The sequence below is a fragment of the Vibrio sp. 1CM7H genome (assembly GCF_023161645.1).
GTDB classification, from domain to species: Bacteria; Pseudomonadota; Gammaproteobacteria; order Enterobacterales; family Vibrionaceae; genus Vibrio; species Vibrio diabolicus.
Genome location: NZ_JALNTV010000002.1, coordinates 692,056 through 807,398, shown reverse-complemented (window position 1 = coordinate 807,398; position 115,343 = coordinate 692,056). Strand labels below are relative to the sequence as shown.

Annotated in this window: 97 protein-coding genes, 1 tRNA gene, 1 pseudogene and 1 riboswitch (2 of these 100 only partly in view); of the genes and pseudogenes, 59 read left to right on the top strand and 40 right to left on the bottom strand. The window is 44.2% G+C overall.

The window, feature by feature from the left end; translation table 11 throughout:
• The 9 genes from MSG33_RS11905 to MSG33_RS11865 all read right to left on the bottom strand — a co-directional run.
• Positions 1-1,095, bottom strand: the 5' portion of a protein-coding gene (locus tag MSG33_RS11905; RefSeq protein WP_006742146.1) for a SpoVR family protein. Its footprint begins 465 nt before the window's first position; the window shows 1,095 of its 1,560 coding nt (coding positions 1-1,095); its start codon is at positions 1,093-1,095; its stop codon lies beyond the left edge, outside the window.
• A gap of 11 nt (positions 1,096-1,106) precedes the next feature.
• Entirely contained in the window at positions 1,107-2,378 is a 1,272-nt protein-coding gene (locus MSG33_RS11900) for a YeaH/YhbH family protein (protein WP_005390656.1), read from the bottom strand.
• Positions 2,379-2,425: 47 nt separating this feature from the next.
• Positions 2,426-4,360 (bottom strand): PrkA family serine protein kinase, encoded by a 1,935-nt coding sequence (locus tag MSG33_RS11895; RefSeq protein WP_005390658.1) that lies wholly within the window; start codon positions 4,358-4,360, stop codon positions 2,426-2,428.
• A 486-nt stretch (positions 4,361-4,846) separates the two neighbouring features.
• A complete protein-coding gene (locus tag MSG33_RS11890; protein WP_005390659.1) occupies positions 4,847-5,347 on the bottom strand; it encodes a YfbU family protein in 501 nt (166 codons plus the stop codon).
• A gap of 136 nt (positions 5,348-5,483) precedes the next feature.
• Positions 5,484-6,149, bottom strand: coding sequence for an energy-coupling factor ABC transporter permease (locus tag MSG33_RS11885; protein ID WP_248381162.1), 666 nt, complete (start codon positions 6,147-6,149; stop codon positions 5,484-5,486).
• Positions 6,150-6,303: 154 nt separating this feature from the next.
• Complete coding sequence (gene pflA, locus MSG33_RS11880) at positions 6,304-7,044, bottom strand: pyruvate formate lyase 1-activating protein (RefSeq protein WP_005390663.1); 741 nt, start codon at positions 7,042-7,044, stop codon at positions 6,304-6,306.
• Positions 7,045-7,255: 211 nt separating this feature from the next.
• Positions 7,256-8,233 (bottom strand): lipid A deacylase LpxR family protein, encoded by a 978-nt coding sequence (locus MSG33_RS11875; RefSeq protein ID WP_248381160.1) that lies wholly within the window; start codon positions 8,231-8,233, stop codon positions 7,256-7,258.
• Between the two features lie 152 nt (positions 8,234-8,385).
• Entirely contained in the window at positions 8,386-10,662 is a 2,277-nt protein-coding gene (gene pflB / locus MSG33_RS11870) for a formate C-acetyltransferase (protein ID WP_005390666.1), read from the bottom strand.
• A gap of 305 nt (positions 10,663-10,967) precedes the next feature.
• Positions 10,968-12,515, bottom strand: coding sequence for a DUF3360 family protein (locus MSG33_RS11865; protein ID WP_005390668.1), 1,548 nt, complete (start codon positions 12,513-12,515; stop codon positions 10,968-10,970).
• 455 nt (positions 12,516-12,970) lie between these two features.
• On the opposite strand from MSG33_RS11865, the gene MSG33_RS11860 reads away from it, so the two are divergent.
• The 6 genes from MSG33_RS11860 to MSG33_RS11835 all read left to right on the top strand — a co-directional run bounded on the left by MSG33_RS11860 (position 12,971) and on the right by MSG33_RS11835 (position 20,708).
• Complete coding sequence (locus MSG33_RS11860) at positions 12,971-14,446, top strand: hypothetical protein (protein ID WP_053807156.1); 1,476 nt, start codon at positions 12,971-12,973, stop codon at positions 14,444-14,446.
• Between the two features lie 264 nt (positions 14,447-14,710).
• Entirely contained in the window at positions 14,711-15,481 is a 771-nt protein-coding gene (locus MSG33_RS11855; protein ID WP_005378438.1) for an ABC transporter ATP-binding protein, read from the top strand.
• An 82-nt stretch (positions 15,482-15,563) separates the two neighbouring features.
• On the top strand, positions 15,564-16,334 hold the full coding sequence (locus tag MSG33_RS11850) for an ABC transporter substrate-binding protein (protein ID WP_012841998.1): 771 nt from the start codon (positions 15,564-15,566) through the stop codon (positions 16,332-16,334).
• Positions 16,335-16,415: 81 nt separating this feature from the next.
• Positions 16,416-17,156, top strand: a complete 741-nt coding sequence (locus tag MSG33_RS11845; RefSeq protein ID WP_006742137.1) for an ABC transporter permease — start codon at positions 16,416-16,418, stop codon at positions 17,154-17,156.
• A gap of 3 nt (positions 17,157-17,159) precedes the next feature.
• Complete coding sequence (locus MSG33_RS11840) at positions 17,160-17,837, top strand: ABC transporter permease (protein ID WP_005390676.1); 678 nt, start codon at positions 17,160-17,162, stop codon at positions 17,835-17,837.
• A 156-nt stretch (positions 17,838-17,993) separates the two neighbouring features.
• Positions 17,994-20,708 carry an ImpA family metalloprotease gene (locus MSG33_RS11835; protein ID WP_248381158.1) on the top strand — a complete coding sequence of 905 codons (2,715 nt, stop codon included), beginning with the start codon at positions 17,994-17,996 and terminating at the stop codon, positions 20,706-20,708.
• Positions 20,709-20,805: 97 nt separating this feature from the next.
• Here the strand turns inward: MSG33_RS11835 and xthA are convergent, their stop codons facing one another.
• The 5 genes from xthA to dinG form a co-directional block, all read right to left on the bottom strand.
• Positions 20,806-21,612, bottom strand: coding sequence for an exodeoxyribonuclease III (gene xthA, locus MSG33_RS11830; protein WP_005390683.1), 807 nt, complete (start codon positions 21,610-21,612; stop codon positions 20,806-20,808).
• A 94-nt stretch (positions 21,613-21,706) separates the two neighbouring features.
• A complete protein-coding gene (gene rsmS / locus MSG33_RS11825) occupies positions 21,707-21,871 on the bottom strand; it encodes a pleiotropic regulatory protein RsmS (protein ID WP_248381156.1) in 165 nt (54 codons plus the stop codon).
• Positions 21,871-22,416 (bottom strand): primosomal replication protein, encoded by a 546-nt coding sequence (locus MSG33_RS11820; protein ID WP_012841995.1) that lies wholly within the window; start codon positions 22,414-22,416, stop codon positions 21,871-21,873. Before MSG33_RS11820 ends, rsmS begins: the two co-directional genes overlap by 1 nt.
• A complete protein-coding gene (locus MSG33_RS11815; protein WP_005390688.1) occupies positions 22,413-23,198 on the bottom strand; it encodes a TSUP family transporter in 786 nt (261 codons plus the stop codon). Before MSG33_RS11815 ends, MSG33_RS11820 begins: the two co-directional genes overlap by 4 nt.
• 14 nt (positions 23,199-23,212) lie before the next feature.
• Positions 23,213-25,288 (bottom strand): ATP-dependent DNA helicase DinG, encoded by a 2,076-nt coding sequence (dinG, locus tag MSG33_RS11810; protein WP_248381154.1) that lies wholly within the window; start codon positions 25,286-25,288, stop codon positions 23,213-23,215.
• A gap of 515 nt (positions 25,289-25,803) precedes the next feature.
• On the opposite strand from dinG, the gene MSG33_RS11805 reads away from it, so the two are divergent.
• Both MSG33_RS11805 and MSG33_RS11800 read left to right on the top strand, forming a co-directional pair.
• Positions 25,804-26,835: a porin gene (locus MSG33_RS11805; protein WP_006742133.1), complete on the top strand. Its 1,032-nt coding sequence runs from the start codon at positions 25,804-25,806 to the stop codon at positions 26,833-26,835.
• A 76-nt stretch (positions 26,836-26,911) separates the two neighbouring features.
• Complete coding sequence (locus MSG33_RS11800) at positions 26,912-27,589, top strand: DUF2057 family protein (protein ID WP_012841993.1); 678 nt, start codon at positions 26,912-26,914, stop codon at positions 27,587-27,589.
• Between the two features lie 85 nt (positions 27,590-27,674).
• On the opposite strand, the gene MSG33_RS11795 is transcribed toward MSG33_RS11800, so the two are convergent.
• A complete protein-coding gene (locus MSG33_RS11795) occupies positions 27,675-28,376 on the bottom strand; it encodes a pseudouridine synthase (protein ID WP_248381152.1) in 702 nt (233 codons plus the stop codon).
• 311 nt (positions 28,377-28,687) lie between these two features.
• On the opposite strand from MSG33_RS11795, the gene MSG33_RS11790 reads away from it, so the two are divergent.
• Positions 28,688-30,913, top strand: a complete 2,226-nt coding sequence (locus tag MSG33_RS11790; protein WP_005390697.1) for an NADP-dependent isocitrate dehydrogenase — start codon at positions 28,688-28,690, stop codon at positions 30,911-30,913.
• A gap of 187 nt (positions 30,914-31,100) precedes the next feature.
• On the opposite strand, the gene cspD is transcribed toward MSG33_RS11790, so the two are convergent.
• A complete protein-coding gene (gene cspD, locus MSG33_RS11785; RefSeq protein ID WP_005378407.1) occupies positions 31,101-31,319 on the bottom strand; it encodes a cold shock domain-containing protein CspD in 219 nt (72 codons plus the stop codon).
• A gap of 704 nt (positions 31,320-32,023) precedes the next feature.
• Here cspD and clpS point away from each other — a divergent pair.
• Positions 32,024-32,344 (top strand): ATP-dependent Clp protease adapter ClpS, encoded by a 321-nt coding sequence (clpS, locus tag MSG33_RS11780; RefSeq protein WP_031780157.1) that lies wholly within the window; start codon positions 32,024-32,026, stop codon positions 32,342-32,344.
• Positions 32,345-32,394: 50 nt separating this feature from the next.
• Positions 32,395-34,662, top strand: coding sequence for an ATP-dependent Clp protease ATP-binding subunit ClpA (clpA, locus tag MSG33_RS11775; RefSeq protein ID WP_005390700.1), 2,268 nt, complete (start codon positions 32,395-32,397; stop codon positions 34,660-34,662).
• 135 nt (positions 34,663-34,797) lie between these two features.
• Here clpA and infA read toward each other — a convergent pair whose 3' ends face one another.
• The 3 genes from infA to aat form a co-directional block, all read right to left on the bottom strand.
• Positions 34,798-35,016, bottom strand: a complete 219-nt coding sequence (infA, locus tag MSG33_RS11770) for a translation initiation factor IF-1 (protein ID WP_001040192.1) — start codon at positions 35,014-35,016, stop codon at positions 34,798-34,800.
• A gap of 81 nt (positions 35,017-35,097) precedes the next feature.
• Positions 35,098-35,799 carry an arginyltransferase gene (locus tag MSG33_RS11765; protein WP_005390702.1) on the bottom strand — a complete coding sequence of 234 codons (702 nt, stop codon included), beginning with the start codon at positions 35,797-35,799 and terminating at the stop codon, positions 35,098-35,100.
• On the bottom strand, positions 35,796-36,503 hold the full coding sequence (gene aat, locus MSG33_RS11760; protein ID WP_048626183.1) for a leucyl/phenylalanyl-tRNA--protein transferase: 708 nt from the start codon (positions 36,501-36,503) through the stop codon (positions 35,796-35,798). Before aat ends, MSG33_RS11765 begins: the two co-directional genes overlap by 4 nt.
• A gap of 39 nt (positions 36,504-36,542) precedes the next feature.
• On the opposite strand from aat, the gene MSG33_RS11755 reads away from it, so the two are divergent.
• Both MSG33_RS11755 and aroA read left to right on the top strand, forming a co-directional pair.
• The gene (locus MSG33_RS11755; protein ID WP_005390705.1) at positions 36,543-37,019 is read left to right on the top strand and encodes a glycine zipper 2TM domain-containing protein; all 477 of its coding nucleotides are present in this window, start codon (positions 36,543-36,545) and stop codon (positions 37,017-37,019) included.
• 289 nt (positions 37,020-37,308) lie between these two features.
• A complete protein-coding gene (gene aroA / locus MSG33_RS11750; RefSeq protein WP_248381150.1) occupies positions 37,309-38,589 on the top strand; it encodes a 3-phosphoshikimate 1-carboxyvinyltransferase in 1,281 nt (426 codons plus the stop codon).
• Positions 38,590-38,652: 63 nt separating this feature from the next.
• Here aroA and MSG33_RS11745 read toward each other — a convergent pair whose 3' ends face one another.
• Positions 38,653-38,901 carry a YciN family protein gene (locus tag MSG33_RS11745; protein WP_005387884.1) on the bottom strand — a complete coding sequence of 83 codons (249 nt, stop codon included), beginning with the start codon at positions 38,899-38,901 and terminating at the stop codon, positions 38,653-38,655.
• 437 nt (positions 38,902-39,338) lie between these two features.
• Here MSG33_RS11745 and topA point away from each other — a divergent pair, with 437 nt between their 5' ends.
• The 4 genes from topA to MSG33_RS11725 all read left to right on the top strand — a co-directional run bounded on the left by topA (position 39,339) and on the right by MSG33_RS11725 (position 46,158).
• Complete coding sequence (gene topA / locus MSG33_RS11740) at positions 39,339-41,969, top strand: type I DNA topoisomerase (RefSeq protein ID WP_047008550.1); 2,631 nt, start codon at positions 39,339-39,341, stop codon at positions 41,967-41,969.
• 610 nt (positions 41,970-42,579) lie between these two features.
• A complete protein-coding gene (gene glgC, locus MSG33_RS11735; RefSeq protein ID WP_005390714.1) occupies positions 42,580-43,797 on the top strand; it encodes a glucose-1-phosphate adenylyltransferase in 1,218 nt (405 codons plus the stop codon).
• Positions 43,787-45,244: a glycogen synthase GlgA gene (gene glgA / locus MSG33_RS11730; protein ID WP_248381148.1), complete on the top strand. Its 1,458-nt coding sequence runs from the start codon at positions 43,787-43,789 to the stop codon at positions 45,242-45,244. The genes glgC and glgA overlap by 11 nt, the downstream gene beginning before the upstream one ends.
• Before the next feature lie 110 nt (positions 45,245-45,354).
• Positions 45,355-46,158: an alpha/beta hydrolase gene (locus MSG33_RS11725; protein WP_046874735.1), complete on the top strand. Its 804-nt coding sequence runs from the start codon at positions 45,355-45,357 to the stop codon at positions 46,156-46,158.
• Between the two features lie 37 nt (positions 46,159-46,195).
• Here the strand turns inward: MSG33_RS11725 and MSG33_RS11720 are convergent, their stop codons facing one another.
• From MSG33_RS11720 to torD, 5 genes are all read right to left on the bottom strand, one after another.
• Entirely contained in the window at positions 46,196-46,516 is a 321-nt protein-coding gene (locus tag MSG33_RS11720; RefSeq protein ID WP_005390719.1) for a hypothetical protein, read from the bottom strand.
• 20 nt (positions 46,517-46,536) lie between these two features.
• Positions 46,537-47,223, bottom strand: a complete 687-nt coding sequence (locus MSG33_RS11715; RefSeq protein WP_248381146.1) for a TVP38/TMEM64 family protein — start codon at positions 47,221-47,223, stop codon at positions 46,537-46,539.
• A 115-nt stretch (positions 47,224-47,338) separates the two neighbouring features.
• The gene (locus tag MSG33_RS11710) at positions 47,339-47,929 is read right to left on the bottom strand and encodes a TfoX/Sxy family DNA transformation protein (RefSeq protein WP_005390721.1); all 591 of its coding nucleotides are present in this window, start codon (positions 47,927-47,929) and stop codon (positions 47,339-47,341) included.
• Between the two features lie 116 nt (positions 47,930-48,045).
• Positions 48,046-48,135: riboswitch (cyclic di-GMP riboswitch) on the bottom strand.
• 285 nt (positions 48,136-48,420) lie between these two features.
• Positions 48,421-49,425, bottom strand: coding sequence for an HTH-type transcriptional repressor PurR (purR, locus tag MSG33_RS11705; protein ID WP_053807169.1), 1,005 nt, complete (start codon positions 49,423-49,425; stop codon positions 48,421-48,423).
• Between the two features lie 467 nt (positions 49,426-49,892).
• On the bottom strand, positions 49,893-50,540 hold the full coding sequence (gene torD, locus MSG33_RS11700) for a molecular chaperone TorD (RefSeq protein ID WP_248381144.1): 648 nt from the start codon (positions 50,538-50,540) through the stop codon (positions 49,893-49,895).
• Between the two features lie 266 nt (positions 50,541-50,806).
• Between torD and torR the strand changes: the two genes are divergently transcribed.
• Positions 50,807-51,517 carry a two-component system response regulator TorR gene (gene torR / locus MSG33_RS11695; protein WP_005390726.1) on the top strand — a complete coding sequence of 237 codons (711 nt, stop codon included), beginning with the start codon at positions 50,807-50,809 and terminating at the stop codon, positions 51,515-51,517.
• Between the two features lie 72 nt (positions 51,518-51,589).
• On the opposite strand, the gene elyC is transcribed toward torR, so the two are convergent.
• Complete coding sequence (elyC, locus tag MSG33_RS11690; protein ID WP_006742121.1) at positions 51,590-52,375, bottom strand: envelope biogenesis factor ElyC; 786 nt, start codon at positions 52,373-52,375, stop codon at positions 51,590-51,592.
• 114 nt (positions 52,376-52,489) lie between these two features.
• Here elyC and cmoM point away from each other — a divergent pair, with 114 nt between their 5' ends.
• Genes cmoM through mukB form a run of 4 tightly spaced genes read left to right on the top strand, consistent with a single transcriptional unit; the run spans position 52,490 to position 59,793 of the window.
• Entirely contained in the window at positions 52,490-53,281 is a 792-nt protein-coding gene (gene cmoM, locus MSG33_RS11685; protein WP_012841987.1) for a tRNA uridine 5-oxyacetic acid(34) methyltransferase CmoM, read from the top strand.
• Positions 53,282-53,283: 2 nt separating this feature from the next.
• On the top strand, positions 53,284-54,621 hold the full coding sequence (gene mukF, locus MSG33_RS11680) for a chromosome partition protein MukF (protein WP_048626187.1): 1,338 nt from the start codon (positions 53,284-53,286) through the stop codon (positions 54,619-54,621).
• The gene (gene mukE / locus MSG33_RS11675) at positions 54,602-55,327 is read left to right on the top strand and encodes a chromosome partition protein MukE (protein WP_005378379.1); all 726 of its coding nucleotides are present in this window, start codon (positions 54,602-54,604) and stop codon (positions 55,325-55,327) included. Before mukF ends, mukE begins: the two co-directional genes overlap by 20 nt.
• Before the next feature lie 2 nt (positions 55,328-55,329).
• The gene (gene mukB, locus MSG33_RS11670; RefSeq protein ID WP_248381204.1) at positions 55,330-59,793 is read left to right on the top strand and encodes a chromosome partition protein MukB; all 4,464 of its coding nucleotides are present in this window, start codon (positions 55,330-55,332) and stop codon (positions 59,791-59,793) included.
• A 127-nt stretch (positions 59,794-59,920) separates the two neighbouring features.
• Here mukB and MSG33_RS11665 read toward each other — a convergent pair whose 3' ends face one another.
• From MSG33_RS11665 to MSG33_RS11635, 7 genes are all read right to left on the bottom strand, one after another.
• Positions 59,921-60,073 (bottom strand): hypothetical protein, encoded by a 153-nt coding sequence (locus MSG33_RS11665; protein WP_005390736.1) that lies wholly within the window; start codon positions 60,071-60,073, stop codon positions 59,921-59,923.
• Between the two features lie 220 nt (positions 60,074-60,293).
• Positions 60,294-61,262 (bottom strand): alpha-L-glutamate ligase-like protein, encoded by a 969-nt coding sequence (locus MSG33_RS11660; protein ID WP_104971473.1) that lies wholly within the window; start codon positions 61,260-61,262, stop codon positions 60,294-60,296.
• Positions 61,263-61,265: 3 nt separating this feature from the next.
• Positions 61,266-62,771, bottom strand: coding sequence for an inactive transglutaminase family protein (locus tag MSG33_RS11655; RefSeq protein ID WP_005390741.1), 1,506 nt, complete (start codon positions 62,769-62,771; stop codon positions 61,266-61,268).
• Positions 62,772-62,782: 11 nt separating this feature from the next.
• Positions 62,783-63,529, bottom strand: coding sequence for an ATP-dependent zinc protease (locus MSG33_RS11650; RefSeq protein ID WP_012841986.1), 747 nt, complete (start codon positions 63,527-63,529; stop codon positions 62,783-62,785).
• A 276-nt stretch (positions 63,530-63,805) separates the two neighbouring features.
• A complete protein-coding gene (cmoB, locus tag MSG33_RS11645; RefSeq protein ID WP_167426749.1) occupies positions 63,806-64,777 on the bottom strand; it encodes a tRNA 5-methoxyuridine(34)/uridine 5-oxyacetic acid(34) synthase CmoB in 972 nt (323 codons plus the stop codon).
• A gap of 85 nt (positions 64,778-64,862) precedes the next feature.
• Positions 64,863-65,600 (bottom strand): carboxy-S-adenosyl-L-methionine synthase CmoA, encoded by a 738-nt coding sequence (cmoA, locus tag MSG33_RS11640; protein WP_048626189.1) that lies wholly within the window; start codon positions 65,598-65,600, stop codon positions 64,863-64,865.
• 93 nt (positions 65,601-65,693) lie between these two features.
• Positions 65,694-66,527 carry a DUF72 domain-containing protein gene (locus MSG33_RS11635; RefSeq protein WP_248381142.1) on the bottom strand — a complete coding sequence of 278 codons (834 nt, stop codon included), beginning with the start codon at positions 66,525-66,527 and terminating at the stop codon, positions 65,694-65,696.
• A gap of 306 nt (positions 66,528-66,833) precedes the next feature.
• On the opposite strand from MSG33_RS11635, the gene aspS reads away from it, so the two are divergent.
• The 21 genes and pseudogenes from aspS to MSG33_RS11530 all read left to right on the top strand — a co-directional run bounded on the left by aspS (position 66,834) and on the right by MSG33_RS11530 (position 85,846).
• Positions 66,834-68,612, top strand: a complete 1,779-nt coding sequence (aspS, locus tag MSG33_RS11630) for an aspartate--tRNA ligase (protein WP_074191083.1) — start codon at positions 66,834-66,836, stop codon at positions 68,610-68,612.
• 142 nt (positions 68,613-68,754) lie between these two features.
• Positions 68,755-69,501, top strand: a complete 747-nt coding sequence (locus tag MSG33_RS11625) for a YebC/PmpR family DNA-binding transcriptional regulator (protein WP_248381138.1) — start codon at positions 68,755-68,757, stop codon at positions 69,499-69,501.
• A gap of 91 nt (positions 69,502-69,592) precedes the next feature.
• Complete coding sequence (ruvC, locus tag MSG33_RS11620) at positions 69,593-70,114, top strand: crossover junction endodeoxyribonuclease RuvC (RefSeq protein WP_012841980.1); 522 nt, start codon at positions 69,593-69,595, stop codon at positions 70,112-70,114.
• Between the two features lie 67 nt (positions 70,115-70,181).
• Positions 70,182-70,796: a Holliday junction branch migration protein RuvA gene (ruvA, locus tag MSG33_RS11615; protein ID WP_134646931.1), complete on the top strand. Its 615-nt coding sequence runs from the start codon at positions 70,182-70,184 to the stop codon at positions 70,794-70,796.
• A gap of 287 nt (positions 70,797-71,083) precedes the next feature.
• A complete protein-coding gene (gene ruvB, locus MSG33_RS11610) occupies positions 71,084-72,088 on the top strand; it encodes a Holliday junction branch migration DNA helicase RuvB (RefSeq protein WP_031780162.1) in 1,005 nt (334 codons plus the stop codon).
• Positions 72,089-72,549: 461 nt separating this feature from the next.
• Positions 72,550-74,136, top strand: coding sequence for a cytochrome ubiquinol oxidase subunit I (gene cydA / locus MSG33_RS11605; RefSeq protein WP_104971476.1), 1,587 nt, complete (start codon positions 72,550-72,552; stop codon positions 74,134-74,136).
• Positions 74,137-74,153: 17 nt separating this feature from the next.
• Positions 74,154-75,290, top strand: coding sequence for a cytochrome d ubiquinol oxidase subunit II (gene cydB, locus MSG33_RS11600; protein WP_006742909.1), 1,137 nt, complete (start codon positions 74,154-74,156; stop codon positions 75,288-75,290).
• Positions 75,291-75,302: 12 nt separating this feature from the next.
• Positions 75,303-75,410 (top strand): cytochrome bd-I oxidase subunit CydX, encoded by a 108-nt coding sequence (gene cydX / locus MSG33_RS11595; RefSeq protein WP_000270284.1) that lies wholly within the window; start codon positions 75,303-75,305, stop codon positions 75,408-75,410.
• On the top strand, positions 75,403-75,705 hold the full coding sequence (ybgE, locus tag MSG33_RS11590; protein WP_046874743.1) for a cyd operon protein YbgE: 303 nt from the start codon (positions 75,403-75,405) through the stop codon (positions 75,703-75,705). The genes cydX and ybgE overlap by 8 nt, the downstream gene beginning before the upstream one ends.
• A 172-nt stretch (positions 75,706-75,877) precedes the next feature.
• Positions 75,878-76,297 carry a tol-pal system-associated acyl-CoA thioesterase gene (gene ybgC, locus MSG33_RS11585; RefSeq protein WP_012841975.1) on the top strand — a complete coding sequence of 140 codons (420 nt, stop codon included), beginning with the start codon at positions 75,878-75,880 and terminating at the stop codon, positions 76,295-76,297.
• The gene (gene tolQ, locus MSG33_RS11580) at positions 76,287-76,985 is read left to right on the top strand and encodes a protein TolQ (protein WP_248381135.1); all 699 of its coding nucleotides are present in this window, start codon (positions 76,287-76,289) and stop codon (positions 76,983-76,985) included. Before ybgC ends, tolQ begins: the two co-directional genes overlap by 11 nt.
• Positions 76,986-76,988: 3 nt before the next feature.
• Complete coding sequence (locus MSG33_RS11575; protein ID WP_005378298.1) at positions 76,989-77,432, top strand: ExbD/TolR family protein; 444 nt, start codon at positions 76,989-76,991, stop codon at positions 77,430-77,432.
• A gap of 13 nt (positions 77,433-77,445) precedes the next feature.
• Positions 77,446-78,513 (top strand): cell envelope integrity protein TolA, encoded by a 1,068-nt coding sequence (gene tolA / locus MSG33_RS11570; protein ID WP_053807177.1) that lies wholly within the window; start codon positions 77,446-77,448, stop codon positions 78,511-78,513.
• 12 nt (positions 78,514-78,525) lie between these two features.
• Positions 78,526-79,878 carry a Tol-Pal system beta propeller repeat protein TolB gene (gene tolB, locus MSG33_RS11565; RefSeq protein WP_005390758.1) on the top strand — a complete coding sequence of 451 codons (1,353 nt, stop codon included), beginning with the start codon at positions 78,526-78,528 and terminating at the stop codon, positions 79,876-79,878.
• A gap of 30 nt (positions 79,879-79,908) precedes the next feature.
• On the top strand, positions 79,909-80,433 hold the full coding sequence (pal, locus tag MSG33_RS11560; protein WP_005378293.1) for a peptidoglycan-associated lipoprotein Pal: 525 nt from the start codon (positions 79,909-79,911) through the stop codon (positions 80,431-80,433).
• 15 nt (positions 80,434-80,448) lie between these two features.
• On the top strand, positions 80,449-81,201 hold the full coding sequence (ybgF, locus tag MSG33_RS11555) for a tol-pal system protein YbgF (RefSeq protein WP_248381132.1): 753 nt from the start codon (positions 80,449-80,451) through the stop codon (positions 81,199-81,201).
• Positions 81,202-81,454: 253 nt separating this feature from the next.
• Positions 81,455-82,516 (top strand): quinolinate synthase NadA, encoded by a 1,062-nt coding sequence (nadA, locus tag MSG33_RS11550; protein WP_248381129.1) that lies wholly within the window; start codon positions 81,455-81,457, stop codon positions 82,514-82,516.
• A 118-nt stretch (positions 82,517-82,634) separates the two neighbouring features.
• On the top strand, positions 82,635-83,678 hold the full coding sequence (locus MSG33_RS11545) for a potassium channel family protein (protein ID WP_248381126.1): 1,044 nt from the start codon (positions 82,635-82,637) through the stop codon (positions 83,676-83,678).
• Positions 83,678-84,093, top strand: a pseudogene (locus tag MSG33_RS11540) (DUF350 domain-containing protein). Before MSG33_RS11545 ends, MSG33_RS11540 begins: the two are co-directional and overlap by 1 nt.
• 8 nt (positions 84,094-84,101) lie before the next feature.
• Positions 84,102-84,671 carry a DUF1190 domain-containing protein gene (locus MSG33_RS11535; protein WP_248381123.1) on the top strand — a complete coding sequence of 190 codons (570 nt, stop codon included), beginning with the start codon at positions 84,102-84,104 and terminating at the stop codon, positions 84,669-84,671.
• Between the two features lie 8 nt (positions 84,672-84,679).
• Entirely contained in the window at positions 84,680-85,846 is a 1,167-nt protein-coding gene (locus MSG33_RS11530) for a glutathionylspermidine synthase family protein (protein ID WP_248381120.1), read from the top strand.
• Positions 85,847-85,919: 73 nt separating this feature from the next.
• Here the strand turns inward: MSG33_RS11530 and MSG33_RS11525 are convergent, their stop codons facing one another.
• Positions 85,920-86,531 (bottom strand): YecA family protein, encoded by a 612-nt coding sequence (locus MSG33_RS11525; protein WP_104969249.1) that lies wholly within the window; start codon positions 86,529-86,531, stop codon positions 85,920-85,922.
• Between the two features lie 53 nt (positions 86,532-86,584).
• Between MSG33_RS11525 and MSG33_RS11520 the strand changes: the two genes are divergently transcribed.
• The 7 genes from MSG33_RS11520 to MSG33_RS11490 all read left to right on the top strand — a co-directional run bounded on the left by MSG33_RS11520 (position 86,585) and on the right by MSG33_RS11490 (position 97,616).
• Entirely contained in the window at positions 86,585-89,005 is a 2,421-nt protein-coding gene (locus MSG33_RS11520) for an ATP-binding protein (RefSeq protein WP_085343587.1), read from the top strand.
• 519 nt (positions 89,006-89,524) lie between these two features.
• Positions 89,525-89,974 (top strand): L-alanine exporter AlaE, encoded by a 450-nt coding sequence (locus MSG33_RS11515; protein WP_164666213.1) that lies wholly within the window; start codon positions 89,525-89,527, stop codon positions 89,972-89,974.
• A 143-nt stretch (positions 89,975-90,117) separates the two neighbouring features.
• Positions 90,118-90,205 (top strand) — tRNA-Ser (locus MSG33_RS11510).
• A 358-nt stretch (positions 90,206-90,563) separates the two neighbouring features.
• Positions 90,564-92,201, top strand: a complete 1,638-nt coding sequence (locus MSG33_RS11505; RefSeq protein ID WP_114322507.1) for a methyl-accepting chemotaxis protein — start codon at positions 90,564-90,566, stop codon at positions 92,199-92,201.
• Positions 92,202-92,664: 463 nt separating this feature from the next.
• Positions 92,665-93,804, top strand: a complete 1,140-nt coding sequence (locus MSG33_RS11500; RefSeq protein WP_005390787.1) for an efflux RND transporter periplasmic adaptor subunit — start codon at positions 92,665-92,667, stop codon at positions 93,802-93,804.
• Between the two features lie 2 nt (positions 93,805-93,806).
• Positions 93,807-96,968, top strand: a complete 3,162-nt coding sequence (locus MSG33_RS11495) for an efflux RND transporter permease subunit (protein WP_048626202.1) — start codon at positions 93,807-93,809, stop codon at positions 96,966-96,968.
• A gap of 192 nt (positions 96,969-97,160) precedes the next feature.
• Positions 97,161-97,616, top strand: coding sequence for a MarR family transcriptional regulator (locus tag MSG33_RS11490; protein WP_012841967.1), 456 nt, complete (start codon positions 97,161-97,163; stop codon positions 97,614-97,616).
• A 46-nt stretch (positions 97,617-97,662) separates the two neighbouring features.
• On the opposite strand, the gene MSG33_RS11485 is transcribed toward MSG33_RS11490, so the two are convergent.
• The gene (locus tag MSG33_RS11485) at positions 97,663-98,619 is read right to left on the bottom strand and encodes an AEC family transporter (RefSeq protein ID WP_145474265.1); all 957 of its coding nucleotides are present in this window, start codon (positions 98,617-98,619) and stop codon (positions 97,663-97,665) included.
• Positions 98,620-99,219: 600 nt separating this feature from the next.
• Between MSG33_RS11485 and trpS the strand changes: the two genes are divergently transcribed.
• On the top strand, positions 99,220-100,242 hold the full coding sequence (gene trpS, locus MSG33_RS11480; protein ID WP_248381117.1) for a tryptophan--tRNA ligase: 1,023 nt from the start codon (positions 99,220-99,222) through the stop codon (positions 100,240-100,242).
• A gap of 84 nt (positions 100,243-100,326) precedes the next feature.
• Here the strand turns inward: trpS and MSG33_RS11475 are convergent, their stop codons facing one another.
• The gene (locus MSG33_RS11475; RefSeq protein ID WP_248381114.1) at positions 100,327-101,283 is read right to left on the bottom strand and encodes an ATP-dependent dsDNA exonuclease; all 957 of its coding nucleotides are present in this window, start codon (positions 101,281-101,283) and stop codon (positions 100,327-100,329) included.
• Positions 101,280-102,608 carry a sphingomyelin phosphodiesterase gene (locus MSG33_RS11470; RefSeq protein ID WP_124008695.1) on the bottom strand — a complete coding sequence of 443 codons (1,329 nt, stop codon included), beginning with the start codon at positions 102,606-102,608 and terminating at the stop codon, positions 101,280-101,282. Before MSG33_RS11470 ends, MSG33_RS11475 begins: the two co-directional genes overlap by 4 nt.
• A 292-nt stretch (positions 102,609-102,900) precedes the next feature.
• On the opposite strand from MSG33_RS11470, the gene MSG33_RS11465 reads away from it, so the two are divergent.
• Both MSG33_RS11465 and MSG33_RS11460 read left to right on the top strand, forming a co-directional pair.
• Positions 102,901-103,167, top strand: a complete 267-nt coding sequence (locus MSG33_RS11465; RefSeq protein ID WP_109168505.1) for a hypothetical protein — start codon at positions 102,901-102,903, stop codon at positions 103,165-103,167.
• A gap of 155 nt (positions 103,168-103,322) precedes the next feature.
• Positions 103,323-104,951 (top strand): methyl-accepting chemotaxis protein, encoded by a 1,629-nt coding sequence (locus MSG33_RS11460; RefSeq protein WP_248381111.1) that lies wholly within the window; start codon positions 103,323-103,325, stop codon positions 104,949-104,951.
• Positions 104,952-105,080: 129 nt separating this feature from the next.
• Here MSG33_RS11460 and MSG33_RS11455 read toward each other — a convergent pair whose 3' ends face one another.
• Both MSG33_RS11455 and MSG33_RS11450 read right to left on the bottom strand, forming a co-directional pair.
• Positions 105,081-105,851, bottom strand: a complete 771-nt coding sequence (locus MSG33_RS11455; RefSeq protein ID WP_248381108.1) for a tRNA isopentenyl-2-thiomethyl-A-37 hydroxylase MiaE — start codon at positions 105,849-105,851, stop codon at positions 105,081-105,083.
• Positions 105,852-105,948: 97 nt separating this feature from the next.
• Entirely contained in the window at positions 105,949-106,713 is a 765-nt protein-coding gene (locus tag MSG33_RS11450; protein WP_006742886.1) for a hypothetical protein, read from the bottom strand.
• Between the two features lie 313 nt (positions 106,714-107,026).
• Here MSG33_RS11450 and cysB point away from each other — a divergent pair, with 313 nt between their 5' ends.
• Together cysB and MSG33_RS11440 are read left to right on the top strand one after the other, a co-directional pair.
• Positions 107,027-108,001, top strand: coding sequence for an HTH-type transcriptional regulator CysB (gene cysB / locus MSG33_RS11445; RefSeq protein ID WP_006742885.1), 975 nt, complete (start codon positions 107,027-107,029; stop codon positions 107,999-108,001).
• A gap of 53 nt (positions 108,002-108,054) precedes the next feature.
• A complete protein-coding gene (locus MSG33_RS11440; RefSeq protein ID WP_134646911.1) occupies positions 108,055-109,251 on the top strand; it encodes a methyltransferase in 1,197 nt (398 codons plus the stop codon).
• Between the two features lie 93 nt (positions 109,252-109,344).
• Here MSG33_RS11440 and ald read toward each other — a convergent pair whose 3' ends face one another.
• Complete coding sequence (gene ald / locus MSG33_RS11435) at positions 109,345-110,469, bottom strand: alanine dehydrogenase (RefSeq protein ID WP_005378241.1); 1,125 nt, start codon at positions 110,467-110,469, stop codon at positions 109,345-109,347.
• 156 nt (positions 110,470-110,625) lie between these two features.
• On the opposite strand from ald, the gene lrp reads away from it, so the two are divergent.
• From lrp to MSG33_RS11415, 4 genes are all read left to right on the top strand, one after another.
• Positions 110,626-111,120: a leucine-responsive transcriptional regulator Lrp gene (gene lrp / locus MSG33_RS11430; RefSeq protein ID WP_005378234.1), complete on the top strand. Its 495-nt coding sequence runs from the start codon at positions 110,626-110,628 to the stop codon at positions 111,118-111,120.
• 152 nt (positions 111,121-111,272) lie between these two features.
• Entirely contained in the window at positions 111,273-114,326 is a 3,054-nt protein-coding gene (locus tag MSG33_RS11425) for a DNA translocase FtsK 4TM domain-containing protein (RefSeq protein ID WP_248381105.1), read from the top strand.
• 74 nt (positions 114,327-114,400) lie between these two features.
• Positions 114,401-115,027, top strand: coding sequence for an outer membrane lipoprotein chaperone LolA (gene lolA / locus MSG33_RS11420; RefSeq protein ID WP_047008580.1), 627 nt, complete (start codon positions 114,401-114,403; stop codon positions 115,025-115,027).
• Positions 115,028-115,343: the beginning of a replication-associated recombination protein A gene (locus tag MSG33_RS11415; protein ID WP_031780168.1), read on the top strand. 1,040 nt of this gene lie beyond the right edge of the window; the window shows 316 of its 1,356 coding nt (coding positions 1-316); it begins with the start codon at positions 115,028-115,030; its stop codon lies beyond the right edge, outside the window.

Genomic DNA, 115,343 nt, shown 5'->3' with positions numbered 1-115,343 from the left:
CCACTCCTTGTCCTCATCAGTTGGTTCTTCACAGATACGTTTAATATCTCGGAACATGGCAAAGCCCAAGGCGTATGGATTAATACCATTAAAGTAAGGGCTATTATAAGGCGGTTGAGCTACCACACTGGTATGGCTATGTAAGAACTCTAGTATGAACTTTTCGGATACCAAACCCTCATCGTAAAGATGGTTGAGAATGGTGTAATGCCAGAATGTTGCCCAGCCTTCGTTCATGACCTGCGTTTGTTTTTGCGGATAAAAATACTGACTGATTTTGCGTACAATCCGCACGACTTCACGTTGCCACGGCTCTAGTAGTGGGGCATGCTTTTCGAAAAAGTAGAGCAAGTTTTCCTGAGGCTCGCTTGGGAACCGCTCTTTAAGATCTTCCTCTTTGGTTTTGGCTCTTGGTACCGTGCGCCACAATTCATTCACTTGAGACTGTAAGTATGCCTCGCGTTCTTCTTGTCGCGCTTTCTCTTCGGTAATGGAGATTTTCTCTGGTCGCTTGTAACGATCTACACCAAAGTTCATTAAGGCGTGGCAGGAGTCGAGCAGTTTTTCCACTTCCTGTACTCCATATCGCTCCTCACATTCAGCTAAATACTTTTTGGCAAACAGTAAATAATCGATGATGGAGCTAGCGTCCGTCCAGGTTTGGAACAGATAATTACCTTTGAAGAAAGAGTTGTGCCCGTAACAAGCGTGAGCAATCACCAGCGCTTGCATTGTCACGGTATTTTCTTCCATCAAATAAGCGATACACGGATTGGAGTTAATGACAATCTCGTAGGCTAACCCCATTTGACCATGCTTATAGTTCTGCTCCGTTTGGATGAACTTCTTACCAAACGACCAGTGGTTGTAATTGATGGGCATACCAATACTTGAGTAGGCATCCATCATTTGTTCGGAAGTAATCACTTCTATCTGGTTAGGGTAAGTGTCTAGGCGATAGTGTTGTGCGACACGCTTAATCTCTTTGTGGTAGCGTTCCAACAGCTCAAATGTCCAATCCGGCCCATCTGGCAGCATTTTACTATTACGCTTCTTAGGCGCCTCTCCTGAGAGGTTTTTCGTTGCGGTACTCATCGCTAGCCTCCTTACGCCGTTTCTTTTTGGAATAGTTCACGGAAGACTGGGAAAATATCCTCCACAGAGCGAATGTTTTTCATTGCGAAGTTCGGAAATTCATCGGTGAGCTTTTCGTACTCATGCCATAGAGTTTGGTGCGAGCGTCGCGTAATTTCTATGTAGGAGTAGTACTGACAGTTTGGCAGTAGTTTGTTCACTAATAGATCGCGGCATCTTGGCGAGTCATCTGCCCAGTTATCGCCATCAGATGCTTGCGCAGCATAAATGTTCCATTGTCCAATTGGATAGCGCTCTTTTACGATTTCGTCCATCAGTTTCAATGCGCTGGATACAATAGTGCCCCCGGTCTCTTGCGAGTAGAAGAACTCGTGCTCGTCCACTTCTTTCGCTTGGGTGTGGTGGCGAATAAAGACAACGTCTACATTCTCGTAAGTACGAGTTAAGAACAGGTATAACAGAACGTAAAAACGTTTAGCGATGTCTTTCGTTGCTTGATCCATCGAGCCCGATACGTCCATCAAACAAAACATCACAGCTTGACTAGATGGTACAGGGCGTTTTTCATAGTTTTTAAAGCGTAAGTCGAAGGTGTCAATAAATGGAACCCCCTCAATTTTCTTACGCAGCTCTTCAATTTCAGCCTTCAAGCGGTTCTCTTCAAACTGCTGAGCGGGTTCAATGTTTTTGATGCGAGCAAGTTCATCTTCTAGCTCTTTGAGAAGACGTTTCTTACCTGCGGTCATTGCCGTACGTCTTGCAAGAGATTGTTGCAGCGAACGTACTACCGCAATGTTTGAAGGGATACCAGCAGTTTGAAAGCCTGCGCGGTGCGTTTTCCATTCAGTAATTTTGGCAATTTGGTTTTTTTCTAGATTAGGCAGTTCGAGATCTTCGAACAAAATATCGAGGTACTCATCTTTTGATATTTGGAATACAAATTCGTCTTGGCCTTCTCCATCTGGACTGGCATTGCCTTCCCCCGAGCCACTACCTTGACCGCCACCTTTAGGACGCTCAATTTTATCACCAGTAATGAACTGGTCATTGCCGGGATGAACTCGTTCGCGAACACCACCTTTGCCTTGATGAAAGATCGGCTCATTGATGTCTTTGTGAGGGATAGAGACGTCTTCGCCCGTTTCCGTATTCGTAATCGAGCGTCGATTCACTGCGTCTGCTACCGACTCTTTTATTTGCTCTTTGTGGCGCTTCAAGAAGCGCTGTCGATTAACAGCGCTCTTGTTCTTGCCATTGAGCCTTCGGTCTATAAATTGCGCCATGAAATAGCCCTCTTCATGTTTCACAAGCGACCTAACTCAATACTGGGTTAGGATGACTTACGTACTCGTAGGTACCACTCAGAAAGTAGGCGAACCTGTTTCTCGGTATAGCCTTTTTCCATCATGCGAGCGACAAAGTCGTCATGCTTCTTCTGATCTTCAGAAGAGGTTTTCGCATTAAATGAGATAACCGGAAGTAGCTCTTCGGTATTGGAGAACATTTTCTTCTCGATTACTGTGCGCAGTTTTTCGTAGCTGGTCCAAACTGGGTTTTGACCATTGTTATTCGCTTTCGCACGAAGCACAAAGTTAACGATTTCGTTTCGGAAATCTTTCGGGTTAGAAATACCAGCGGTTTTCTCGATCTTCTCTAGTTCAGCGTTGAGTGAAGAGCGATCAAATAGCTGACCAGTTTCTGGATCTCGGTACTCTTGGTCTTGAATCCAGAAGTCTGCGTAGGTGACATATCGGTCGAAGATGTTCTGACCGTATTCAGAGTAAGACTCGAGATAAGCGGTCTGAATCTCTTTACCAATAAATTCAACGTAGCGAGGCACTAGGTAGCCTTTCAAGAACTCGAGATATTTCTCTGCCGTTTCAGCAGGGAACTGTTCACGTTCAACTTGTTGTTCAATCACATAGAACAGGTGTACAGGGTTGGCTGCCACCTCGGTTTGGTCGAAGTTAAATACGCGCGACAAAATCTTAAAGGCGAAACGTGTAGAGAGGCCATTCATGCCTTCATCGACACCCGCATAATCACGATACTCTTGATAGCTTTTCGCTTTCGGATCGGTGTCTTTTAGCGTTTCACCATCGTAGACGCGCATTTTTGAGAAAATGGATGAGTTTTCAGGTTCTTTCAGGCGTGAAAGAATACTGAATTGCGCTAGAGTTTCGAGCGTGCTTGGAGAACAAGGAGCCTGAGACAGCTCACTGTTTTCAAGCAGTTTTTGGTAAATTTTCACTTCTTCGGATACGCGGAGACAGTAAGGTACTTTTACAATGTACACACGGTCGAGGAAGGCTTCGTTATTTTTGTTGTTACGGAAAGTCTGCCACTCAGATTCGTTCGAGTGAGCCAGAATCATACCGTCGAATGGAATCGCAGATAGACCTTCAGTACCGTTGAAGTTACCTTCTTGCGTTGCCGTCAAAAGTGGGTGAAGTACTTTGATCGGCGCTTTGAACATCTCAACGAATTCCATTAAACCTTGGTTTGCTTTACACAGCGCACCGGAGTAGCTGTAGGCATCTGGGTCGTCTTGCGAATAATGTTCGAGTTTACGGATATCGACTTTACCAACCAGTGATGAAATATCTTGGTTGTTTTCATCCCCTGGTTCTGTTTTAGCAATACCGATCTGATCGAGAATTGAAGGGCGAACTTTTACTACTTTAAACTTAGTGATATCACCGCCAAATTCATGAAGGCGTTTAGCGGCCCATGGCGACATAATTGAGCGAAGATAACGTTGCTCGATGCCATATTCTTTTTTCAAAATATCGCCGTCTTCCGTGGCTTTGAATAGACAGAATGGATGGTCATTCACTGGGCTACGTTCGCCATTAGCAGTAAGAACATAGATAGGCATCTGTTCCATCAGAGCCTTAAGTTTTTCAGCAAGTGAGGACTTACCACCGCCGACAGGACCGAGTAGGTAAAGGATCTGCTTACGTTCCTCTAAACCTTGCGCCGCGTGTTTTAGGTAAGACACAATTTGCTCTATGGCATCTTCCATACCATAAAAATCTTTAAAGGTTTCATAACGAGAGATAACACGATTCGAGAAGATGCGGCTCAATCTCGGGTCTTTTGCCGTATCGATTATCTCTGGTTCACCGATCGCCATCAGTAGGCGTTCTGCTGCATTAGCATAAGCGCTTTTGTCATCCTTACACAGGGCTAGAAACTCCTGTAACGACATCTCTTCATCTTTTGCAGCTTCATATCTTGATTGATAGTGGTCGAAAATACTCATGTCGCTTTCCCCTTTAATAGTCAGTCTACCGACGAACGTTGATTCAGGCTTTCCCACCTATTGTTATGCTCCTTGTTGTTTGAATATACGTCCTGTTATCACATTTGGTTCGTACAGAATGTAAGATTGGCGACACCAAAGACTTTGCTTTATGGACAGTTTTTTCATTACAACGGTGAGCGGTGGGTATGAATCTTTCAATCACAGCCTTTCTCTACTTAAGCCTAGTCGGGGATTTGCAATTTTGCTTAACAATTATGAATTTATTGCAAAAGTGACATTTGAATCACTCTTTCACTGAAGATGAATTTATGTCGTGAATAGGTGCAATAGAAATCAAATATTTGGCAAAGACAGACGAGTCTCAGTGATTCATTGCTCTACATCGCATAAGGTAAGCGTAAGAAGACGGAAAAGCAGCGGTAAGGTTGTGACAGGGCAAATAAAAAAGGAAAGCGAGTGCTTTCCTTTTCGTAGACGAATATTTTATGCGCTGAAGATTTGTGCAAGCTCGTTTTCGCATAAATGGTACTGACGAGGGCAGTTGCGCCAAGTTTGTAGCATACGACGGTATTTATCCAGCATTGGCATTTGGCTGTTAAAGTGATGGTCTGCTTTATCAAATTGAGGGTACAGACCTTCAGAATCAATAAGGAAGCGTACGTAATGGACTTGTTGGGCCTCTGAAGCAATATCAAACCCAAGGAACTGCAAGCGGCGCTGATCCACTTTGTTACGATCTTCGGTATCGAGCATGTTGTAAGATTCTTGCATCGCGTGATACATCTCCATAACGTCGATGATCTCACGACACTCCGCTTCTGAGAGACAGCCGAAATCTTTATTCAACTCACGCATTTGTAGCTCATAGCCACGTTCAACGATCGTTTGTAAGCGTTTGTATTTGGCCGCATTACTTGGATCAAGTTGAGACATAAGGTTGTATTGGTTTGATAGAATCAAACGTTGAGCGTTTGACATTTCCATGATGACCTCACTAGATATCTAATACATTTTTAATGTGCTTAGGTTAACGCTTAAGACATGAGTGAAACATGATCTCAACACATATTTAATACTAAAAAATGGCAAGAACTGTCACTTTTGACCAGTTTAAAAACACTTATTTATGGTAATGATTGTATATGTAGTCTCGGTCTGAAAATACTCTTAGCCACTCTGGCTTGAATACGGTTAAAACCGCCAGTGACATACCATTTAATAGGCCCTCAGGGAAGGCAAGCAACGGTACAAAAATAAAGTAGTTATGTTGAATGGTTTCCCAATCGTAATGACCAACCGATAAATGGTAAAAGGAGTTAATCAGCAGATGCAGGCTTCCTGTTATCGCGCCGTTGAAAAAACCTGCAACGAAGATGAATACAAAAATGTTTCTTGGCAAATAGTGATAACTTAAAAGAAAGACGAGGTAACTAATGAAGATAGGAAGCAGGGCAGACAATACTAAAGACGTGGGTAACTGCAACAACGACACATCATATAGCAGGTGGTTGACCAGCATTGCGGGGATACTGATTAGAAAGGCCATACGCCAACCATGCATCATCGTCAGCGTTGTTAGCGCGAGAAAATGAATCTGTAGTCCTTCTTTTACGCCAGCTTGAGTTGCCCATAAGATGCTGAAAAAAAAGAGTGTTGCAAAAACGAGGTGCTGAAATGCTTTTTCCTTTTCAAGCTTGGGCCAAACGACTTTTTTCCAATCTGGTAGACAGTAGGCGAGCACTATCCAAAGTATGACAACCAGCGAGCCCAAGTTAAACCAATCCATGTTACTACCTTCCTATGCGATCGTGACGCAATCATTTCTATTGTTCTTTTTATACCTAAATCACCTCATAGAGATTCATTGAAGGTACTTAGGTATAGTTAAAAAAATACCAGCAATATGCTGGTATTTTAAAGAGGTTAGTCTTGCTGTTCACTTAGTATTTTACGTTATCGTTGTACTGCGCAAGAATGGATTGAATTTCGTCCATAGTTTCTTTCGGTGGAGGGTTTACCCCTTCGAGTGGGTATTCTAGGCCCAATGCTTCCCATTTATGGGCACCCAATTTGTGATAAGGAAGTAACTCGACCTTTTCGATGTTATCCATATCTTTAATAAACTCACCAAGCATGTGTGCCGCTTCAGGGTCATCTGTGTAACCAGGCACGACTACATAGCGAATCCAAGTTTTCTTTCCGATTTTTTGCAAGTAACGAGCAAAATCCAATGTACGTCGGTTCGATACGCCGATGAGATCTTGGTGCACTTCATCTTTCATGTGCTTGATATCAAGCATTACTAAGTCTGTTGCATCCAGTACTTCATCGATAACATCAGTGTGTTTACGAACATAACCGTTCGTATCTAGGCACGTATGAATACCTTCTGCTTTAGCTGCGCGGAAAAAGTCCCGTACAAATTCAGGCTGAAGCATCGCTTCGCCGCCAGAACAAGTAACGCCACCACCTGATGCATTCATGAAGTGACGGTAACTTTTCGCTTCGGAAATGATCTCTTCAACCGTAACTTCTTTGCCATCATGCGTATCCCATGTATCGCGATTGTGGCAATACTTACAGCGCATCAAACAACCTTGCAAGAAGACGATAAAACGAATACCAGGTCCGTCTACGGTACCACATGACTCAAATGAGTGAATACGACCAGTTGTTGACATCTTTTGCTCTCATTACTAGTAAATTCTAGCTGTTATTTTATTACAAAAAGCAGGGTTAAAACAGCTTTGTCGGTACTAAAGGCAAGGTTATGTGAAGAAAGAAAATAGATAGACCAATCTAAATAAATGCTTGATCACAGGGTTGGTTAATACCAAACGAGAGAACTTGCCTTGTATTTAGATTGGTGTGGATACAGGGATAAGTCAGCTTTTAGAAAAAGGCGAACACAGAGAAGGAGCCTGTCCCATAAACATCAGTTTGGGATTCTTCATAATCTGGCGTTTTTATCGTAAAGGTTAGGCTTGCACCGTAATTTTGGTTATACCAAGTTGCACCCGCTACGGCGCTTGCTTGCCAATTTTGCAGTGTGACGTCGTATGGCGCGGATGGCTCAGGAATACCAGGGCGATCGCCTTCGATGGTCATGTCATTGAAACGGTAACGACCTTCAAACCCCGTAAATAAGAACCAGCTTGAAGTATCCTGTGCGAGCATACTCGCTGAGAACGGGCTCTCAACACTAATATTGGCGGCTCCGATGCTGCCTGCTAGGTTTGTACCCCAACGAAACATGACGCCTTGAGAGACATCACTACGGAAGTTACCTGCATTGATGTCGTTAATGTTGGTGATTTCCCATTGCGTTTTTTGTTCTTCGCTGCGCATCAATTTATTAAATACGCGGTAGCCAAGGCTAAACGCCACTTTATCGTCGATCTGGTAATCCCAACCTTGTGGGTCAGTCGAGCCTGTTATGCCGTGAACGATTTCTTGCGCTTTTTCTGAAAGCGAACTTTCACCTGTTGCACCGATGGTGAAGTTGTAGCGGACGGCCTTATCATCAGTCAAAGAAAGATAGTTGATCTCAGTATGTAGATAACCCGCATATGGGCGATCATTGACCAGTGGATAATCCGCTTCAATGTCGCTCGGAGTCCACATTTTGTGGCCAAGAACCAACTCTATTTTATCGATATTGGCGTGTTCTGAGTCAGCCAGACTCAGCCATTTCCATTGGCTTTCTTGTTTCAGTTGGCCTGTTGCGTAGGAAAGAAAAATACCATTTGTGTAGTCTTGGTCGACGCCGAAAATACCATCATTGTCGAGTGTAAAAGAGACCGTAGACTTAGTGGATGCCATCGCAACTGGAGAAAGAAGAGTAAGAACAATTAATTTACTGAGTTTCATATACTTTATTTACTAACTTTTTTCGCATCATACGTAAGAATGTGGGCAAAATCTTTCGTAATATCACAACTTTCATTCAAGAAATAAAAAAAGGCTGATGCTTAGAAGCATCAGCCTTTGTTGTATCACTAAAACGTTATTTCACTAAAGTCTTATAGAGACTCTGTGAATGTACGTGCGATTACGTCAGCTTGTTGCTCTGCAGTTAGAGAGTTAAAGCGAACAGCGTAACCAGATACACGGATTGTTAGCTGAGGGTATTTCTCTGGGTGCTTAACAGCGTCTTCTAGAGTTTCGCGGTTAAGAACGTTCACGTTTAGGTGTTGACCACCTTCGATACCCGCTTCGTGGTGGAAGTAACCATCCATCAGGCCAGCTAGGTTAGCGCGTTGTGAACCCTCATCTTTACCTAGTGCATTAGGTACGATAGAGAATGTGTAAGAGATACCATCTTGTGCGTCAGCAAACGGCAGTTTTGCAACTGAAGTTAGTGATGCTACGGCACCTTTCTCATCGCGACCGTGCATTGGGTTAGCACCTGGAGCAAATGGAGCACCAGCACGACGACCGTCAGGTGTGTTACCAGTTTTCTTACCGTAAACCACGTTTGAAGTGATAGTAAGAATTGACTGAGTAGGGATTGCATCACGGTAAGTCTTAAGCTTACGGATTTTGCCCATAAATACAGAAACAAGTTCACATGCGATATCATCAACGCGTGGGTCGTTGTTACCAAATTTAGGGTAATCACCTTCGATTTCGAAGTCGATTGCTAGACCGTCTTCGTCACGGATTGGCTTAACTTTTGCGTATTTGATTGCAGACAGAGAGTCAGCCGCAACAGATAGACCAGCAATACCACAAGCCATAGTACGTTTAACGTCACGGTCATGTAGAGCCATTAGTGCCGCTTCGTAGCTGTACTTGTCGTGCATGAAGTGGATAGCGTTTAGTGCAGTCACGTACTGCTTCGCTAGCCAATCCATGAAGTGGTCCATTTTCTCCCACAACTCATCGTAGTTCAGTACATCGCCTTCGATCTTCGGCATTTGTGGACCAACTTGGATTTTTAGCTTCTCATCCACACCACCGTTGATGGTGTAAAGCATAGTTTTCGCAAGGTTAGCACGAGCACCAAAGAACTGCATTTGCTTACCAACAACCATTGGAGATACACAACATGCGATTGCGTAGTCGTCAGAGTTCATGTCTGGACGCATTAGGTCGTCGTTTTCGTACTGGATTGAAGAAGTATCGATAGATACTTTCGCACAGAACTTCTTGAAGCCTTCAGGTAGTTGCTCAGACCAAAGAACAGTGATGTTTGGCTCTGGAGAAGGACCCATTGTGTATAGTGAGTTTAGGAAACGGAAGTTTGTACGAGTAACTAGCGTACGACCGTCAAGACCCATACCACCCATAGACTCAGTTGCCCAGATAGGGTCGCCAGAGAATAGATCATCGTACTCAGGAGTACGTAGGAAGCGAACCATACGTAGTTTCATTACGAAGTGGTCGATCATTTCCTGCGCTTGTTCTTCTGTGATGCGGCCAGCAGCGATATCGCGCTCGATGAAGATGTCTAGGAACGTAGAAGTACGGCCTAGAGACATTGCTGCGCCGTTTTGAGATTTAACAGCAGCTAGGTAACCGAAGTAAGTCCACTGGATAGCTTCTTGTGCAGTTTCAGCAGGACGAGAAATGTCACAACCGTATTTTGCAGCCATTTCTTTGATTTGACCTAGAGCACGGTGTTGCTCTGCGATCTCTTCACGAAGCTGCATTGTCATTTGTAGGTCTTCGCCGTTCTCGAAACGCTCTTGTAGAGAAGAGAACTGTGCGAATTTATCCTTCATTAGGAAATCAATACCGTATAGAGCAACACGACGGTAGTCACCGATGATACGACCACGACCGTATGCATCAGGAAGACCAGTCAATACGCCAGACTTACGACACGCCATGATTTGTGGAGTGTAGATGTCGAAAACGCCTTGGTTGTGAGTTTTACGGTATTCTGTGTAGATTTTCTTAACTTGTGGGTCAAGCTCGCGGTTGTAGGCTTTGCATGAACCTTCAACCATACGGATACCACCGTTAGGGATGATCGCACGTTTTAGAGGAGCGTCAGTTTGAAGACCTACGATAGTTTCTAGGTCTTTTTCGATGTAGCCTGCATCGTGAGCAGTGATGGTAGAGATAACTGAAGTATCAAAATCAACAGGAGCGTGAGTCGCGTTCTCTTGTTTGATGCCTTCCATTACCTTAGCCCAAAGCTTGTTAGTCGCTTCAGTACCTTCAGAAACTAGGAAAGATTCGTCGCCTTCGTACGGAGTGTAGTTCTTCTGAATGAAATCACGAACGTTTACTTCGTTTTGCCAGTCGCCTGCAGCAAAACCTTCCCAAGCTTTAGCAAATTGCTCTGCCATGACATACCTACCTTTTTAGTAGAAAAAAATACGTACTGCTTCGCCGTTGAGCCAGCTATCCCCAAGTTAAAGAGGGGAACAGTACACTCTTATGAATAACAATATTTATAGTCTTAAATTTAAATGTTCGAGTTACAAAACTATAAATATTGTCACTAGTTTTAACGTTTCTCTTTTTAAGCAACAGTTAGAGGTTAAACTAAAATTTTTTTGCAAACCTTAAACTAAATCAATAAATCCTCAAAAGTCTCGATAAAAATGGGGTAGCGACTAGCGCTACCCACACATTTTCTGAACTGTCAGCTTTACAGCCAAGCTTGGATGCCATATTGGCCTTCAAGCATACCAACTGCAAGCATAGCAACTAAACAGATAATAAGTACGCTTACTGGGATCACAATCTTGTCTACAAATGACAAGCGAGACGCGCGCTCTTTATCACCAATTAAGCCGTTGTTATCTAAAAGCATAGTTAGTGCCCAAGCTAGAACAGGGTTAACGACTGCTGAACCAAAGATACAGATGCCTGCTGCTTGTGAATCTTTTGAGTCTTTCACCATCTGCATGCCTGCTTCAAGCAATGGTAGAGAGACACCAACGAGAAGAGCAACGCGCATAACTGGTGGCCATACAGCAACATCCATAGGGAAACCAAGGATTGCAACAATAATACATAGAGAACCTAGTAAGATTGCACCGCCAGGAATAGGGCGCTTCGCGATTGCTGCAGGGATCATGTAAGTCCCCCAAGATGATGTGATGTTACCACCACCGACAGCGGTACCGACCATTTGGCGCACAGAACACATTGTCATTGTGTCATCAACGTCCATCAGTACTTTTTCACTCTTACGTGGGTAGTTCATTTCTTGGAAGATGCGGTGACCCAAGAAGTCAGGAGACCACATTGCTACAGCAAGAATTGCGAATGGTAGAGAAGCAATGAAGTGTTCCATATTAGGAAGACCAAGCATCCAACCTTCTTCTGTTGAACCCCACCAGTAGATTGGGTTTAGGTTTGGAAGACCCGTCTCGGTTACGAATTTAATATCGAAGCCTGCGCCAAGAACAAGTGCGATTGCAAGGCCAGTGAAGGCACAAACAGGGATTGCTAGCCAGCGTTTGTTCACTTTAGCAAGGAACGCGTATAGGCCAATAGTAACCGCAAGAACGATTAGACCGATGTAACCCATGCTACCTGCGGCAACTGTGTCGGATTGCAAACCAACAGCCCAAGCTTGAATGGAATTAATTTGGCTCATCGTTCCGGTTAAACCCAAGAAGATGAGAAGGCCACCAGCCGTACCTTCAGAGGTGAGGTTAACCAGTTTTGAACCACCTTTTAACAGGCTCAGAATTAAACCAAACACACCAATGAGAATTGCCAATGCAAGAGGGTGAGCACCAGCAAGCGCGATGGTACCAATAAGAGGGATCATTGGGCCGTGGTTACCTGCTAGGTTGGCTTTAGGGTTAATAAAGCCAGAAGCAAGTACACAGAAAAGAAGTGCAGGGATGAGCATCTCTACACGGGCAACTTCGATGGCGAAATCTTTGCCCAGATTAACATGGTCCCATGCAGCAGTTAGGCCTTCAGCCCAAGACATCATTACCGCAGAGTACATTGCGATAATACCAATCGTACCGGCAAGTGCTGGAACAAGATCTTCAAGTTCAAAACGGAAGTCACGACCTGGCAAGTTTAAGCCGAAACGACGCGGCTTCATAATTTGTAGTTCGTGGTCTAGGTAGTCTGAACGGCTTGCGAACTCAGATGCTGGACGATGAAGCTCACGGTAGCTCTTGGTCTCGATATCTGAATCAGAGTGCGTTTTGTTAACTGCGTCTGACATAGATTCCTCATATATTTAAAAGTTATGAATTCTTCATTCAATTGTGTTAATCCGCATCCTGCGGCACGCTTATGCTAGCTATTATTAGATTTGTTACACGTCGACATTGTGCCTAAGCATAGCTAATAACTTATTGTGTTGAGGCACAAAAAAATCCTCATCTTTTGGCAGGAGTCTAGCAAGATAGCCATTTAGGGTGATTGATTTAGATCACTTTAAGAATGGTTGTGAAATAAAACTACAGAAAGTTTCTGGCATGCGAATGAGATGGTGAAATCTTGTGTAATTTCATTACACAAGTTGCATAAAATTAGAATTTGTTGCTCTTATCGTTCGGGGATGCGGGGTAAATATCAATATTCATGATGATTATATAAAGCTGGCTTTATTCTTGCTTTCTACAGGGCAAAGACGATTTTTTGGCTAATCATTGCCGCTCAGTTTAGGAAAAAGACATGAAACAGCTTAAAGTACTGCCACTAGTGGCAATCATCTCAGGGTTAATGGTCGGTTGTGGCGGCGGTGGCGGTGGCGGCGGTGGTGCTGCGCCGAAAACAGCGTTTACTTTTGATTTTGCTATACCAGCAACAATGACTGAAAGTGAAGCTACTGCGAAAGGTTGTACGGTGTATGACCACAAAACTGAGCTGAACGGTGATAAAACGGTTTTAACCTATAGCGCAGCGTCAAAAGAGCAAGTGACTAACTATGTTATCGGTTACTACTCTGATGCAGATGGCAAAAGAGCCGGAGACATCATCAAACCAACCACTGATAACTTTAAGTTTTATCTTGAAGATATTCCTGACGGCGGCTTTGTAACGTTTCAAGCAATAGAATTTAACGGTAGAGAAGCTCGCGTAAATACGTTTTCAAAAGAATTCTTACAAGATAAGAAACTACGTAATGCCACGTTTGCCCTTAACCGAGACTCTTTGAACAAGTGCTTTACTGGCGGTAACTTAGCAAGCAATAAGTTTACTAACCTAGATTACCGAAATGCTGAATCAGGTGGTGGAGACTACAACTTTGTCTCGCAAACCGATATTTTCACGTCACCTAACCCTGATATGTTGCCTACCGATGAGCTTATGGGGCTTAAAGGTGAGCCTACGGCGTTGTTCCAGTATGAATCTGGTTCAAGCGACAAAGCGCTTTACCAGTATGGTATTGGTTCGTGGGGGACTGGTGAGATCGCCTTAGTCAGAGCGGATAATACGTCAAACATTTATTCGTCTTCTGATTATACTTACGACACTCTCCACATTGGTTTTATTACTAACGGCTTTGCGTATGATGCGCTGAAGCTAGATAAAACGGCCGTTGAATATAATCGCCCTAGTGCAACGAATAAAGAAACTTGGGTCTACATGGCGTTCTCAGAGAATCAAGTTAATGGTTGGGACTCTCTACTTAACGAAACGGTCTCTGATGGATGGGATATTGACGTTGATCCAAGCTCTTACTTAAATATTGATAACCTGCCAAACACAAAACCAAGTGTATCAACACAAGGAAGTGCAGACTCGGTGATTGATCTGGACATGGGTTTAACATCGTCTACAGAAGGCTTTACTCGTGTCGCTTACTTTGCGGCTTCAGGCGACTATAAAGTCACACATCGTATTTTCACAAAGAGCGACAGTGACTCTGTTGTTGTTCCTGAGCTCCATTACTACAATTTTCCAACATCAGCCGTTAACGGTTTGAAAGTTTCAGCTTCGGACGATTTTAATCGCACTGCTTTGGTATTGAGTGACGATAGCAATATCGACTCTAAAGTTTTCATGAGCTTCTTTTCTAATGGTGAAGCGTCAGAGCCTGAGCTAGATGAAGACTTGGATGGCATCATTACTTCTGAAAAAGAAGGCCTAGAAAATGAAGTGACATTACGTACTTCAAACTCATTGGTAGTCAGTCGTTTTAATTAATTCATTACGACCCTAAATAAGTTTCAATTAACACTTTTGTAAATTTATTAAGCCCCTTCTAAAGGGGCTTTTTTATATTTAATATTCAGCTTTTGAAGAATAAGTTGCTATATATTGCATATTAATTTGGCTATCGTATCTTTCTATTCGAATTATTTAGGTTAATAATTTGTTGCAAGTTTCAGGGTGTGGTGCTAATTTGTTCCGAATTAGAGAGGGCGGAGTCCCTTAATTGCAGTGACAAAAACACAGGGAGTAGAGCGCATGAATGATGTACCAGCGCTAGATATAAAAGACCTGCACAAAACATTTGGACAAAATGAAGTTCTCAAGGGAATTTCTCTTGCCGCGCACAAAGGAGATGTCATCTCCATCATTGGCTCTTCCGGTTCTGGTAAGAGTACCTTTCTTAGATGTATCAACTTGCTAGAAACGCCTACCGCAGGCGAAATTTGGGTGAATGGTGAATTAATCCAAATGAAGAACAACCGAGCAGGGGAATCCGTTCCTGCTAATGAAAAGCAAGTGCAACGTATTCGCTCGCGTCTAGCGATGGTGTTCCAAGGTTTCAACTTATGGTCACACCTGACAGTACTAGAAAACGTGATTGAAGCCCCTGTTCATGTTCTAGGCGTACCAAAAGCCCAAGCGATTGAAAACGCAGAAGTCTTGCTTAAGAAAGTAGGCCTATATGAGCGTAAAGACTATTATCCTGGGCACTTATCTGGCGGTCAGCAGCAACGTGCCGCTATTGCCCGTGCGCTAGCAGTTGACCCTGAAGTGATGTTGTTTGACGAGCCAACCTCTGCGCTTGACCCAGAACTTGTTGGGGAAGTATTAGGGGTAATGAGAGATTTGGCAGATGAAGGACGAACCATGCTGGTGGTCACGCACGAGATGGCATTTGCGCGAGACGTATCAAACCATGTGATGTTCTTGCATCAAGGCTTAGTGGAAGAACAGGGAAATCCAGCTAAGCTATTTACAAACCCGGATTCAGAACGATTACAGCAGTTTATCTCATCCATTTACTAATATTTTTAGGCGGCAGACTATTGCCTCCTAAGCCAGCACAACAAACAAAACGAAATAAAATAGCAATCACAGGAGTATGGAAATGAAAAAGTGGTTATTAGCAGCAACGATCGCTGCAACGGCAGTATCTGGTGTCGCTCAAGCGAAAGAATGGAAAACAGTTCGCTTCGGCATTGAGGGTGCTTATCCTCCGTTTAGCTGGACAGAAACTGATGGTTCTCTGAAAGGCTTCGACGTAGACATGGCCAACGCGCTTTGTGAAGAAATGCAAGTGAAATGTAAGATTGTCGCGCAAGATTGGGATGGCATCATTCCTTCTCTATTAGCGCGTAAGTACGACGCAATCATCGCTGCGATGTCTATTACTGAAGAGCGTAAGAAGAAAGTCGATTTCACTGGCAAATACGCACTGATTCCAAACAAATTTATTGCCAAGAAGGGCGCGAATCTGGATTTTGACAACCTAGATGGTAAGAAAATCGCCGTTCAACGTGCAACAACACACGACAAATATCTGACAGATAACTATGGCGATAAAGTAGAAATTGTTCGTTACGGTTCTTTTGATGAGGCTTACCTAGATTTAGCCAATGGTCGTGTTGCCGCTGTATTGGGCGACGCCTCTGCTCTAGAAGAAGGTGTGCTTAATAAAGCGGGCGGCGACGCGTACGAGTTTGTTGGTCCGTCATTGACCGATCCTAAGTGGTTCGGTGAAGGTTTTGGTATTGCCGTGCGTAAACAAGATAAAGATCTAACGAAGAAATTGGACGCGGCGATAATTTCACTACGTGAGAAAGGTGTTTATCAAGAAATTGCTGGTAAATACTTTAACTACGATGTGTACGGTGAATAAACCGTAATTAAGCGACCGTTGGCTTGTTCCTAGAAGTAGTCAACGGTCGATTTTTTGAGTTTAGGGATTAGGAACTCACCTATGCTAGATTTACAAGGATACGAAGCTTCGATTTTAAAAGGGGCTTTAGTAACGATAGAAGTTGCAGTGCTTTCACTCCTTCTTGCGGTGATCTTAGGTATGCTTGGCGCATTAGCTAAGTTAGCACCTTACAAATGGGCAAGGGCGATTGCCACTCTTTACACCACCGTCATTCGCGGCATTCCAGATTTGGTTCTGATGATGCTGATTTTCTTTGGTGGACAAATACTTTTAAACAATAGCCTGTACTCCATTAACGAAACGCTCAATGAGTGGTTTGCTTCGAGTGATCCAAACCATGAATGGACGTCTTACTTACCCGACTATATTGATGTCAGCCCATTTATTGCAGGTGTACTCACGATTGGTTTTATCTTTGGTGCCTACATGGCGGAGACTTTTCGCGGAGCGATCATGGCGGTGGACAAAGGTGAACTAGAAGCGGCGAAAGCTTATGGTATGAGCTCAGCCTTATCGTTTAGAAGAATCTTACTGCCTCAGATGATTCGTCATGCATTACCTGGATTTGGTAATAACTGGTTAGTGTTACTCAAGACCACAGCGTTAGTGTCCATCATCGGCCTGGATGACATGGTGAGAATGAGCTCGTTGGCGGCAGGTACGACGAAAATGCCGTTTACCTTTTACATGGCTGTCGCGCTCATCTTTCTATTTTTTACCAGCGTTTCGACCGGGCTACTCAAGCTTGTTGAGCGTAAGTTCAGTATTCATGCGAGGTAAGTTATGGATTTTTCTTTGATTATTGAAAGCTTCCCAACTTATCTTCAGGGACTTTGGACGACAGTTTGGCTGGTAGGATTAGCGTTGGTTATCGGTTTGTGTGTCTCGATTCCATTAGCCGTGGCACGTAATAGTACGAATTATGCCTTTAGCTTACCTTCTTGGGGATTCATTTACTTTTTCCGTGGAACACCGTTGTTGGTCCAGTTGTATTTGATTTATTACGGTATGGATCAGTTCTTTCCTGTGAAAGATACCTTGTGGGAAAACGCCTGGTTTTGTGCTTTAGTCGCTTTTATTCTTAATACGTCGGCTTATACAGCAGAAATTATTCGTGGTGCGATTAATGGCTTGCCCAAAGGTGAAGTAGAAGCTGCCAAAGCGTATGGGATGAGTAAGTTTATGACATACAGACGTATTATCTTGCCTAGTGCACTGCGTCGAGCATTACCAGCTTATTCAAACGAAGTGATTTTCATGCTGCACGGTAGTGCGGTCGCGGGTATCGTTACCATTATGGATCTAACTGGCGCTGCGCGCTTAGTTAACTCACGTTACTATGCGCCATTTGAATCTTTCCTTACGGCGGGGCTGTTCTACATGGCACTGACGTTTATGATCTTGTGGTGCTTTAAAGTGGCAGAGAAGCGCTTCTTGGCATACCTACGTCCTTTAAGTTAATAATTAGTGTCAGCAATGGTATCGAAATGGGTACCATTGCTTTTTGATGATTTTGTTATCTTCATTCCTATTTTTCCTACCGATACAAAAGACTATTTCTTTTTATTCATGTACTTACATTAATATTTGATAAACCCATTGTTTAGTAAGTAAAAAATGAAAAAAACAATTCTATCGTTGGGCCTTGCCGCCGTTGCCACTGGATGTGGTGGGGGAGAGTCACAATCTAATGCTCAAGTAAAACCAACGCCAGCTCCAGTTCAACAAGCTCTGGAAACTGGTAATGCTCTGCTCGTTTCTGACCCGAACGATTTCATCCGAGAAAGTCGGCAAGTTGTGGAAGGGCACAAGAAACAGTCGAATACGATCAAATCTGCAATTGCGAAAAACCTTTCTGGCCTTTATTGGGATCCAACCCATGATGCAGCGATCTTGGCACCTCAGTATGGGTTCAACGACACCATCTTGATGACCAACAAGGCCATGGCTAGCGGTTATAAAGATCAGGCGTTGTCAATTGGCGTTGCTGGAGAAAAAGCTAATGGTCAACGTTATGCGCTATTAGGTAGTAACCCATTTAGAACGGCACAACGCTTTCCCGAGTCTTCGAATGCAACGATGACTCAATGGCTAAGCAACCTGGTCACTTGGTTGTCAGGCGGAGCTACTTCAAACGTTGTCATCGCGCAAATGGATCAGTCTTATTACTTCCCTGATGAGCAAGCGACTCGGAATTGGCTGAACGACAATGTTTCACAAGAGTTGGCGTTTAATGAGGCCGACCTATGCGATGGTTCAAAGCTACTTAGCTGCTTGCAAACCAATACTCCAAACTTATTAGTTTTGTCACAGCATCTGCAATCTGGCGACACCAACCAACAAGTACTCGATGCTCTGGCATACGCTGAGCAAGCCCAAATTCCTGTTCTATACCTGCATTGGGATGGAGGACTAACTGAACTTGGCCGAGACATTTTGGGAAAATTCCATGTTGATTATGTGGGAGATAACTATTGGCGTAAGTTAGGCTTGGTTGATTGGGCGCCTTCATCACTCATGAACTTCGTGCCAGACTCTGTTGCTACGCAACAAGCGCTGTTGTCTCGTTTTGAATCTCAAAACTTCAATGTTGACTTGTCACAGTGTGATGACAAATCTTGTCCTGACACTGCGAATATGGAAAGTCAATTTTATGCAGGGGCAAACAGCATTCGCCATCGGTTGAAAAAGCTTGATGAACAAAAAGTAGATTTGTTTAATCAAGATGGCTACCAATACGAAAAACTCATGGTATTGCTGGCTGATCACTATCGTCAAACGGTTGTGTTCCCAATGGACAAACAATCAACCCAAACGACCGAATTCCTAAAATCGTATTTTGCCGATTACGTACAATACAACAGCCGAAGCGTGAACCCAAAACAACCAAATATGGGGAACTTCAGCCGTAGTGAGTTTAGCCCTGAAGTAAAGAGAATCAGCGCAACGATTAATATGGAATCAAAGCGTAACTTCCGCTCTGCTGGTGTGTATGCGCTTCCTGGGGAGACCTTTACGGTCACGCGCAATGACAGTAATGAAGTGACGACTAAAATTGTCATCAACAGTTTAAGAAGTGGCGCAACTCATGAGTTCAGCAAAGATGGATACACGCGACCAAAAATGCTGACTTCTTTCGCCTATGAGGTGAAGCCGGGTGAAACCATCACGCTGACATCTCCTTATGGCGGCCCAGTACAGGTTCACTTTGACAAAAATGATATTCCGGTTGAACTGAGATTTAACTATGTGGCACAGCATCCTGTATGGAGAAGTGAGAAGGACAACGACACCTTTATTCAGCAGCTAGAAGCCAATTTGTTTGATTGGGCCGAGCTGATCACCCCTGGGTTTGAAGTGCACTCAAAGCGTGACAAGATGTTAGAGTCGGTCAACGATGAGATGTGGTCGACACCAGCTGAAATGGCGCTAGCGACAGAAGAGTATGTTCATAACTACCCACATGTCTTGGCTGGTTTCCAAGGGCCGGGGATCGATGAGGTTCCGGAAATTATCCAGTATGCCAAAAATCAAGGTTGGGAAATCGCCAATATTGATATGGTGAAGCATATGAACGCTGACCAAGCGACGTGTGGTTACGGCTGTTCTGGTAACCCATACGATGCTTACTGGTCATTCAGCCCACTCGGTCACGGTGATTTACATGAGCTTGGTCATGGCTTGGAAAAAGGTCGATTCCGATTTGCAGGCTGGGAAGGGCATTCAACGACCAATTACTACTCGTATTACAGTAAGTCTCGTTTCTTCCAGAATACGGGGAAAGTTTCAACTTGCCAAAGTTTGGATTTCAAAGGCCAGTTTGAATTATTGCAAGCAAGCCGAACTCAAGCGGATCCAAACGCTTACATGGCAGCGCAAAATCAAACTGGTTGGAGTTGGGGAGCTCGCGTTTACATTCAAATGATGATGGCGACGCAGCATGAAGGTGTACTGCAAAATGGTTGGCATTTATTGGCGCGATTGCACCTGATTGAACGTGAGTTTAACCGCTTAAAATCGGATGATGCGCTTTGGAATGAGAGACGATTGAGTATTGGTTTCGCCAACTACTCTCGTGAAGAGGCAAATAGCATCTCAAACAATGACTGGTTGCTTATTGCTCTGAGCTACATCTCTCAGCGAGACATGACGAGCTATTTAGATATGTGGGGCTTCTCGTTCACAGAAAAAGCGAAACAGCAGGTTGTGGCGCTGAATCTACCACCGATGCCTCTCACTTACTTTGCAAGCAGCAATACCGGCTACTGTCTGAACGAATTTGCTCAAACGCCAGTCAGTGTTGATGGTCAAACGGTTTGGCCGCTGAACTAGCTGATTAGAAAGTAACTTGCATGAAAAAGGGAGACAGAGCCTCCCTTTTTCATGGGGTAAGCTTAGCGTTGAGTCCCGCTTATTGCTCAGTTATGTATTACTTGAACGTCGACCAAATTGGAGCGTGGTCTGAAGGTTTTTCAATACCGCGCAATTCATAATCGATACCCGACTCAATACATTTTTGCGCGAGAGAAGGGGTCGCCAAAATGACATCAATTCGTAGACCTCGGTTATCATCAAACCCGCGAGAGCGATAATCAAACCACGAGAATTGATCGTTCACTTCTGGATATAGCTTGCGGAAGGTGTCCTCAAAGCCCCAATCTAGCAAGGTTTTCAGCCATTCGCGCTCTTCCGGTTGGAATGAACATTTACCTGTTTTTAGCCAACGCTTACGGTTTGGTTCGCCGATACCGATATCTGCATCAATAGGGCTAATGTTGATGTCACCCATAACAATCAATTGCTCGTCGCTATTGTGATGATCGTTTAGGTAAGTCATCAGATCTTTATAGAACTGACGTTTGTATGGGAATTTTGTTTCGTGGCTGATGTTATCCCCTTGAGGGAAGTAGCCATTTAGCACCGTGATTTTTTCGCCGTTTTCATTTAAAAACGTTGCCATGATCATGCGCTTTTGGTGCTCTTCGTTATCCGTCGGGAACCCTTTTTGTACGAGAAGAGGCTCTTGCTTACAAAGCATTGCGACGCCGTAGTGCGCTTTTTGACCATGGAAATACACTTTGTAGCCCATGGCTTCGACAGCTTCAATCGGGAATGCTTCATCGTGAACTTTAATTTCCTGAAGGCCAATCACATCTGGTTGGTGTTTGTCGATTAGCGCTTGGAGTTGGTGCAGTCGCGCACGTAGTCCATTGATGTTAAAGCTGATTACTTTCATTGTTTATCCTTTTTGAGGGCGTACTTTTTTATGAATAGTATCATTGTGCAAGAGCACTGAAAACGAGTCTCGGTGAAAGGAGCGAAACGTTGGGCTACTTTGCTTTTAATTTGTTTTCTAAGTCGTTTTGCACGATCTTTAAAGCGTTAAGCGCAACTTCTGGATCTATCTCATTGCTCTCAAGTAAATAGATCAAATCGACAGCCAATTTGATCTCTTCAGGTGCGTCATCTAAAGGCGAGGCTGGTTGATCGGCCATTATTGGTGTTTTTCCCTATGTGTAATTTGGTTCTCTAGTTTCAGAAGCGCTGCCTCACAACGTGCCAAACGTTGCTCGGTCGCTAGTAACACTTTCTGAGCCTCGGCACGCATAAAACTAGGAGCGGTTTCGACAGCACGTTCTTTTTCTAACACCATTTCGCGCAAGCGTCTTGCCCACTCTTGGTGTTGAGCGAGTTCCTGATAAAGCACGTTAATAGGCTTGCGGAAATGGCTGCTATGTTTGATCTCATTCTTGCGAATTTTGGTGGTAGAAATCTCGCGTTGAATCGCACCTATTTGCGCTACTAACCGTTCAGTGAGGTACTCAGCACGCAAAGCGGTGAGCTTACCTTCATTTTGCTCACGCACAATCGCATCCAGCGTGGCTTTTGCTTCTTTTACGCAAGGAGTAAGTAAGCGAGAGCGACAACCAAATAAGCGCTCATCAAAAAGCGGAACATGGTGTTCGCCTCTTTGACGGTCAAGAACAGCGGCTTGCTTCGCCATTTGTTCTAGGTTTTCCTGGAGTTGAGAAATGTTCATGACAAACCTACAAACCATGCGTCATAAGCCAATTTTATGGCCAGTATACTGACGACAGTAACAAATACAGGGCGAATGAATTTAGAGCCAAACCGAATGGCGGAATGTGCGCCAACAAAAGCGCCAGCCATTAAACATACCCCCATTGTTAAGCCTAGCACCCAGTTGATATGACCGAGGACTGCAAACGTGATCAAAGAGGTAAAGTTGCTGGTAAAGTTCATTGCTTTTGCTAAGCCAGAGGCGAGCAAGATATTCAGCCGATACAGAGCCATTGAACTGACCGTCCAAAAAGCCCCAGTTCCAGGCCCTGCGAGCCCGTCATAAAATCCTATGGATAATCCTTGCATGTACTGTTTTCTATGAAGTTTTGGGCAAGGCTCGGGAATTGGACTTTGATGAGGAGAGTGCGGTGTTTTATGGAAGACGGTGTATAACGCCGCCGCTAAAATAACAAGAGGTAACCCTTTTTCTAGCCAATCCGTGCTAATCGCGTCCACAAGTAGGGTACCTAATGTTGCTCCGACAAGCGTCGCTACAAATGCTCTTCCCCAGCATTGAGGCTTGAATAAACGTTTCTTGTAGTACGTAAATGCCGCAGTAGAAGAGGCAAAGGTAGCCGCAAGTTTATTGGTGCCTAGTGCAATATGGGGCGGCAAGCCCAATGATAGTAGAGCAGGTACGGTTAGCATGCCACCACCGCCGGCAACTGCATCAATAAATCCAGCGACAAAAGCGACAAGCGCCAACACCAACAGCATAGTTGGCTCAATCATTTCCATAAATGGTGATTCTTCTAATATTCTATTTTACGTTTAAATGGAGGTAGTGAGTCGATTAAGGCTTGTCCGTATCGCTTAGTGACTAGGCGTCGATCAAGAATCGTTACTCTACCAGAATCTCTCTCTTTACGCAGTAAGCGACCTACGCTCTGGATCAGCTTTTTGCTTGCGTCAGGTACAGTTATTTGCATAAACGGGTTCCCACCTTTTTTCTCGATATATTCGGAGTGAGCCTGTTCGACAGGAGAGGTTGGAACACCAAATGGAATTTTTGTAATCACCAAGTTTTCAAGTAATTCGCCAGGTAAATCTAGCCCCTCAGAGAAACTGCCAGTACCAAATAAGATGCTGGTTTTATTTGATTCTATTAGATTTTTATGTTTTTTTAGAATTTCTTGACGTGAGCTTTCACCTTGAACTTGCAACGCCCAGCCTTTTTTTATGAACTCCGAAGACAGCGCCTTCGCAACTTGGTTCATCTGCCAATAGGATGAGAATAATACTAAGTTGGCTTTCTTGTCTTCCAAGTACTTAGGCAATATCTCGATAAGATATTCAGTAAATTGAGGCGCTGGTGGTTCATATTTCATCGCAGGGATGAGCAATTCTGCCTGGTTTTGGTAATCGAATGGTGACGCAAGCGCTAAAAACTGTGTGCCTGATTCTGGTTTTCCATCAATACCAACCTGATGGCAAAAGTAATGGAAGGAGTTTAATGCACGCATCGTTGCGGAAACTAAAATGGCGCCAATGCACCTGCTCCAAATTTGTTGGTCGAGTTGCCATCCAATTTCAAGCGGAGAAACACTCACAATGAAATCACCCTCGCGATCGGGGTGGGTTTCTAACCAGCGAGCCAAAGGCGCACCTTTTTCACGAGTTGGCTCAGCCATCAAGTGCCAGACTTGCGCTAGGTTTTCTAACCTTTGAATGTAGAAGCCGAGCTCTGCAAGCGCTGGTTCAGCCAATCTTGTCGCAAGCTCCCCATCTTTTACTCTTTCCGCAATAAGGTCGGCAATTTTTGCCACACTTTGATTTGCTTTTTTACTGAACTGCTTTAACTCTTTGGATTGGTTCTCTAGCCATTCTGGTAGTTCACCGTGCTCAAAGCGGTAGATACTCTCTTCAAATTGAGCTGGATCGAACTGTTTAGGCAGTTGAGTCAGTGCTGGTATCAAGTTCTGAACCGCGTCTTGAAGGTCGTTGCGAAATCGAGCTACGCGCTTCTCGTCTGCGAGCGATGAAAACTTGCTAATCGACTGATTTAACTTCTCAAGCCATGCTGCCGCACCTTTTAAGCTCGCAGATGCTGAAGCATGATCGCGGGCGACATGAGGCAAGTGATGTGCCTCGTCAAAGACGTATATCGTGTTTTCTGGCTCCGGTAAGATTACTCCGCCCCCCAAGTCTGCGTCTGCCATGACGAGAGAGTGGTTCGCAATGATGACATCATTCTTATCCAGCTCCGAGCGCGCTTTTTGGAATGGGCAGCCGCGGTGGCCTGGTAAACTGTTATTGCAACTGTGTTTATCACTAACAATCAGTTGCCAAAGCTTATCATCGATGGTTTTAGGCCAAGAATCACGGTCACCGTCCCATTTACCTTGCGCAAGAGAGCGATGCATTGTTTCCAACAGCTCTATATCTTTTTGCTTAGGCTTGGTTTCGAACATGGCTAACTGACCACCATCAGCACCACAAGTTGAAGCAAGTTTTTCTGCACAACAATAGCGTTGACGGCCTTTTGCCAAAATAAAAGAAAACTCTCGGTCGGTAATCCGACGAAAAAGAGGGAGGTCTTTATTTATGAGCTGCTCTTGCAGAGCTACGGTCGCCGTTGAGATAACCACTTTTCTATTGTTATGTACAGCCACGGGGATGGCAGCCATTAGATAGGAGAGCGACTTACCAATTCCAGTCCCTGCTTCTGCAACCAGTATTCGGTTAGATTTGTGGTACTGACCGCACAGCGTTTTTGCAATCTCTGCAACAAGGTAGTTTTGTGCTCTTCTAGGTACAAAGTTATCAAGTTGATCTTGCAGGTTTTGATAGCTATTACGAATCGATTTTTGAATGTTACTGGTCAGCATACGGGCCTCAAATGCGTTGGAGGCGAATAGTAGCACACATCACTAGTTGTACAGTAGTTCACAAAACGGAATGCTTTTATGAGGAATGTAGATCTTCTTCACAAAAAAATATTGAACCTTATCTAAATGAAATTAATTTCATTATATGAAAAATATAAAACTCCAAATATGATATTTGTATGGTTTTTTATTCTATATATTGTGTTTTTTAGTATTTATTTTGGGTTTAAAATCTCATTGTTAATGGTTTTATAAATTATGAAAAATCAAGAGGATTGATTAGATGTTCGTCGAATAAATAAAGATAAACTTTTCAAGTTATTGTTTTTAAATGTTATTTTTGTTTTTTTACATTGGTATTTAGAAAATTTGACAGCCAGAATAATCTTTTGCACTCTTAGCTCCAGATTTTGAGAAGGCGCTGTATAACGTTTTGTTAACGCTCTATCTCAAACATATAAAAAAAGGGAACCGGACAAGGATATCCCGAACTAAGAAAAGGCAGTGGATTAATTATGAAAAAAACTCTATTAGCACTAGCTGTAGTTGCGTCTGCAACTTCAGTGAACGCAGCTGAAGTATTCAAATCTGAAGAAGGTTCTGTAGATTTCTACGGTCAGCTACGTCCAACTCTTCTATTCCTAGACAGCACAGACCACACTGCAGAGCTAAACACTAGCTCTTCTCGTATGGGTGTAAATGGTGTTTACGTTGTAAACGACAACCTAAAAGTTCTAGGTGAAGTTGAAATCGGTGTTGCTCTAGGTGACAACTACGGTGCAGGTGCTGATTCAAGCGAGCGTACTGATGACTCAGTATACGTACGCCGTCACATCTTTGGCTTCGACATGGGCGATATGGGTACACTTCGTTTTGGTAAAGAAGGTACTTGGGCTGATGACATCTACGGAGCTGATTACTCATACTTCTTCGGTGGTTCTGCACTTCTTTACGGACACGCGTGGAACAACTCTTCTCAAATTAAATACGCTTACGAAAATGACGCATTCTGGCTAAAAGCTGGTTACGCGCTAGGTGAGAAAGATCAAAACGAAGAAATCCGCGAAGTATTCGTAGGTAAGTCTTTCAATGACCTATCTGTACACGCTGGCGTTCTTTCTTCTGAGAACAAGATTGCTTCTAAAGGTAACAACACTGAGAACCTATCTTTCGAAGTAACTGCTGAATACGCTCTAGATGAGCACACTCTAGGTGCTACGTACTACTACAACGAAAATGAAGACAAAGCAGCTAACGAGACTATCGATTCTCACGGTATCTCTCTAGCAGGCATGTTCGCTGTAGCTCCTAAAACAACACTTTACTCTGGCTACGAGCTAGTAATGTCATCTTCTGACAAATCTGGCAAGAAAGATGGCGACCAATCTAAGTTTTACGCTGGCGTTGAATACAAGTTCTCTAAATGGGCTCGCGTATTCGCAGAAGCGGGTTACAATTTTGATGGTGATAAGCTAGAAGCTGGTAAAACAACTGCAGAAACTGATTCTAAAACTGACTTCGGTGTTGGTGCACGTTTCTACTGGTAATCAATACCCAGTTTGATATTGTAAGACCCAGCTATATGCTGGGTCTTTTACTATGAAGATAAGGATGAAAAACTCTATGCAGTTATCATTAAAAGTGGCAATGGCGTTGTCTATTCTTGCCAGTACAAACCTTTATGCTGCAACGACTTTAGTGGTTCCAGAAGACGTGAAGTTACTGGCCGTCAATATGGAGAAGCCAAAACTTGAGGGGGGACTTTTCTCTAGTGAGAAGACAATTGAGATCCCCGACGGAACCAACCAAATTGTCTTCAAATATCAACCTGCTTTTGAAACAAATGAAAACCTTAAGACAGTTTACAGTGACGTGATCATCGCTAAGTTTGATGTTGAAAATGAAAAACTAAAGTTTGAACTACCAGAGTTTAAAACTCTTCGTCAAGCGCAAAACAACATCTCACCTTTAGATTGGCAACTGCTGGACACCAAAGGTCAACCTATTGCTTTGGTCGAAGATGTATTAGAGTCAGATGGTGTTCAAATTGGTCGTAATTACCCTCAAGAATCTCGTAACTACAATATTGCTGGCGGTATCGCGAGTGTTGCCGTTAGTTATGTAACTGTGAATCAGCATCAACAATCAGTAAGTGATATCGAGCCTCGAGTTGAGAGTAGTGATACCCGTTCAACAGTCGCATCGAACGACAGCCCAATGGTTGATGTATTAAAGACGATGTACCAGAAAGCGTCTCCGGCGGAAAAAGAGGCATTTAAAAACTGGCTTGCTGAGCAGTAATCCCTTAGTTCATTAGATAGGGCTTAACTGAAAAAGTACGAATCTAAAAAGCAGGCTTTAAGCCTGCTTTTATCTTTTCTGCCTATTAGAGAGAGATTTCTCTCCATTCACCAGGCATTAGGTCGTTAAGGACGATATCACCCATCGAATGACGGATGAGGCGCAAAGTAGGGAAGCCAATGTGTGCAGTCATGCGACGCACCTGGCGATTTCTTCCTTCAATAATGGTAATGGCTAGCCAAGTTGTTGGGATATTTGCCCGAAAACGAACAGGAGGGGTTCTATCCCAGACTTGTGGTTCTGGAATCACTTCAACTTCGGCTGGTAGGGTCATACCATCTTTTAGCTCTACTCCCTTTCTCAATTTTTCAAGATCTTGCTCTAGAGGAGCGCCATCGACTTGAACCCAATAAGTCTTCGGCGATTTTGACTTTGGCTGCGTGAGCTTCGCCTGCAAGATGCCATCGTTAGTGAGCACCATCAAACCTTCGCTGTCTCGGTCCAATCGGCCAGCCGCATAGACATCTTTGATTGGGATATAGTCCGCTAACGTTTTGCGACCATCACCATCGGTAAATTGACTGAGCGTGTCGTAAGGCTTGTTGAATATAATGACTTTACGGTCTTTTGGATCCACTTTTGGCTTTTGGTTTCTTGCTGAGCGAATAGGGCGACGGTTTGTTTGAGTACGAGTCTTTGAGCTATTGCGAGCTCCTGAGTGTTTAAATCGGCCCGTTTGGGATTGATTGCGACCGCGACCTTTTTCATGACCTGTACGAGATGACATGTTAACTACCCTGCAAAAATGTAAATGAACTGTGTTTGAAAGTTTTAAGTTTTCTCATGATCGGATATGATTTGCGCGCCTAAAACTAACAAACGCGCACAGAATGATAGACTAATTCGTGTTATTTGTTTAATTATATCAGTGCACTCATGGATTCAGAGCCCAGAGCTTCAAACTACAACAAAGAGTGCGAACCGCATGTGGCGTTAGTGAGGAGACATGTACTGCTAACGTGCAGCAATGCGTCAATTAAACCAACTCAGACGCTGAGTTGATCAGCCAACAAGTTGATTAAAAAATAGGGAAATTTCATGCCTACAGAAAAACCTACAATTATCTACACCATCACTGATGAAGCGCCGGCGCTAGCAACTTATTCATTACTACCAATCATTCAATCATTCACAGCATCGTCTGGCATCAATGTAGATACTCGTGATATTTCACTAGCAGGTCGAATTATCGCTAACTTCCCAGAGCATCTAAAAGAAGAACAGCGCATTGGCGATGCGTTGACTGAGCTTGGTGAACTGGCTCAAACTCCAGAAGCAAATATCATCAAGCTGCCTAACATTTCAGCTTCAGTTCCTCAGCTTAAAGCGGCGATTAAAGAGCTTCAGGCGAAAGGTTACGATTTACCAAACTACCCAGAAGAGCCGAGCACGTACGAAGAGAAAGCGATTAAAGCGGCTTACGACAAAATCAAAGGTAGTGCGGTTAACCCAGTACTTCGTGAAGGTAACTCAGACCGTCGTGCTCCAACTTCGGTTAAGAACTACGCGAAGAAAAATCCACATTCAATGGGTGCGTGGTCATCAGAGTCTAAGTCTCATGTTGCGAGCATGTCAGACAATGACTTCTTTGGTAGCGAAAAGTCCACGACTATCTCTGGTGCAACAGAGGTAAAAATCGAGTTTGTTGGTAATGACGGTACAGTTAAAGAGCTCAAGTCTGCGTTCCCATTACTAGATAAAGAAGTCATTGACACTTCAGTGATGAAGAAGAAGGCGCTGGTTGAATTTTTCGAGAAAGAGATTGCTGAAGCGAAAGCACAAGACGTGCTGCTGTCTCTTCATATGAAAGCGACAATGATGAAAGTTTCTGACCCTGTCATTTTCGGCCATGCAGTAAAAGTTTACTACAAAGACGTTTTCGATAAGTACGGTAAGCTGTTTGAAGAGCTAGGCGTTGATGTAAACAATGGCATCGGTGATGTTTACTCAAAAATTGAGTCTCTACCTGAAGCGCAAAAAGCAGAAATTGAAGCGGCCATTCAAGCGGTTTACCAAACTCAACCAGAACTTGCGATGGTTGATTCTGATCGTGGTATCACAAACTTACATGTACCAAGCGACATTATTGTAGATGCTTCTATGCCAGCAATGCTTCGCTCTTCTGGTCAAATGTGGGGACCAGATGGTAAACAAAAAGATACCAAAGCGATGATACCAGATCGTAGCTACGCAGGTATTTACCAAGCGGTGATTGATTTCTGTAAAGAGCACGGCGCATTTGACCCGACCACTATGGGTAGCGTGCCTAACGTTGGCTTAATGGCTCAAAAGGCAGAAGAGTATGGTTCTCACGACAAGACGTTCATTCTAGACGCAGCGGGTACTGTTCGCGTTGTTGATACTGCGGGTAACGTATTGTTAGAGCAAGCGGTTGAAGAAGGCGATATCTTCCGTATGTGTCAGGTGAAGGACGCACCAATCCAAGATTGGGTTAAACTAGCAGTGACTCGCGCACGTGCAACAGGTGTTCCAGCCGTATTCTGGCTAGACGAAAACCGTGCGCACGATGCTGAACTCATTAAGAAAGTAAATACCTACTTACCAGAGCACGATACTGACGGTCTAGAGATTAAGATCCTATCTCCTGTTGATGCTTGTAAGTACTCGCTAGAGCGTATGAAAGCGGGTCTGGATACTATCTCTGTAACGGGTAACGTTCTTCGTGACTACCTAACAGACCTGTTCCCAATTCTAGAGTTAGGTACGTCAGCTAAGATGCTATCTATCGTTCCATTGATGAATGGCGGTGGTCTATTTGAAACAGGTGCTGGTGGTTCTGCTCCTAAGCATGTTCAACAAGTAGAAAAAGAGAATCACCTTCGTTGGGATTCTTTAGGTGAGTTCTTAGCACTAGCTGCATCCCTAGAACATCTAAGTGTGGTGGCAAACAACCCGAAAGCGCAAGTTTTGGCGGATACGCTAGACAAAGCGACTGGTGAGTTTTTAGATACCAACAAGTCTCCATCACGTAAAGTGGGCGAATTAGATAACCGCGGTAGTCATTTCTACCTCGCACTTTACTGGGCGAAAGCACTTGCCGAGCAAACAGACGATGCTGATCTCGCTGCTGAGTTTGCACCGATTGCGAAAGCGTTGTCAGAGCATGAAGAAAAAATCGTCGCTGAGCTAAACAATGCACAGGGTGTGAAAGGAGAACTGGGCGGTTACTATCTGCTAGATGATGCATTGGTTTCTAAGTTGATGCGCCCAAGCGAAACCTTTAACGCGATCATTAACAAGTAAAATAGATGAAAAGAGCACGTCGCTTTCGGCGTGTTTCTTCTTTTATCAATACTTTGTATGTGGTCTATCTGTATTTCATAAGCTACAAATAGTAAGAAACCCGCTATCTTGGCGGGTTTATTTTTCTCTTCAGAACATCAAAATGATGTTTCGAGAGCAATATTTTTATTTTTCGACAGCGCTCTAATTATTTGGCTTGACCTTCAAGAGGCACGACGCTACTCGCGTGACAGCCTTTGGGACCTTTTTCAATCTCGTATGAGACTTGTTGGCCTGCTTTCAGTGTACGATAACCGTCCATCTGGATAGTTGAGTAGTGGGCAAAGATATCTCCCTCTTCTTCATCTGAACAAATAAACCCAAATCCTTTGGCATTGTTAAACCACTTTACTGTACCTGTAGCCATGCTTTTACATCCCTCATGCATTTTTTACTGAGTTGTTACAACAACCAAGTTATACCTTTAACCTGGTACTACTATTGTCAGCGAACGCTAACAAACATCTAGTCAATGAGAAATCACATTCACCAAGCTGCTTAAAAACAAATGGATTCAAAATGACGATTTATGCATCAACACTTTCCACTGTAGTCAATGAATCCCGACAGTCAATAGCATTAAGCAACAAACAGAAACATAATTGAAAACAAATCACTTTTGAGGTTAACAAATTTGCAAACAGTTTTTCGTATATACGCGGAAGTTTGGTCAATTAGCCTGCAAAGTAGTATTCACTGGAAAAACCATACTGTTCGTGTTGCTTATGATAGATGAATCCTCTAACTGAATAAAAAATGAAGTTTTCGTGATAATTACCCCATTCTCAGTTAGGAAGTGTGATCTCGGTAGAAGACTGAGAGATGTTTCGCAATAGCTCGGAGGGGGTAAAAAGAAAGTTATTTTATAAGTAAAAATGTGTAACTTATCGACAAGCATCTTTTATTTGCGCCCCCTCAAGACCTGCATTAGTCTCTATATTAGGTAGCAACTTTTATCGATCAAAGATCGAATTCGGTGCCATATCTCACTACACCGCGCTGCACGCTTGTGGTAGATTGTTTTTATAGGTCGAAAACATCAACCCTTTGATACGATATCTTTGAATTGCCATGAGTAAAAATTTTGAATGGGTCACTCCGGACTCTGATCTTCTGGAGCGAGAAAGTACGAAAGTTCAGCCACCTAAGCTGTACAATGTTGTACTAAATAATGATGACTATACACCTATGGATTTCGTCATAGAGGTACTTGAGCGATTCTTTTCACATGACATTGATAAAGCGACTCAGATCATGCTCAAGATTCACTATGAAGGAAAGGCAATCTGTGGCACATACAGTGCAGAAATTGCCGAAACAAAAGTAGCGCAAGTTACGATGTACGCAAGGGAAAATGAACATCCGCTACTTTGCACTATGGAGCAAGCGTAAACAAAGAAGACTTGCTCGAACAACCCAAGTTGTTTTTTCGGGAGGTACTTATGCTAAATAAAGAACTAGAGTCAAGCCTTAACGGTGCATTTGCTCGGGCGCGAGATAAACGCCACGAGTTTATGACTGTCGAACACCTCCTACTTGCATTATTGGAAAATGATGCAGCTAAGGAAGCCCTTTTAGCTTGTAAAGCGGATCTTGACGCTTTACGTAACGAACTCGATATATTCATCGATCAAACTACGCCTCTTATCCCAGACAGTGATGAGACGCGTGAAACCCAGCCGACTTTGAGTTTTCAACGTGTGCTACAACGCGCCGTCTTTCATGTACAGTCGTCTGGCCGCAACGAAGTAACAGGTGCAAACGTGCTTGTGGCGATCTTCAGTGAGCAAGAGTCGCATGCCGCCTACCTACTGAAGAAAAACGACATCTCCCGATTAGATATTGTTAACTTTATCTCCCATGGTATTACTAAAGCGTCAGGTGCAAGCGAAGACCCATCATCAGATTCGTTCAGTTCAGAGAGTGTCGAAGAGCCGAATTCTGAAGAACGTTTGGAAAGCTTTGCGACTAACCTTAATCAGGTCGCTAAAGATGGCAATATCGATCCACTGATTGGTCGCGATAAAGAGCTAGAGCGCACTATTCAAGTACTTTGCCGCCGCCGCAAGAATAACCCATTACTAGTGGGTGAAGCCGGGGTAGGTAAAACAGCCATCGCAGAAGGTCTTGCTTGGCGAATTGTAGAAGGGCAGGTCCCGGAAGTTATTCAAAACAGCGTGATTTACTCATTGGATATTGGTTCTCTATTGGCTGGTACTAAGTACCGTGGTGATTTTGAAAAACGCTTCAAGGCGATTTTGAAACAGCTTGAAAAAGAAGAAGATGCAATTTTGTTCATCGATGAGATACACACAATCATCGGTGCGGGTGCGGCTTCTGGTGGTCAAGTTGATGCCGCAAACCTTATCAAACCTCTACTAAGTAGCGGTAAGTTGCGTTGTATCGGCTCGACTACATACCAAGAATACAGCAACATTTTCGAGAAAGAGCGTGCGTTGTCCCGTCGTTTCCAAAAGATAGACGTTGTAGAGCCTTCTCTGGATGACACAACTAAAATCTTGATGGGCTTGAAGCCGAAGTACGAAGCACACCATGAAGTACGTTACACCAATAAAGCACTGCGTGCCGCGGTAGAACTTTCGGCGAAATACATCAATGAACGTCATTTACCAGATAAAGCCATTGATGTCATTGATGAAGCTGGCGCTCGCAGTCGTCTTGCTCCTGCAAGCCGCCGTAAGAAAACGGTTGGTGTTGCCGATATCGAAGCGATGGTTGCCAAGATGGCACGAATCCCAGAGAAGTCGGTTTCTTCTTCAGATAAAGACATCTTGAAGAACCTAGATAGCAAGATGAAGATGTTGGTATTTGGTCAAGATAATGCGATTGATGCATTATCCGAAGCGATCAAGCTGACACGTGCAGGTTTGGGCGTGGATAACAAACCAGTTGGTTCATTCTTGTTTGCTGGCCCTACTGGGGTGGGTAAAACAGAGGTGACGGTGCAGCTATCTAAGCTTCTAGGGATCGAGCTACTTCGTTTTGATATGTCGGAATATGGTGAGCGTCACTCCGTGAGTCGCTTAATTGGTGCACCTCCTGGTTATGTCGGTTACGACCAAGGTGGCTTGCTGACAGACGCTGTTATCAAGCACCCACATTCAGTCGTATTACTCGATGAGATTGAGAAAGCGCATCCAGATATCTTTAATTTGCTATTGCAAGTGATGGATAATGGTACGCTAACGGACAACAACGGTCGTAAAGCAGACTTCCGTAATGTCATCCTCGTTATGACAACCAACGCGGGTGTGGCTGAAACTGAGAAGAAATCAATTGGTTTGATTCAGCAAGACAACAGTCACGATGCGATGGCGGAAATTAAGAAGGTATTCACTCCTGAGTTCCGTAACCGTCTTGATAACATCATCTGGTTTAACAGCCTTGATGAAAGCGTTATCCATCAAGTTGTTGATAAGTTTATTGTTGAACTGCAGGTGCAACTTGATGCTCGTGGCGTATCAATGGAGGTATCGCAAGATGCACGCCATTGGTTAGCGAATAAAGGTTATGATAAGGCGATGGGTGCTCGCCCAATGGGACGCGTTATCCAAGAGCAACTTAAGAAACCTTTGGCTAATGAATTGTTGTTTGGCTCTCTAGTCGACGGCGGCACTGTGAAAGTAACACTAGTGAATGACACACTTAAATTTGAATATTTGAGTGAGAAAGAGGCAGCGATGCATTAATTGCTCCGTAGGGAAGTAAAAGCGCACGATTTTATCGTGCGCTTTTTGTTTGTCTGAACCTACTCGGAAATAAAAATCATGCAATAAAAAACGGAGCAAACTGCTCCGTTTTTTATTGCATCCGAAAATCAGAGATTAACGAGCGCGGAAGACGATGCGGCCTTTTGACAGGTCGTATGGAGTCATCTCTACAGTTACTTTGTCACCCGTTAGGATACGGATGTAGTTCTTACGCATCTTGCCAGAGATGTGAGCAGTCACAACGTGACCGTTTTCAAGTTCAACACGGAACATAGTGTTTGGTAGAGTGTCAAGGACCGTGCCTTGCATCTCGATTACGTCTTCTTTAGCCATTTAATCCTCTTTAGAAATTAGGCAATATTAGCGGGCTATATTCTGCCGCTAAATAGTAATTATGTAAAGTTGAGGCGTATTCTACCCTCGCCAACGCTGATTTACTAGCCTTTGGTGGCGTTGAAAGCGTGTTTTATAGTTCATTGCTGGACACTCATCAATCTGATAACCCAAATAAAGCCACTGTTGTTTGTTTTCTTGGCAGTATTTTATTTGATAGAGCACTGCCAAAGTGCCAAGAGATAACGGGTAGTCAGGGTCAAAAAAAGTATAAAACGCACTCGAACATTGAGTCATTACGTCTGTTACTGCAATGGCAAGTAATTGATTTGACTCATCGTAAATATGTAAAAACAAAGTAGTCAGCCAGCTGGTTTGGGCAAACCGAGAAAATTCATCACGCTTTGGTGGGTACATAGTGCCGTTTTTGTGTCGTTTGGCAATGTAACGACTGTAAAGCGCAAACCATTCCTCATCCATTTCGGGTTTCATTTCCCAACGTAAAGGCTGTGCTTTACTGAGCAGCCTCTTCTGGCTTTTTGATAGCGTCACATCCGGAATCGAGACTCGAATTGGCTGGCAAGCATTACAATGCTCACAGTGCGGTTTATATATGGTATCTCCGCTACGACGAAAGCCGTTGGCCATCAGCAGTTGATAGTTTTCTTCAGTATGCAGCCCTGCATCAAGTGCCACCGCCACACGCTCTTGCCGTTCAGGCAAGTAACTGCAAGGGTGATTATTCGTTAATCCAATTCGAATATGTTGTATATCCGTACTCATACTGAATCCTGCAAAACTTGGGGCTTATAGGTATCAAATAGTGTTTGTTTTTCTCTTAAAGATAGTAGTTTTTGCATAAACTCGTTACGCTCTAGTTCAAATGCGCCAAGTGATGCCAAGTGCGAGTTCATAACCTGACAATCGATTAATTGACCTTGCTTTGACGCCAAATGGTTGCATAAGTACCACAATGCAATTTTAGATGCGTTATCTTTTAGGCTAAACATCGACTCTCCGCAAAAAAGTTGACCAACGCAGATGCCATATAGTCCCCCAATGAGCTCGTTGTCATGCCATACTTCTACAGAGTGACAGTGACCAAGTTTAGCTAACTCAATGTAAGACGCTTGCATTTCCTCGTTGAGCCAAGTTTCCTCTGCAGGACGTGTTGATGAACATAGTCTAATCACTTCTTCTGTCGCGAAATTGAGCGTTACTTTATAGTTATGTTTACGCTGAAATTTTTTGAGACTTTTAGACGGTTTAAACGCTAAGGGATCAAAAACAGCGCGTGGGGAAGGGCTCCACCATAGAATAGGTTCTCCAGGACCATACCAAGGGAAAATGCCTTGATAGTAACCATTGAGGATTCTCATGGGATCTAAGTCACCGCCAAAAGCAAGCAAACCATTGGGATCGCTGAGTGCTTTATACGGTGAGGGAAAGTTGAACGTATCATCGAGTTCAGTTAAATAAATAGCCATAAGAAGTCGTTACCAACATTAGAGTCAGAGGAGTTTATGATGACCTGGTCAAGAAATATTGTGAAAGTATGGCTTTGGATCATACTGTTTTTCCCACTTGCCGCCAACGCAGCATATGAAAGAAATGTTGCCAAGCCGGTAAATGAAGTGGTGTATGGGAAGATTGACTCTGTCCGTTATATTACTCAGCAAGAGGTCGTTCAATCGAAAAATAATGGTTGGAAAACGCTACTTGGTGCCACAATAGGCGGTTTAGTCGGCAATCAATTTGGTGGTGGTACTGGACGAGAAGTTGCGACGGCAGTGGGTGCACTTGCAGGTGCAGCGGTTGCACAAAATCAAAGTAATTACCAATACACGGTTGAATATAAGTTAGTTGAGCTACTCATCAAAGTGAAGGGCGACAAGCTGATTAATGTTATCCAAGATGTTGATAAAAATATGCTATTTAGTCGAGGGGATGAAGTTCGTATCTTATATTTTGATGATGGAGTCAGGGTTGATATCGCTTATTAATCCTACGTTATTTTAACCTAAGGTAGCCTAACCAGGCATGCACAGTAGGGCTGGCTTATCGTCAAATAAAGTCGAAATAGCTTGCTGTTTCGTCGCGCCTCTTTCGCTCTTATTTACATCGCTGGCAATGCCTTTAATTCTGCATCTTTAGGCTACTTGAGTATATTCATAAATTAGCGCCGATTTGCTCTGGTTTTGTCGTGTTTTTTTGGGTAGTCTGAATTCACGAAGAATTGTTTAGCCCTCATAAAAATCGTATGTTGAGGGCACAAAGGATTATCAACTTTTAATGGAAAGCCTAACGTTACAACCTATCAATAAAATTCAAGGGGAAGTGAATCTTCCTGGCTCTAAAAGCGTTTCTAATCGAGCTCTTTTACTTGCTGCTCTTGCTAAAGGCAAAACTCGCCTTACTAATCTCCTCGACAGTGATGATATCCGTCATATGCTGAATGCGCTGACTAAACTCGGCGTTCAATACCAACTTTCCGAAGATAAAACAGAATGTCTCGTTGAAGGCCTTGGGCGTCCGTTTTCTGTCTCAGAACCGGTAGAGTTATTTCTCGGTAATGCTGGCACTGCGATGCGACCGTTAGCTGCGGCTCTTTGTCTTGGAGAAGGGGAGTATGTACTGACGGGCGAACCTCGTATGAAAGAGCGTCCAATTGGTCACCTTGTCACGGCACTGAAAGATGCTGGTGCGAACGTTGAGTACATGGAAAACGAGAACTTTCCGCCTCTCAAAATAGTCGGTACTGGCCTAAAAGCAGGTACAGTTTCTATCGATGGATCCATTTCAAGTCAGTTCTTGACCGCTTTCTTAATGTCTGCGCCATTGGCTGAAGGTGAAATTCGCATCAACATCGAAGGCGAGTTGGTTTCTAAGCCTTATATCGATATCACCCTGCATATCATGAAGCAGTTTGGGGTCGATGTGATCAACAACGACTATCAAGAGTTTGTGATTCCTGCCGGTCAGCAATACATCGCTCCAGGTGATTTCTTGGTTGAAGGTGACGCGTCTTCTGCTTCTTACTTCTTGGCGGCGGCAGCCATCAAAGGCGGAGAAGTTAAAGTCACGGGTATCGGTAAAAACAGCATTCAAGGTGATATTCAATTTGCTGATGCGCTTGAAAAAATGGGTGCAGAAATTGAATGGGGTGATGACTACGTAATTTCACGTGTTGGTCAATTGAAAGGCATCGATATGGATTACAACCATATCCCTGATGCTGCAATGACCATCGCGACAACAGCGCTATTTGCCGAAGGCACTACTGCTATTCGTAACGTTTATAACTGGCGTGTAAAAGAAACAGACCGTTTGTCAGCTATGGCGACGGAATTACGTAAAGTGGGTGCGGAAGTGGAAGAAGGGGAAGACTACATCATTGTCAAACCTGTCTCTCAGTTAAAGCATGCTGCGATTGATACTTACGATGATCATCGAATGGCGATGTGTTTTTCGCTGGTGGCACTTAGTGATACGCCTGTGACGATTAACGATCCAAAGTGTACGTCGAAAACGTTCCCTGACTACTTCGACAAACTTAAGGCTTTAAGCTGCTAAATATTCTGACCTGAAACAGGAAAGCCAGAGTGAATAACACTCTGGCTTTTTTGTTTTCCGCTACTATTTAACCAGCGTAAATTCCTTGGAAAGGTGATGCGCTAAGTATTTGAACATATTGAATACTGCAGTCGTATTTGAAGTTGGTAAACCTTTGTCATCAAGGAAGTATTCACCTTTAAAAACTAAAACACCTTCTTTTTCTTCTACGCTTGTTGCTCGCATCCCTTCGATGTAATCATCGTGTTCTTGGATGATTTGGTTAGCGATCAAAAGAAGGTCGAACTCTTCGATAAACGTTCTATCAGACATACTTTTTCTACCATTCATTTCAGTTGAGAACGCTGAGTATACCTACAACTAAAATGGGTTTGCATGATTAATTCAGTCAATCGTTCACTTAGCCTAAACAGATCAATTTTTAGAGTGTAAGTATGATTAGTTGGAGGATATGGAAGAGCCACTGAACGAAACTATTTTGTGATGGGTAACAAAATTTATTGCATTGGATTAGCGGATGCTAAGTTTGCCTGTTTAGATATGCCGCTCAATACCTTTCAGAACCCTGTCTCTTTGAAGTATAAAGACGATGAATTGTCAACCAATCGGATCTGAATTTCAAAAAAGCAGTTGATCTTCTTTTCATCTCGCACAATAGTAAAAAAAGAAGCAATGAAATAGAACATTATGCGGGTGGCCTTTAAACAAGGTTTCTACCCGCATTATTATGAAGGACGTTAGAGTCAGTTATGGGTAAATCACTCGTTATAGTGGAGTCACCAGCCAAGGCAAAGACGATAAATAAGTACCTTGGTAAAGACTTTATTGTTAAGTCTAGTGTTGGTCATGTGCGTGATCTGCCTACGGCCGGTCAAAGCACTGGTGAGAAAAAAGCCGCAGCCATCTCAACAAAAGGGATGAGTCCGGAAGAGAAAGCGCGCGTTAAAAAAGAGAAAGACCGCAAAGCGTTGATCAAAAAAATGGGGATTAACCCATATCATGACTGGGAAGCGAATTACCAAATCCTTCCAGGCAAAGAAAAAGTTGTCAACGAACTACAAAAACTCGCCAAAGACGCAGATTGCGTTTATCTCGCAACCGACTTGGACCGCGAAGGGGAAGCAATCGCATGGCACCTTCGTGAGATCATCGGTGGCGATGAAGAGCGATACAAACGTGTAGTTTTTAACGAAATTACGAAAAACGCGATCCAACAAGCTTTCCAGACACCTGGTGAGCTGAACATGGATGGTGTTAATGCCCAACAAGCGCGTCGCTTCATGGACCGTGTCGTTGGTTTTATGGTTTCACCTTTACTTTGGAAGAAAGTGGCTCGTGGTTTATCTGCTGGTCGCGTGCAGTCTGTTGCGGTGAAACTATTAGTTGAGCGTGAGCGTGAGATTAACGCGTTTGTACCAGAAGAATTCTGGGATATTCATGCGAATACGAAAACGAAAGACAAAGCGGACTTTAAACTACTTGTTGCTCAGAAAGATGGTTCTGCGTTTAAGCCAGTTAATGAGGCAGAAACCAAAGCAGCGATGTCTGTACTTGAGAATGCAAGTTATGAAGTATGTAAGCGTGAAGATCGCCCTACAAAGAGCAAGCCTTCAGCACCTTACATCACCTCTACGCTTCAACAGGCAGCAAGTACACGTCTGGGCTACGGCGTGAAAAAGACCATGATGCTAGCTCAGCGCCTCTATGAGGCCGGTTACATCACTTATATGCGTACGGACTCGACTAACCTAAGTGCCGAGGCTGTGGACGCTGTACGTGACTTTATTGGTTCTGAGTTTGGTGATAAGTACTTACCAGCGAAACCATTGACGTACGGTAGCAAAGAAGGGGCACAGGAAGCGCACGAAGCGATCCGTCCTTCAAATGTGGGTGTTAAAGCGGAAGACCTGCAAGGTGTCGATGCTGATGCGCACAAACTTTACGCTTTGATTTGGAATCAGTTTGTCGCGTGTCAAATGACGCCAGCAGAATACGATTCAACAACCATCAGCGTAAAAGCAGCAGAGTACACGCTTAAAGCGAAAGGCCGTATCCTTAAATTTGACGGTTGGACTCGTGTACAACGTCCAATGGGCAAAAACGAGGATACAATCCTTCCTGCGGTACAACTTGGCGATAAGCTAAGCTTAGAGTCACTTGACCCTAAACAGCACTTTACAAAGCCACCTGCGCGCTACACTGAAGCAGCACTGGTTAAAGAGCTGGAAAAACGAGGTATTGGTCGTCCTTCGACTTATGCATCGATCATTTCTACGATTCAAGATCGTGGTTACGTAAAAGTTGATCAGCGTCGTTTCTACGCCGAAAAAATGGGCGAAATTGTTACCGACCGCCTTGATGACAGCTTTAACGATTTAATGAACTACGACTTCACCGCCCGCATGGAACAGAAACTGGACCAAATCGCTGAAGGTGAAGTGAACTGGAAAGCAGTGCTAGATAACTTCTTTGCTGATTTCACTGGCGATCTTGAAAAAGCGGAATTGGATGAGTCAGAAGGCGGTATGAAGCTAAACCATATCGTCATGACGGATATCGAATGTCCGACGTGTGGGCGCCCAATGGGTATCCGCACCGCTTCGACAGGTGTGTTCTTAGGCTGTTCAGGTTACGCGTTACCACCTAAAGAGCGTTGTAAGACAACCATCAACTTGGGTGATGAAGAAGGCATTATTAACGTTTTAGAAGAAGACGTTGAAACGGCCGCGCTTCGTGCTAAAAAGCGTTGTCCGATCTGTGAAACGGCGATGGATGCATACCTGATTGATGACAAGCGTAAGATGCATGTTTGTGGTAATAACCCGAACTGTGAAGGCTACCTTGTTGAATACGGTGAGTTCAAAGTCAAAGGCTATGATGGTCCAGTTGTTGAATGTGACAAATGTGGCTCTGATATGGTGCTTAAGAACGGTCGCTTTGGTAAATACATGGACTGTACGAGTGAAACGTGTAAGAACACTCGTAAGATTCTGAAGAATGGCGAAGTCGCGCCACCGAAAGAAGATCCTGTTCATTTCCCCGAGTTGCCTTGTGAAAACTCAGATGCGTATTTCGTACTTCGTGATGGTGCTTCAGGTCTATTTATGGCGGCAAGCAACTTCCCGAAATCTCGTGAGACACGAGCTCCTTTGGTTGCGGAACTGGCACGTTTTGAAGAGCGTTTGCCTGAGAAGTTCAAATACCTAGCGACAGCGCCGCAAGAAGATCCTGATGGTCGTCCTGCAGTCGTACGCTTTAGTCGCAAAACAAAAGAGAACTACGTTCGTTCGGAAGAGAACGGCAAACCATCTGGTTGGACAGCGCTCTTTGTTGAAGGTAAGTGGGAAGTCACAGATAAGCGTAAAAAAGCGAAAGCATAAAAATTCACCATTAAAGTAATGTAAAAAGGCAGCGATATCGCTGCCTTTTTTGCGTAGGGGCCGACAGTTTTCTCCTGCGCATTCTTCCTTTAATCGACCTTTCCTCACTTTAACAAGCACCATTGTCGCTAGAAAACACCAGAGTCACGATTTATTGGTAGCGAACGTATTTTTTATGTAAAAAACATTCGTCGTAACTTTCATTTTGCGTTCATATATTTGTTATATATTAAGCTCAAAAAGTCGATGGTGTAGTGAATCCGTTCGTAAATTGTTTTCATAATGTAATCGTTTGCTTTTGCATGTGTGATCTAGATATCGTCTTGAGTAAGCAAGAACTGTATGGAACACAGAATGGCGTATTAAAAATTGTAATTTAGAACCTGCTTAGATAATTTATTACAAAAATTAGTGCAACTGTGTGCATTTTGCGTCGAAAAATAAGAAAAGAGTGGACGTTGCATACTGGAAGTGCCGTAGCTTTTTTATCGTGTTGTAAGAGTTCAAAGAAACTCCTGATACGGTTACTAAATGTATTCGCTTGACTCCCCGAGTATGACTCATTCAAGCGAGTACCAAATCCAAGCTATAACGATATGGAGAACAACAAATGGCTGGTGTTTTGGGAATGATTCTTGCTGGCGGTGAAGGCTCTCGTTTGAGACCTTTAACAGAATCTCGTAGTAAACCTTCGGTACCGTTTGGTGGTAGCTATCGATTGATCGATTTTGCTCTAAACAATTTTGTAAATGCGGATTTAATGCGCATTTACGTCCTCACCCAATTTAAATCTCAATCTTTGTTCCATCATTTAAAAAAGGGCTGGAACATTAATGGCATCACTGACCGCTTTATCGATCCTATTCCTGCTCAAATGCGCACTGGTAAGCGTTGGTACGAAGGAACGGCAGACGCGATCTATCAAAATCTCCGTTTTATGGAATTAGAGGAACCAGAGCAAGTTTGTATTTTTGGCTCTGACCATATCTATAAGATGGATATCAAACAAATGCTGAACTTCCATTCAGAAAAGCAGGCTTCTCTGACGGTATCTGCATTGCGTATGCCACTAAAAGAGGCGTCGCAATTTGGGGTTATCGAAGTGGACAGTGAAGGTCGCATGATAGGCTTTGAAGAGAAACCAGCAAACCCGAAGTCAATTCCTGGCGATCCTGATTACGCTTTAGTTTCAATGGGTAACTACGTTTTTGAAGCTCAGGTGTTATTCTCTGAGTTGGTTGAAGATGCGGATAATGAAGCTTCATCACATGATTTTGGGAAGGATATTATTCCTAAGATGTTCCCTCGAGGTGACGTGTTCGTGTATGACTTCAGTACTAACAAAATCAGCGGTGAAAGAGAAGAGGTGTACTGGCGTGACGTGGGAACCATTGATGCGTACTGGGAAGCGCACATGGATCTGCTAGAAAAAGACGCACCGTTTTCACTATATAACCGTAAATGGCCGCTGCATACTTATTATCCTCCATTGCCGCCAGCGACATTTACAGACTCTGATAATGGCCGTGTTCAGATAATCGACAGTTTGGTATGTAATGGCAGTTACGTCAGAGGCTCAAGAATAGAAAAGTCGGTGCTTGGGTTCCGCAGTAATATTGCATCTGCTTGCGATATCAGCGAATGTATCCTTCTTGGTGACGTGAAAATTGGCGAAGGCTGTGTTTTACGTCGTGTGATTGTCGATAAGGATGCCGATATTGCTCCTGGTACTCAGATTGGTGTGAATCTTCAAGAAGATAAAAAACACTTCCACGTGTCTGAGGAGGGCATTGTTGTTATTCCGAAAGGAGCTCGAGTTGGCTACTAACAACTTATCTATTCTGTTTGTAGCTTCTGAGGTTGAAGGCCTCATTAAAAGTGGTGGCTTGGCAGATGTTGCCAAGGCACTACCGGAAGCCCTTCAAAACCTACAGCAAGACGTAAGAATTACCATCCCTGCGTACAGCAGTATTGATAAACTCGCAGACGCAGAAGTTGTATTAGAAACAGAATTAACATCATGGCCGCATTCGGAGTATCGAGTTTTGCGGCTCATGTTAGGTCAAAATCCTGTTTACCTGATTGATTGTCCGCCGTATTTCAATCGACCATCGATGTATGCGGAGAACAACCAAGCGTATACCGATAACGGTGAGCGCTTTGCGTTTTTTAGTGCGGCATGTTTAGACATGTTGCCGAAGCTTGCTTTTCAGCCGGATATCATACACGCGAACGATTGGCACACTGGTCTTGTTCCATTTTTGCTCAAGCACAGGTATAGCAATGAGCCGTTTTTTGCTCATACTAAAAGCGTCATTTCAATTCACAATGCGGTCTTTAAAGGCGTATTTAGTTATGAAGACGTACAGTGCTTGCCAGAGTTTCATTGTCGAAACGTTCCCGATGCTGCGGTGAGTGCAACGCATATTACGATGCTCAAAGCTGGTGTAATGAATGCAGATAAGATAAACGCGGTCAGCCCTACTTACGCAGAGGAACTCAAAACAGAGCTTGGCAGTCATGGAATGGCTTGGGAGTTTCAGCAACGCGCGCAGGACTTAGTTGGTATTTTGAACGGTTGTGATTACAGTGCTTGGAACCCGGAAACGGATACTTACTTGCCAGTTAATTACTGCGCTGACCAACAAAGTATGACGCAAGGCAAGAAAGCGTGTAAACAAGCATTACAACTGCGGCTAAATTTGCCTGAAAAAGATGTAGCCATGTTCGGTATGGTTTGTCGGTTGACCCAGCAAAAAGGTGTGCATTACTTGTTGCCTGCTTTGGCCGATTTTTTGAAGCACGATGTTCAACTAGTTGTCGTTGGGACCGGAGACCCTGTACTAGCCGCTCAGCTAGAAGAGGTTGCTGCACAGTTTTCTAGTAAATTTGTCTTCGTAGAAGCTTATGATAATGAACTTGCGCATATCGTTGAAGCGGGTTCTGATTTCTTTCTGATGCCTTCTGAGTTTGAACCATGTGGTTTAAACCAAATCTATAGTATGGCTTATGGGACATTACCGATAGTACGTGGTGTCGGTGGTTTAAAAGACAGCGTCAACGATTATGATGAGAACCCTTCTGAAGCGACGGGGTTTGTCTTTTTTGAACCGACACCGCAGGCATTGTTGTTAACGATGCTAAGGGCACTGTTGCTCTATGCTCAAAACGAACCTGAAGTGAATAAAGTACAGTTGCACGCGATGCAACAAGATTTTTGTTGGCAAAAGGCCGCAGAAGCTTATTTGCAACTTTACAATTCGGCGTTAAATTGACTTAAAATTGTAACGAAAGGCACCGAATGAGGTGCCTTTATTATCTTGAGTAAGGGGAGTGTGATAGGATGGCTTTTTACTCAATAGCACGACCTTTTTGATACTTGAATATGACCCAGCCGCTACTTTTTCATAAAACCTATTTGCACCCTACTAGTCATGAGTGGGTTGTATTTGTGCATGGTGCTGGCGGTAGCTCTTCTATCTGGTTCAAGCAAATCAAAGCTTACAAGCAACATTTTAACTTATTGCTGATCGATTTAAGAGGTCATGGAAAGTCAAATCAGTTACTTAAAGAGCTCATTGCCAGCCGTTATACCTTTACGGAAGTTACCCAAGATATTTTGAAAGTATTGGACCATTTAAAGATCCAATCCGCTCATTTTGTCGGTATGTCGCTTGGTACCATTATTGTTCGAAACCTTGCTGAATTATCAGCAGAGCGCGTGCGTTCAATGGTGCTCGGTGGCGCTGTCACAAGGCTCAATACTCGTTCTCAAATATTGGTTAAATTAGGTAATTTTTGTAAGCACATTCTGCCGTACATGTGGCTCTACAAACTTTTTGCGTACATTGTTATGCCACAGAGAAGCCAGCGAGAGTCTCGCCATCTTTTTATTCGTGAGGCCAAGAAGCTTTGCCAAAAAGAATTTAAACGTTGGTTTATTCTTGCTGCTGATGTAAATCCTTTAATGAAGTATTTTAAAGATCGAGAGTTACCCATTCCCACACTCTATTTAATGGGCGACAGAGATTACATGTTTATTAAGCCTGTTAAAGAAATGGTTGCGGCGCATAAGCTTAGTGTTTTACGAGAGATCCCCAACTGTGGTCATGTTTGTAATGTTGAGCGCCCTGAAGATTTCAATCAACATTCCATCGAATTTATTAAGCAGCAAATGGTTTCTGCTTAGCGCTGAATAAATCGATTGAGTAGGAGTAGGGGAGTTATTAAGGCTCCCCTATTTGATGTCCACATTGCCAACAAGCACCAAACTGCCCCTCGTTTACCTCATGGCACTTCGGGCACTGCCAATCTTGATACTCATTTCCATCGGATTGTTTGCGGTAGGCTTGTACTATTCCTTCTGCTTTTACTTGTTGTTTGGCGTCAAAAAGCCAGACATAAGGATCGGTATCATCACTAAACGGCAGCTCTCCTTTTAAACCGAAAATACCTTCTCCGCGGACTTCACAGTAGACTTGCTCGGTTTTCAATAATTCGCACACGATATGCGCTTCTGCTGGGTTTTTAGCAATGAATATTTTCATTAAACACGTCCACTTACTAATTATGAGTTTTGCTGACTCGGTGTTGGCCTTACTTTATTCATAACCCATTTAGTGATGATTGGAAACAGCCCCAGTAACGCAAAAGAGGCCAATACCGCCGGTGAAATAATGCCTGACAGGCTTTCAATTGTTGCTAACTGAGTACCGGCGTTTAAGTAAACTGCAGTGCCTGGCAACATACCTACTTGGCTAGTAAGGTAAAATCGACTTACAGACATTGGCGTTAAGCCCATCAACAAGTTGATAAGAAAGAAAGGGAATACCGGAATGAGACGCAAGGAAAATAGATAAAATGCACCGTCCTTTTCGACACCTTGGTTAATTGCGATTAACTTATTGCCGAACTTGTTTTGTACCCAGTCACGCAGCAAATATCGGCTGCTTAAAAATGCTAGCGTTGCACCCATAGTACTGGCGAAAGAAACCAGTAATAAGCTCGTCCAAAAACCAAATAGAGCCGCACCAAGTAATGTAACCACAGCAGCACCAGGAATAGAAAAAGCGGTAATTGCAATGTAGGCAAAAAAGTAAATCGCTGCCGAAAAAACAAAGTTCTGATCGATGTATGTGGTCAGCGCTTCTTGTTGGGCTTTTGCATTTTCCAACGTTAAATACTGACTAAAGTTAACGCCTAAAAAGATAATGATCGCGACCAGGATTAGGCCTAATATCAGTTTCTTATTCATATTTATGATTCCAATTTGGGATATATGTAATAAGACAGAAGGAAAGTCGAAAAAATTTCACAAAAAAACCGCAGATTAGACTGCGGTTTTACAAGATAGTTTTTAAGGCCGACTTTTATTGGAGGCCATTCATCAACTCATCTCGGCGAGCTTGAGGTACAACGCTCCAATGAGTACCGTTAATAGCCCCTTCTAGTGCCCATAACAGCTCAATGTTGACGGTTGCAGAGTGCGTATCTCTTATCGCTTTATAAGCGTTAAGTGCACCTTCCTCTTCCAGTTTTTCTACTGACTCAATGCCTGCTTTTTTCAGCATGCGTTCAGTCGCCAGTCGTAAGTTAGGCAAATCTTTTAAGCGATTAGGCTTTGTAGTTGCTTGCTGTTCTTTTTCAAGCTTTGCCTTTTTCAACGATTGGTTAGCTACTTCGATTAAGCGTTCGCTAGACTCCCATAAATCGTTGGAAATTGCGTAGTACTTAGTAACGACTGGGAAGCCACGTTTCTTATAAACGTAAGGCTTTAGCCCTTGTTTCTCGAAGTCAGATGAAGTTTGTTGGTCTGCTCTTATATGAAGCTGATTATTTACAACTAGTGCAAACATTGTTTCATCAGCGAATAGTCCGAAGCCACCAAACATTGAGCGCGACTTGATATTACCAAGTGCCTCAAATAGCTTCATAGAGTCTTTGAGTATCGGTTTATCCATGTTTTGTTATCTCGGTGTAATTAATATTACGCCACCAAAAGTCAGGTCCGAGAGAGTAGCAAACATGCGCAAAAGCAATGTCATTACAGGGTAAAGTCATCGCTTGCACACTTGCCATCGGTAACCCCGCTACCTTCCATATAGTACTATGGTTCAGGCCGGAGGCTTTGCGTCCCACCCTTTCGAATGGTTTGCCCTGTGCGTGACAGAGTGAGCATACTTCGTATATTGAATTAACATCACGTTTTACCCGTAAAAGTGTGATTCTGGTTCAATAAAAAGTGTCGACAAGCGCATGTTTGTGCATATTTGAGAATAAGGCGGGATGATCTCGAGGTTGTGAGGGAGTGTGATTTACCTACATATAAAACAGAGACTTAGAGATTCGGGATTTTTTGTCTAACAAACCTAAGTCAGGGAAAAGTTATTGAGAGATAAAAAATAAGCGCCCTTTTAGAGCGCTTATTTGACATCGTTATATTTGGCGAATTTTAGTTCATTTTCTTCACGGTGTTTCTAATTACAAGCTCAGGTTGCATTTCGAAAATTCGCTTTTCGTGTTCTTTATCTTTGATTCGCTCAAGTAGGATCTCGAACGCATTTTTACCCACACGACGTTTAGGTTGGTGGATAGTGGTTAACGGTGGAGAGAAGTATTCCGCAAGCTCGATGTTGTCGTAGCCGATCACTGAAATATCATCAGGAACTTTGATACCGTTTTGTTGTAGGCGGCTCATTAGGCCCAGAGCCATTGTGTCGTTAAAACAGAATACCGCTGTCGGACGTTTGTCCATTGCTGTAATTTTATCTGCGACTAATACGGCCGTATCACATTCAAAGTTACCTTCAAGGATCCAGTCCTCATTTACAGCTAGGTTTGCTTCGCTCATCGCGCGACGGAAACCTGCAATGCGCTCTTGGCAAGCAAGTTTTTCAAAATGACCGCTTAGACAAGCAATATCAGTATGGCCATTGTCGATCAGATGTTTGGTTGCGATGTAGCCACCTTCTTCTGAGTTATCCATGATCTTGTCCGCTTGTGAGCTTTCTGGACCCCAATCCATGACCACTTTAGGAATGTCGGCATGACGGTCAAGCATCTCTTTAAGCTCTTCGGTTAAGTCAGAACACATCACTAGGATGCCATCAACACGTTTTTCAGCCAGCATACGGATGTAATCGCGTTGTTTTTCGTAAATCCCACCCGTATTACACAGAATCAGAGTGTAGCCTTGGCGGTAACAGTAGCTCTCAACCCCGTCAATTACTTCTGAGAAGAATAGGTTGGTTGACTGCGTTACTAACATGCCAATCGTACGAGTTGAGTTGCACTTTAGGCTGCGTGCAACCGCACTTGGCGCGTAATTCAACTCGTCCACGGCTTTCATTACTTTTTCTTGCGTTGCTTCTGCAACGAAACGCGTTTTATTGATAACGTGCGAAACTGTCGTAGTGGAAACGCCGGCTAAGCGAGCAACGTCTTTTATAGTGGCCATAAATGGTGTCCTGTATCGAGCTACTGAAATATGTCGTGTTGGATGTACCTAATGCTCTAATGGTTTTACACCCAGCAATCTAAGGTTGGCGCTAAGTGTCTCGGCAGCGGTTGGTCCAAGTACGACAAAAGGGTACGTAGCAGCATCGGTCGATGAATTTTATCTTTTTTCTATCTGATGAGAAATTGCCATCAACCTGTTAAAAAACACAAAAACCGCTATATTTCAGCGGTTTACATATAAATCATATTTAATCGTTTGCGCTCACATTTTAGCCCTATGTGGACTGACTAGCAATGTTTTCAGCAAGAGATTTGTGTATTTGAAGTCACATTTTGACTGCTAAATAACCAAGCGTCTTTGAGCTAAGTTAAGGCAAACGAATAATATACCCAACTTACTTACATTCAGTTATTTCAGGTATACAGGAAGCCCGATAGGCGGGCTCCTTAAAAAATAGGCGGCAATTATTCCCCAATAAGGTAAGCGCTGTCTAGTTTACAAAATGCAACTAATAGTTTCGCGACGCTCGAGTAGAACCCAAATTCGTCGAATTGTTTACATTTGTCTGCAAACTGAGGTAGCCAAGACATCAACTGTTGCTGGATAAAGTCGTTTTGTTTAACGAAGGCTTCTTCCATGTGTTTTTCTTGCTCAAGTTCGTTTGAGCGGATAATCATGTTGCCGAGAAAGTCGAGTTCAACGGCTAAGTGGTCCGCAGGCTCTTTTAGATTTTCATCTACTTGAACGCCAAATTCTGCCATCAACTTTTCCATTTCCTCGGCTGGCTTGTCATTCAGCAAACCTGATTCACCGATGTACATCGATGCGTAAGGAAGAGCGCCGTATTTTTCTGTCTTCAAAAACAGTTCACAAAAGTCAGCAGCAAGCTCCAATTGAGCGTCTTCACGATCTTGCAATCGGTTTAGCACATCAACGAGGCTATCAACGGCTGGTTTCAGCGACTCATTTTCACCTAAACCTGCTAGAAAACTACGAATTTCAACACTGTGGTAGGCTTCCAGCTCTTTCTCTGTTAGCTCTTTTGCGAACAAGCTCGAAAACCACCAGTAAATTTCAGCGCGTTTTTCATTAAAAGCTTTCACTTCTTGCATTTTGGGCTCCTGAATGATGCTTCAAGTTGTGCATCACAAAGTCAATTAGGGATATCCCCTAAGTGTAATCAATTAAAATGAATAGCAGTAACTATAATTATTATGTTTTATGGTCAAAAATTAACGTTTATTAATAGCGATGGGTAAGCTTGTTTTGAATCAATAAAAACGCTAAATCTTGCTTTTTAATGTATCTATGACTAGAAATGTTACTAGTTATGAATAGAATACGTCTTGGATAATAAGAAGACAGAAAAGTGGTGTAAATGAGCTATCACGTATTAGTCGTAGAAGATGATGTTGTAACTCGTAGTAAGCTTGCGGGATATTTCCAAAATGAGGGTTACCAAGTCAGCGAAGCAGAGAGTGGCGCAGAAATGCGTGAGGTCCTGCAAGCGGGTGATGTAGACCTAATCATGCTGGATATCAACCTGCCGGGTGAAGACGGCCTGATGCTTACTCGTGAATTACGTAGCCAATCGGATATTGGTATCATATTAGTAACAGGACGCACGGATAGCATTGATAAAATCGTAGGCCTAGAAATGGGCGCTGACGATTATGTGACAAAACCTTTTGAACTGAGGGAATTGTTGGTTCGCGTTAAAAACTTGCTGTGGCGTATTTCAGCAGCGCGTAGCGGTAGCGCGAAAGCGAACGAAACCAGTGAAGAACATATTGTACGTTTTGGAGAGTGGACATTCGACATTCAACGTCGTGCGCTGAGCCGTAACGGCGAACCCGTAAAATTGACCAAAGCAGAATACGAACTTTTGGTGGCGTTATCGTCTTACCCTAACCAGGTGTTAAGTCGCGAGCGTATTTTGAATATGATCAGCCACCGAGTTGATGCTCCCAATGATCGTACTATTGATGTTCTTATTCGACGTATGCGCGCAAAAATGGAGTTTGATCCAAAGAACCCACAAATTTTTGTGACGGTGCACGGCGAAGGCTATATGTTTGCTGGTGATTAAACTGAACAAACCTAAGTCTTAAAAAGAAAAAGGAGAGCTTCGGCTCTCCTTTTTTGTGGTTTCAAGATAGTACTACTTTGCTTCAACCATTGGTGTTTGGCCGACAGTATCACGCAACCTTTGCCAAATGCTGCCCAAGTACTCATGCCAATAAAGCTCTGTTTGTTCTAAGTAACGCGCTTTAGGTGAGTATTTATCCCAAGGTTGACTGATTTCGCTAATAGCTAAGAAGTTGGTCGGGGCTGGGATTGGTTTAATGCCTGCTGCGTTGAACTCATACAATGCACGGCTCATGTGGCTTGCTGAAGTGACTAACACAATCTCCTTTTGTTGAACGAATGCAGCTGCTTGACGCGCCTCTTCCCACGTATCTTTCGCATCTTCTAATAAAATGATATCGGATTTCGCGACTCCCAACGCAAGGGCAACGTTCGCCATCATTCTCGCGTGGCTAATTTCAGATCCGCCAGCATAGCCAGACAAAATTAATTTAGCACCTGGATACATTCTTAAAATACGAATGCCTTCAGTTAAGCGCATTAATGCTGCACGGCTTAACTGCGAGGTGGGTGGAATTTCGTCATCAATAACATGACCATTCCCTAAAACCATCACGTAGTCGATGGTGCCAGAAACTGGCAAAAAGGCTTTATGCTCTCGCTCTAATGGCATAAGAAGCTTGGTTGAAACAGGTTGGAAGGCAACAAGAAAAATGCCAACAAAAGAGAATAGAACAACGAAGCAGCCAGTTTTACGTTTTGTGGTAAAACTAATGAGAGCAAGACCCAACAAGCCTATCAGCAGCAATGCCGGAAGTGGCATAAGCAAGGCTGACACTACTTTTTTCAGCTCAAACATACATAAATAGTCCGAAAAAACATCAATTGATAATAAAAATGAGGGTACCCCTCTTTATTCCTGCTTTCCTTGTGCCAGAATAGCGGCACAATCCGTTATGATAACTCAGCAGAAGTGACAGAAGACCGCAATTTCGACGATATCGCCCACAAATTTGCAAAAAATATTTACGGCTCCGACAAAGGGGAGATCCGCCAAATCATTGTGTGGGAAGATTTTCTACAGATTCTAAGTGAATTAGATGCTGACCAGCAACCCCTAGAGGTGTTGGATGCTGGTGGTGGTTTGGCACAAATGTCGCAAAAGCTTGCTAAGCTCGGACATCGAATCGCTTTATGTGATCTATCTTCGGAAATGCTGCAGTTGGCTAAGCAGGATATTGAAAAAAACGGTTTGCTTGAGCAGTATCGCCTGATTCATTCGCCTGTCCAATCCATTGGTGAGCATATGGATGAACAGGTGGATCTTGTTATGTTTCACGCCGTCATGGAGTGGTTGGTCGATCCTAAGGCCGCACTTGAAACGGTACTAGAACAAGTAAAACCGGGAGGCATCGCATCAGTGATGTTCTATAACCACCATGGTTTAGTCTATAAAAACGTGGTTTGTGGCAACATTCCTCATATATTAGACGGCATGCCTCACCGAAAAAGATTTAAACTACAGCCGCAAAAAGGCTTAAAACCTGAAGAAGTCTACCAATGGATAGAAGATTCAGGCTTTAGTATTTGTGGCAAATCTGGTATCCGCTCATTTAGTGATTACATAGGCAATATGCAATACATGGGCGATTACGAGTTTGAAGATGTGTTGGCGCTAGAAAAACAACTTTGTCGACAAGAGCCATACCTCTCATTAGGCCGCTACATTCATGTGTGGGCTAAAAAGAACGATAAACAGGAATAACAATGAGTGAGATGACTCTCAATGCTGCAGAGCAACCAATCGATGAGTTGGTTGGCTGGGTTAAGCAGCACGATTTCTCGTTGAACCTGACCACAGAGCGATTGGCATTCTTGATAGCCATTGCCGTACTGAGTAATGAAAGGTTCGATGAAGAATTGGGTGAAGGTGAATTGCATGATGCGTTTGCCATCGTCACTCGATTATTTGATGAGACTGGCGAAGCCTCCGCTTTTCGTGCGAACAACGCCATCAACGAGATGGTCAAGCAGCGCCTTATTAGCCGTTTTGTCAGTGAGATTACTGATGGAGCGAGCATTTACCGCTTGTCGCCTTTAGCGATAGGAATTACCGATTACTACGTGCGTCATCGTGAGTTCTCGAAACTGCGCCTTTCTATTCAACTGTCTATGGTGGCAGATGAAATGGCGAAAGCGATTGAGGCAGCACAAAAAGGTGGCACACCGGGCCACTGGAAGAAAAACGTATACGGAGTTTTAAAATATTCTGTAGGCGAAATCTTCGATCAAATCGATCTTAACCAGCGTGTGATGGATGAGCAGCAGCAATCTGTAAAACAACAAATTGCCGATCTGCTAAATAAAGACTGGCGCGAAGCGATCAACAACTGTGAAGCGCTCCTATCAGAAACATCAAGCACGTTGCGTGAACTTCAAGATACGCTGCAAGCCGCCAGTGATGAACTGCAAACTCAGATCCTAGATATTCAAGAAATTGTGTACGGCGATCCTGAGCTAGAGTTCATCGAAGAAGCGTTGTTTGGTCTGCAAATGAAGCTGGACCGAATCACAAGCTGGGGCCAGCAAGCGATCGACCTTTGGATTGGCTACGACCGACATGTACACAAGTTCATCCGTACTGCAATTGATATGGATAAGAACCGTGCGTTTAGCTCGCGTCTGCGTCAATCCGTCAAAGATTACTTCGATGCGCCTTGGTATCTGACTTATGCAGATGCGGAAAGGCTTTCTGACCTTCGTGATGAGGCGTTGGTGCTACGTGATGACGAAGTGACTGGCCAAGTTCCGATGGAAGTAGAGTATGAAGAATTTCAACAAGTCAATGATGAGTTGTCTGAACGAATTGGTGACATGCTAAAAGCGCATAAAGATCAAGGCACGCCAATCGACTTGAGTGTGGTATTGCGAGATTACCTTGCACAGCATCCTTACACTCATCATTTTGATTTAGCTCGCATTATCGTTGATCAAGCCGTACGTCTGGGGTATTCAGAATCGGATTACCAAGCGATTCAACCGGACTGGAAAGCAATCAACGAATTTGGGGCAAAGGTACAAGCGAATGTCATCGACCGATACTAATGAATACATGTCAGAGAATCTGGCAAAAGCAATCTCTAACCCTCTGTTCCCAGCGCTAGACAGCATGCTACGAGCAGGGCGTCATATCTCAAGTGAAGATCTGGATAACCACGCGTTGTTATCGGACTTCGAACTTGAGCTTTCTTCTTTCTACCAGCGCTACAATACCGAATTGGTGAAAGCGCCAGAAGGTTTCTTCTACCTTCGTCCTCGTTCAACTTCTTTGATTGGCCGCAGTGTGCTTTCTGAGCTGGATATGCTGGTGGGTAAGGTACTGTGTTTCCTTTACCTAAGCCCAGAGCGTCTTGCGCACGAAGGCATCTTCACTAACCAAGAGTTGTACGACGAGCTACTTGCTCTGGCTGATGAAAACAAGCTGATGAAGCTAGTGACGAACCGTGCTACCGGTTCTGACCTTGATAAAGAAAAGCTGTTTGAAAAAGTACGTACGTCACTTCGTCGTCTGCGTCGTCTAGGCATGATCATCAACATCGGTGAAACCGGTAAATTCAGCATCAGTGAAGCGGTATTCCGCTTTGGTGCCGATGTACGTATTGGCGATGATATGCGTGAAGCGCAGCTACGCCTGATCCGTGATGGTGAAGCGGTAGTGCACACCAAAGAGCCAAGCCAAGGCAGCCTATTGTCTGAAGAAGATCAAGACGACCAAGCCCAAGAAGAAACAACAGAAGAGGGTGAAGCATGAGCATGATTGAACGCGGTAAATACCAATCGCTGACCATGGTCAACTGGAACGGCTTCTTTGCCCGTACTTTTGACATCGATGGTCTGGTCACCACGCTATCAGGTGGTAACGGTGCAGGTAAATCAACCACAATGGCGGCGTTCATCACCGCATTGATTCCTGACCAAACGCTACTGCACTTCCGTAACACAACCGAAGCGGGCAGCAGCCAATCGTCTCGCGACAAAGGTTTGTACGGTAAGCTACAACCGGGCGCGTGTTACGCGGCGCTGGACGTGGTGAACTCACGTAACCAACGCCTATTGTTTGCAGTAAAACTGCAGCAAGTTGCGGGTCGTGATAAGAAAGTAGACATCAAACCGTTTGTTATCCAAGGTCTTCCTAGCCATGTTAAACCAACGGATATCTTGGTTGAAAGCGTATCTGCGACTCAAGCTCGTGTACGTCAAATCAACGAAGTAAAAGAATCGATCGCGGAATTTGAAGGCGTTCAGTTCAAAGCCTTCTCTTCTATCGTGGATTACCACGCACAAATGTTTGAATTCGGTGTGATTCCGAAGAAATTGCGTAACTCTGGTGACCGCTCTAAATTCTACCGCTTGATCGAAGCATCGCTTTACGGTGGTATTTCAAGTGCGATTACGCGCTCGCTACGTGACTACCTTCTGCCACAAAACGGCGGCGTGAAGAAAGCGTTCCAAGATATGGAATCGGCGCTGCGTGAAAACCGCATGACGCTAGAAGCGATCAAAACTACGCAAGCAGACCGTGACTTGTTCAAACATTTGATTACAGAGTCGACCAACTACGTGGCTGCGGATTATATGCGCCACGCCAACGAGCGTCGTAAAAAACTAGAACAGACACTGTCTTTGCGTTCAGAGTTATTTGGTTCTCGCGAGACCTTGATTGAGCAAAACAACCTGCTTAACCGCGTTCAAGAAGAGCTGGAACTGCTGATCGAATCAGAATCTTCTTTAGAGCAAGACTACCAAGCGGCTTCGGATCACTTGCAACTGGTGCAAAACGCGCTGCGTCAGCAAGAGAAGATCGAACGTTACCAAGAAGATCTTGAAGAGCTGAGCGAGCGTCTTGAAGAACAAATGATGGTAGTGGAAGAAGCGCAAGAACGCGTGATGATGGCTGAAGAGCAAGCGACCGTTGCAGAAGAAGAGGTGGACAGCCTTAAGACGCAACTTGCTGATTATCAGCAAGCTCTTGACGTTCAGCAAACTCGCGCGCTTCAATACCAACAAGCCGTTCAAGCGCTGGAGAAAGCGAAGCAGCTACTTGGCGATGACAGCCTAACGGCAGAATCCGCACAAGCGTTAGTGGCGGAGCTGAAAAACAAAGAGTCGGAAAATACCAATACGTTGTTGTCTGTGAAACATAAGCTCGATATGTCATCAGCTGCGGCAGAGCAGTTTGATACTGCATTGAAGCTTGTACAGAGCATCGTTGGCCCTGTTGAGCGCAAAGAAGCCTCTGAGCACGCAAAATTGGCAATCGCTAAAGCTCGAGAATCACAGCAAATTGCACAAAACGAACAGCAATGGCGAGCGCAACATCACGATCTTGAGCGTAGCCTCAATCAGCAACGTCAAGCACGTGAACTGGTTGCTGAATACAAAAAGCAATATCACGTCGAGCTAACCGATGAAGTTACGTTTGAACAAGAACGTGAACGTCATGCGATGCAAATCGAATCACTAGAGATAGCTCAAGAAGAAGTTCGTGATCAGCGTGGTGAACAGCGCCGTCTAGAGCAAAACGCGGCGGCAGAAATCAGTAAACTTGAAGCGATAGCGCCAGCTTGGATTGCGGCTAATGATGCGCTAGAGAAACTGAGAGAGCAGAGCGGGGCAGACCTTGAGGATCGCCATGCGGTAATGAACCACATGCAGGTTGTTCTTGAGCAAGAAAGGGAGCTGTCCTTAGCTAAAGATAAACTTGCTGAGCGTCGCAGTCAGCTTGACACTGAGATTGAACGTCTTGCTTCTCCTGGTGGTTCAAACGACCCTCGCCTGAAAGGTTTGGCTGATACTTTAGGCGGTGTATTACTGTCTGAGATCTACGATGACATCACGATTGATGATGCGCCTTACTTCAGTGCGATGTACGGTCCGGCTCGTCACGCTATCGTTGTTTCTGACCTGTCAGGTATCGAAGAGAAACTGGTAGAGCTAGACGACTGTCCAGAAGACTTGTACATCATTGAAGGTGACATCGATGCCTTTGATGACAGCTCGTTCGATGCAGAAGAGTTAGAGGGCGCGGTTTGTGTTCGCATGAACGATCGCCAAATGCGTTACTCTCGCTTGCCTGAGATCCCATTGTTTGGTCGTGCGGCACGTGAGCAGCGTTTAGAGTTGCTGCGTAACGAACGAGAAGAAGTGGTAGAGAAGCACGCAAAAGCGGCGTTTGACTCTCAGAAAATGCAGCGTTTGTACCAAGCATTTAACCAATTTGTGTCTAACCACATTCAAGTAGCTTTTGACGCTGATCCAGAACAAGCGCTCGCAACCATTCGTGATAAGCGTAACCAAATCGCTCGCGTGCTGGCGGATCTGGATGCAAAAGAGCAGCAGCAACGCTCTCAGCTTCAAACTAGTAAGCAAGCACTGTCTTCTCTGGACAAGTTATCATCACACATGGTGCTTGTTGAAGATGAATCATTGCAAGCGCGTTTTGATGAGCTAGAAGAGAAAATCGCTCAGCTTGCAGAGGCGAAAAACTTCTTAAACAACCATGCAAAAGCCGTCGCGCAACTAGAAAATATTGCGTCTGCGCTTGATGCTGACCCAGAGCAATTCGATGCACTAGAAGCAGAATACAAAGCAGCAGATGAACAGTTACAAGATCTTAAGAAGCAAATCTTTGCACTCTCGGATCTGGTTGAACGTCGTCACTACTTCGCTTACTCAGACTCGGTTGATCTTCTGAACAAAAGTAGCGAACTGAGTGAGCAGCTAAAAGCGAAGTTGATTCAAGCTGAACAGACTCGTACTCGTTCTCGTGAAGAGTTGAAGCAAGCACAAGGACAAATGAACCAATACAACCAAGTATTGGCGTCTTTGAAGAGTTCGCATCAAGCTAAGCAAGAAACCGTACAAGAGTTCAAACAAGAGCTGCAAGAGTATGGCGTAAATGCCGATGAAGGCGCGGAAGAGCGTGCAATGCGCCGTCGTGACGAGCTGCAAGAACGCTTACATACTTCACGTAGCCGTAAGAGTGAATACGAGCGCACGATAACGTCGACCGAGCTTGAGATGAAAGGCTTGGCGAAACGTCTGAAGAAAGTGCAGAAAGAATACGCAGAGCTGCGCAAATTTGTAGTTGCAGCGAAAGCGGGTTGGTGTTCAGTACTTCGCTTAGCGCGTGAAAACGATGTTGAGCGTCGTCTACACAAACGTGAACTGGCGTATATGTCGGCAGATGAATTGCGTTCCATGTCGGATAAATCATTGGGTGCGCTGCGTCTTGCTGTTGCAAACAATGATGACTTGCGTGATGCACTCCGTTTGTCTGAAGACAACGCTCGCCCAGAGCGTAAAGTTCTGTTCTACATTGCGGTTTACCAACACCTTCGTGAGCGTATTCGTCAGGACATCATCCGCACCGATGACCCAGTAGAAGCGATCGAAGAGATGGAAGTGGAACTGGCGCGTCTAACGGAAGAGCTAACGCAACGTGAAAACCGCCTAGCGATCAGCTCTGAGTCGGTAGCGAGCATCATCAAGAAGACGATTCAGCGTGAGCAAAACCGTATTCGTATGCTGAACCAAGGCTTGTCGAACATCTCGTTTGGTCAGGTGAAGGGCGTACGTCTAAACGTGAAGATCCGTGAAAGTCACGAAGTGCTACTGAATGGTTTAGCGACACAACAAGAGCAGCATAAAGACCTGTTTGAATCGACTCGTTTTACCTTCTCAGAAGCGATGGCGAAACTGTTCCAACGCGTGAACCCACACATCGATATGGGTCAACGTTCACCGCAAGTTCTAGGTGAAGAGCTACTGGATTACCGTAACTACCTAGAGCTAAGTGTAGAAGTGAACCGTGGTACAGATGGTTGGCTACAGGCCGAGTCTGGCGCGCTATCAACAGGTGAAGCGATCGGTACTGGTCAGTCAATCCTACTGATGGTAGTGCAAAGCTGGGAAGAAGAGTCTCGTCGTCTGCGCAGCAAAGACATTGTGCCTTGTCGTTTGCTCTTCTTGGATGAAGCAGCGCGTCTGGATGCTAAATCGATCGCGACATTGTTCGAATTGTGTGACCGTCTGGATATGCAACTTCTTATTGCGGCACCAGAAAACATCAGCCCAGAGAAAGGGACTACCTACAAGTTGGTGCGTAAGGTGTTTAAAGACCATGAGCACGTACACGTAGTTGGTCTACGTGGTTTTGGTCAAACGGATAAGCCTAAGACCGAAGCGCAAGAGATGATCGAAGAGTTTGAATCGTAAACTTCGAATCTAGCAAAACGCCCGCATTTATTGCGGGCGTTTTTGTATTTGTTAGCGTATAAAATAAGCCGAGACTGTAGGACGACAGTCTCGGCTTATTAATAGAACTTAGCGGGGAGGCTAAGTTTTATTCCTCTGAAATATCGTCTCTGATATCGATCATTTCAGCAAGCTCTTCAAGTGCTTGGACAGAAAGCTCAGACAAGCGTTGTAAATGCTGGTCTAAGCTCTCTTGTTCTTCAAGCTCTGGTTCATCGTTATCTGTTTCTTTTGTTAGCATTTCTCAACCTCTCAAGTTGAGTAAGGGGAGACCTCATCATACTCAAAAGTTAAAGGAGAAAAGAAACGATCTATGTTGATTCTGTTAGCTCGATCATTGATTCAAGTTATAGGTGAGATAGGTTTGTTTAATAAGATGAGTAGGTAGACGGTTTTGGAAACGGAAACAAAAAACGCCAGCAATCCGAACAATTACTGGCGAATGATATTGTGATTGGCGATTAGAACTGCGGTTTTACCCCAAACTGCTCTGCTGCGTAGGCGACACGTTCAATCGGCTTTGGATACTCGGCAGGTGTGCCGAGGCTCTCTATGTGTTTCAAACGAGGAAGCAAGCCTGCACCATTAGCGATTTGGATTGCTAAGCCAGGACGAGCGTTGAGCTCTAAAACCATAGGCCCTTCCTCTTTATCTAACACCATATCAGTGCCCATGTATCCCAACCCTGTCATCTCCCACGCACTAGACGCAAGCTCAAGCAAGCGCTCCCAGTGCGGGACTTGGAGGGTAGAAAGGTCTTTGCCGGTATCCGGATGGTGGGTGACTGGATGGTCGAATTGCACCGCTCGGATTGCTTTACCTGTGGCGATATCAATGCCCACGCCCACAGCGCCTTGGTGAAGGTTTGCTTTACCATCCGACGCCGCCGTAGAACAGCGCATCATTGCCATAACAGGGTAGCCTTTAAATACGATGATCCGAACATCTGGTACGCCTTCATAACTGAAGCCATCAAAACAGTCATCAAACTTGATTAAGTTTTCAACCACAGCAACGTCATTTTTACCACCAAGAGAGAAAAGGCCTGCAAGTGCATTACTAATGTGACGCTCGACCTCATCCCGACCTATTGTAGAGCCGGAGGGTTTGGTATATACCCCGTTTTTGTGAGAGGTAACAACCAGAATGCCTTTACCGCCACTACCTTGTGCAGGTTTGATTACAAAACCAGGCCAGTTCTCAACCATTTTGTGGATAGTCTTTACTTCTGCTTGGTTATGAATAACGCCGATCAGGGCAGGGACTGTCGCTCCTGCTGCCTGCGCAATGATTTTAGTCTTGAGTTTGTCATCAACTAATGGGTATTTAGAACGATCATTGTAACGGCCGATATAACTGTGGTTACGTTTGTTCATCCCCATAATGCCTTTATGGCGAAGCTTAGCTGGCGAAGTAAAACTTTCGAACATCGTTTAGTCCTCCGCTAGTGGTTTGAAACGACGTAGCTCAGTTAGACGGTAACCTGTGTAAGTACCTAGCAATAGAATACCGGCCAGAACAATCAACTGTAGACCAATGAAGTTAAAGGTTAGGTGCTGAATGTATGAGTTCGTCATCGCTAAGTAAACCAATACTGCGGTGAGCAGTGAGCCCCCACCTTGCAGAGCGACTTCTTTCGCACCTTCTTCTTCCCATAGGATAGACATACGTTCAATTGTCCATGATAAGATGATCATAGGGAAGAACGTAATTGTTAAGCCTTCCGTTAAACCCATCTTAAATGCGACTACTGTGAACACCGAAATGATCATAATAACGGTAATAATGACCGCTGATATCCGTGCTACAAGCAGTAAGTTCAACCTCGATAAGTAACTTCGAATAATCAAGCCTGTGCCAACGATCAGTAAGAAACCGACAATACCCGTTAATAGCTGGGTTTGAACAAATGCAACAGCAATCAGTACTGGCATGAAAGTACCGGATGTTTTTAGACCGATAATCACACGCAAGAACACCACGATAAGGGCACCGATAGGGATCAGCATGATGGTCTTAAACATTGCTTGTTCTTCAAGAGGCAAGCTATGAATTGAAATATTCAGCAGCCCATCAGCTTCTATCTTGTTGTTCGTCGCTTGCTGTGGAGTCATTTCTTGCTTGATCATTGAGAAATGAACTTGGCTATTTTTACCACCAACAAGATCAAGCAGGGATACATTCGACTCATCCCAAACTAATAAGTTTGGTTTCACGGCTTTCTGTTCGGAATTTGGTGAGAACAGTACCCAATCTTTACCTGACCAAACCTGAACCATTGGTTGAATGGTTTGGCGTCGACGGCCATCTTCTAGTTCGATAACACCGACAGTTTTGCTCTGTATACCTGCGGTAAGCAAAATATTATGTAGTGCATCAGTACGGCTGAAGTCATTCAGTAGTAGCGATGAGTTTTGACTGTCTGGGTCATTAAGCGCTTTGATGAGTTCACGAGTAAAGGTCACATTGTCGGCAGAACGACTCATCGCACGCTCAACAAGGGCATTTGCCGCCGCAGCTTGTGGCGCTGATAGCGTTGGTGGCGTAATGTCTTCAGTTGGTGGTAGAGGCGTAACTTTAGCCTGAGGGTCCACTAAGAACTGCGCTTTGTAGTAAATGGTTTGAGGACCTTTGGCCTGACGAATTGACCACTCGGCACGACGTCCAGAATCAGAATTAATGTAGGAAACGCCATAACCAGAAGAGGAAGCGGATTCACCGATAAGCGTATAACCACTTTGTGTATGAGGTGCTGCGAGTGAAGCTTTGACTTCATTGCCGTTAGCATTGAACTCAATACGTGCCTCTACATCCCATACCTGACGAGTTTCGCCTGGTGTCCAAGGCACGCCGTAGTTTTCATGTCTGAAAACACTCAAAGCAATGCCCGCAATCACCAATAAGATGATTGAAAGGTAAAACGGTATTTTTGACGTCATAATCTACCTTATTATTTTTTATCTTCGTCCGTTTGGATATAGGTACGACTTACATCGACAAGTGCGATGTCGCGCATAAATTCTCTACCCAGTAAAATAGGATGGTTCATATGCGAGCGATCTGCCAACGTAAATTGCGCTTTTTCATGAATTTTTCCAACGCGCACCCAAAGTTCGACTACAGCGCGACGTTCTAGTTCTTCACTGGTAACTTGGCGAATTTTTACGTAACGAATGACAGGCGCTTCAATCCAAGTATTTTTTTCTTCTTCGGATTTACTGGTATCTGCCAGGTGGAATCGAACCCAGTTTTTGCCGTTTCTTTCGAACTCTTCAATATCAACTGCATTTAAAGATGAGGTTGCGGCACCGGTGTCGACACGTGCATCAAAAGTCTGCTTAATGGAGTCGATAGTGACCTTTTCAATTGAGCCAAGGACAATATCATGAGTTGGTGTTGGTTCCACAGGAGCAGGAGATTGGACAATAATCGGCTCTTTTGGCTTTTTCACTTCTGCCATTGCTTCATCACGAAATGTCAGAAGTTCAACCTGTAGTTTATCGACTTGTTCTTCAAGGCTGTCGATATAGTCCGATTGGTTGCTGAGCTGAAGCTCTAAGTTAGTAATGCGATTATTGACATTCGCTTCTGAAGTTTGAATAGCCGCTAACGTTTCTTGGTGGTACTGTTCGCCTTTGGTTAGTGAGCATCCAGATAGTAAGGCGATGGCAACAATCGGGGTCAATCGTAATAACATTGAAAACCTTGGGATTGGATTAAGTTGTTTATTTTTTAGGAGTTTAGCTCATATCGATAAAGCCTCACAAGTAAGAATGTTTCTCTATTACTTATTGTTTGAGGAATAGTGATGAAAAGCTAAAAATCAAGGACATAAAAGCGCATCCTTATTTAGAGCGTGCTTATGTTTTGATGTAACAAATGGACTCGAAAAACAAACACGCTCAGTACGAGGAAAGAGGGTAATGTCTTAACTCGTAAAATGAGTTAAGACAATGTCAGGAATCTCAGCGAATTATGGTTTGCGAGCGACAAGAACCGCGCGGCGAGGGGCAGGGTAACCTTCTACAGTCTTGCTTGGGTCGTTCGGATCTAGATAGTCTGGTAGAGAGTTATGCGTCATCCAATCTGTGGTACGTTGCTCATCAACCGAAGTGACGCTTTCATCAACGATGCGCACATCTTCAAATCCTACCAACTCTAACCACACTTTCAGCGCTTTTGCTGAAGGGAAGAAATAGACATTACGCATTTGTGCGTAACGAGAAGTTGGAACCAACACTGCATTCTCATCACCTTCAATCACGAGTGTTTCCAATACTAGTTCACCACCAGACACTAATTGATCTTTTAGCTGCACCAAGTGATCCAGTGGAGAGCGACGGTGGTAAAGTACGCCCATGCTGAATACCGTGTCGAACGCTTCTAACTTAGGTAGTTGTTCAATACCCAACGGCAGTAGGTGCGCACGTTGGTCATCGCCCATTAGTTTACGAATTGCTTCGAACTGAATTAGGAACAGGTGAGATGGATCGATACCGACGGTTAAGCGTGCACCTTCACCCAGCATGCGCCACATGTGGTAGCCGTTACCACAACCAACATCGAGTACGCTGCGGTTCTTTAATGGAGAAATATGCGGAAGCACACGGTCCCATTTCCAGTCACTGCGCCACTCAGTATCAATATGAATGCCGTGTACGTGGTATGGCCCTTTGCGCCATGGGTGGAATGTACGAAGTAAGTTCTCTAATTTCTTCAGCTCACCTTCATGGAAAGGAGTGTCGTTGCTGATGGTCACTGAATTCTTGATGTCAATTTGATCCGGTGAGCCTTCTGGAATCTTGTTCAGTGCTTTCAACCAGCGACCAAAGTCACCGTGCTCTGCATTTTGCCAATCCGTTAGCTGTTGTGGTAGCACATTGAGCCAAGGTTGAAGACGTGTGTCTTGGGCAATCAATTGGTAGAAGTTTGCAAAGTTAAACATAGTTAGTTAATCGCTGAGTTGATGGTATTAAAATTATTAAATAACAGCCTAAATCGGCGTGATTCAGGGCATTTATATGCAAGGTTTATTTAATTGCGAACATAGAGCCAAAGTTAAAGCATTGGAACCAAACATCGTAGCTAGAAAAGCCAATTTTAGCGAAACGCTCTTTATGCTCTTTCTTTGAATCTGGGCGCATTACGTTTTCTATCGCGCTGCGCTTTTGGCTGATTTCTAGTTCGCTATAACCATTTGCACGTTTAAAGTCGTGGTGAAGGTCAATTAACAGCTCGTTTGACACTTCATCTTCGAAGACGAATTTCTCCGACAAAATCAAAATTCCGCCTGGACGTAGACCCGCGTAGATTCGTTCAAGCAGGGCGTAACGATCGTCTGGAGAAAGAAATTGCAGAGTAAAGTTCAGTACGACAACTGATGCGTTTTCAATATCGATATTACGAATATCCGCTTCAACCACATCTACAGGAGTATCGCTTCGGTACGCGTTTACATGTAATTTGCAACGCTCAACCATTGCAGGTGAATTGTCGACCGCAATGATCTTACAGCCTTCTTGTTTGATATGACGACGCATAGACAGCGTAGCAGCACCCAAAGAGCAACCTAGGTCGTAGATGTTTGAGTGAGGTTTTACAAAACGCTCTGCCAGCATACCAATTGCAGAAATAATGTTGCTGTAACCCGGCACCGATCGTTGAATCATGTCAGGAAATACTTCCGCTACGCGTTCATCGAACGTGAAATCCCCAATTTTATCGATTGGAGCCGAAAAAATAGTATCTGGATTGCTCTTAGGGTTCATAACCAAGTCTCTGCATACAAGCCGCCTGAAAACGTTAGGCATCAAAAAAGGCGCGTATTTTATGGGAATTTCGCGCCTCTGTCATGTGTTGCGTTAGAACATCTGTAACTGCGAGTTGCCATCGTTAGCCGGGAAAGATGCCAAGTCAGGAAGTGTTATACGCTTTTGTATGTCTTTATACAGATTGGCTGCCAACTCCGGCGCAATTATATTGTCCGCAGTATGGATCATGACATACGGCTGTTTACCTTCTGCAATCCATTGCGGTAACTTGCTGAGCCATGGTGTAAAAAACTCGTAATTTTGCTGTTCTTCTGGATGACCAATAAAGCGAATCAAAGGGTGTGAAGCGGTAGCAATGGCGTGGACTGGTACTCTTGGTTTTTTCATTTGCGCATCAATGATCGCTTCATTGTCTGGCTTAGCGGCAAAGACAGGGCGGCTATCCATAATAATGCGGTCAATGTTATTTTCTACTAACCATTGGTTAAGCGCTCGCTCTTCTTCACCTTTGGAGAAAAATGCCATATGACGAACCTCAACACCAAGAGGGAAGTTAGGTGGAAAGCTCGCACAGAACTTTTTCAATCGATCAAGGTGCTCAGGACCAAATGCGGCTGGCAATTGAATTGTCCATTGCCCCACACGGTCATGCAACGGCTCCATGACTTTCATGAAGTCTCTCAGTTGTTCGCTGCAACCTCTTAGCATTTGCTCATGAGTGATGGCTTTAGGAAGTTTGAAAGTAAAGCGAAAATCATCGTGGGTTGCTGCTCTCCAGTTTTGCACCGTGTTGAGCGTCGGCGTGGCATAAAATGTCGTGTTGCCTTCTACGGTATGGAACACCTGTGCATACTTTTCTAAACGTTCAGCGGGCTTTGTCCCGCTGCCGTAAAAGCTTTGTTGCCATTGATTATGCGACCACATTGTCAATCCAAGTCGAAGAGGTAAGTTATCCATTATTCTTTACTGCTTGCTACTCGTGTGAATACTTTACGAGAGTTTTGCTGAAATAGGTAATTTCACGCTATAATCCCCACCAATTTTTTCGCTTTGGTGCGCTTTTGAACATTTGTTGTACTAAAAAGCACCAGTGAATGATAAAACACACTTAATTGTATGTTGAGTAGTCGATTTTCGTGGACATTCAGCGTATAACTGAATCTTTACTCTGCTTGGCAATGAGGCTGACAGAGCGTAGTTAACAACATTTGAGAGATTGGGAATTTCATTATGCGTACCCATTACTGTGGTCACCTGAACAAGTCCCTTGCAGGACAAACTGTAGAACTTTGCGGCTGGGTTAACCGTCGTCGTGATTTAGGCGGTCTTATTTTTATTGATATGCGAGATCGCGAAGGTATCGTTCAGGTAGTTGTTGATCCAGATATGGCGGATGCGTATGAAGTGGCTAACACACTTCGTAATGAATTCTGTATCAAATTAACGGGTGAAGTACGCGTTCGTCCAGAAAGCCAAGCAAACAAAGACATGGCAACAGGTGAAGTTGAGATCCTTGCGACAGGTCTTGAAATCATCAACCGCAGTGACGTTTTGCCTCTAGACTTCAACCAAAAGAACTCTGAAGAGCAACGTCTGAAGTACCGTTACTTAGACCTTCGTCGTCCAGAAATGAGTGACCGCATCAAGCTACGTGCTAAAGCATCTAGCTTTGTTCGTCGTTTCCTAGATGACAACGGCTTCCTAGATATCGAAACACCAGTACTAACGAAAGCGACACCAGAAGGTGCGCGCGACTACCTAGTACCTAGCCGTGTTCACAAAGGCAGCTTCTACGCGCTTCCTCAGTCTCCACAGCTATTCAAACAGCTTCTAATGATGTCTGGTTTTGACCGTTACTACCAAATCGTTAAGTGTTTCCGTGATGAAGACTTACGCGCTGACCGTCAACCAGAATTCACTCAAATCGATATCGAAACGTCTTTCATGACGGCTGAGCAAGTACGTGAAGTGACGGAAAACATGGTTCGCGATATGTGGCAAGAGCTACTAAACGTAGACCTAGGTCAGTTCCCAGTAATGCCATTCAGCGAAGCGATTCGCCGTTTCGGTTCTGACAAGCCAGACCTACGTAACCCACTAGAGCTAGTAGACGTTGCTGACCTAGTGAAAGACGTTGAGTTCAAAGTATTCTCTGGCCCAGCGAACGATGAGAAAGGCCGCGTTGCCGTTATTCGCGTTCCAGGTGGTGCATCTTTGACTCGTAAGCAAATTGATGGCTACGGTGAATTCGTTGGTATCTACGGTGCGAAAGGTCTAGCTTGGATGAAGGTTAACGACCGTGCTGCAGGCATGGAAGGTATCCAGTCTCCAGTGGCTAAGTTCCTAAACGAAGACGTGATCAACGCTATCCTAGATCGCACTCAAGCGGAATCTGGCGATATCATCCTATTTGGTGCTGATAAAGCGGGCATCGTTGCAGAAGCTATGGGCGCACTGCGTCTGAAGCTAGGTAAAGATCTAGAGCTAACTGACGAATCTGCATGGGCTCCATTATGGGTTGTTGACTTCCCAATGTTCGAAGAAGATGACGAAGGCAACCTACACGCGATGCACCACCCATTCACATCGCCTCTAGGTGTGACTGCGGAAGAGCTAAAAGCGAACCCAGCTGCGGCAAACTCTAACGCTTACGATATGGTTCTAAATGGTTACGAAGTTGGCGGCGGTTCTGTTCGTATCCACAACGCAGATATGCAAGAAGCCGTATTTGATATTCTAGGCATCACACCTGAAGAGCAACAGCTTAAGTTTGGCTTCCTGCTTGATGCACTGAAATTCGGTACGCCTCCACACGCTGGTCTTGCATTCGGTCTTGACCGTCTAGTGATGCTGCTATGTGGTACCGAGAACATCCGTGATGTTATTGCATTCCCGAAAACAACAGCAGCGGCGTGTCTACTAACAGACGCACCAAGCATTGCGAACCCAGCTGCGCTAGAAGAGCTAGCAATCGCAGTGACTGCAGCGAAAGAAAAAGACGCAGAATAAGCGCACAACATTTGAAGAAAACTCCCGCAACTGCGGGAGTTTTTGTTTAAATAAACCTAAGAAACTTCCAAAGCAATTTCCCAAGCAACGCTTTTTAGCTCATGTTTGCTATTAAGCGTCAAAATACATTAAAAGGTGAATTATGGCAGGTCATAGTAAATGGGCGAATATTCGTCACCGTAAAGCAGCGCAAGATGCGAAGCGCGGCAAAACCTTTACCAAATTAATCCGTGAAATCGTTGTTGCTGCAAAAGAGGGAGGCGGTGAGCCAGAAAATAACCCACGTTTGCGAGCTGCAATTGATAAAGCGTTGTCTAACAACATGACGCGTGACACTGTCAACCGCGCTGTCAGCCGAGGTGCTGGTGGTGAAGGCGATGACAATATGGAAACCGTAATCTATGAAGGTTATGGTCCGGGTGGCACTGCGGTCATGGTCGAATGTATGACGGATAACCGAAATCGCACAGTATCTGGTGTACGCCATGCGTTCTCGAAGTCAGGAGGCAATCTGGGTACGGATGGTAGTGTAAACTATCTTTTCGACAAGAAAGGCGTGATCTCATACGCCCCAGGTTTAGATGAAGATGCGGTGATGGAAGTGGCGTTAGAAAGTGGCGCTGATGACATCGAAACATCAGAAGATGGCTCGATTGATGTTTACACCGCGCCAAGCGATTTTGGACTCGTAAAAGATGCCCTTGATGCTGCCGGTTTTGAGGCGGAGAACGCCGAAGTGTCGCTTATCCCTTCAACGAAAGCAGAACTGGATGTGGACACTGCGCCAAAACTGCTCCGTTTGATTGACGCTTTAGAAGATCTGGACGATGTTCAGGAGGTTTATCACAACGGTGACATCTCTGACGACGTTGCGGCCTCTCTAGAGTAAACTCAATGTGCAGTGAGCGGTATTCGCTCCGAAATTAGAAAGTAATAATAAGAAATTGAGGCCGCATTCGGCCTCATTTTTAGGAACATTCATGTCAATTATTTTGGGCATTGACCCAGGTTCACGCATTACCGGTTATGGGGTCATTCGTCAAAATGGACGCCATTTGCAATACCTTGGTAGTGGTTGTATTCGTACTTCAGAAAAAGAACTTCCGGGCCGTCTTAAGCAGATTTACGCTGGCGTCACGGAAATCATTACTCAGTTTCAACCGGACGTATTTGCGATTGAACAAGTGTTTATGGCTAAAAATGCGGATTCAGCATTAAAGCTTGGCCAGGCTCGTGGCAGCGCAATTGTTGCTGCGGTGAATGCAGAGTTGCCGGTATACGAATACGCCGCGCGTCTTATTAAGCAAGCTGTAGTCGGTACTGGTGGTGCGGACAAAGCGCAAGTTCAACATATGGTTCAGCAAATGCTTAAACTGCCCGCCAAGCCTCAAGCGGATGCAGCCGATGCTTTAGGTGTGGCGATTTGTCATGCCAATACGAACAAAACCCTTGTTGCCTTAGCGGGCAAAGCAACCAGTGCCAGAAAAGGGCGCTACCGATAAAATTAACTGGATGTCTATCCAGTTCTTTATTATCCTGTCGCAAATTCATTTCCAAAGAGTATTTATAGTGATTGGACGTCTTCGTGGCACACTGATTGAAAAACAACCACCTGAAGTATTAATTGAAGTTAATGGCATTGGTTATGAAGTCCAGATGCCAATGAGCTGTTTTTACGAGCTGCCAAATGTTGGCGAAGAAGCCATTATTTATACTCACTTTGTCGTCCGTGAAGATGCGCAATTGCTATACGGTTTCAACACAGTAAAAGAACGGGCACTTTTCCGTGAAGTGATCAAAGCCAATGGCGTTGGTCCTAAACTCGGTCTTGGTATTCTCTCTGGTATGACAGCAAGCCAATTTGTTACTTGTGTGGAACATGAAGACGTTTCTACCCTAGTTAAGCTTCCAGGCGTTGGTAAGAAAACCGCAGAGCGTTTGGTTGTTGAAATGAAAGACCGCTTGAAAGGGTGGGGGGCTGGTGACTTGTTTACACCATTTACGGACGCGGCTCCTGCAGACTCTCGTGCGTCTGACTCAAACAGCGCTGAAGAAGAGGCAATCAGTGCGTTGCTTGCTTTGGGGTACAAGCCTACTCAGGCATCAAAAGTGGTGTCTCAAATTGCTAAACCGGACATGAGCAGTGAGCAAATGATCCGTGAAGCTCTAAAATCAATGGTGTAACGCTGGTTTCACAGTGAGCATTTGTTCAAGATAACTCATTCTCTAAGGTTAATGCCAATCGCTTAACGATATTTTTGTGTCATTCCAGCGAGCCTTGGTGAGACTAGGAATTTAATAGCAGCGCGCTGAGCGGTTAATGAAACAATTTTGACCATAAAGTGCTCGGATAGAAGATCCTGTATCACGCTCGTTCGTCGCTGTACAGGATGACGAGATACAGAAATATGCCACTTGCTGTTAAACGAGCGGCATTATTCTCTCAGGTAACCATTTTTCAAGGTAAAAAGATGATTGAAGCCGATCGTTTAATCGCTCCAGAAAACCCTGCCTTTCGTGATGAAGATGTCATTGATCGTGCTATTCGACCAAAGAAGTTGGCGGATTACCAAGGTCAGGACCACGTTCGTGACCAAATGGAGATCTTCATCAAAGCTGCTCAGTTACGTAGTGAAGCTCTTGATCACCTGTTAATTTTTGGCCCTCCGGGTTTGGGTAAAACCACGCTAGCAAATATTGTCGCCAACGAGATGGAAGTAAACATCCGTACTACTTCAGGGCCAGTTCTTGAAAAAGCAGGCGATTTAGCCGCGTTACTAACCAACCTAGAAGAAAATGACGTTCTATTTATTGACGAAATTCACCGCTTAAGCCCGATGGTTGAAGAGGTTCTGTATCCGGCGATGGAAGATTATCAACTGGATATTATGATCGGTGAAGGTCCGGCCGCTCGTTCTATTAAGATCGATTTGCCGCCGTTTACTTTGATTGGTGCAACGACCCGAGCAGGCTCTTTAACGTCACCATTACGCGACCGTTTTGGTATTACTCAGCGTCTTGAGTTTTATAAGATAAAAGACCTCCAAGATATTGTGCAGCGCAGCGCGGATTGTTTAGGTTTGTCAATGGAACCTGAAGGCGCCTTGGAAGTGGCAAGACGTGCACGTGGCACACCACGTATTGCTAACCGTCTACTACGTCGTGTTCGCGATTATGCGGAAGTGAAAGGAAATGGTCACATTTGTGCAGAGGTTGCCGACAAAGCGCTGAATATGCTTGATGTGGACGCCGAAGGTTTCGATTACATGGACCGCAAACTACTACTCGCAATTATGGAGAAATTTGGTGGTGGTCCGGTCGGACTCGATAACATGGCGGCAGCGATTGGTGAAGAAAAGGATACTATCGAAGACGTTCTTGAGCCTTATCTTATTCAGCAAGGTTACTTACAACGCACTCCACGTGGAAGAATCGCGACAGATCGTGCGTATTTGCATTTCGGAATTGAAAAATAAGATTCCCGCGCTGGGCCTTTGCGGCCCAGCGCTTCATTAAAGTTGACCAAACTCACATTTTTTGAATTTCTTCTCATACCAGTTTAGTAAGTAAAAAGCATTGATTGTTAACTCTATGTTTGCTCGCAACTGGTTAATTTCTCTCCTGATTACTCTCTCTTAACATCCGTATCTAATACTGGTTGATCTGGATCAATGTGATGGATTTTTGTGCAAATTCCGCGCATAAACATTGATGTATATCAAAGCGCATTCCGGCTATAAACCTTTTGAAACAATCTGTTTTTACAAGTAATATTAGCCCTAGCTATATTAGCTGATGCTTAACAATTAACTAACCAATGAAGCACATTTTTGCAACAATGAGTTGTGATAATTCAACATTTTTCAAGTGTAAATAACACTTGAATATGGATTGCAATATGTAGAGAGTGTCATTCAGCCGACACATAGGAGTTACCATGATTGACGTAGTTGATCTATCGCGGTTGCAGTTTGCACTGACAGCGATGTATCACTTCCTATTCGTACCATTGACCCTTGGTATGGCCTTCCTTCTGGCCATTATGGAATCGATGTACGTAATGACGAACAAGCAAATCTACAAGGACATGACCAAGTTCTGGGGTAAGCTATTCGGTATTAACTTTGCACTTGGTGTGGCGACAGGCCTTACCATGGAATTCCAGTTTGGTACGAACTGGTCTTACTACTCCCACTATGTAGGTGACATCTTCGGTGCGCCGCTAGCGATCGAAGCCCTTGTCGCATTCTTCCTGGAGTCAACTTTTGTTGGTCTATTCTTCTTCGGGTGGGATCGTCTATCTAAACGTCAACACTTAGCGGTTACTTGGCTTGTGGCGCTGGGCTCTAACTTCTCTGCACTTTGGATTCTTATCGCAAACGGCTGGATGCAAAACCCAGTAGGCGCGGACTTCAACTTCGAAACCATGCGAATGGAAATGGTAAGCTTCTCTGAAGTTGTACTAAACCCAGTTGCTCAGGTTAAGTTCGTGCATACGGTTGCTTCTGGTTACACTTGTGGCGCAATGTTTATTCTAGGCATCAGTTCATACTACCTATTAAAAGGTCGTGACATTGCGTTTGCTCGTCGTTCATTTGCTATCGCTGCATCTTTCGGTATTGCAGCTATCTTATCTACCATCGTTCTTGGTGACGAATCTGGCTACGAGCTTGGTGAAGTTCAAAAAGTGAAGCTTGCTGCAATTGAAGCAGAATGGCACACAGAGCCAGCTCCAGCAGCGTTTACGTTATTTGGTGTTCCTAACCAAGAAACCATGCACACCGATTACGCAATCAAGATCCCTTACGTAATGGGTATCATCGCGACACGTTCTTTTGATGAGCAAGTAACAGGTCTTCGTGACCTACGTGATGAGCACGTCGATCGTATTCGTGACGGTATGTACGCTTATGAACTTCTTGAGAAGCTTCGTGCGGGTGATAAATCAGAAGAAAATATGACTGCGTTTGATGAAGTGAAGGGTGACCTAGGTTACGGTCTACTTCTAAAACGCTACACAGACAATGTTGTTGATGCGACAGAAGAGCAAATCCAAGCTGCTGCAGATGACTCAATCCCAACAGTATGGCCGCTATTCTGGTCATTCCGTATCATGGTTGCTTGTGGTTTCATCATGCTATTCGTTTTCGGTGCGGCATTTGTTCAAACGTGTCGTCAGAAGATCGAACAAAAACAATGGATTCTTAAAGCTGCACTATTCAGCATCCCACTACCGTGGATTGCGATTGAAGCGGGTTGGTTCGTCGCTGAGTACGGTCGTCAGCCATGGGCTGTTGGTGAAATTTTACCAGTGCACGTTGCAGCTTCTGCACTAACTGCTGGTGAAATCTGGACTTCACTATTCGCAATTCTGGCGCTATACACGGTATTCCTGGTTGCAGAAGTTTACCTAATGTTGAAATTCGCTCGTAAAGGTCCAAGTAGCCTAAAAACGGGTCGCTACCACTTCGAGCAAAATGCTGACTCTGTTGAAGACAAAGTTAGTCGCCAAGTAGAAGCGTAAGGTAAGGAGATAACAAGATGTTTGATTACGAAATCTTGCGACTCATCTGGTGGGTACTAATCGGTGTTCTACTAGTTGGTTTTGCAGTAACAGACGGTTTCGATATGGGTGTAGGCGCGCTTGTACCTATTATCGGTAAAAACGACACGCAACGTCGCGTCATGATTAACTCAATTGCCCCTCACTGGGATGGTAACCAAGTTTGGCTTATCACTGCTGGTGGTGCACTGTTCGCAGCTTGGCCTTTGGTTTACGCAACGTCATTTTCAGGCTTCTACTTAGCGATGATTTTGACACTAGCAGCGCTATGGCTTCGTCCTCTGGGCCTAGACTACCGCTCTAAAATTGAAGATCCAAAATGGCGCAATACCTGGGATATCTGTATCTCAATCAGTGGTTTTGTTCCACCAATCATCTTTGGTGTAGCGTTTGGCAACCTACTACAGGGCGTACCATTCCAATTGAGTGAGTTCTTGATGCCAACATACCATGGCTCATTCTTTGGTCTTCTAAACCCATTTGCATTGCTGTGTGGCCTAGTTAGCTTGTTCATGATTTTGATGCAAGGTTCGACTTGGCTACAAATGAAAACAACGGGCGAAGTGCATGTGCGTGCTCGCAACGTTGCTCAGTTGGCAGGTTTACTGACGGTTGCAGCGTTTGTAGCGGCTGGTTTCTGGATCCAAAATATCGATGGTTACGTCATTGTTGGCGGTATCGACACTAATGCAGCTTCTAACCCTCTAAACAAAGAGGTAATCCGTGAAGCTGGTGCGTGGATGAAGAATTTTGAAAACTACCCACTACTATGGGCTGCTCCTGTACTAGGTGTCGCAATGCCGCTTCTTGCTGTATTGGCATCTCGTCTTGAAAAGTGTGCGATTTCGTTCATTACTTCAAGCTTGGGTGTTGCTGGCGTTATCTTTACTGCAGGTTTTGCGATGTTCCCATTCATCATGCCTTCAGACTTAATGCCAAGCCACAGCTTAACAATGTGGGATGCAACGTCATCTGAACTGACTCTGAATCTAATGACAGGCGTTGCGTTTGTTATGGTACCAATCATCCTTGGTTACACGTCTTGGACTTACTACAAGATGTTTGGTCGCCTTGATGATCAGTACATTGAAGACAACAAAAACTCACTTTACTAAGGAGCATTTACTATGTGGTATTTCGCATGGATTCTAGGTGTACTACTTGCTTGTGCATTCGGTATCATCAACGCTCTTTGGTTAGAGCACTCAGAAATGATGGACAAAGACAGTGAGTAATCTCGCTGATAAGGTAGCGCAACTTCACGCTCCGATGGATAAGACTCTGTTAAGAGTCTTATCTCTCATCCTTGGCTTTATGCACGTAGGATTGGTGATGTGGGATCCTGAAGCTTATCATCAAGCGATTGGTGGTTTTAACTCAATCATCGCACCGGCACTGATTTGGTCTGTATGCTCAAGCATGGTTTACGGTGTGGGCTTCAAACCGAGAAACTGGTACTGGCAAGTTTTGTTTAGTCCCTATTTTTCGTTAGCTATCTTAATTTATCTAACGGCACTTTATTTCTTTTAGGCTGAAATACGCTGTAATAAAGTCGGTTACTAAATCATCGAATAAAAGCTAGGTATTTCGCCTAGCTTTTATTTTTTCTACAAATTTCAAAAATATTCCCTTAGCTCGGTACCAATTGCTGTCGCTTCAGTTATAGTAATTACTTTAAAGAATTGAATATATTGGGACTCCCTTGCAAGGCACATCAAATCTCTTTCGCTGGCCGATCACCGTGTACTATGAAGACACCGATGCGGGCGGCGTTGTATATCATTCTAATTATCTAAAATTCTTTGAACGCGCACGGACAGAAATGTTACGTGCCAAAGGCATTTCTCAACATGTGTTACTGGAACAAAATATCGGCTTTGTTGTCCGACACATGGATATTGATTTCAACCAAGGGGCAAGGCTGGACGAGCATTTGACAGTATTAACCCGAGTGTCAGAAATAAAACGTGCTTCCCTGCAATTCTGTCAAGAGTTGGTCAATGATCAAGGCAAGATATTGTGCAAGGCCTCTGTTAAGGTAGCATGTATCGATAATAAGAAAATGAAACCAATAGCTATTCCAACCTTTATAAATTCGGAGCTAACAAATAGTGACTGCTGATATTTCCATTTTAGATCTCTTTCTTCAGGCCAGTCTGTTGGTAAAGCTTGTGATGCTGACGTTGCTTGGCATGTCAATTGTGTCATGGGCAATGATCATCAAGCGCAGCAAAGTGCTTTCTCAAGCTTCAAAGAATGCAGAGCAGTTTGAAGACAAATTCTGGTCGGGTACTGATCTTTCTCAGCTTTACCAAAAAGTAAAAGCGCATAAAGACGAAATTGAAGGCACAGAAGAAATTTTTTACGCAGGTTTCACGGAGTTTGCTCGTCTACGTAAGAGCAACGCAAACTCACCAGCGTACATCATGGAAGGCACTGGCCGCGCAATGCGCGTTGCTGTCTCTCGTGAGGTTGATGAACTAGAAACAAGCTTACCGTTCTTAGCGACAGTCGGTTCTATCAGTCCTTACATCGGCCTATTTGGTACCGTTTGGGGGATCATGCACGCTTTTATTGCGTTGGGAGAAGTAAAACAAGCTACGTTGTCTATGGTTGCACCGGGTATCGCCGAGGCATTGATCGCGACAGCGATGGGTCTATTTGCGGCTATTCCGGCTGTAATGGCCTACAACCGCCTAAGCAATAAAGTGAGCAAACTAGAGCACACTTACGCAACATTCTCTGAAGAATTCCACAGCATCCTTCATCGTCAAGCGATGGCTGGCCGAGACAGCGCGGATAAGGAATAAAGCATGGCGGGTTATCAACCTAAAAAGCGAAAAATGACAGCGGAGATCAACGTTGTTCCGTACATTGACGTAATGCTCGTACTGTTGATCATTTTTATGGCGACCGCTCCATTTGTGACTCAAGGCGTCGATGTTGATCTTCCGAAAACATCGACCGCTGAATCTATGCAAGACCTTGCTGGTGAAACTGACAGTAGTTTTATCATCATCGAAATTGATAGCGAGGGTAATTTAGGCCTAAGCGTAAACGATGAAGAAGTTCAGCGAGGTTTGTCGTTGCAAGATGTTATTGTGCGAGTGAAAGCGGAGCGAGAGGTTAAGCCAGATTCACCAGTTGCGGTAGGTGGCGACGCGGCAACACCATATGCCGATGTTGTTCTATTACTGGATGAACTAAGTCGAGCTGGTATCCCTAAGGTAGGTCTAATGACCGATATCAGGGAATAGACATCAATTATCTATGAAAGATCACAAGAAGAAGCCCAACCAATACGCCAAACCGATAGCAATATCGGTTGGTTTGCATGCAATTCTCGTTGCAGCCCTGCTTTGGGGGACGGACTTCAACATGTCTAAACCAGAGCCTACAGGGCAAATGGTTCAAGCTGTTGTCATCGATCCAAAACTTGTGCAGCAACAAGCGAAAGAAATTCGCCAGCAACGCGAAAAGGCAGCGAAAAAAGAACAAGAGCGTCTTGATAAACTAAGACGCGAAGCAGAGCAGCTAGAAAAAAACCGTAAAGCTGAAGAAGAGCAAATTCGCAAGTTGAAAGAACAGCAAGCGAAAGATGCTCAAGCGGCACGAGAAGCAGAAGCTGCACGTAAGAAAAAAGAGCAAGAGCGCAAGCAGGAAGAAGAACGCGTTCGCAAAGAAAAAGAGCGAGCTGCTAAGCTAGAGAAAGAGCGTAAGGCAAAAGAAGAAGCTGTGCGTAAAGCTGAGCAGGAGCGTTTAGCGAAAGAAGCCGCTATAGCAAAAGCTGAGCAAGAACGTCTAGCTCGTGAAAAGGCAGCAAAAGAAGCGGAAGAAAAAGCACGTCGTGAGCGTGAAGCTGCTGAAAAAGCTGAACAAGAGCGCATTGCAAAAGAGAAAGCGGCAAAAGAGGCGGCAGAGCGAGAGCGTAAAGCGAGAGAAGCAGCTGAGCGTGCCGAGCGTGAGCGTAAAGCTCAAGAAGCCGCGTTAGATGATATTTTTGCGGGTCTTGAGGATGAGGTTAGTAAAAATAGTGCTGCTCGAAATCAATTTATTGACGATGAACTTTCTCGAATGTCATCCATCTATACTCAAAATATTCAGCAAAAGTTGATTAAGGATGACTACTTGCTGGGAAAGGAGTGTAGGGTAAACATCAAATTGATTCCGACAGGAACTGATATGATGGTCTCTGGTGTTACCGTTTTGAGTGGCGATACTCGAGTATGTGCAGCGGCGAAGCGAGCGATAGCTCAGGTAGGGACGTTCCCTAAATCTTCAGAAGCTGCGGTAAACGAAAGACTAAAAGACATCAACATAACTGTTGCTTTGGACTAAAAGGAATAAGACGTGATTAGACGCCTTTTACTAGGAATGTTTGTACTGTTTAGCAGTATGACAAATGTGGCGAATGCCGCATTAGAGTTGGTCATTACCGATGGTATTGATTCAGCACGACCAATTGCTGTTGTTCCGTTTAAGTGGGAGGGCACTCAAGCGCTTCCAACGGATATTTCTGCTGTTATTGCCTCGGATTTGCAACGCAGTGGTAAGTTCAGCCCCGTTCCAACGAGCAAGATGCCACAAACTCCGTTCAGTGAATCAGAAGTCAATTTTGATGCCTGGACTAATTTAGGTGTAGATGCTCTGCTGACTGGCTCAATCAAACAAAATGCTCAAGGTGATTACGTTATCAACTATCAACTTGTTGATATTGTGCGTGGTCAGCTAACGGGTGGAAAAAGTAAAGCGCTTGGTAGCGATGGCGAATTAGTACTGTCAAAAGATCATGTGCTGTTCAATAAGGTCGCGACAGTTCAAGGTCCTCGCATGCGTGAGTACGCTCACCGCATCTCTGATTTGGTGTATGAGCAGTTAACGGGTGACCGTGGCGCCTTCATGACCCGTATTGCATACGTGGTGGTGAATGATAAAGACCGTTTCCCTTACCAACTTCGTGTGGCTGATTACGATGGTTACAACGAGCGCTTGGTTTTACGTTCTAAGCAACCATTAATGTCACCAGCATGGTCGCCAGATGGTAAAAAGCTTGCGTATGTTAGCTTCCAAAATGGTCAAGCAGAAATCTTTATCATGAACATCTACACCGGTGAGCGTGAGAAGATTACTTCATACCCACGTCATAATGGTGCGCCAAGATTTTCGCCTGACGGCAATAAGTTAGCGATTGTTCTCTCTAAGACAGGCTCGCTTCATGTTTACACGTTCGATCTTAACACTCGCAAGCTGACGCAAATTACGCGTGGCAGATCAAATAATACTGAACCGTTCTGGCATCCAGATGGAAAATCGTTGATTTTCACATCGGATAGGGGTGGTAAACCACAGATTTATCAAGTAAATTTGGGCAGCGGTTCTATTGACCGTTTGACTTGGCAAGGCAGCCAAAATTTGGGTGGCCAGATTACTCCTGATGGGCGATTCCTAGTAATGGTGAACCGCAGCAACGCAGGATTTAACTTGGCGAAACAAGATTTGGAAACTGGTGCTCTTCAAGTCTTAACTAAGACCTTGCTTGATGAGTCTCCTAGTATTGCCCCAAACGGTGGCATGGTTGTGTATAGCTCGATTTACAACAAGAAAAACGTACTATCGATGGTGTCAATTGATGGTCGATTCAAAGCTAGATTACCGGCAACAAATGGGCGTGTTAGAGCGCCTGCATGGTCACCGTTTTTGTAGTAATAAGTTTGATTAATAAAGGAAAATAAGATGCAACTGAACAAGGTTCTAAAAGGGCTACTAATCGCGCTTCCTGTGATGGCTGTTACAGCGTGTAGCTCAAGCGACGACGCTGCTTCTAACACTGGTGCAGCAACAAACAACAATGGCGCAGTTGAAACAACAGTAGCTACGCCAATTGATCAAAGCGGTCAGCTAACAGAGCAAGAGCTAAAAGAGCAAGCGCTACGTGAAACTCAAACAATCTACTTTGCTTTTGATAACTCAACAATTGCAGCAGATTACGAAGAGATGCTTGCAGCTCATGCTTCTTACCTAAGCAAGAACCCAGCTCTTAACGTGACTATCGAAGGTCACGCTGATGAGCGTGGTACTCCTGAGTACAACATCGCTCTTGGTGAGCGTCGTGCACAAGCAGTAGCGAACTACCTGCAAGCACTAGGTGTTCAAGCTGACCAAATCTCAATCGTTAGCTACGGTGAAGAGAAGCCACTTCTTCTAGGTCAATCAGATGAAGTTTACGCTAAGAACCGTCGCGCGGTTCTAGTATACTAATTCGAGGTAATCCTCATGTTCAGTAACACTAAGCGCGCTGTTGCGCTTACGTTACTGGCAAGTGCAGCGAACTTTGCGTTCGCTGCACCAGCTCCAGTATCCGATCTCAACAGCACATCATCCGTCTCTAAGAGCCGTTCATCTGAAACGGAAGTAGAGCGTCTAGAGCGCTTGCTACAAAACCGCAATCGCGTTCAGCTCCAAATGCAACAGCAAATTGACCAAATGTCACAAGAGATCAGTGAATTACGTGGTCAATTAGAGCGAAATAGCTACGAAATGAAGCAAATGTTGCAACGTCAACGAGAGTTGTTTGTCGAGCTAGATCGTGTGCGTGGAGTAATCAAATCCGCGCCTGCGCAAGAAGCGAAACCGGCTAAAACAGGTGGTCAGTACACACCAAATGTTGATGAGCAAACGGCATACCAAAATGCAGTCGACCTCATTCTCAAGAAACGTGACTACACTGGCGCAATTGCAGCGTTCCAGCAGTTCCAGAAAGATTATCCTGACTCCACATACTCAGCGAATTCTCACTATTGGCTAGGCCAATTGTACTTCGCTAAGAAGCAGGACAAAGATGCTGTAAAGAGCTTTGCAGCGGTGGTGTCTTATAAAGACTCCAATAAGCGAGCCGATGCTTTGCTCAAGTTAGGTGAAATCGCAGAGCGTAATAACAATGCAGCTCAAGCGAAAAAGTACTACCAACAAGTGGTTGATGAATACCCAGGTAGTGCATCTGCAAAACTTGCCAGCTCTAAGCTGTAAGACGTTATGTTTTAAAAAGGAAGCTTCGGCTTCCTTTTTCTTTTCCGTTTCTTTATCGGTGGTGATCGAATAAATCGAGAGGAATGGCATTGAGCCTTTTATCCCCATCTTGCAACGGATCCTTTCAATCAGAAATGCTACCTGTAACAAAGATATACGGCTAGATAGCTAGAAATCCCCGCGACAAGTTGGTTTTTGAAAATTAACGAGGTTACAATACTCGGACTAAAGGAAGTTGCGTAGAGCAAGAGCAATGAGCCATATATTAGATAAAATCGACACTGTTTACCCATTCCCACCGAAGCCAGTTCCATTAAGCGAAGAAGAAAAAGCGTCTTACATTGAGCGCATTAAAAAGCTGCTAAAAGAAAAGGATGCGGTACTTATCGCGCACTACTATACCGATCCTGAGATTCAAGCCCTAGCGGAAGAAACGGGTGGTTTTGTTGGTGACTCGTTGGAAATGGCGAAGTTTGGTAATCGTCATCCTGCAAGCACACTGATCATTGGCGGTGTTCGCTTTATGGGCGAGTCGGCCAAAATCCTAACACCAGAAAAGCGAATTCTAATGCCAACGTTGGAAGCGGAATGTTCGCTCGATCTTGGCTGTCCAGCGGATAAGTTCAGTGAGTTCTGTGATGCTCACCCTGATCACACGGTTGTGGTTTATGCAAATACCTCAGCAGCGGTTAAAGCCCGTGCCGATTGGGTCGTTACATCAAGTATTGCGCTTGAAATCGTAGAACACTTAGACGCTGAAGATAAGCCAATTATTTGGGGACCGGACCGTCACCTAGGATCGTACATCGCTAATAAAACTGGCGCAGACATGCTGCTATGGCAAGGTGAGTGTGTGGTTCATGATGAGTTTTCTGCTGATGCGCTACGCAAAATGAAGAGCGTGTATCCAGATGCGGCTATTTTGGTTCACCCTGAATCACCAGCAAGTGTGGTTGAACTTGCCGATGCCGTTGGCTCGACGAGTCAGTTGATCAAAGCAGCGAAAGTGCTTCCTCATAAACAAATGATCGTTGCGACAGACAAAGGCATTTTCTTTAAAATGCAGCAACTTGTGCCAGAGAAAGAACTTATCGAAGCGCCAACCGCAGGTGCTGGCGCAACATGCCGTAGCTGCGCACACTGCCCTTGGATGGCAATGAACGGTTTGAAAGCGATAGAGAAAGCGCTTAGTGAAGGCGGTGAAGAACACGAGATCTTTGTTGATGAAGAATTGCGTGTTAAATCGCTCATTCCGTTAAATCGCATGTTGGACTTTGCTGAGCAGCTAAATATGCAAGTGAAAGGTAATGCTTAAAAAGTAGGCGTAACTGAAAGTAAATCTCAAAAACCAGCCGAATATGGCTGGTTTTTTTGTGTCTTACTATCAATGAGTTACTATTGATGCAATCAATGAATATCGAGGTTATAAATTTATGGCGGTGTGGTTAGTAGTTAAAAAGTGGCTTAGTTCACACCTTTTTAAATTGAGCAACCGAAGTCTTCTCATCTTTAGTGGCTTATATGTGAGCCTTTCTTGGGGGCTGCTCATTCTCGCTGGTGAAACCGCATTAACAGACAGCTTCTCTAACTTTATCTATTACCTTATGGTTACGGCGAGTACGGTTGGCTATGGCGATCATTCTCCAGTGACAGATTTGGGTAAATGGGTTGTTGTACTGTTTGTGATCCCAGGCGGCTTGAGCCTATTCGCTGCATTATTGGGACGTGTCGCTGGAGCAGCGATGGGTTACTGGCGAGCGGGTATTTTAGGAAAACGGAGAGTAAGAGTGGAAAACCATATTGTATTGTTGGGTTGGAATGGATCGAGAACGATGCACCTTATTCGCATGTTACAACATGAAGAAGAGGGGAAGCGTCCGATTGTTTTATGCAGCCGTTCAGAAATAGAAAACCCGTTGCCAGGCGAGATCAGTTTTATCAAAGTGACCAGCTACACGGATTCGCAAGAGATGAAAAACGCCAATATTGCTGAAGCAGCTTGCGTTATTGTTGATAACCTCTCGGACGATATCACGCTGTCAGCCGCGCTGTACTGTGCTTCTGTGAATCCTTCCGCACATTTGGTCGCTTACTTTAAAGATGAGGCGTTAGGCCGTCTTTTAAGTCAACATTGTCCGAAAGCGGAATGCATACCTGCAGTTGGCGCGGAAATGCTGGCAAAAGCGGCGGTAGATCCGGGCTCAAGTGCACTTCACCAAGAGCTATTAGCTTCAACACGAGGTATGACTCAATACTCGGTCATTTATCCTGAAAGGCTGCCAGTAACTACTGTTGAGAGTCTCTTCGTTTTTCTCAAAAGGCGTCATCATGCCACGCTAATTGCTTTTGACATTGGCCATGGTATCCAACTCAACCCAGATTTAGATGCTGAAGTACCACCGAGTACCAAGCTGTTTTACATTGCAGATGAACGTATTGAAGATTTTGCATGGAAAGAAATGAACAAGGAACAATAATGTACATGATTGCTGACCTGTTAGCAGGTTTTCCCAACTTTTTACTCTATTTTTCTGTTTCTATTATTTTCGTTTTGGCGTTTAAGTTCATCTACGTCAAGCTTACGCCTTACGATGAATGGCACCTTATCAAAGAAAAGCAAAATACAGCGGCAGCGATTGCACTAAGTGGTGCATTTCTTGGTTATTGTATTGCGATTTCGGGGCTGCAAAAAACTCAGTCAACATTGTCGATTTTATGGTATGGGGCGTTGTTGCAATGCTGGCGCAGATCATTGCATTTGCGATTGTACGTTTTGTTTTACTTCCAAAAGTGACTGAGCGTATCGAAAAAGATGAGCTGCCTGCCGGTATTGTATTAGCGGCTGTTTCTATATCGGTCGGTGTATTAAATGCCGCTTGTATGACGTACTAGGAGGAACGATGAAGCGGAGTTCTAACGTTAAACGTTCTTCCATGGACAAAAGTTTAAAGCTTGGGAAAATTATTCCCTTTGCTGCTTTTGGCGGTATTTTCTTCTTTGCGACACAAGAATCGAAAACCGAAGGCTACATTTTTTCTGACGCTGATGAATGCAAATCAAACTCGCCAGAGTTCAGTGAGCAGTGCGATATTGCTTATCAAGAAGCTTTGGCTCGCGCCGAACGAAATGCCCCTCGCTACAACAATGAGTTCGAATGTGAAAATGATTTTTACGAAGACGATTGTTACTACAGTTCCAGTTCCCGAGCTTATGTGCCTCACTTTGGGGGCTTCTTTTACAGTCGTGCACTGAGCGGTTTGAAAGGTTACAACAAGAGCTATTACTCTGAACCAATGTATCGCTATAAATCCAAATTCTATAATGGTGCGGGACAATTTTTTGGTTCCTATCGTAATCAGCCGACGAAGGTTGCGACCAGTAACCTAAATAAACGTGGTGGCGGAACTATTGGTAGAGCGATGTATCGAGGCGGGTTTGGTAAAGCGGTATCGGTCAGCCGAGGCGGTTAATAAGCACTATGTTTCGACGAGAAATACAAGAACGAGAAAACTGGCGTGAGTTAGCACGCCAGTTTGGTTTTGGCTTCCATTCCATGTATGACCAACCGTATTGGGATGAGAGTGCTTACTATCAATTCACGCTTGAGCAAATAGAGAACGATATTGAAGCACCCACTGAAGAGCTGCATCAGATGTGCTTGGCTATTGTGGATGAAGTAGTTCGGAGTGAGAGGTTGCTGACGCAATGTGCAATCCCTGAATTTATGTGGGAGCAGGTTGCTTCTTCGTGGCACCGAAATGAACCCTCGCTCTATTCGCGTCTGGATTTTGCATACAACGGAACTTCGCCAGCTAAGTTACTGGAAAACAATGCGGATACGCCGACCAGCCTGTTTGAAACGGGTTTTTGGCAGTGGGTGTGGTTAGAGGATGTTGTAAATAAAGGTCTAATTCACCAGAGTGCGGATCAATTCAACATTCTTCAAGACTTTTTGATTGAACGTTTTTCCGAGATAGCCAAATATCAACCCGGGCAAACCCTTCACTTTAGCTGCTGCAAGTACACTGAAGAAGATAAAGGGACTGTCCAGTATTTAGAAGATTGCGCGCGCGAAGCTGGGTTAGCGACGGCGTTTGTTTATGTCGAAGATATTGGTGCGACGGAAAATGGTCAGTTCGTGGATGCAGATGACAGAGCGATTCGTTGGATGTTCAAGCTTTATCCGTGGGAGTTTATGTTTGAAGAGGAATATGCGAAATACTTAGCGACCGCGAAAGTGAATTGGTTAGAACCCATGTGGAAGTCGATTCTATCCAACAAAGCACTTTTACCGTTATTGTGGGAGCGCTTTCCGAATCATCCTAATCTTTTACCTGCCTATTTTGCTAACGATTCAAAAGCGAACGGTTTGAAAGACTATGTAATCAAACCACTATTCTCTCGAGAAGGCGCAAATATTGAGATCGTCAAAGGTGGGAAACGCATACTCAAAACGGCAGGGCCTTATGAATCTAAATTCAATATCGTCCAGCAGTATCGTCCGTTACCCAAGTTTGGGCAAAGCCATACGTTAATTGGCAGTTGGCTAGTCAACGATAGAGCCGCTGGGATTTCGATTCGGGAAGACACTAGCTTAGTCACGCAAGATATGGCGCGATATATTCCACATGTGATTTTAACATGATCAAAAAAGCTCTCCATCCAGAGAGCTTTTGTCTATTCAGCGGTTCAATCTTGATGGTCGACAGCGTTGTGTCTTATTGTTCTTCAGCTAATGCAACACCGCGCTGAGTAAGACCACATAGCATCACTGGCATGGCATTGAAGATCTCTTCAAACTGTTCTAAGCCTTCCATGCCTTGTTCTGCCAACGTTTCAATGGTCGTTTCTGGATCGTAAAGCATCGTCAGAGAAAGCAAAACACCGCCGAGTAGAGCATTATCTTCGCTGTCCTCTGGCATTAGCGTTTCCCAGTCATCACGAGCAAGTTGCCAACCTTGTAATACACCTTCACAGAAATCACGGGTCTGGCTTGTTACAATATCTTGTTCATCTAACGCGCATCCTTCAGGCCACTGCCAAGATCCTTCTAGAAGAGTAGGACGAGTTTGGTTCCACATTTGTACAATCTCATCAATGTATTGCTCTAATTGCTCACCGTCAGTAAATGGCGCTGTTTCTTCACCACCCCATAAGAATGGCAACCACTCTTGAGGCATTAATACGTTTGGCGCTGCAGCCATCGCTGTTACAAAGCCTTGAGTTTTTGCTAGGTTTAGTAGTTTACCGTCAAGTTCTGGGAGAGAAAGGATGTCTTGTAGTTTCAAAATAGAATACCATTTGTTAATGGGCTGGTTGATTGCGCTCATCTTACCAATCAATTTGTGATAAATCGATATTAGGGAATGATTCACAGACATCTATGGAAATTCGCTCATCACTTAGAAAAAAAAGCATTCTCGCCCTGACACTGTACCTGTGTTTCTTTATCGCAACGATTGGTTCTGTTGCCTATTTGGTTGTCGAGCCTCCGGTTAGGCAAAAGCTAGAGCAAAACCTAGAGTTACGCACCCAACTCCTTGCTCTAGAGATTAAAGAGCCTCTCCTTAGCTCTACCGGTGTATTGAGTAGCCTTGCAGGACTCGCCCAGGGGACTGAAAATATTCAATCTCTCAACACGACAATTCCGCATATTCTCCAATTGAGTGATGAGATGCTCGTCAGTGGTGGCGTATGGCCTAAACCAGAACTCAAAGCTGAACAATGGCGATATAAAAGCCTATTCTTCAACAAAAACAGTGATGGCGGTATTGACCAAATTCACTCCTACAATAATCCTGAATCTGGCGGTTATGACAATGAACCATGGTATAAGGCAGCAGCTGACGCGCCAGTTGGTTCTGTGAGTTGGTCTACGGTTTATATCGACACTTTTACTCAGGTTCAGATGATTACTGCGTCTTCCCCATATTATCAAAACGGTCAATTCGCTGGCGTTGTAACGGTAGACTTATCACTTGATGCACTTTTTCAGTTTATTCGAGAGCACACTAACCAGCATTCTTTAGGTGTGGTGGTTCGCGATGCTGACTCGAACGTGATTATTGAGCACAACTTCCAACTAACAGACGAAATTTATGTCAGTGAGCTTGATTTCGGAGAGTTTGATTGGCGGATGGAAGTTGTCAACGCGAAAGCTAAAGTAGCTGATCAAGTGTTTGAACAAGTCATGAGTGTTGAGGGGAGGATCATTCCATTCTTACTCTTGTGTGTACTGGTCGGGTATTACTTGCTGAATCGTTACATTGTCGAACCGATTGTCCGTATTGCGGCTAAGATTGATGACTCGAAAACTGGCGGGATCATAGACATTGATTACGATAGCGAAGATGAAATTGGACAGCTCATCGAGAAGTTCAATGAAAAAACCATCTATCTAGAGCAAGAGAGAATAAAAGCCCAGGCTTCGACGAACGCTAAAACGGCATTTTTAGCCACATTATCCCATGAGATTCGTACGCCAATGAACGGTGTATTAGGAACCGCTCAGATATTGTTAAAAACACCACTCACCGATGATCAACGTAAGCACCTGAGAACACTTTATGACTCAGGTGATCATATGATGACGTTACTTAATGAGATTTTAGATTACTCAAAAATTGAGCAAGGGCATGTTGAATTCGAAAATACGCCTTTCCCAATTGAGTCGATCATCGGCAGCATAAAAAGTGTTTATCAAACACTATGTGCAGAAAAAGGCCTTCGTTTTAGAGTCGTGTCTCATTTACCAACAGGGCGCTGGTACAACAATGACAAAGCCCGTCTGCGCCAAGTATTGTTTAACCTACTAAACAACGCTGTCAAGTTCACCGACCGAGGCATCGTAGAGGTAGAGCTGACCGAGAAATCGAGCAAGGCAGGTACCAAGCTTATTCTCGCGGTGAAAGATACGGGTATCGGTATTTCTCAAGAAGCGCAAAAACGCATTTTCCGTCCTTTTGAACAAGCGGAGTCCTCGACGACTAGGCGGTTTGGTGGTACAGGGCTTGGTTTGGCGATAGTAAAAGAAATTGCCGAGCATATGGGAGGGCATGTGATTGTGCAGAGTCAAGAGAATGTCGGGACAACCTTTACCGTCGAGATCGCGCTTACGCCTTGTGAGCCTGGGAAAGTGGAAGCAGTCAATGCACATAAGCTGAATTGCAAAGGTTTGAAAGCGCTCATTGTCGAAGACAACCGAACAAATGCAATCATTATGGAAACTTTCCTAAGAGCCAAAGGCTTTGAGTGCACAAGTGTTGAAAATGGTCAGCTTGCCGTCGATGAGGTGGCCGTTCAGTCATTTGATTTGATATTAATGGACAATCATATGCCTGTTCTTGATGGTGTTGGGGCGATATCAGCCATTCGAGCGATGAGTTCGCCTGTAAAGTCGGTACTGATCTTTGGCTGCACAGCGGATGTATTCAAAGAAACACAAGAGCGCATGATAAATGTAGGAGCCGACCACATAATTGCGAAACCAATTGTGGAGTCTGAATTAAATGATGCGTTATATCTCCACGCAGCACGGTTATACCAATACCAGTCGGACTTTGGTGATAATACAACGGATATCCTTGATGCGGAAAAGTGGCTACTAAACTTCTATGTTGCTCTAGATAATGGTCATCTCAACGAAGCGCTAGAGGCTATTTCAGCGATTATTGCTCAAGTCACCCCAGATGCTAATAAAGACGTTTCTTTAGTTGCCGAGCGAATAAGGCGTAACTTAAAGCGTCAGCAGTCTCCAAACCAAGATGATATCGACACATTAACGCTCTTGCTCGCATCATCATAGCTTAATCCATATAGAGCGATTCAACGCAATCATGAATTGTCTTTACTCTTCATACCTAACCTTTAGCTGAATCGTCTATTTTTTCCTTACTTTCAATGAGCTTAGCTCTGCTGTTGTATTCTGTCATAAGAGAAACGGTGCGGCTCTCAGTTGCGCTCACATCGGGAATACTCTGAATTTTTACAACTCAGCAGCATAAGTTATTAGAATGATCGTTTATTCCCCGAACTTTATCCTAACCCTCCATCCAAACAATCACTTATCCCACTTTTTGTGTAAGTTAAATCCGTATTTTTCTACCATTTTTACGTCATTTTAGGCGTTTTTAGTTGTTGGTGGTGAAAAAAACTACTTTCATTTTAAAAAATGGTTATAAATTTACAACTTGATTTCAAATACAGTGCCATACGCTGCTTTTTATGTGATTTAATTGCCTTATTAACTGGTCATGTATTTGTTTGATGGTTGATAGTTTTATTTTGTTTATTGTTGGTGGTATTTAATTTTAGGGGTTGGTTAATGAAGTCTCGCGGACCATTTTGTATTCGTCACGCCGCAGCGGATACCTTTGCTATGGTTGTTTTTTGCTTTATCACAGGGATGATTGTCGAGATTTTGATTTCAGGGATGACGTTTGAGCAATCTTTAGCATCACGTACACTATCTATTCCAGTGAATATTGCTATTGCTTGGCCGTATGGCGTTTTTCGTGATTGGGTGCTATGTCAGGGCAACAAGGTATCGCCGTCTTCATTTATGAAAAACGTATCTGATCTGGTCGCTTATGTGCTTTTTCAGTCTCCAGTTTATGCAGGAATTTTATTCGCAGTTGGTGCGTCTACAGACCAAATAGTGACCGCGGTGACAAGTAACGCCATTATTTCTTGCGGTATGGGTGTGTTGTATGGGTACTTCTTGGACATGTGCCGCCGTTGGTTCCGTGTTCCCGGTTATTCTCAAAGTATCTAAATGACCCAGTTTTGCTCAATTTAGTTACTTAGTGAGCAATCGAGTGGAAAAGGGCGCTTTTTTTTATGTTTAGCCTTGACCATCAGGCACATAATCATTAAATTAGCGCCTCGTTAGCCAATGATGCTAACAAAAATTGATTCGGTGAGTTGTCCGAGTGGCTGAAGGAGCACGCCTGGAAAGTGTGTATACGGCAACGTATCGAGAGTTCGAATCTCTCACTCACCGCCACATTTGAGCCCTAGCAGAAATGCTGGGGCTTTTTCGTATTACGCGACAAGTTCAATCCCAGAGCTGTATATCGTATTGATTCTCAATTACTCATTGAGTCGCAAGCCCTTCAAAAAGCCTCCTTTTTTATTCATCTTTTGTTACACATTTTCCGTACAGGTAGTGCGTTTTTATTCGCATGTTGTGATGAGCGTTCCTTATTAAATTTTCCACAAAATCAATTAATTGTTGAAATTAGAACGCTTGTCAAAAAGTCATCAGATATCATGTTTAATAGAGTCTTTTACCTAATGGGATACTCTATTTGTTTGATATAATTTCTGGCAGTTTGTATACCATAATTAAAGAGAGTCTATTCATGTTCCAGAACTTAACGATCAAGCAGAAGATAGTGATTCCGCTGTCACTGATTATTGGATTGTTTATTGTGAGCTCTGTATTAAACGTTATGACAAGTTGGAAACAATCTGAGTTGAGTGAAACACTTAACGAACAGATAGTGCCGAACTTATTAACGATTGAGGATGCTTACCGCGATCTTTACCAAGCTACATCTGCAATCCAAGGTGTTGCTCTTTCTGATACTCAAACCGATATTGACCACCACATCGGTGAATACAAAGACAACGCATACAAAGCGCTGCCACGTATGGAGAAAATGATTGAGCTATCGCAAGCTGGCGTGATGTCTTCTTCACACGGTAATGAAGTGAGAAAGCTTGTCTCCCTAGGTGAAAAATGGTTGGCGAGTTATGAAGCGATGTTGCGTTTACCTCAATCACAATGGCTTGGTTACTACAACGAACACAAACACACCTTTGAAAATCAGTTTATCGAGGTAAGAGCGCAACTTAATGTTGTGAAAGATGCGATAGAAGAAAAACAAAGCTTATTGAAAGATGAAATCTCAGCAGCTGCATCAAGAGCAGAGTTAATTCTTGAAGCGGGCATTGTGATTGTTATTCTGGCCGCTATTGCGATGGCATTTTTGTTGTTGCAAACCGTCGTGAAGCCTATCAACGATATCAAAAATGCGATGACAGAAATTGCTTCTGGTGAAGGTGATTTAAGCCAGCGAATCGATGTGAAAACACAAGACGAAATTGGCAATTTAGCGAACGCGTTTAATCAGTTTGTGTCTAAAATCCAAGCGACAGTTTCTCAAGTAATTGAAAGTTCGAATACCTTGCGTAATGAGATGGAAAATCTTAGCTCGTTGACCACGACCATCGCGAACTCGACCGTTTCACAGCAAAAAGACAGCGAGGCGGTAGCAGCGGCAGTGCATGAAATGCAAGTCACCAGCAGAAATGTCAGCGATAGCGCTAACGAAGCTGCGGTTGCGAGCCAAACAGCGAATGATGAACTTACCAATACCAATGTTATTTTGGATCAAACCGTTAGCTCAATTCGTAGCCTCGCAAGTGAAATCGAAAGTGCAAGCCACGTCATTAACACATTGGATCATGATGTGAGTAACATTGCTTCTGTATTGGATGTCATTCGTGGTATCGCAGAGCAAACGAACTTATTGGCGCTTAACGCAGCGATTGAAGCGGCTCGTGCAGGAGAGCAAGGGCGAGGTTTTGCTGTTGTAGCAGATGAGGTTCGCTCGTTAGCCAGTCGCACACAACAGAGTACGGGTGAAATCCAAACCATGATTGAAAAGCTACAATCTGGTGCGGGACAAGCCGTAGAAGTGATGCGTGGTAGCCAAAATAGCAGTGATGAAACAATTCAATCGGCAGGGAGAGCGAGTCAATCCCTTTCTGAAATCTTGAACGCGATTTCACGTATGAACGAGATGAACACACACATTGCAACGGCTGCAAGCCAGCAAAGTACGGTAAGTGACGAAGTAAATAGCAACGTACAAGGCATTGCGGATAGCAGTACATCTATTGTGGAAATCGTAAATCAAGCGCAAGCATCTTTAGCCATGTTATCAGAGCAAACCCAGCGCTTAGATCATCAGGTTAGTCAGTTCAAAGTATAAGCTTGAGAACTGCAGTATCACTGACGAAATAACCCGCTAAGAAGCGGGTTATTTTTTAGATAAGGGTCGAACCTGACTTTTGAAGGCTCGACTATATTTACATTCCTCTTTTACTTAACTTTGTATACCAGAGGTGCAAATAATCCTAGACAGCGGTGACAAACTCTGTACAGCGTGATGATGCTTTTATCATCACTTTTGCTGCTTTTTAACCATTGCAATTGCTCACAGGAAAGTGTGATTTCCAACCCAAAATCTTCAAATTTGAGAACTTCATTACACCTTTACCATAAACGTTTTTCGTAAGCGTATAGAACTGTAAATTTTGTTGTATGTACAACACTGGGTAATTATCATCCTAATTAATTTGTTCTGGATATACATCCGTTAGTCATCATTAAGTCATTCTAGAAGTTTTTAGCAAGGAATCTTGAAGGCTTGTAGGTAAAAGAGAGAAAAATTCATGAGACGTAAAACCACGCTATCTCTGCTGATTGCGTCGAGCCTTTTTGTGGTTGGATGTCAACCTAGCGAAGAAGGATCGAGTCAAGGTAGTGGTCCTGCGCCCGCAACCGAAGTTGAAGTGTTAACGGTGGAGCCAACTCGCCAAGCGTTAACTGTTGAGTTGCCAGGTCGTAGCCGTGCATTCAAAGAAGCGGAAGTTCGTCCGCAAGTTACAGGCATTATTTCAGAGCGAAATTTTGTTGAAGGCGGCCTTGTTGAACAAGGACAGTCCCTATATCAAATTGATGATTCATCATTTCAAGCGGATTTGCTGAGCGCTGAAGCGGAATTAATCCGAGCTCAAGCAGCGGCAGAATCGACCCATGCCACAGTGAAGCGTTACCGAACGTTGATCACCAAAAAGTCCATCAGCCAACAAGATTTGGATGAAGCAGAAGCAGCATACAAGGAAGCGCAAGCACAGGTCCTAGTCGCAAAAGCGAAGATCAATACGGCAAAAATCAATTTAGATTACACGCAAGTGAAAGCTCCGATTAGCGGTGTGATCGGTAAATCGAGTGTGACGGCGGGTGCGTTGGTTACGGCTAACCAAGCAGCCAAATTAGCGACCATTCAGCAGCTTGATCCTATCAACGTTGATATTGTGCAATCATCCGCGCAACTGCTGCGTTTAAAAGCGGCTCTTTCCCAAGGTCATATGCAAGAAGATGACTCTGCGCAAGTTACATTGATGCTTGAAGATGGCAGCACGTACGAACATAAAGGCACGATGAAATTTACCGAGGTCAATGTGAACGAAAGTACGGGTAGCGTGACGCTTCGTGCTGAATTCCCAAACCCTGACGGTTTGTTACTACCAGGAATGTTTGTTCGTGCGACGGTTATTACTGGTGTTGACCCTGACGCGATTCTGATACCACAAAATACCGTTTCTCGCGATGCGACAGGCAAAGCGACAGTGATGATGGTGAATGGTGAGAACAAAGTGGAAGCGAGACCAGTGAAGACAGCCGAAGCGATCAATAATCAATGGCGTATTATTGATGGTTTGAAAGCGGGCGATAAAGTCATTACTGCTGGGTTACAAAAGGTAGGTCCAGGCAGCCCTGTAACTATCCAAAACGGTGAACAGGAGTAATCATGGCACGATTTTTTATCGATCGTCCGGTATTTGCTTGGGTTCTCGCGATTCTAACGATGTTGGCGGGGGTAATGTCATTATTCAATTTACCCGTCTCGCAATACCCAACGATTTCACCGACAACGATCACCATCAGTGCACGTTATCCAGGTGCATCAGCGAAAACCGTTGAAGACTCGGTAACGCAGGTTATCGAGCAAAATATGACGGGATTAGATTATCTTCGCTACCTATCATCGAGCAGTGATGCATTCGGTAATGCGACAATTACCCTGACGTTTGATAGCGAAGCTGATCCTGATATCGCGCAAGTACAGGTGCAGAACAAACTGCAATTGGCCTTGACGTCATTGCCGATGGAAGTACAAAACCAAGGTATCGTCGTGAATAAATCCAACACGGCGTTTCTCATGGTGGTGGCAGTTTATTCTGAAGATCCTGACTTTACAGAAAACGATATCGGCGACTTTGTTGTAACGAATATTCAAGACCCGATAAGTCGTGTAACTGGCGTAGGACAAGTACAGGCGTTTGGTGCGCAGTATGCGATGCGAGTTTGGCTGGATCCATTTAAGCTTACGCAGTTCAACTTGACTGCAATCGATGTAGCAAATGCTATCAGTGAACAGAACGCGCAAGTTTCTTCAGGTCAACTTGGTGCAGCACCTGCGCAGGAAGGTCAGCTGTTGAATGCAACGATTTCATCTGCAAGTCGTTTGAGCAGTGTGGAAGAGTTCCAAGACATCATTCTTAAGTCTGACGCCAGTGGTTCGAATGTTTATTTGAAAGATGTGGCTCGTGTTGAACGTGGTGCAGAAAGTTACGATATTCGAGGCCAATATAATGGCTTCCCAGCATCGGGTTTAGGTATTTCATTAGGTACTGGTGCAAACGCGCTTGAGACTGCCAATGCGGTGAAAGAGCGTTTAGAACAACTGAGTGCAACGTTCCCAGAAGGGTTGCAGATTGCTTACCCATTTGAAACGACGCCATTTGTCAAAGCCTCGATTCAAGAAGTGGTTAAAACGCTATTAGAAGCCATTCTTCTTGTGTTCTTAATCATGTACCTGTTCTTGCAGAACTTCCGTGCGACGATCATTCCAACGATCGCAGTGCCTGTCGTACTGCTCGGCACCTTCGCTATTTTGTACGCGACTGGATTTAGCGTAAACACGTTAACCATGTTCGCGATGGTTCTGGCTATCGGTTTGCTGGTGGACGATGCCATCGTTGTGGTGGAAAACGTCGAGCGTGTGATGCATGAGGATGGGTTAGAGCCCAAAGAAGCAACCAAAAAATCGATGGGGCAGATCACGGGTGCTCTGATTGGTGTGGGTCTGACGCTTTCTGCGGTATTCGTCCCTATGGCGTTTATGTCTGGTTCTACAGGGGTTATTTACCGTCAGTTCTCGATAACCATTGTGGCGGCGATGACACTTTCAGTTTTGGTAGCGATAATTCTGACTCCAGCATTATGTGCAACATTACTGAAAAAAGGCGATGCTGAGCTTCTAGAAAAGAAAGGCTTCTTTGGCTGGTTTAACCGCAAGTTTGATGCGATGACAGCTGGCTATGAAACCGGCGTTGCTAAACTCCTAAAGCGTACAGGTCGTATGTTGGTTGTATTCTTGGCAATGAGTGCAGGTGCGGGCTGGCTATTTATGAACCTTCCGACGTCATTCTTGCCGGATGAAGACCAAGGCACAGTATTCTCAATGGCTATTTTGCCGCCTAACTCAACGCAAGAGCAGACGGAAAAAACACTTGAGAAAATGCGCGACTTTTACCTTGTGGATGAGAAAGACAACGTGAAATCCGTCTTCTCCGTTGCGGGCTTTAGTTTTGCAGGCCAAGGCCAAAACATGGGGATGGCATTTATCGGTCTGAAAGATTGGTCAGAGCGTGAAGCGCCGGGTGCTGATGCAGCTTCCATTACGGGTCGAGCGATGGGGTACTTCTCAACCATCAAAGAAGCACTGGTCTTTGCATTTGCACCTCCTGCGATTCAAGAATTGGGTAACTCGACAGGCTTTGATTTCTATCTTCAAGATTCGTTGAACAAAGGTCACGACGCATTAGTCGCTGCGCAAGGTCAACTGCTTGGCATGGCTGCACAAAACCCGAAACTTGTCGGTGTTCGTCCGAACGGCCAAGCAGATGCGCCAATGTACAAAGTGAACATTGACCACGTTAAACTGCGTGCTCTGGATGTTAGCATTAATGACGTCAACCAAATCCTGTCAGCGGCATGGGGCGGGGCGTACATTAACGACTATATTGATCGCGGTCGAGTGAAAAAAGTCATGATGCAAAGTGATGCGGAATACCGTATGCAGCCAAAAGACTTCGATTCGTGGTACGTGCGCAACTCAAAAGGTGAGATGGTGCCTTTCTCTGCCTTTGCGAGCGGAGAGTGGACGTATGGTTCACCTCTTTTGCAGCGTTTTGATGGTTTGCCAGCGATGAATATCCAAGGCGGCGCAGCTCCTGGCGTCAGTACTGGTGAAGCCATGGCAGAAATTGAAGCAATGGTAGAAAAGCTACCAGAAGGCTTCACGGTGAACTGGAATGGTATTTCGTATGAAGAGCGCCTTTCCGGAAACCAAGCGCCAATGTTATATGCGCTGTCTATCCTCGTCGTATTCTTAGTTCTCGCCGCTTTGTATGAAAGTTGGTCAGTACCTTTCGCCGTGGTGTTAGTTGTGCCTCTTGGTGTGCTTGGTGCTGTGCTCGCGGTAATGACGCGAAGTATGGACAACGATGTATTCTTCCAGGTGAGCTTATTAACGACGGTCGGCTTGGCAACTAAAAACGCCATTCTGATTGTTGAGTTTGCGAAAGATTACTACGAGAAAGGCGCTGGCCTTATCGAAGCAACCCTGCATGCCGTTCGTGTTCGTCTGCGCCCAATTATTATGACATCGCTTGCCTTTGGTCTAGGTGTAGTACCGCTTGCTATCAGCTCTGGCGTGGGCTCAGCAGGTCAAAATGCGGTAGGTACTGGTGTACTTGGTGGCATGATCAGTGCGACGATCTTAGGTATATTCTTTGTGCCAATCTTCTTTGTGGTGGTTGAGCGATTGTTTGATCGACGTGCGAGAAAAGAATCGGAGGCAGAGTTGTCTGAGACTAATCCTAAACCGGCTCAGCAAAGCGAGTAAGACTTGGTTGCTGTAACTAAGTTATACTGGTGATAATAAACACGATAAAAGGGCGCTTCGGCGCTCTTTATTTTATGTTTTCACTTGGTGGTTACCGTCTTTGACGCAAACTTGAAGGGGGAGCGTTTTGCCTTATGCAGAATCTGCTTACTCCTTCCGACCGAATGAAAGCCTAAAGAAGAACAAACGACGATGAAAGATCAGAAAATCTCCCCAATTTCCGTTTTGGATCAAAGCCCTATGTTTGTCTGCGGTGTGATGCAGCGAATGTATCGCAACCGTGCTCAAGCTGAGCTCTCTCGGCAAAATTTAATGACACTCGAGATGGCAAGTGCACTGGCCGCTTTGGAAGAGTTTCAACCCATGAGTCAGCAAGCGTTGGCTGACGCGGTTCGAACTGAGCGAAGTGTAGCAAAGCGAATGGTGGATAATTTGGAAAAGCGAGGGTTTGTTCAAGTTTCTAAAAGTAAATCGAATCAGCGTCTCAAAATGCTCAGCATGACAAAAGAGGGGGCAAACGCTTTAAAGCAAGTGCATCAAATCATGACGAATTTACAGAAAGAATTTTTTGCTTGTTTGTCTGAATCAGAAGCGAGTGAGTTTTTTCGTTTGGTAAGAAAGCTTACTTTTGCAAATCACGACCAGTAGCTTATCTTAATGCTATCTAGCGCGCCTTTACTGTATTGGTGAGCAATTATATTAAGTCGTAAAACTTAAGAAATAGAATGCCCAAAGTACACGTGACGGTAGAAAGTACCGTAGTGAGTGCGATGATATTTGCGGCTAATGTGGCATTGCCTCCCATCGAACGTGCCATGACATAACTGGCTGCTGCCACTGGGGAAGCGTTCATAAAGAAAAGAATACCTAACTCAATTCCTCGAAAACCTACTAAGTAAGCACCAATAGTGATCATTACGGGTGCCACGATGAGCTTGTAACTGCTTGCAAACCAAGATGGACCTTTCTCTTTTCTCATCAAGCTAAAATCGAGTGAGCCGCCCGTACACAACAGCGCTAAAGGTAATGTCATTTTGGACAAGTAGTCCCCTGCATCAATAACAACATTCGGCACTGGAATAGAGAGCAAATAGAAAGCCATCCCTAGGACGATTGAGATTATCAGTGGATTCCTCGTCAGTGTTCGGCCCATCATTTTTGCGGCTTGTGGGACAGAAGTTGCGCCTTTGGGAGATAAGCAAATTACCGCTTGGACGTTGTAAATAAACGTGGTGACCGCGACATAAAGCGCTGCTAACGCCACACCTTGAGAACCATACGCATTGGCAACGTAAGCGATGCCAATAATACCTGTGTTTGCTCGAAACCCACCCTGGATAAGAACACCTTGGTCAGGCGATGCTTTGAACAGAAGCTTGACCGAAAGGTAGGTGAAAATGAAAAACGAAATGCTAGCGATGACGCCGAAATTGACAAAGCCACTCGCCGCGGAAAAATCGTGTTCTGAAGCCACAATACTGACAAATAACATCGCAGGTAGCGTAACTTGAAACACCAGTTTGGAGCCTACTTCGATAAAATTATCGTTGATCAGTCCAATGCGTTTGAACACCACGCCAAGTATTAACATTAAGCAAATAGGGCCGGTTATCGACAAAGAGAATTGCAACTGATGTAGAACAGCTTCCATGTAAGTACCCGCAGCAAAAGAAAAATATTCCTGCTGTCTATTAAGCCATAAACTCTGGGAGACAGGATAGAAAAGTGATGAAATTTTCCTCTTTTGTTGTTTCCAGAACCATTTGCATTCCAAGTTATGGACGAGGTCCCAGTTTAACAAAGCTGCACTGGTTTTATGCGCGATATGTTGGTTTACTACTTATCGTGATGCATCCACATGCGTATTAAATAAAAGGGTTGGTCATTGTGGTTATGGATAGGAGTTCATCGATGAAAAGGAAACACAACAAAACCGTACTTTGTGCATTTGTCTCAGGTTCGGTGTTTGGTGCAGCTTTAGTCATTGCGATGTCTTTACCAATGTAATCGTTTCTGTAGGCTCTTTGAATACTTACGCTAATTCAATACAAAAACAGATTGAGTTCAGCTTGATGTACTGTTAGTTTGAAAACATGAAAATACACGTTAGCCCTTCATCAACAACCTTCTTTTGGTGGCGCTCTAAATAGAGCGGCACGGAATACTCACATTCTTAAGCTGCTGGATGGTAGCTAAGAGTGTTTGATCTTTTTATCTCCAGTAGCGATCTATTAAATACTTGGAGATAAATATGAACACCATTCAAAGTACATCGCAGCGCGAAATTATCCTTACCGGCGATCGAGCGACAGGTCCGTTACACCTCGGGCACTATGTCGGTTCATTGCAACAACGAGTCAAATTGCAAACGGAGCATGAGCAAACGATCTTAGTCGCAGACATGCAAGGGTTGACGGATAACGCCCACAATCCATCAAAGGTATCCTCCAATATTCTCAATGTCGTTGCGGATTATCTGGCCGTTGGTATTGACCCCACACAAACCACGATCACGTTGCAATCTCAAATACCAGCGTTAGCAGAGTTAACGATGTATTACAGCAATCTTGTCTCTATTGCGCGTTTAGAGCGTAATCCCACGGTTAAAAATGAGATTCAAAGTAAAGGCTTTGAACGCTCTATTCCTGCTGGCTTTTTAACGTATCCAATTTCTCAAGCTGCCGATATTACGGGGTTCCACGCGACGTTGGTTCCGGTAGGTGATGACCAACTGCCGATGTTGGAGCAAACTAATGAAATCGTAAGAAAAATAAACCACCTAGGTGGAAAAGAGGTTCTTAGAGAATGCCGTCCATTACTTAGTGATGCCCCTCGGTTGCCGAGTACTGATGGCAAAAATAAGATGTCTAAAAGCATGGGGAATGCAATCAACCTAGGGGCGTCTGAAAAAGAGATTTCTGCGGCGGTGAAATCTATGTATACCGACCCCAATCACCTGAAAATTGAGGACCCTGGCCAAGTCGAAGGTAATATTGTATTTACCTACCTCGATGCTTTTTATCCTGATAAAAATTATGTCGAACAGCTAAAAGAGCATTATCGACGCGGTGGGTTAGGTGATGGTTTGACCAAGAAAGTGTTAGAAGAATGCCTACAAGAGATGCTTCGTCCTATTCGAGAAAAGCGTGCCATGTATCTAAATGATAAAGCACAGCTGATTGATATTTTAAAACAAGGTAGTCAGCGTTCTCGTGAGAAAACTGAACAAGTGCTATTTGATGTGAAAGATGTATTTGGTTTGAATTTGTTCTGAATTAAAAGTAGAGAGTTGAACATAAGGCACGATGGCTTATTAGCAACGTGCCTTTTTTAGCTCCCAGTCAGTCAAAGCTGATTGTTAAGAAGAAAAAAATTCACGACGAAAATCCGCTACTTCTTGTTGGTAATAGCTTTGCCATTCCGGTTCTGATAAACTAGCATGGCTGGTGGCTCTCTCTTTTCTGAGTCTGGACTCAAGTTGTTGCAATGCTTGTTGGTAATCTCTGACTTGCTCTTTTTGCTGGGCAATTTGTTGCTGACGATCGTGAATCTCTTCGCTTTCGTCCTTCGTTAAGTAAGTTTTTTGCAGCTCTGCGATGATGGTTTGGCGATCTGGAAAGCTCATGCTATTGGGTATTAGAGCGACTGCACGCTCATATTTTGCTTGGTCGTTTGTAAGCCCGATAGCCTCTGCATTTTCTTGCCAGTCTATGATGAGTTGCTCGAAAGCTTGCAAAAAGCTTTCTGGACTTTGCGTGTTGAGCTGTTGGGCCTCTAAATTGAAATCGTATAGGGCGAACTCATCCGCGAAAATAACATCAGCCAACTCGCCCCAAATGCCTCTTGCCTCGGATTTAAGTTGTGCAATACGTGAGGCTAGTGGTTGTTGCTCATCAAATAACAAATTACCTACACTTTCTTGCCATTGACTGTTTAGTTGATGGTAGTTCGCCAAAAGCTGAAATCGTGCTGAAGATAAATAAGGCTCGAGCAAGGCTAACTGTTCTTCACAGTCGCGGTTCGACATACACTCATGCCAAAATGACTCAAGCTCTGCGACCAGTTTTCTCCCTTTGAGCAGAGTTAGTCTCTCAGTCGTTATTTGAACCGCAGAAGGGAGCTCTGCGGTCTGTGGTGAAGCATCTGCACTGGGAGCGATATTGCTTGTTTTTAGTGATGTACCGGGGACGTTCTTATTTTTTGTCTTTGGAGCAGAAGCGGACACGGCCGTTTCTTGCTGCCCATCTTGACTGAAAGTTAAAAACATCATGCCCGCCATAATGGCGGACATGATTATCAACGCGATTTTCTTCATGGCTTAATTGTTGCGCTAACTGGGAAATGGTCAGAAAGGTTGTAGTGTTTCCATAAACTCTCTGCGGTTGTGCGCGGCACGTCTACACGGTTGTCATTGAATGATTTCACCCCGTATTCGCTACTCACCATGACATAGTCAAGGTATTCCACGTTTTCGCCGCCTGATAACGCTTCACCTGCGAAGTTATTGATGCGGGGATCAAAGGTTGACTCCGTGTAACCAGAATACTGAGGCTCTATGGCGCTTAAGTTGGCGATCATTTGTTGGTAGTCACCAGGGAACTTTCTTTTGTTTACGTTAAAGTCACCGCTGTATACCACAGTTTCGCTTGAAGGAATGTTGAGAGATTTAGCGAGTGCGCGGATTTGTTTGAACTGGCGCTGACGATACTCGCGAGCGGTGTCTGTATCGAAAGATGCGGTATGGGTAGCAAACACATGGTAAGCCTGACCACCTTTAATAATTTCCGCATAATTAACGCCTTTGTCGGCAAAGCAGTCTGTGCCAGAGCAGTCGGGGAAGACATATTGCGCTTCATTCACGATAGGATAGCGACTGACAATGATCACCCCACCATCATGAATATTAACGCCTTCTTTATCTAACATTTTAGTTTGGTACGGATATTCCTTAGCTAACTCACGTAGGAATGCTTCACGACCGCTTGCAAACACTTCTTGCAGCGCTAATACATCATAACCTTTGACGTATTGAGGAATCAGTTCGTAACGATCACCGATGTGGGATGCAATAGCCGTAAGAGCCCAGATGTTGTAAGTCATCAACTTAAGGTTTTGTTCTTCGTTATCGACAGATTCATTTACTTTGCTTGGTGTGATGGTGTAATAAAGATCGTCGTATCGAGCGGTACTGTCTGACTTAAATGCCAGTTCGGTTTCTCGGATGCCAAAAGCGTTAGTGTTGGCACGATGAATATCACGATCATCTTTAAGAGATAAATCGACATCGGCCGCCGATAAGCCATATTCAATGGTTGAATTATACCAATGACCTTCCATGACTTGATTGAGTGTTATGCTTTCACCTTTAGGGCTAGAAACCACAGTTTCAAAACGGTAAGTTTGGTTTGATTTCACGCCTTCCCAACGATTGAAGCTCAATACAGGTTTGGTTTCCCACGGACCAAGTACTTGTACATGTTGCTGCCACTCTTCTCCGTATTGAAGTAAATCACTGCCTTCGTGCTTTACTTGAATAGTTAAAGGCTGATCAGAATTATTGGTTAGATAAACATCTGTATCTGCAATGCTTGGTAATGCCACCAAGCCACTTAATAAAAGACCCCACTGCGATAATTTCATCTTATTTTTCCATCATTTGAACTAGAGCAATCATTCTTGTTTATAAATATTACTTGCACGTTAAATATGGATGACATCGAAGCCAGTACTGAAAATTGTTATCAGAATGTGATCTTTATTCAATGGTGAGGAGTCGGGGTAGAGAGTTAATGGCTGCCTAAGCGGCTGTAAATAATAGCGATGGTTAACGAATCGTACTCACTGCAATCAAGTTGTCATCTTTGCTCTATAAGTTGTGCGGCGTCATTCATCCAGCCACATGGCTAGAACTTAAATTGATAGATGGAGCACCATGGCTAGAGCAGTAAATCCAATCGATGAAACCATCATTAAATTACTACAAGAGCAAGGTTTGATTAGAAGCGAAGCAGAAGCTCGTTTAAAGAAAGAGGTATACCGCTTGCAGCCTAATGAGATTGAAAAAGTCAAAAATTATGCCCAGCACTTTGGCATCAACGCTAAAGAAAAACTCATCGATGAGATCTTAGAGTTGCGCCGGGAAGCGCTCATAAAAAAATGTAGACACAATACGGAGCATGCGAGCCTATCTCTAAAATAATACGTGATAAAAATATCAATTACTGGTCAAGATTTGATCTCTCAGGCCGATGTATATAAGAGCGCTCAATGATATCGAGCGCAAAAAACAGTGTGTTTTAGAGGTTAAGCTTTCACTTAAGTGAGAGGTTTGGAAAGGCTGCAGGGAGAAAGTACATGCGTATTAAAGACTTAAGTGTCGTAAAGAAAATATCGGTTAGTTATTTAACCGTTTTTGCCGTGTTTGGTTTAGTGTCAGTAATGTTGGTGCAAGGTTTGTTAACACTGAATAAAGACATCTCAGTGCTAACAGATAAAAGCTTACCTTCTGTTGCGATTTTGAAAGGTATCCAAGTTGATATTACTAAAGTGCGCAAAGATGAGTTCTCTTTATTGCCAAACGCAAATCACCCCAAAATTGGTGAGTGGTTAAAAGGCCTCGACCAATGGCGTTCTGATGTTCAGGCTGGTATTGCAGAATACGAAAAGCTCGACCTTAATCAGCGTGAAACGCAGTCTTTTAACGTTTTTAAAGAAACTTGGAATCAATACATCAAGGAAACGAAGACTTACAACGCACTGCTAAGCCAAGGTGATGCTGAAAGTGCAAATGATGTGATTTTATCGAGTTTCGATACCTACTCAAAAGCGTTGAGCAGCTTGGATGATACCCTCGCGTTGAACGATGAGTTGGTGAATTTGATTAGCGAAGAAGTACAAAATGAAGCGGCATTTACACAATACAGCGCTGCTGTTGGGGCGCTCGTCGTCGCATTGGTCATGGTAATGTCTGCCATGTTGCTTTCTCGAGTCATTTGCGGGCCTGTTGATCGAGCATTGGAATTCGCTTCCAAAATCGCCAAGGGTCAATTGAATAATCAAATCGACGAAAGTGAATTGAGCAAGGACGAGTTAGGAACGTTGCTCAAAGAGCTTGTCGGTATGCAAACAAACTTACATTCGCTGGTTTCTGAGATTAATGACTCAACGATTCAGCTAACGGCAGCAGTAGAGGAGGTGAGTGCTATTTCTTCTCAGACCGCTTCTGGTATGCAAAATCAACAAATTGAACTTAGCTCGGTGGCTTCTGCGATGACAGAAATGCAAGCTGCTGTAAGTGAAGTGGCACAAAATACCGAAGTTGGCGCGACCTCCGCTTACTCGGCAACGGAAGTGGCAAAGCAAGGAACGGCGACGTTACAACAAACTATCGCAGTAATTGAGCGTGTATCACATACGATCCAAGAGTCTGATGAACTGGCACGTGAGCTTGAATCTAGCTCAAACAATATCAATGTGGTCGTAGATGTGATCCGCGGGATTGCGGAGCAAACAAACTTGTTAGCACTGAACGCCGCAATAGAAGCCGCTCGGGCCGGTGAACAAGGACGTGGGTTTGCTGTTGTGGCAGATGAGGTTCGTTCTCTGGCGCAACGCACTCAAGACTCCACTTCACAAATTGTGGAAATTGTTAATCAACTACAAGAGAGCAGCAGCAAAATAGGGCATTCAAGCCGTGATTGTCAGGAGGGCATTTCTCAGTGTGTTGAGCAAGTCAATGACGCTGATAGCCAGATAAAAGAAATTGAACATTCTGTCGATAACATAGCGCAAATGAGCACACAAATCGCAACGGCTTGTAGTGAGCAGAATTCTGTATCCGAAGAGCTGAATCGAAGTGTGGAGCATATTAATAGTGCCTCAACAGAGATGGCTGAGGGAGCTTCGCAAACGGCTGTGGCTTGCCAGCAGATCAGTAGCCTAGCGCACAACTTGAAAACTCGAATGGGTTCATTCCAGCTCTAGTTGTTGTGTTTCAGCTTTATTCCTAACCTCATTGCTACAAAAAATAAGCCGGACGAAATGTCCGGCTTATTTATTCTCTGTCTATATAAATAAGTTCAGAGCATGCTCAATCTTGGGAGAATATGCTCGCTAGGCTGGAATACCACTATGGAACTTAAAATCTGTATCTGGCGTAGAAATTAAATCCGCCTCAACTCGGCCAAAATAGGCTATGCGTTCGCTGATGTCTTTGCCCGCGATTTGCTCTGCCAATACTAGATAATCTTGATAGTGGCGTGCTTCTGAGCGCAGTAAAGAAACGTAGAATTTTGCGATATCGTCATCCATATGTGGTGCTAGTTTGGCAAAACGCTCACAAGATCGGGCTTCGATGTACGCACCAATGATTAGCTTATCGATCAGCGTTTCCGGTTCATGAGTCTTCATATGCGAAATGAGCCCTTTAGCATAGCGACTTGCTGGAATATTTTTATACTCAATTCCACGACTTTCCATGAGCTCTAAAACTTGATAAAAGTGGTGTAACTCCTCTTTAATCAAAAGCACCATTTTATCGATCAAATCTTGGCTGTATGGTGAGTTTGACTTAGCCATGATCGCTTTGGAAATATTGCTCTTACCTTTTAAAGTTTCTAGTGAGCCTACATTGCGATAAGCAAAATCTTCATAGGGTTTAAACCAGTCAAGCAGAGCATGTGAACTGGATTGGTCAACGGCATACTTACGAATTAAAAACATCGCAGATTGGCCAGCTTTTAGCTCACACAGTAGGTGGTCTAATAAAATGGTTTGAAGGTTTTCTGGTTTCTTTGCTTCCTCTACCCATTCATCAGGTGTGCTGCATTGCAGAAATTGGTTAATGGGAGCAAGAAGATCTTGATAGGCGTCTAGATTCATCATTTTAGTTTTAGTACTTCACATTCTAATTGGGCATATCCGCTATCTTACGGATAGAAAAAAGGCTGCGATTGCAGCCTTTATTGACCTTAAGTGAATGTTACCACTTTTTCTTCTCGCCGAAGAGTGCTTCCATGTCATTGTCGCGCTCTTTATCGGCGATCTGCTGCATTTCGGCATCACTTTTATCTTGGCGTTTTTTATCTAGGTCGCCCAGCATGTCTTCAAGCTTCTGTTTCGCTTGAATAGAGTAGGGATCGCTCTTTGTACTCAATGCATCGATACCTTTGCGTAGCAGTTGAAGTGCTGTACCAGGTTGACCTCGAGCGATTGAGTCATTTGCTCTTTTAATGACGTTTTCGATGTTGATACGAATCTGCATCGTTTCTAAACGCGCATTTTCAGCGACATAAGTCTGGGTGTCGATACGGCCTTTATTGTGTTCGTTACGGATAGTATCGCGGAGGCGTTTCACCAACTTAAGCATGACGATGGCTTGTTTATCACTGCTCGGCATTTTGAACGTGGTACTCTCGCCAGTGGGACCATTCTCTTTCAGTTGCTCAATCTGTTGCTTCATGTTTTCGATACGTTGAGCAAGCTGCTTATTCTTCGGGTCAAGCTCATGCATGCTTTCTAGCGCGTCAAGAATACGATTGTTTAGACATAGCAACAGCTCCTTGCTAAAAGGGATATGGTGCGCATGACCAATCAACTCTTCAGTGCCATCAATCAAGGCAACATAGCGTGCGGACTCCTGTCTTTTCGCAGTCTCTACCTTGACCTTATACTGCAACATAATGTTATAGCCTAGGATCAACACCAGTAGGATGGCTACCAAAGCGATTATTAAACCAATATTCATATCTTTGCGTCTGCTTTACTTTTCTACGGCTAGCGTTAAAGAATACATGAATCTTATCTTACTCGGCACCCTATTTGTTTGATTATTTTGTCTCTCCCACGTTTTAGCTACTGATAGAAGTCACATCATAGAAATTCAGTCATTTATTGGCTCAACTGTGTGCATATTGTTTCTATGTTGAGGATTATCAGTATGTGATTGAGGTATAAGTTAGAAATTACTGTTCATTTCGATTTGAACGCGTTATAACTAATTATTATATCGCTCGTCCGAGTGGCCAATAAATTATCTCATGAACAAGTAAGGGATTACGATGAAACTGCAGCAGCTGAAGTATATTGTTGAGGTTGTAAACCATAATCTGAATGTATCCGCGACGGCAGAAAGCTTGTATACCTCTCAGCCAGGTATCAGTAAGCAGGTTCGGTTGCTGGAAGATGAGTTAGGCATTCAGATTTTTGAACGTAGCGGTAAGCACTTAACACAGGTGACACCTGCTGGTGAAGAAATTGTACGTATCTCTCAAGAAATTCTCGCTCGTGTAGAAAGTATCAAAGCTGTAGCAGGGGAGCACACCCACCCAGAAATGGGGACGCTGAATATCACCACGACACATACGCAAGCGCGTTATGCTTTGCCGGATGTCATCAAAGGTTTCACTTCTCGCTACCCAAAAGTGTCATTACACATGCATCAAGGTACGCCGTCACAAATGTCTGAGGCAATTGCTAAAGGTACGGCGAACTTTGCGATTGCGACAGAAGCACTTCACTTATATCAAGATGCCATCATGCTGCCTTGTTATCACTGGAACCGTTCAATTGTCGTGCCTAAAGATCATCCATTAGCGAAGAAAGATAAGGTAACGATCAGCGATCTTGCCGCTTATCCATTGGTCACTTATGTGTTTGGTTTTACGGGCCGTTCAGAGTTAGATACCGCATTTAATCGTGAGGGTTTAACCCCGAGAGTGGTGTTCACTGCAACTGATGCGGACGTTATTAAAACGTATGTTCGCATGGGTATTGGTGTTGGTGTGATTGCGAGCATGGCTGTGGATGAAGAGCAGGACAGCGATTTAGTCGCAATAGATGCGAGCCATTTATTCGGGGCTAGTACGACAAGTATTGGCTTCCGTCGCGGCACATTCCTGCGCTCATACATGTTCGATTTTATGGAACGCTTTGCTCCTCATTTAACTCGCCCAGTGGTAGAGCAGGCGATTTCGTTGAAATCTAATGCAGAAATCGAAGAGATGTTTAAAGACATCGAGCTCCCGGTGAGATAACACTTCATTGATGTTTCGATTCCCTCTACAATGCGCTCGTTGTAGGGGGAGTTATGAAAACGCAATTTCAATTTATTAATGACTGCTTATTGGAAAACGAATCGCTATGGCGGTTTGAACCATTTAAAAGTAGCATTCACACCTCATTACCTTGGCAAGAGCAACACCCTCAGTTGTGCCAGTGGTTAGTGTCTCTTTCTCCCTCTCAAATCGAAGAGTATAAAGCGGAACCTGAACTCGCCTTAAAAGCGATAAGCGCGTTCGTGCCTCAACTCGAACAACTCGCTTATCACACGCGTTTAGAGTCTTTAACCTTAAATGGTTTGGCACTCGCTCGTGGTTTAGACAACGGCATTCCCGGACGTAAGCTGGAGCAAATCAGCTCGATGGGTGAAGCTGCAATTCAACAACACTGTGGCGAAGAATGGTTAGAGTGGTGTTCAGGGAAAGGTTATTTAGGACGAATCCTGGCAACACAAACCGATCAGCCTGTGACCAGTTTCGAATATCAACAAGTACTGTGTGATTCGGGGCAACAAGCTGCGAATGAACACCATTGGAAAATGACGTTTATTCAAGGTGACGCGTTCGATAGCAAAGCAAAAGCGGTATTCAAGCCAACGCAACACGCGGTGGCACTGCATGCGTGTGGTGACCTCCATGTTCGTCTAATGCAGTACGGCAGTGAGAATGGGATTGCTGCGATGACCATCTCACCTTGTTGTTATCACTTGATTAAGTCGGAACAATACCAGCCGATGTCGAAACCGGGGAGGGTTTCTTCTCTCTCATTGTCTAAGCAAGAACTGCGTATCCCGTTACAGCAAACGGTGACAGGGGGAGAGCGTGTACGCCGCCATCGTCAGCAGGAAATGGTGTTTCGTCTTGGCTTCGATTTGATTACTCGACGAGCGTTAGGCATGGCAGAGTACCAACCTGTCCCCAGTATTCGTAAGTCGCAATTAAGTGAAGGCTTTGAATCTTTGTGTCGCTGGGCGGCGGAGCAGAAAGGTATCGTTCTTTCTCAAGAAATCGATTTCGATCATTTTGAAAAGTTAAGCGAACAACGCTTCTGGCAAATGGAGAGAATGAGCTTAGTGCAACTGGTTTTTCAACGTCCATTGGAGATCTGGCTCGCATTGGACAAAGCACTTTATCTTGAAGAACGTGGTTATCGTGTTAGATTGTCAGAGTTTTGCCCTAAATCAGTTACACCTAGAAATATTTTAATTTGCGCATATAAGAATTAGTTATTTTTTATAGCTAAACGCTCTATATGAAAAAGCCCACTTATGCGTGGGCTTTTGTAAACAAAACGTGACAAGTTGTGTTTTATTTTGTCATTAATTGAACATAGCGATAGCTTGAGTTGGTTCAACGTATTCCAAGTCAAAGCTTTCTGCTACTTCTTTACATGTTACTTTTCCGTGAATAACGTTTAGACCTTCAAGGAAGCCTTTGTCTTCTAGAAGTGCCTCACGGTAGCCTTTGTTTGCGAGTTTCACAATGTAAGGGAGTGTTGCATTGTTCAATGCGAAAGTTGAAGTACGTGCAACCGCACCAGGCATATTTGCTACGCAGTAGTGAACCACTTCATCAACGATGTAAGTTGGATCTGCGTGGGTTGTTGCGTGAGATGTCTCGAAACAGCCACCTTGGTCAATAGCCACGTCAACCACTGCCGCACCAGGTTTCATCTTAGCAATGTGCTCTTTTGTTACCAGCTTAGGCGCTGCTGCTCCAGGAATTAGAACGGCACCGATAACAAGGTCAGCTTCTAGAACATGCTTCTCGATAGCGTCTTCAGTAGAATAAACCACTTTAGCACGACCTTGGAACTCTTCGTCAAGCTTACGAAGTGTATCTACATTGCGGTCTAGAATGGTTACGTCAGCGCGAAGGCCAACAGCCATACGAGCTGCGTTTGCACCAACAACACCACCACCAACGATGACAACTTTCGCTGGCTCAACACCAGGTACGCCACCTAGTAGCAGACCACGACCGCCGTGTGATTTTTCCAATGTTTGCGCACCAGCTTGGATAGACATCCGACCTGCCACTTCTGACATTGGTGCTAACAGTGGCAAACGACCCATATTATCTGTTACAGTCTCATAGGCTATACAGACAGCTTTGCTCTTGATTAGCTCATCAGTTTGTGGAAAATCTGGTGCTAGGTGTAAATAAGTAAATAAAATTTGCCCTTCGCGGAGCATTGCTCTCTCTACTGCTTGGGGTTCTTTTACTTTTACAATCATGTCTGCTTGCGCGAATACGTCTGCAGCATGAGGGAGAATGGATGCGCCGACAGCGATGTAATCATCGTCTGAAAAACCAATGCCGGCACCTGCATTGGTCTCAACTAAAACTTGGTGACCATGTGAGATGAGTTCTCTCACGCTTGCTGGGATCATACCAACACGATATTCGTGGTTCTTGATTTCCTTAGGTACGCCAATGATCATCCTGTATCCTCTTTCTATAATGGTTGTATTAACTGTTTGTAGGGTGTTATTGTCGAATTAATAACTAGTATAGTTATAGATTTGTAAAATTTGGCACCAAATATTAAAAAGTTGTAGTATATTTTTTTGCAAGGAAGTAATAAGGTGGAATAAAAAATGGCAGACAACTATAAAAAGCCGTCCAAGGAACTAGACCGTATCGACCGCAACATTCTTAATGAACTGCAGAAAGACGGTCGTATTTCAAACGTTGAGCTTTCAAAACGTGTGGGACTTTCTCCAACGCCATGTTTGGAGCGTGTACGTCGCTTAGAGCGTCAGGGTTACATCACAGGATACACTGCATTATTGAATCCGCAGTTCCTGGATGCGTCACTATTAGTATTCGTTGAGATTACATTAAACCGTGGTGCGCCGGATGTATTTGAGCAGTTTAACTCAGCTGTTCAAAAGCTAGACGACATACAAGAGTGTCATCTTGTATCAGGTGACTTTGACTATCTTCTTAAAACCCGTGTATCAGATATGGGTGCTTACCGCCGACTATTGGGCGATACGTTACTACGTCTACCTGGCGTAAATGACACTCGCACATACGTTGTAATGGAAGAAGTGAAACAATCTAACCAGCTTGTGATCAAAACTCGTTAATTTCTTGCAAAGAAAGCGGTATATGCTTCCGCTTTCGCCAGAGAGTAATTGGGTTTTTCTCTTTGATATGGTTAAATCAATTTACCGAGCGGCTTGATGCCGCTCGGAATGTTTTGCAATTTCCTATTTCATTTCCATATTCAAGTTGATTTATGTTCAAAGAGAACGCAAAGAAAGTCGAAACCATTATCAAAACCAGTGAAGAGCCCCAGTCTTCACGCTTAAATGGCTTCCAACGCTTAAAAGAGTGCTGCTTTATCGTTGGCGTTCTTAGCTCGGTATTGCTTGCGGTTGCACTATTTACCTTCAGTCCGGCCGATCCTTCTTGGTCCCAAACCGCATGGGGAGGGGAGATCGACAATGCTGGTGGCCTTTTCGGCGCTTGGCTTGCGGACACACTATTCTTCACATTTGGCTCTCTCGCTTATCCAATCCCTTTCTTGCTAGCTGCGGCTGCATGGGTGATTTGCCGTAAACGAGGAGAAGATGAGCCAATTGATTTCATGTTATGGGGTACGAGGTTACTCGGCCTTGTCGTCCTTATAATGACTAGCTGTGGTCTAGCCGATATTAATTTTGATGATATTTGGTATTTCTCGTCCGGTGGTGTCGTCGGAGATGTGTTGTCTAGCCTAGCTTTACCTACATTGAATGTACTTGGCACGACATTGGTACTGCTGTTCTTATGGGGAGCGGGTTTTACTCTCTTTACTGGCATCTCATGGCTTAACATCGTTGAGTGGCTTGGAGATCGTGCATTAGCGCTAATTGCGGCGCTTGCAAATAAGATAAGAGGCTCTGAGCAAGAAGTTTTAGAACCTCAGCTAGATGAGTTCGTGGAAGATAAAGTCTCTACGCCTAGACATAACGTAGACCATGACATTGATGATGAGCCGCTTCCTCATTTAACGGCGTTCGATGTCGATGAGCCGAAAGAATCGGCGCCTGCACATGAGTATCCTATTTATATGCCGCAAGCTAAACCTGAGAAGCCAGCGGAACAAATGATGGTGGAACCAACGCCACCACAACGCAAGGCTACGGTTAATGCTGCGCCAGTTTATGCTCAACCTGAGCACCAAACGCAACCTGTCCATGCGGTGAATACTGATAACGTTGACCCGCTTCTGGAGCGTACCAAGCAGCTGAATGTCACGATAGAAGAGCTTGAAGCTGCAGCGCAACAAGCAGATGACTGGGGAACTGAAGAACAGGTAGCCCCATCATTTGCAGATACTTACTCTTCCTATGTAGAGCAACATACAGCTACAGAAGAACCGATCAGTGTTGAACCAGATTATGCGGAGTACGAACAATTTGAAGCAGAACAAGTACAGCAGCCAAGTCTTGAGCATCCTGTGCATGAAGAGCCTGTAATTGATTCCGCTGCGCTAGATAGCATCACGGAGCAAACAGAATCGAGTCAACACATTGAACCTACGATCTCTGATTTTGACGTGTTAGACGATGAAGACGAAGTGGAGTCACAGTCTGTACAACAAGTACAGCCAGCTCCAACAACACCTCATCAGCAAGTGGCAACACCTTCAACAACATTTGAACCTGCACTTCAAAAAGCGGAGGTTGAAGAGGTTCAAGACGGCGACGAAGATGTAGCGGCATTCCAAGACATGGTTTCTAGTGCGCAAGCGAAAGTAGCAGCGACACAGAACCCATTTTTGGTACAGAAAGAAGAAAACTTGCCTGTTCCAGAAGAGCCACTTCCAACGCTCGAGTTGCTTTACCATCCAGAAAAACGCGAAAACTTTATCGACCGAGATGCTCTAGAGCAGGTCGCTCGATTGGTTGAGAGCAAGCTAGCGGACTACAAAATCAAAGCCGACGTGGTGGGGATTTATCCTGGTCCAGTGATCACTCGCTTCGAGCTTGATTTGGCACCGGGGGTAAAAGTAAGCCGTATTTCCGGTCTTTCAACTGACTTAGCGCGTGCCTTGTCTGCGATGGCGGTACGTGTTGTAGAAGTTATCCCTGGCAAGCCTTACATTGGTTTGGAACTGCCAAACATGAGTCGTCAGACGGTCTATTTATCTGATGTAATCAGTAGTCCTCAGTTTGAGCAAGCAACGTCACCAACAACGGTTGTATTAGGTCAAGACATTGCGGGCGAAGCTGTTGTGGCCGATCTTGCGAAGATGCCTCACGTGCTAGTAGCAGGTACAACTGGTTCTGGTAAGTCGGTGGGTGTGAACGTGATGATTTTGAGCATGCTATATAAAGCAGGTCCAGAAGATGTGCGCTTCATCATGATTGACCCGAAAATGCTAGAGCTTTCTATTTACGAAGGTATCCCTCATCTTCTTTCTGAAGTTGTGACTGATATGAAAGACGCATCAAACGCTCTACGTTGGTGTGTGGGTGAGATGGAACGTCGTTATAAGTTGATGTCGGCATTGGGCGTTCGTAATGTGAAAGGCTTTAACGAGAAGTTGAAGATGGCAGCAGAAGCAGGCCACCCAATTCATGACCCATTCTGGCAAGAAGGCGACAGTATGGATACGGAACCGCCATTGCTAGAAAAACTGCCGTATATCGTTGTTGTTGTCGATGAATTTGCTGACCTGATGATGGTGGTGGGTAAGAAGGTAGAAGAACTGATTGCACGCTTGGCACAAAAGGCGCGTGCGGCAGGTATTCATCTAATTCTTGCGACTCAACGTCCATCGGTGGATGTTATCACGGGTCTGATTAAAGCGAATATTCCAACTCGTGTTGCGTTTACGGTATCGACTAAAACGGACTCTCGTACAATCCTAGATCAAGGCGGTGCAGAATCACTGCTTGGTATGGGTGACATGTTGTACTTACCACCAGGCTCTAGCCATACGACCCGTGTTCATGGTGCGTTTGCATCAGATGACGATGTTCATGCGGTTGTAAACAACTGGAAAGCGCGTGGTAAACCGAACTACATTGAAGAGATCATCAGCGGAGATCAAAGTCCAGAAAGCTTATTGCCAGGTGAGCAAATGGAAGCGGATGAAGATGTGGATCCACTCTTCGATCAAGTCGTTGAGCACGTAGTTCAGTCACGTCGAGGCTCTGTTTCTGGCGTACAGCGTCGATTTAAGATCGGTTACAACCGTGCCGCCCGTATTGTTGAGCAACTCGAAGCGCAAGGTATCGTGAGTGCACCGGGTCACAACGGTAACCGCGAAGTTTTAGCTCCTGCGCCGCCAAAAGATTAATGAACTTGTTTTACTCACTTCAGTCCAACTGAGGTGAGTAACTTTAGGTCTTTGACCCTCTGATAGGTATCTGAATGAAAAAACGATTTTCAGCGAAATTTTTCTCAGCGCTAGTTTTAAGTGTTTCTTTCTTCTCAGCTGCGAATGCAGCATCTCCCAAAGATGAACTCAATAAACGTCTCGCAATGAACGAAGGTTTCAGTGCCGATTTCTCCCAGCAAGTGATCAGCCCTGAAGGTGAAACGGTAATGGAAGGTGAGGGCACAGTTGAAATCGCTCGTCCAAGCTTGTTCCGTTGGAGTACGACTTTTCCTGATGAAAACCTTTTAGTATCTGACGGTAAGACGTTGTGGTATTACAGCCCATTCATTGAGCAAGTAAGCATTTACTGGCAAGAGCAAGCGACCGAGCAAACACCATTTGTGCTGTTAACTCGCAATAGAGCAAGCGATTGGGATAACTATAAGATTTCTCAGAAAGGTAATGAGTTTACGCTCATTCCAACGGCAATTGACTCTACTCAAGGCCAATTCCAGATTAATATTGATACAAAAGGCGTAGTGAAAGGCTTTAACGTCATTGAGCAAGATGGTCAGAAAGGGCTGTTTACTTTTAGTAATGTTAAGCTTGGTAAACCAAAGGTAGACAGATTTACATTCACAATTCCAGATGGCGTGGAAGTGGATGACCAAAGGAATTAATTGGTAGTGAGTAATTACACGTTAGATTTCTCAGGGGACGAAGATTTTCGTCCCCTTGCTGCTCGTATGAGACCACAAACAATCGAACAGTATATTGGGCAGCAGCATATTTTAGGTCCGGGTAAACCCCTACGCCGAGCGCTAGAGGCGGGACACATTCACTCGATGATCCTTTGGGGACCACCAGGCACAGGCAAAACGACATTAGCGGAAGTGGCAGCAAACTATGCCAACGCCGAAGTTGAGCGTGTATCTGCGGTGACGTCTGGCGTTAAAGAGATCCGTGCTGCGATCGACAAAGCGCGTGAGAACAAAA

Coding starts and splice junctions, on each gene's coding strand:
- MSG33_RS11900 (WP_005390656.1), bottom strand. CDS start 2,378: ATGGCGCAATTTATAGACCGAAGGCTCAATGGCAAGAACAAGAGCGCT.
- MSG33_RS11895 (WP_005390658.1), bottom strand. CDS start 4,360: ATGAGTATTTTCGACCACTATCAATCAAGATATGAAGCTGCAAAAGAT.
- MSG33_RS11890 (WP_005390659.1), bottom strand. CDS start 5,347: ATGGAAATGTCAAACGCTCAACGTTTGATTCTATCAAACCAATACAAC.
- MSG33_RS11885 (WP_248381162.1), bottom strand. CDS start 6,149: ATGGATTGGTTTAACTTGGGCTCGCTGGTTGTCATACTTTGGATAGTG.
- pflA (WP_005390663.1), bottom strand. CDS start 7,044: ATGTCAACAACTGGTCGTATTCACTCATTTGAGTCATGTGGTACCGTA.
- MSG33_RS11875 (WP_248381160.1), bottom strand. CDS start 8,233: ATGAAACTCAGTAAATTAATTGTTCTTACTCTTCTTTCTCCAGTTGCG.
- pflB (WP_005390666.1), bottom strand. CDS start 10,662: ATGGCAGAGCAATTTGCTAAAGCTTGGGAAGGTTTTGCTGCAGGCGAC.
- MSG33_RS11865 (WP_005390668.1), bottom strand. CDS start 12,515: ATGTCAGACGCAGTTAACAAAACGCACTCTGATTCAGATATCGAGACC.
- MSG33_RS11860 (WP_053807156.1), top strand. CDS start 12,971: ATGAAACAGCTTAAAGTACTGCCACTAGTGGCAATCATCTCAGGGTTA.
- MSG33_RS11855 (WP_005378438.1), top strand. CDS start 14,711: ATGAATGATGTACCAGCGCTAGATATAAAAGACCTGCACAAAACATTT.
- MSG33_RS11850 (WP_012841998.1), top strand. CDS start 15,564: ATGAAAAAGTGGTTATTAGCAGCAACGATCGCTGCAACGGCAGTATCT.
- MSG33_RS11845 (WP_006742137.1), top strand. CDS start 16,416: ATGCTAGATTTACAAGGATACGAAGCTTCGATTTTAAAAGGGGCTTTA.
- MSG33_RS11840 (WP_005390676.1), top strand. CDS start 17,160: ATGGATTTTTCTTTGATTATTGAAAGCTTCCCAACTTATCTTCAGGGA.
- MSG33_RS11835 (WP_248381158.1), top strand. CDS start 17,994: ATGAAAAAAACAATTCTATCGTTGGGCCTTGCCGCCGTTGCCACTGGA.
- xthA (WP_005390683.1), bottom strand. CDS start 21,612: ATGAAAGTAATCAGCTTTAACATCAATGGACTACGTGCGCGACTGCAC.
- rsmS (WP_248381156.1), bottom strand. CDS start 21,871: ATGGCCGATCAACCAGCCTCGCCTTTAGATGACGCACCTGAAGAGATC.
- MSG33_RS11820 (WP_012841995.1), bottom strand. CDS start 22,416: ATGAACATTTCTCAACTCCAGGAAAACCTAGAACAAATGGCGAAGCAA.
- MSG33_RS11815 (WP_005390688.1), bottom strand. CDS start 23,198: ATGGAAATGATTGAGCCAACTATGCTGTTGGTGTTGGCGCTTGTCGCT.
- dinG (WP_248381154.1), bottom strand. CDS start 25,288: ATGCTGACCAGTAACATTCAAAAATCGATTCGTAATAGCTATCAAAAC.
- MSG33_RS11805 (WP_006742133.1), top strand. CDS start 25,804: ATGAAAAAAACTCTATTAGCACTAGCTGTAGTTGCGTCTGCAACTTCA.
- MSG33_RS11800 (WP_012841993.1), top strand. CDS start 26,912: ATGCAGTTATCATTAAAAGTGGCAATGGCGTTGTCTATTCTTGCCAGT.
- MSG33_RS11795 (WP_248381152.1), bottom strand. CDS start 28,376: ATGTCATCTCGTACAGGTCATGAAAAAGGTCGCGGTCGCAATCAATCC.
- MSG33_RS11790 (WP_005390697.1), top strand. CDS start 28,688: ATGCCTACAGAAAAACCTACAATTATCTACACCATCACTGATGAAGCG.
- cspD (WP_005378407.1), bottom strand. CDS start 31,319: ATGGCTACAGGTACAGTAAAGTGGTTTAACAATGCCAAAGGATTTGGG.
- clpS (WP_031780157.1), top strand. CDS start 32,024: ATGAGTAAAAATTTTGAATGGGTCACTCCGGACTCTGATCTTCTGGAG.
- clpA (WP_005390700.1), top strand. CDS start 32,395: ATGCTAAATAAAGAACTAGAGTCAAGCCTTAACGGTGCATTTGCTCGG.
- infA (WP_001040192.1), bottom strand. CDS start 35,016: ATGGCTAAAGAAGACGTAATCGAGATGCAAGGCACGGTCCTTGACACT.
- MSG33_RS11765 (WP_005390702.1), bottom strand. CDS start 35,799: ATGAGTACGGATATACAACATATTCGAATTGGATTAACGAATAATCAC.
- aat (WP_048626183.1), bottom strand. CDS start 36,503: ATGGCTATTTATTTAACTGAACTCGATGATACGTTCAACTTTCCCTCA.
- MSG33_RS11755 (WP_005390705.1), top strand. CDS start 36,543: ATGACCTGGTCAAGAAATATTGTGAAAGTATGGCTTTGGATCATACTG.
- aroA (WP_248381150.1), top strand. CDS start 37,309: ATGGAAAGCCTAACGTTACAACCTATCAATAAAATTCAAGGGGAAGTG.
- MSG33_RS11745 (WP_005387884.1), bottom strand. CDS start 38,901: ATGTCTGATAGAACGTTTATCGAAGAGTTCGACCTTCTTTTGATCGCT.
- topA (WP_047008550.1), top strand. CDS start 39,339: ATGGGTAAATCACTCGTTATAGTGGAGTCACCAGCCAAGGCAAAGACG.
- glgC (WP_005390714.1), top strand. CDS start 42,580: ATGGCTGGTGTTTTGGGAATGATTCTTGCTGGCGGTGAAGGCTCTCGT.
- MSG33_RS11725 (WP_046874735.1), top strand. CDS start 45,355: ATGACCCAGCCGCTACTTTTTCATAAAACCTATTTGCACCCTACTAGT.
- MSG33_RS11720 (WP_005390719.1), bottom strand. CDS start 46,516: ATGAAAATATTCATTGCTAAAAACCCAGCAGAAGCGCATATCGTGTGC.
- MSG33_RS11715 (WP_248381146.1), bottom strand. CDS start 47,223: ATGAATAAGAAACTGATATTAGGCCTAATCCTGGTCGCGATCATTATC.
- MSG33_RS11710 (WP_005390721.1), bottom strand. CDS start 47,929: ATGGATAAACCGATACTCAAAGACTCTATGAAGCTATTTGAGGCACTT.
- purR (WP_053807169.1), bottom strand. CDS start 49,425: ATGGCCACTATAAAAGACGTTGCTCGCTTAGCCGGCGTTTCCACTACG.
- torD (WP_248381144.1), bottom strand. CDS start 50,540: ATGCAAGAAGTGAAAGCTTTTAATGAAAAACGCGCTGAAATTTACTGG.
- torR (WP_005390726.1), top strand. CDS start 50,807: ATGAGCTATCACGTATTAGTCGTAGAAGATGATGTTGTAACTCGTAGT.
- elyC (WP_006742121.1), bottom strand. CDS start 52,375: ATGTTTGAGCTGAAAAAAGTAGTGTCAGCCTTGCTTATGCCACTTCCG.
- mukF (WP_048626187.1), top strand. CDS start 53,284: ATGAGTGAGATGACTCTCAATGCTGCAGAGCAACCAATCGATGAGTTG.
- mukE (WP_005378379.1), top strand. CDS start 54,602: ATGTCATCGACCGATACTAATGAATACATGTCAGAGAATCTGGCAAAA.
- mukB (WP_248381204.1), top strand. CDS start 55,330: ATGATTGAACGCGGTAAATACCAATCGCTGACCATGGTCAACTGGAAC.
- MSG33_RS11665 (WP_005390736.1), bottom strand. CDS start 60,073: ATGCTAACAAAAGAAACAGATAACGATGAACCAGAGCTTGAAGAACAA.
- MSG33_RS11660 (WP_104971473.1), bottom strand. CDS start 61,262: ATGTTCGAAAGTTTTACTTCGCCAGCTAAGCTTCGCCATAAAGGCATT.
- MSG33_RS11655 (WP_005390741.1), bottom strand. CDS start 62,771: ATGACGTCAAAAATACCGTTTTACCTTTCAATCATCTTATTGGTGATT.
- MSG33_RS11650 (WP_012841986.1), bottom strand. CDS start 63,529: ATGTTATTACGATTGACCCCGATTGTTGCCATCGCCTTACTATCTGGA.
- cmoB (WP_167426749.1), bottom strand. CDS start 64,777: ATGTTTAACTTTGCAAACTTCTACCAATTGATTGCCCAAGACACACGT.
- cmoA (WP_048626189.1), bottom strand. CDS start 65,600: ATGAACCCTAAGAGCAATCCAGATACTATTTTTTCGGCTCCAATCGAT.
- MSG33_RS11635 (WP_248381142.1), bottom strand. CDS start 66,527: ATGTGGTCGCATAATCAATGGCAACAAAGCTTTTACGGCAGCGGGACA.
- aspS (WP_074191083.1), top strand. CDS start 66,834: ATGCGTACCCATTACTGTGGTCACCTGAACAAGTCCCTTGCAGGACAA.
- MSG33_RS11625 (WP_248381138.1), top strand. CDS start 68,755: ATGGCAGGTCATAGTAAATGGGCGAATATTCGTCACCGTAAAGCAGCG.
- ruvC (WP_012841980.1), top strand. CDS start 69,593: ATGTCAATTATTTTGGGCATTGACCCAGGTTCACGCATTACCGGTTAT.
- ruvB (WP_031780162.1), top strand. CDS start 71,084: ATGATTGAAGCCGATCGTTTAATCGCTCCAGAAAACCCTGCCTTTCGT.
- cydA (WP_104971476.1), top strand. CDS start 72,550: ATGATTGACGTAGTTGATCTATCGCGGTTGCAGTTTGCACTGACAGCG.
- cydB (WP_006742909.1), top strand. CDS start 74,154: ATGTTTGATTACGAAATCTTGCGACTCATCTGGTGGGTACTAATCGGT.
- cydX (WP_000270284.1), top strand. CDS start 75,303: ATGTGGTATTTCGCATGGATTCTAGGTGTACTACTTGCTTGTGCATTC.
- MSG33_RS11575 (WP_005378298.1), top strand. CDS start 76,989: ATGGCGGGTTATCAACCTAAAAAGCGAAAAATGACAGCGGAGATCAAC.
- tolA (WP_053807177.1), top strand. CDS start 77,446: ATGAAAGATCACAAGAAGAAGCCCAACCAATACGCCAAACCGATAGCA.
- pal (WP_005378293.1), top strand. CDS start 79,909: ATGCAACTGAACAAGGTTCTAAAAGGGCTACTAATCGCGCTTCCTGTG.
- ybgF (WP_248381132.1), top strand. CDS start 80,449: ATGTTCAGTAACACTAAGCGCGCTGTTGCGCTTACGTTACTGGCAAGT.
- nadA (WP_248381129.1), top strand. CDS start 81,455: ATGAGCCATATATTAGATAAAATCGACACTGTTTACCCATTCCCACCG.
- MSG33_RS11545 (WP_248381126.1), top strand. CDS start 82,635: ATGGCGGTGTGGTTAGTAGTTAAAAAGTGGCTTAGTTCACACCTTTTT.
- MSG33_RS11535 (WP_248381123.1), top strand. CDS start 84,102: ATGAAGCGGAGTTCTAACGTTAAACGTTCTTCCATGGACAAAAGTTTA.
- MSG33_RS11530 (WP_248381120.1), top strand. CDS start 84,680: ATGTTTCGACGAGAAATACAAGAACGAGAAAACTGGCGTGAGTTAGCA.
- MSG33_RS11525 (WP_104969249.1), bottom strand. CDS start 86,531: ATGAGCGCAATCAACCAGCCCATTAACAAATGGTATTCTATTTTGAAA.
- MSG33_RS11520 (WP_085343587.1), top strand. CDS start 86,585: ATGGAAATTCGCTCATCACTTAGAAAAAAAAGCATTCTCGCCCTGACA.
- MSG33_RS11515 (WP_164666213.1), top strand. CDS start 89,525: ATGAAGTCTCGCGGACCATTTTGTATTCGTCACGCCGCAGCGGATACC.
- MSG33_RS11505 (WP_114322507.1), top strand. CDS start 90,564: ATGTTCCAGAACTTAACGATCAAGCAGAAGATAGTGATTCCGCTGTCA.
- MSG33_RS11500 (WP_005390787.1), top strand. CDS start 92,665: ATGAGACGTAAAACCACGCTATCTCTGCTGATTGCGTCGAGCCTTTTT.
- MSG33_RS11495 (WP_048626202.1), top strand. CDS start 93,807: ATGGCACGATTTTTTATCGATCGTCCGGTATTTGCTTGGGTTCTCGCG.
- MSG33_RS11490 (WP_012841967.1), top strand. CDS start 97,161: ATGAAAGATCAGAAAATCTCCCCAATTTCCGTTTTGGATCAAAGCCCT.
- MSG33_RS11485 (WP_145474265.1), bottom strand. CDS start 98,619: ATGGAAGCTGTTCTACATCAGTTGCAATTCTCTTTGTCGATAACCGGC.
- trpS (WP_248381117.1), top strand. CDS start 99,220: ATGAACACCATTCAAAGTACATCGCAGCGCGAAATTATCCTTACCGGC.
- MSG33_RS11475 (WP_248381114.1), bottom strand. CDS start 101,283: ATGAAGAAAATCGCGTTGATAATCATGTCCGCCATTATGGCGGGCATG.
- MSG33_RS11470 (WP_124008695.1), bottom strand. CDS start 102,608: ATGAAATTATCGCAGTGGGGTCTTTTATTAAGTGGCTTGGTGGCATTA.
- MSG33_RS11465 (WP_109168505.1), top strand. CDS start 102,901: ATGGCTAGAGCAGTAAATCCAATCGATGAAACCATCATTAAATTACTA.
- MSG33_RS11460 (WP_248381111.1), top strand. CDS start 103,323: ATGCGTATTAAAGACTTAAGTGTCGTAAAGAAAATATCGGTTAGTTAT.
- MSG33_RS11455 (WP_248381108.1), bottom strand. CDS start 105,851: ATGATGAATCTAGACGCCTATCAAGATCTTCTTGCTCCCATTAACCAA.
- MSG33_RS11450 (WP_006742886.1), bottom strand. CDS start 106,713: ATGAATATTGGTTTAATAATCGCTTTGGTAGCCATCCTACTGGTGTTG.
- cysB (WP_006742885.1), top strand. CDS start 107,027: ATGAAACTGCAGCAGCTGAAGTATATTGTTGAGGTTGTAAACCATAAT.
- MSG33_RS11440 (WP_134646911.1), top strand. CDS start 108,055: ATGAAAACGCAATTTCAATTTATTAATGACTGCTTATTGGAAAACGAA.
- ald (WP_005378241.1), bottom strand. CDS start 110,469: ATGATCATTGGCGTACCTAAGGAAATCAAGAACCACGAATATCGTGTT.
- lrp (WP_005378234.1), top strand. CDS start 110,626: ATGGCAGACAACTATAAAAAGCCGTCCAAGGAACTAGACCGTATCGAC.
- MSG33_RS11425 (WP_248381105.1), top strand. CDS start 111,273: ATGTTCAAAGAGAACGCAAAGAAAGTCGAAACCATTATCAAAACCAGT.
- lolA (WP_047008580.1), top strand. CDS start 114,401: ATGAAAAAACGATTTTCAGCGAAATTTTTCTCAGCGCTAGTTTTAAGT.